The organism is Actinomadura rudentiformis, from assembly GCF_008923185.1.
Classification (GTDB): Bacteria; Actinomycetota; Actinomycetes; order Streptosporangiales; family Streptosporangiaceae; genus Spirillospora; species Spirillospora rudentiformis.
Genome location: NZ_WBMT01000010.1, coordinates 226554 through 341896 on the forward strand (window position 1 = coordinate 226554; position 115343 = coordinate 341896).

The 115343-nt window shown below is 69.4% G+C and carries 95 protein-coding genes and 2 pseudogenes (2 of these 97 cut by a window edge); 43 read left to right on the forward strand and 54 right to left on the reverse strand.

Annotated elements, in window-relative coordinates; genetic code table 11:
• The 7 genes from F8566_RS22380 to F8566_RS22410 form a co-directional block, all read right to left on the reverse strand.
• On the reverse strand, nucleotides 1-1385 hold the 5' portion of the coding sequence (locus F8566_RS22380) for an NADH-quinone oxidoreductase subunit 5 family protein (RefSeq protein WP_151562875.1). The gene continues 478 nt to the left of window position 1, outside the view; 1385 of the gene's 1863 nt are visible here — the first part of the coding sequence; it begins with the start codon at nucleotides 1383-1385; its stop codon lies off the left edge, out of view.
• Nucleotides 1382-1687, reverse strand: a complete 306-nt coding sequence (gene nuoK / locus F8566_RS22385; protein ID WP_151562878.1) for an NADH-quinone oxidoreductase subunit NuoK — start codon at nucleotides 1685-1687, stop codon at nucleotides 1382-1384. The genes F8566_RS22380 and nuoK overlap by 4 nt, the downstream gene beginning before the upstream one ends.
• A complete protein-coding gene (locus F8566_RS22390; protein WP_151562880.1) occupies nucleotides 1684-2241 on the reverse strand; it encodes an NADH-quinone oxidoreductase subunit J in 558 nt (185 codons plus the stop codon). Before F8566_RS22390 ends, nuoK begins: the two co-directional genes overlap by 4 nt.
• Before the next feature lies 1 nt (nucleotide 2242).
• On the reverse strand, nucleotides 2243-3175 hold the full coding sequence (locus F8566_RS22395; protein WP_151562883.1) for a complex I subunit 1 family protein: 933 nt from the start codon (nucleotides 3173-3175) through the stop codon (nucleotides 2243-2245).
• Nucleotides 3168-3974, reverse strand: a complete 807-nt coding sequence (locus F8566_RS22400) for a hypothetical protein (protein ID WP_151562885.1) — start codon at nucleotides 3972-3974, stop codon at nucleotides 3168-3170. The genes F8566_RS22395 and F8566_RS22400 overlap by 8 nt, the downstream gene beginning before the upstream one ends.
• A 452-nt stretch (nucleotides 3975-4426) precedes the next feature.
• The gene (locus F8566_RS22405; protein WP_151562887.1) at nucleotides 4427-4777 is read right to left on the reverse strand and encodes an NADH-quinone oxidoreductase subunit A; all 351 of its coding nucleotides are present in this window, start codon (nucleotides 4775-4777) and stop codon (nucleotides 4427-4429) included.
• A gap of 141 nt (nucleotides 4778-4918) precedes the next feature.
• On the reverse strand, nucleotides 4919-6490 hold the full coding sequence (locus F8566_RS22410) for an MFS transporter (RefSeq protein WP_151562889.1): 1572 nt from the start codon (nucleotides 6488-6490) through the stop codon (nucleotides 4919-4921).
• A gap of 102 nt (nucleotides 6491-6592) precedes the next feature.
• Between F8566_RS22410 and F8566_RS22415 the strand changes: the two genes are divergently transcribed.
• Nucleotides 6593-7222 (forward strand): TetR/AcrR family transcriptional regulator, encoded by a 630-nt coding sequence (locus F8566_RS22415; RefSeq protein WP_151562891.1) that lies wholly within the window; start codon nucleotides 6593-6595, stop codon nucleotides 7220-7222.
• On the opposite strand, the gene F8566_RS22420 is transcribed toward F8566_RS22415, so the two are convergent.
• From F8566_RS22420 to F8566_RS22465, 10 genes are read right to left on the reverse strand one after another with little or no spacing between them, the layout of a single operon-like run.
• Nucleotides 7178-8677 carry an amidase family protein gene (locus tag F8566_RS22420; RefSeq protein ID WP_151562893.1) on the reverse strand — a complete coding sequence of 500 codons (1500 nt, stop codon included), beginning with the start codon at nucleotides 8675-8677 and terminating at the stop codon, nucleotides 7178-7180. The two genes, F8566_RS22415 and F8566_RS22420, sit on opposite strands and share 45 nt — an antisense overlap.
• Complete coding sequence (locus tag F8566_RS22425) at nucleotides 8652-12440, reverse strand: type I polyketide synthase (RefSeq protein ID WP_225993413.1); 3789 nt, start codon at nucleotides 12438-12440, stop codon at nucleotides 8652-8654. Before F8566_RS22425 ends, F8566_RS22420 begins: the two co-directional genes overlap by 26 nt.
• A 26-nt stretch (nucleotides 12441-12466) precedes the next feature.
• Nucleotides 12467-16366 (reverse strand): type I polyketide synthase, encoded by a 3900-nt coding sequence (locus tag F8566_RS22430; protein ID WP_151562897.1) that lies wholly within the window; start codon nucleotides 16364-16366, stop codon nucleotides 12467-12469.
• Nucleotides 16367-16370: 4 nt separating this feature from the next.
• A complete protein-coding gene (locus tag F8566_RS22435; protein ID WP_151562899.1) occupies nucleotides 16371-17213 on the reverse strand; it encodes an LLM class F420-dependent oxidoreductase in 843 nt (280 codons plus the stop codon).
• Nucleotides 17214-17227: 14 nt separating this feature from the next.
• Nucleotides 17228-18793 (reverse strand): type I polyketide synthase, encoded by a 1566-nt coding sequence (locus F8566_RS22440; RefSeq protein WP_151562901.1) that lies wholly within the window; start codon nucleotides 18791-18793, stop codon nucleotides 17228-17230.
• 10 nt (nucleotides 18794-18803) lie between these two features.
• Entirely contained in the window at nucleotides 18804-20504 is a 1701-nt protein-coding gene (locus tag F8566_RS22445) for a fatty acyl-AMP ligase (RefSeq protein ID WP_192809806.1), read from the reverse strand.
• Nucleotides 20501-21160, reverse strand: a complete 660-nt coding sequence (locus tag F8566_RS22450) for a class I SAM-dependent methyltransferase (RefSeq protein WP_151562906.1) — start codon at nucleotides 21158-21160, stop codon at nucleotides 20501-20503. The genes F8566_RS22445 and F8566_RS22450 overlap by 4 nt, the downstream gene beginning before the upstream one ends.
• Complete coding sequence (purF, locus tag F8566_RS22455) at nucleotides 21157-22542, reverse strand: amidophosphoribosyltransferase (RefSeq protein WP_151562909.1); 1386 nt, start codon at nucleotides 22540-22542, stop codon at nucleotides 21157-21159. Before purF ends, F8566_RS22450 begins: the two co-directional genes overlap by 4 nt.
• Nucleotides 22539-23045 carry a hypothetical protein gene (locus F8566_RS22460; RefSeq protein WP_151562911.1) on the reverse strand — a complete coding sequence of 169 codons (507 nt, stop codon included), beginning with the start codon at nucleotides 23043-23045 and terminating at the stop codon, nucleotides 22539-22541. The genes purF and F8566_RS22460 overlap by 4 nt, the downstream gene beginning before the upstream one ends.
• Nucleotides 23042-23932 (reverse strand): hypothetical protein, encoded by an 891-nt coding sequence (locus F8566_RS22465; protein WP_151562913.1) that lies wholly within the window; start codon nucleotides 23930-23932, stop codon nucleotides 23042-23044. Before F8566_RS22465 ends, F8566_RS22460 begins: the two co-directional genes overlap by 4 nt.
• Nucleotides 23933-24163: 231 nt before the next feature.
• Between F8566_RS22465 and F8566_RS50050 the strand changes: the two genes are divergently transcribed.
• The gene (locus tag F8566_RS50050) at nucleotides 24164-24658 is read left to right on the forward strand and encodes a BlaI/MecI/CopY family transcriptional regulator (protein WP_225993429.1); all 495 of its coding nucleotides are present in this window, start codon (nucleotides 24164-24166) and stop codon (nucleotides 24656-24658) included.
• A 19-nt stretch (nucleotides 24659-24677) separates the two neighbouring features.
• Nucleotides 24678-26480, forward strand: coding sequence for a helix-turn-helix transcriptional regulator (locus F8566_RS22475; RefSeq protein WP_151562918.1), 1803 nt, complete (start codon nucleotides 24678-24680; stop codon nucleotides 26478-26480).
• Here F8566_RS22475 and F8566_RS22480 read toward each other — a convergent pair.
• Genes F8566_RS22480 through F8566_RS22495 form a run of 4 tightly spaced genes read right to left on the reverse strand, consistent with a single transcriptional unit; the run spans nucleotide 26474 to nucleotide 34261 of the window.
• Complete coding sequence (locus F8566_RS22480) at nucleotides 26474-31600, reverse strand: type I polyketide synthase (protein ID WP_151562920.1); 5127 nt, start codon at nucleotides 31598-31600, stop codon at nucleotides 26474-26476. The two genes, F8566_RS22475 and F8566_RS22480, sit on opposite strands and share 7 nt — an antisense overlap.
• The gene (locus tag F8566_RS22485) at nucleotides 31597-32268 is read right to left on the reverse strand and encodes an isochorismatase family protein (protein ID WP_151562922.1); all 672 of its coding nucleotides are present in this window, start codon (nucleotides 32266-32268) and stop codon (nucleotides 31597-31599) included. Before F8566_RS22485 ends, F8566_RS22480 begins: the two co-directional genes overlap by 4 nt.
• Before the next feature lie 26 nt (nucleotides 32269-32294).
• Nucleotides 32295-33083: a 2,3-dihydro-2,3-dihydroxybenzoate dehydrogenase gene (locus F8566_RS22490; protein ID WP_318836432.1), complete on the reverse strand. Its 789-nt coding sequence runs from the start codon at nucleotides 33081-33083 to the stop codon at nucleotides 32295-32297.
• Nucleotides 33080-34261 carry a 3-deoxy-7-phosphoheptulonate synthase gene (locus F8566_RS22495; RefSeq protein WP_264159383.1) on the reverse strand — a complete coding sequence of 394 codons (1182 nt, stop codon included), beginning with the start codon at nucleotides 34259-34261 and terminating at the stop codon, nucleotides 33080-33082. The genes F8566_RS22490 and F8566_RS22495 overlap by 4 nt, the downstream gene beginning before the upstream one ends.
• A gap of 279 nt (nucleotides 34262-34540) precedes the next feature.
• Between F8566_RS22495 and F8566_RS22500 the strand changes: the two genes are divergently transcribed.
• The 9 genes from F8566_RS22500 to F8566_RS22535 all read left to right on the forward strand — a co-directional run bounded on the left by F8566_RS22500 (nucleotide 34541) and on the right by F8566_RS22535 (nucleotide 43914).
• Complete coding sequence (locus F8566_RS22500; protein ID WP_192809808.1) at nucleotides 34541-36535, forward strand: anthranilate synthase family protein; 1995 nt, start codon at nucleotides 34541-34543, stop codon at nucleotides 36533-36535.
• On the forward strand, nucleotides 36525-37577 hold the full coding sequence (locus F8566_RS22505; protein ID WP_151562928.1) for a ketoacyl-ACP synthase III family protein: 1053 nt from the start codon (nucleotides 36525-36527) through the stop codon (nucleotides 37575-37577). The genes F8566_RS22500 and F8566_RS22505 overlap by 11 nt, the downstream gene beginning before the upstream one ends.
• The gene (locus F8566_RS22510; RefSeq protein WP_151562930.1) at nucleotides 37574-37822 is read left to right on the forward strand and encodes a phosphopantetheine-binding protein; all 249 of its coding nucleotides are present in this window, start codon (nucleotides 37574-37576) and stop codon (nucleotides 37820-37822) included. The genes F8566_RS22505 and F8566_RS22510 overlap by 4 nt, the downstream gene beginning before the upstream one ends.
• Nucleotides 37819-39306: an amidohydrolase family protein gene (locus tag F8566_RS22515; RefSeq protein ID WP_151562932.1), complete on the forward strand. Its 1488-nt coding sequence runs from the start codon at nucleotides 37819-37821 to the stop codon at nucleotides 39304-39306. Before F8566_RS22510 ends, F8566_RS22515 begins: the two co-directional genes overlap by 4 nt.
• Nucleotides 39306-40343: a ketoacyl-ACP synthase III family protein gene (locus F8566_RS22520; protein WP_151562934.1), complete on the forward strand. Its 1038-nt coding sequence runs from the start codon at nucleotides 39306-39308 to the stop codon at nucleotides 40341-40343. The genes F8566_RS22515 and F8566_RS22520 overlap by 1 nt, the downstream gene beginning before the upstream one ends.
• A 173-nt stretch (nucleotides 40344-40516) precedes the next feature.
• Nucleotides 40517-40651, forward strand: coding sequence for a hypothetical protein (locus F8566_RS52325; protein WP_264159384.1), 135 nt, complete (start codon nucleotides 40517-40519; stop codon nucleotides 40649-40651).
• On the forward strand, nucleotides 40629-41858 hold the full coding sequence (locus F8566_RS22525; RefSeq protein ID WP_151562936.1) for a GAF domain-containing protein: 1230 nt from the start codon (nucleotides 40629-40631) through the stop codon (nucleotides 41856-41858). The genes F8566_RS52325 and F8566_RS22525 overlap by 23 nt, the downstream gene beginning before the upstream one ends.
• A 143-nt stretch (nucleotides 41859-42001) precedes the next feature.
• Nucleotides 42002-43519 carry an aldehyde dehydrogenase gene (gene adh / locus F8566_RS22530; protein WP_151562939.1) on the forward strand — a complete coding sequence of 506 codons (1518 nt, stop codon included), beginning with the start codon at nucleotides 42002-42004 and terminating at the stop codon, nucleotides 43517-43519.
• On the forward strand, nucleotides 43519-43914 hold the full coding sequence (locus F8566_RS22535; RefSeq protein ID WP_151562942.1) for a DUF779 domain-containing protein: 396 nt from the start codon (nucleotides 43519-43521) through the stop codon (nucleotides 43912-43914). Before adh ends, F8566_RS22535 begins: the two co-directional genes overlap by 1 nt.
• A 976-nt stretch (nucleotides 43915-44890) precedes the next feature.
• Here the strand turns inward: F8566_RS22535 and F8566_RS22540 are convergent.
• The 3 genes and pseudogenes from F8566_RS22540 to F8566_RS53030 all read right to left on the reverse strand — a co-directional run.
• Complete coding sequence (locus F8566_RS22540; RefSeq protein ID WP_151562944.1) at nucleotides 44891-45664, reverse strand: PP2C family protein-serine/threonine phosphatase; 774 nt, start codon at nucleotides 45662-45664, stop codon at nucleotides 44891-44893.
• Nucleotides 45665-46034: 370 nt separating this feature from the next.
• Complete coding sequence (locus tag F8566_RS51470; RefSeq protein WP_225993414.1) at nucleotides 46035-47636, reverse strand: hypothetical protein; 1602 nt, start codon at nucleotides 47634-47636, stop codon at nucleotides 46035-46037.
• A 223-nt stretch (nucleotides 47637-47859) separates the two neighbouring features.
• Nucleotides 47860-48192: pseudogene (locus F8566_RS53030) on the reverse strand (site-specific integrase); the annotation flags it as partial.
• On the opposite strand from F8566_RS53030, the gene F8566_RS51480 reads away from it, so the two are divergent.
• On the forward strand, nucleotides 48176-49021 hold the full coding sequence (locus tag F8566_RS51480; protein ID WP_225993415.1) for a hypothetical protein: 846 nt from the start codon (nucleotides 48176-48178) through the stop codon (nucleotides 49019-49021). The pseudogene F8566_RS53030 and the gene F8566_RS51480 sit on opposite strands and share 17 nt — an antisense overlap.
• A 69-nt stretch (nucleotides 49022-49090) precedes the next feature.
• On the opposite strand, the gene F8566_RS22560 is transcribed toward F8566_RS51480, so the two are convergent.
• Nucleotides 49091-50023 carry an FAD binding domain-containing protein gene (locus F8566_RS22560; protein WP_151562946.1) on the reverse strand — a complete coding sequence of 311 codons (933 nt, stop codon included), beginning with the start codon at nucleotides 50021-50023 and terminating at the stop codon, nucleotides 49091-49093.
• Nucleotides 50020-52575 carry a molybdopterin-dependent oxidoreductase gene (locus F8566_RS22565; protein WP_404800328.1) on the reverse strand — a complete coding sequence of 852 codons (2556 nt, stop codon included), beginning with the start codon at nucleotides 52573-52575 and terminating at the stop codon, nucleotides 50020-50022. The genes F8566_RS22560 and F8566_RS22565 overlap by 4 nt, the downstream gene beginning before the upstream one ends.
• A gap of 193 nt (nucleotides 52576-52768) precedes the next feature.
• Here F8566_RS22565 and F8566_RS22570 point away from each other — a divergent pair, with 193 nt between their 5' ends.
• On the forward strand, nucleotides 52769-53605 hold the full coding sequence (locus F8566_RS22570) for an SAM-dependent methyltransferase (RefSeq protein WP_192809809.1): 837 nt from the start codon (nucleotides 52769-52771) through the stop codon (nucleotides 53603-53605).
• 505 nt (nucleotides 53606-54110) lie between these two features.
• On the opposite strand, the gene F8566_RS22575 is transcribed toward F8566_RS22570, so the two are convergent.
• The 7 genes and pseudogenes from F8566_RS22575 to F8566_RS22605 form a co-directional block, all read right to left on the reverse strand.
• Nucleotides 54111-54959 carry a PhzF family phenazine biosynthesis protein gene (locus F8566_RS22575; RefSeq protein WP_404800329.1) on the reverse strand — a complete coding sequence of 283 codons (849 nt, stop codon included), beginning with the start codon at nucleotides 54957-54959 and terminating at the stop codon, nucleotides 54111-54113.
• The gene (locus F8566_RS22580) at nucleotides 54959-55492 is read right to left on the reverse strand and encodes a helix-turn-helix transcriptional regulator (RefSeq protein ID WP_225993416.1); all 534 of its coding nucleotides are present in this window, start codon (nucleotides 55490-55492) and stop codon (nucleotides 54959-54961) included. The genes F8566_RS22575 and F8566_RS22580 overlap by 1 nt, the downstream gene beginning before the upstream one ends.
• Before the next feature lie 258 nt (nucleotides 55493-55750).
• On the reverse strand, nucleotides 55751-56524 hold the full coding sequence (locus F8566_RS22585; protein WP_151562950.1) for an aminoglycoside adenylyltransferase family protein: 774 nt from the start codon (nucleotides 56522-56524) through the stop codon (nucleotides 55751-55753).
• A 503-nt stretch (nucleotides 56525-57027) separates the two neighbouring features.
• Nucleotides 57028-57393: a hypothetical protein gene (locus F8566_RS22590; RefSeq protein WP_151562952.1), complete on the reverse strand. Its 366-nt coding sequence runs from the start codon at nucleotides 57391-57393 to the stop codon at nucleotides 57028-57030.
• 197 nt (nucleotides 57394-57590) lie between these two features.
• Nucleotides 57591-57837 (reverse strand): annotated as a pseudogene (locus F8566_RS53035) (hypothetical protein); the annotation flags it as partial.
• Between the two features lie 123 nt (nucleotides 57838-57960).
• Nucleotides 57961-58326, reverse strand: coding sequence for a GntR family transcriptional regulator (locus tag F8566_RS22600; protein ID WP_151562956.1), 366 nt, complete (start codon nucleotides 58324-58326; stop codon nucleotides 57961-57963).
• Nucleotides 58323-59102, reverse strand: coding sequence for a hypothetical protein (locus F8566_RS22605; RefSeq protein ID WP_151562959.1), 780 nt, complete (start codon nucleotides 59100-59102; stop codon nucleotides 58323-58325). Before F8566_RS22605 ends, F8566_RS22600 begins: the two co-directional genes overlap by 4 nt.
• Nucleotides 59103-59511: 409 nt before the next feature.
• Between F8566_RS22605 and F8566_RS22610 the strand changes: the two genes are divergently transcribed.
• A complete protein-coding gene (locus tag F8566_RS22610; protein ID WP_151562961.1) occupies nucleotides 59512-59733 on the forward strand; it encodes a hypothetical protein in 222 nt (73 codons plus the stop codon).
• Between the two features lie 217 nt (nucleotides 59734-59950).
• Here the strand turns inward: F8566_RS22610 and F8566_RS22615 are convergent, their stop codons facing one another.
• The 3 genes from F8566_RS22615 to F8566_RS53040 are packed head-to-tail and all read right to left on the reverse strand — an operon-like array spanning nucleotide 59951 to nucleotide 63925.
• Entirely contained in the window at nucleotides 59951-62173 is a 2223-nt protein-coding gene (locus tag F8566_RS22615; protein WP_151562963.1) for a xanthine dehydrogenase family protein molybdopterin-binding subunit, read from the reverse strand.
• On the reverse strand, nucleotides 62170-63150 hold the full coding sequence (locus tag F8566_RS22620) for an FAD binding domain-containing protein (protein WP_151562965.1): 981 nt from the start codon (nucleotides 63148-63150) through the stop codon (nucleotides 62170-62172). The genes F8566_RS22615 and F8566_RS22620 overlap by 4 nt, the downstream gene beginning before the upstream one ends.
• Before the next feature lies 1 nt (nucleotide 63151).
• On the reverse strand, nucleotides 63152-63925 hold the full coding sequence (locus tag F8566_RS53040) for a (2Fe-2S)-binding protein (RefSeq protein ID WP_404800330.1): 774 nt from the start codon (nucleotides 63923-63925) through the stop codon (nucleotides 63152-63154).
• 231 nt (nucleotides 63926-64156) lie between these two features.
• On the opposite strand from F8566_RS53040, the gene F8566_RS22630 reads away from it, so the two are divergent.
• A complete protein-coding gene (locus F8566_RS22630; RefSeq protein ID WP_151562969.1) occupies nucleotides 64157-65050 on the forward strand; it encodes a helix-turn-helix transcriptional regulator in 894 nt (297 codons plus the stop codon).
• A gap of 61 nt (nucleotides 65051-65111) precedes the next feature.
• On the opposite strand, the gene F8566_RS22635 is transcribed toward F8566_RS22630, so the two are convergent.
• A complete protein-coding gene (locus F8566_RS22635; protein ID WP_151562971.1) occupies nucleotides 65112-66359 on the reverse strand; it encodes a MalY/PatB family protein in 1248 nt (415 codons plus the stop codon).
• Nucleotides 66360-66542: 183 nt separating this feature from the next.
• On the opposite strand from F8566_RS22635, the gene F8566_RS22640 reads away from it, so the two are divergent.
• The 3 genes from F8566_RS22640 (at nucleotide 66543) to F8566_RS22650 (ending at nucleotide 69080) form a co-directional block, all read left to right on the forward strand.
• Entirely contained in the window at nucleotides 66543-67265 is a 723-nt protein-coding gene (locus tag F8566_RS22640) for an SDR family NAD(P)-dependent oxidoreductase (RefSeq protein WP_151562973.1), read from the forward strand.
• Nucleotides 67255-67773 (forward strand): MarR family winged helix-turn-helix transcriptional regulator, encoded by a 519-nt coding sequence (locus F8566_RS22645; RefSeq protein ID WP_151562975.1) that lies wholly within the window; start codon nucleotides 67255-67257, stop codon nucleotides 67771-67773. The genes F8566_RS22640 and F8566_RS22645 overlap by 11 nt, the downstream gene beginning before the upstream one ends.
• Nucleotides 67774-67973: 200 nt before the next feature.
• Nucleotides 67974-69080 carry a methyltransferase domain-containing protein gene (locus tag F8566_RS22650; RefSeq protein ID WP_225993417.1) on the forward strand — a complete coding sequence of 369 codons (1107 nt, stop codon included), beginning with the start codon at nucleotides 67974-67976 and terminating at the stop codon, nucleotides 69078-69080.
• A gap of 13 nt (nucleotides 69081-69093) precedes the next feature.
• On the opposite strand, the gene F8566_RS52330 is transcribed toward F8566_RS22650, so the two are convergent.
• Both F8566_RS52330 and F8566_RS22655 read right to left on the reverse strand, forming a co-directional pair.
• Nucleotides 69094-69222, reverse strand: coding sequence for a hypothetical protein (locus tag F8566_RS52330; RefSeq protein ID WP_264159386.1), 129 nt, complete (start codon nucleotides 69220-69222; stop codon nucleotides 69094-69096).
• A 305-nt stretch (nucleotides 69223-69527) separates the two neighbouring features.
• Nucleotides 69528-70325: a class I SAM-dependent methyltransferase gene (locus F8566_RS22655; RefSeq protein WP_192809810.1), complete on the reverse strand. Its 798-nt coding sequence runs from the start codon at nucleotides 70323-70325 to the stop codon at nucleotides 69528-69530.
• 105 nt (nucleotides 70326-70430) lie between these two features.
• On the opposite strand from F8566_RS22655, the gene F8566_RS22660 reads away from it, so the two are divergent.
• Entirely contained in the window at nucleotides 70431-71123 is a 693-nt protein-coding gene (locus F8566_RS22660) for a winged helix-turn-helix transcriptional regulator (RefSeq protein WP_151562977.1), read from the forward strand.
• A 16-nt stretch (nucleotides 71124-71139) separates the two neighbouring features.
• Here the strand turns inward: F8566_RS22660 and F8566_RS22665 are convergent, their stop codons facing one another.
• The 3 genes from F8566_RS22665 to F8566_RS22675 all read right to left on the reverse strand — a co-directional run bounded on the left by F8566_RS22665 (nucleotide 71140) and on the right by F8566_RS22675 (nucleotide 78739).
• Nucleotides 71140-72081, reverse strand: coding sequence for an endonuclease/exonuclease/phosphatase family protein (locus tag F8566_RS22665; protein WP_151562979.1), 942 nt, complete (start codon nucleotides 72079-72081; stop codon nucleotides 71140-71142).
• Between the two features lie 73 nt (nucleotides 72082-72154).
• Nucleotides 72155-74533 carry an ATP-binding cassette domain-containing protein gene (locus tag F8566_RS22670; protein ID WP_151562981.1) on the reverse strand — a complete coding sequence of 793 codons (2379 nt, stop codon included), beginning with the start codon at nucleotides 74531-74533 and terminating at the stop codon, nucleotides 72155-72157.
• 105 nt (nucleotides 74534-74638) lie between these two features.
• Complete coding sequence (locus tag F8566_RS22675) at nucleotides 74639-78739, reverse strand: HEAT repeat domain-containing protein (RefSeq protein ID WP_151562983.1); 4101 nt, start codon at nucleotides 78737-78739, stop codon at nucleotides 74639-74641.
• A 217-nt stretch (nucleotides 78740-78956) separates the two neighbouring features.
• Between F8566_RS22675 and F8566_RS22680 the strand changes: the two genes are divergently transcribed.
• Together F8566_RS22680 and F8566_RS22685 are read left to right on the forward strand one after the other, a co-directional pair.
• Nucleotides 78957-80528: a sialidase family protein gene (locus tag F8566_RS22680; RefSeq protein ID WP_151562985.1), complete on the forward strand. Its 1572-nt coding sequence runs from the start codon at nucleotides 78957-78959 to the stop codon at nucleotides 80526-80528.
• 151 nt (nucleotides 80529-80679) lie between these two features.
• Nucleotides 80680-81606, forward strand: a complete 927-nt coding sequence (locus tag F8566_RS22685; protein ID WP_151563146.1) for an NADP-dependent oxidoreductase — start codon at nucleotides 80680-80682, stop codon at nucleotides 81604-81606.
• 45 nt (nucleotides 81607-81651) lie between these two features.
• On the opposite strand, the gene F8566_RS22690 is transcribed toward F8566_RS22685, so the two are convergent.
• Nucleotides 81652-82650, reverse strand: a complete 999-nt coding sequence (locus F8566_RS22690) for a zinc-dependent alcohol dehydrogenase family protein (protein ID WP_225993418.1) — start codon at nucleotides 82648-82650, stop codon at nucleotides 81652-81654.
• Nucleotides 82651-82751: 101 nt separating this feature from the next.
• Here F8566_RS22690 and F8566_RS22695 point away from each other — a divergent pair, with 101 nt between their 5' ends.
• Entirely contained in the window at nucleotides 82752-83600 is an 849-nt protein-coding gene (locus F8566_RS22695) for a helix-turn-helix transcriptional regulator (protein WP_151562987.1), read from the forward strand.
• Between the two features lie 114 nt (nucleotides 83601-83714).
• Complete coding sequence (locus tag F8566_RS22700; RefSeq protein WP_151562988.1) at nucleotides 83715-84602, forward strand: TIGR03620 family F420-dependent LLM class oxidoreductase; 888 nt, start codon at nucleotides 83715-83717, stop codon at nucleotides 84600-84602.
• A gap of 19 nt (nucleotides 84603-84621) precedes the next feature.
• On the opposite strand, the gene F8566_RS22705 is transcribed toward F8566_RS22700, so the two are convergent.
• A complete protein-coding gene (locus F8566_RS22705; RefSeq protein WP_151562990.1) occupies nucleotides 84622-87615 on the reverse strand; it encodes a BRCT domain-containing protein in 2994 nt (997 codons plus the stop codon).
• A gap of 25 nt (nucleotides 87616-87640) precedes the next feature.
• A complete protein-coding gene (locus F8566_RS22710; protein WP_192809811.1) occupies nucleotides 87641-88309 on the reverse strand; it encodes an LLM class flavin-dependent oxidoreductase in 669 nt (222 codons plus the stop codon).
• Nucleotides 88310-88408: 99 nt separating this feature from the next.
• Here F8566_RS22710 and F8566_RS22715 point away from each other — a divergent pair, with 99 nt between their 5' ends.
• The 3 genes from F8566_RS22715 to F8566_RS22725 all read left to right on the forward strand — a co-directional run bounded on the left by F8566_RS22715 (nucleotide 88409) and on the right by F8566_RS22725 (nucleotide 90324).
• Nucleotides 88409-89194, forward strand: a complete 786-nt coding sequence (locus tag F8566_RS22715) for a DeoR/GlpR family DNA-binding transcription regulator (RefSeq protein ID WP_151562994.1) — start codon at nucleotides 88409-88411, stop codon at nucleotides 89192-89194.
• Nucleotides 89195-89266: 72 nt separating this feature from the next.
• Nucleotides 89267-89644 carry a hypothetical protein gene (locus F8566_RS22720; protein WP_225993419.1) on the forward strand — a complete coding sequence of 126 codons (378 nt, stop codon included), beginning with the start codon at nucleotides 89267-89269 and terminating at the stop codon, nucleotides 89642-89644.
• On the forward strand, nucleotides 89641-90324 hold the full coding sequence (locus F8566_RS22725; protein ID WP_151562996.1) for an NUDIX domain-containing protein: 684 nt from the start codon (nucleotides 89641-89643) through the stop codon (nucleotides 90322-90324). Before F8566_RS22720 ends, F8566_RS22725 begins: the two co-directional genes overlap by 4 nt.
• Here the strand turns inward: F8566_RS22725 and F8566_RS22730 are convergent.
• Nucleotides 90305-90934 carry a S1 family peptidase gene (locus F8566_RS22730; RefSeq protein WP_151562998.1) on the reverse strand — a complete coding sequence of 210 codons (630 nt, stop codon included), beginning with the start codon at nucleotides 90932-90934 and terminating at the stop codon, nucleotides 90305-90307. The genes F8566_RS22725 and F8566_RS22730 overlap by 20 nt on opposite strands.
• A 259-nt stretch (nucleotides 90935-91193) precedes the next feature.
• On the opposite strand from F8566_RS22730, the gene F8566_RS22735 reads away from it, so the two are divergent.
• Nucleotides 91194-92675, forward strand: coding sequence for a PhoX family protein (locus tag F8566_RS22735; RefSeq protein WP_151563001.1), 1482 nt, complete (start codon nucleotides 91194-91196; stop codon nucleotides 92673-92675).
• A 24-nt stretch (nucleotides 92676-92699) separates the two neighbouring features.
• On the opposite strand, the gene F8566_RS22740 is transcribed toward F8566_RS22735, so the two are convergent.
• The 3 genes from F8566_RS22740 to F8566_RS22750 all read right to left on the reverse strand — a co-directional run bounded on the left by F8566_RS22740 (nucleotide 92700) and on the right by F8566_RS22750 (nucleotide 94288).
• Nucleotides 92700-92999: an ArsR/SmtB family transcription factor gene (locus tag F8566_RS22740; protein WP_151563153.1), complete on the reverse strand. Its 300-nt coding sequence runs from the start codon at nucleotides 92997-92999 to the stop codon at nucleotides 92700-92702.
• Between the two features lie 150 nt (nucleotides 93000-93149).
• Complete coding sequence (locus F8566_RS22745; protein ID WP_151563003.1) at nucleotides 93150-93533, reverse strand: VOC family protein; 384 nt, start codon at nucleotides 93531-93533, stop codon at nucleotides 93150-93152.
• Nucleotides 93530-94288, reverse strand: a complete 759-nt coding sequence (locus F8566_RS22750; protein WP_151563005.1) for an arsenate reductase/protein-tyrosine-phosphatase family protein — start codon at nucleotides 94286-94288, stop codon at nucleotides 93530-93532. Before F8566_RS22750 ends, F8566_RS22745 begins: the two co-directional genes overlap by 4 nt.
• A gap of 212 nt (nucleotides 94289-94500) precedes the next feature.
• Here F8566_RS22750 and F8566_RS22755 point away from each other — a divergent pair, with 212 nt between their 5' ends.
• Complete coding sequence (locus F8566_RS22755) at nucleotides 94501-95385, forward strand: NAD(P)-dependent oxidoreductase (RefSeq protein WP_151563007.1); 885 nt, start codon at nucleotides 94501-94503, stop codon at nucleotides 95383-95385.
• Between the two features lie 6 nt (nucleotides 95386-95391).
• Here the strand turns inward: F8566_RS22755 and F8566_RS22760 are convergent, their stop codons facing one another.
• Nucleotides 95392-96744, reverse strand: coding sequence for a cytochrome P450 (locus F8566_RS22760; protein ID WP_151563009.1), 1353 nt, complete (start codon nucleotides 96742-96744; stop codon nucleotides 95392-95394).
• Nucleotides 96745-96868: 124 nt separating this feature from the next.
• On the opposite strand from F8566_RS22760, the gene F8566_RS22765 reads away from it, so the two are divergent.
• Complete coding sequence (locus F8566_RS22765; protein ID WP_225993420.1) at nucleotides 96869-97660, forward strand: SAM-dependent methyltransferase; 792 nt, start codon at nucleotides 96869-96871, stop codon at nucleotides 97658-97660.
• 110 nt (nucleotides 97661-97770) lie between these two features.
• Nucleotides 97771-97968, forward strand: a complete 198-nt coding sequence (locus tag F8566_RS22770; RefSeq protein ID WP_151563011.1) for a hypothetical protein — start codon at nucleotides 97771-97773, stop codon at nucleotides 97966-97968.
• Nucleotides 97969-97996: 28 nt separating this feature from the next.
• Here the strand turns inward: F8566_RS22770 and F8566_RS22775 are convergent, their stop codons facing one another.
• Entirely contained in the window at nucleotides 97997-99121 is a 1125-nt protein-coding gene (locus F8566_RS22775; RefSeq protein WP_192809812.1) for a serine/threonine-protein kinase, read from the reverse strand.
• A 212-nt stretch (nucleotides 99122-99333) separates the two neighbouring features.
• Here F8566_RS22775 and F8566_RS22780 point away from each other — a divergent pair, with 212 nt between their 5' ends.
• A complete protein-coding gene (locus F8566_RS22780) occupies nucleotides 99334-100791 on the forward strand; it encodes a sigma-70 family RNA polymerase sigma factor (protein ID WP_192809813.1) in 1458 nt (485 codons plus the stop codon).
• 22 nt (nucleotides 100792-100813) lie between these two features.
• Here the strand turns inward: F8566_RS22780 and F8566_RS22785 are convergent, their stop codons facing one another.
• Nucleotides 100814-102124: a PucR family transcriptional regulator gene (locus F8566_RS22785; protein WP_151563018.1), complete on the reverse strand. Its 1311-nt coding sequence runs from the start codon at nucleotides 102122-102124 to the stop codon at nucleotides 100814-100816.
• A gap of 111 nt (nucleotides 102125-102235) precedes the next feature.
• On the opposite strand from F8566_RS22785, the gene F8566_RS22790 reads away from it, so the two are divergent.
• The 8 genes from F8566_RS22790 to amaP all read left to right on the forward strand — a co-directional run bounded on the left by F8566_RS22790 (nucleotide 102236) and on the right by amaP (nucleotide 106258).
• Nucleotides 102236-103087, forward strand: coding sequence for a DUF72 domain-containing protein (locus tag F8566_RS22790; RefSeq protein ID WP_151563020.1), 852 nt, complete (start codon nucleotides 102236-102238; stop codon nucleotides 103085-103087).
• 254 nt (nucleotides 103088-103341) lie between these two features.
• Nucleotides 103342-103848 (forward strand): Asp23/Gls24 family envelope stress response protein, encoded by a 507-nt coding sequence (locus F8566_RS22795; protein ID WP_151563157.1) that lies wholly within the window; start codon nucleotides 103342-103344, stop codon nucleotides 103846-103848.
• Complete coding sequence (locus tag F8566_RS22800) at nucleotides 103845-104177, forward strand: hypothetical protein (RefSeq protein ID WP_151563022.1); 333 nt, start codon at nucleotides 103845-103847, stop codon at nucleotides 104175-104177. The genes F8566_RS22795 and F8566_RS22800 overlap by 4 nt, the downstream gene beginning before the upstream one ends.
• A gap of 77 nt (nucleotides 104178-104254) precedes the next feature.
• Entirely contained in the window at nucleotides 104255-104485 is a 231-nt protein-coding gene (locus F8566_RS22805; RefSeq protein WP_151563024.1) for a hypothetical protein, read from the forward strand.
• A 14-nt stretch (nucleotides 104486-104499) separates the two neighbouring features.
• A complete protein-coding gene (locus F8566_RS22810; RefSeq protein WP_404800331.1) occupies nucleotides 104500-104706 on the forward strand; it encodes a hypothetical protein in 207 nt (68 codons plus the stop codon).
• Nucleotides 104703-105050 (forward strand): Asp23/Gls24 family envelope stress response protein, encoded by a 348-nt coding sequence (locus F8566_RS22815; RefSeq protein WP_151563026.1) that lies wholly within the window; start codon nucleotides 104703-104705, stop codon nucleotides 105048-105050. The genes F8566_RS22810 and F8566_RS22815 overlap by 4 nt, the downstream gene beginning before the upstream one ends.
• Nucleotides 105047-105676 carry a DUF6286 domain-containing protein gene (locus F8566_RS22820; protein WP_151563028.1) on the forward strand — a complete coding sequence of 210 codons (630 nt, stop codon included), beginning with the start codon at nucleotides 105047-105049 and terminating at the stop codon, nucleotides 105674-105676. Before F8566_RS22815 ends, F8566_RS22820 begins: the two co-directional genes overlap by 4 nt.
• 3 nt (nucleotides 105677-105679) lie before the next feature.
• Nucleotides 105680-106258 (forward strand): alkaline shock response membrane anchor protein AmaP, encoded by a 579-nt coding sequence (gene amaP / locus F8566_RS22825; RefSeq protein ID WP_151563030.1) that lies wholly within the window; start codon nucleotides 105680-105682, stop codon nucleotides 106256-106258.
• A 15-nt stretch (nucleotides 106259-106273) separates the two neighbouring features.
• Here the strand turns inward: amaP and F8566_RS22830 are convergent, their stop codons facing one another.
• A complete protein-coding gene (locus tag F8566_RS22830) occupies nucleotides 106274-107590 on the reverse strand; it encodes an MFS transporter (RefSeq protein WP_151563032.1) in 1317 nt (438 codons plus the stop codon).
• Nucleotides 107591-107837: 247 nt separating this feature from the next.
• Between F8566_RS22830 and F8566_RS22835 the strand changes: the two genes are divergently transcribed.
• From F8566_RS22835 to F8566_RS22845, 3 genes are all read left to right on the forward strand, one after another.
• Nucleotides 107838-108806 carry a TIGR03557 family F420-dependent LLM class oxidoreductase gene (locus F8566_RS22835; RefSeq protein WP_151563034.1) on the forward strand — a complete coding sequence of 323 codons (969 nt, stop codon included), beginning with the start codon at nucleotides 107838-107840 and terminating at the stop codon, nucleotides 108804-108806.
• 264 nt (nucleotides 108807-109070) lie between these two features.
• Entirely contained in the window at nucleotides 109071-111191 is a 2121-nt protein-coding gene (locus F8566_RS22840) for a beta-glucosidase family protein (RefSeq protein WP_225993421.1), read from the forward strand.
• A 200-nt stretch (nucleotides 111192-111391) separates the two neighbouring features.
• Nucleotides 111392-112768 carry an MFS transporter gene (locus tag F8566_RS22845; protein WP_225993422.1) on the forward strand — a complete coding sequence of 459 codons (1377 nt, stop codon included), beginning with the start codon at nucleotides 111392-111394 and terminating at the stop codon, nucleotides 112766-112768.
• On the opposite strand, the gene F8566_RS22850 is transcribed toward F8566_RS22845, so the two are convergent.
• Nucleotides 112749-115343, reverse strand: partial view of an AfsR/SARP family transcriptional regulator gene (locus tag F8566_RS22850; RefSeq protein WP_151563038.1) — the 3' portion only. Its footprint extends 249 nt past the window's final position; 2595 of the gene's 2844 nt are visible here — the last part of the coding sequence; its start codon lies beyond the right edge, outside the window — the gene reads right to left on this strand; its stop codon occupies nucleotides 112749-112751. The genes F8566_RS22845 and F8566_RS22850 overlap by 20 nt on opposite strands.

Consider the following 115343-nt stretch of genomic DNA (forward strand, 5'->3'; position numbering starts at 1 on the left):
GCGACCGCCGGGACGGCATAGACGCCCAGGACGGCGGCGATCACGGCCAGCACCGGCAGCGGCGCAGCCCGCCATCCGCCCACCGCGCCCGAGGTCTCCGTGGCATCGCGAGAGGTCTCTTCGACGTCGCCCGAGCGCCGCCAAACGATCGTGATCGCCTTGGCCGAGTAGACCGCGCTGAGCAGCGCAGCCACGAGCGCCACCACGTACAAGGCGGAGTCCTCCGCCCAGACCGACGTCAGCACGGCATCCTTGGTCGCCCACAGGGAAAGCGGCGCCAACCCGGCGAGCGCCAGCCCTCCTGCGGTGAAGGCGGCGCCTACGCGGGGCAGGCGGTGGCCAGCGCCGCGCAGCCTTTCCAGATCCTTGGCCCCGAGCGTGGCGAGCCAGACGCCGGCGACCAGGAACAGCAGGCTCTTGGTCGCTGCGTGCCCGACGAGGTGGGCGACGCCTCCACCGACCCCGGCCGCTCCTGCGGCGAGGACCATGAACCCGATCTGGGCACAGGTCGAAGCCGCCAGTAGCTGCTTGAGATCGGGTTGCGCGATGGCGATCGCGCCCAGCACCAGGGCGGTCACGGCGCCAGCCCACGCGACGAGCGGGCCTGCCCAGCCGGTGGCGGCGAGCAATGGCTGAAGCCGGAGGAGGAGGTACGCGCCCGCCGCGACCATGGTCGCCGAGTGCAGCAAAGCCGACACCGGGCTGGGGCCCTCCATCGCCCTCGACAACCAGAAGGAGAACGGAAGCTGCGCCGACTTGCCGAGAGCGGCGACGACGACACCGGCGGCGATCACATGTCGCCAGCCGCTGCTCGCCTGTGGAAGCTGGTCGAGCACAAGCGTGCCGGTACCGGCGAGCGCGGCTCCGGCGGCGATGTAGAGCCCCAGGTCACCGGCGCGGGTGGTGAGGAACGCGGTGGTGGCGGCGTCCACCCGCCGTGGCTCTCGCCACCAGAAGCCGATGAGCGCGTACGAGGTGGCGCCCATGACCTCCCAGGCCATCAGCAGCAGCGGCAACGTCGTGGCCGTGACGGTCACGAGCATCGACCCGGCGAACAGCAACATCAGCCCGAAGAAACGCGCCCGCGCCTCCTCCGGGCCGAACTCCCCCACCGAGTACACCAGCACCGCGAACGTCACTGCCGTGACCGTCACGACCATGACCGCCGAGAGGCCGTCGACGGCCAGTCCGGCCGGAGCGCCCGCGATGAACGGTGCCATCGCGGACGGCCGTACGAACGCTGCGGCGATCGCAAGGCCCAGTGACAGCGCGGCCGCACTCACTCCGGCAACCGGAGCGGCCCGATCGCCGCGACGTCCGGCCGAGACCAGGGCGGCGCCCGTGACCAGCGGCACGGCCGGCAGCGACCAGACCAGGGCGCTCATCCCTTGAGGTCCTCGGCGTCGTCGGTGACGTCGACGTCACGGGCGCGGAAGATGGCGGTCGTGGCGGCGAAGCCCATCGCCATCTCCAGCGCCATGACGGTGACCGCGACGAGGACGACCAGCTGCCCGTCGGCCGTGGCCGGGGCGACGAAGTACCAGAACGCGCCGCCCGCCACGAGCACCCCGTTCACCATCAGCTCCAGACCCATCATGATCATGACGATGGACTGCTGGGTCAGCGCGCCGTACAGGCCGACCGCGAACAACGCGGCGGCCAGGATCAGGAAGGCGTCGAGTGTCACCGGCGGCCTCCCGGGATCGGGTCGTCGGGCCGCCGGCGCTCGAGGCGGTCGCCGTACCGGTCGTACCGGCCCCGGTCGGTCGCCAGCACCACGCTCGCGATCATCGTGGCCAGGATGGCGACCCCGATCACGATCATCAGCAGCATCTGCGGGCCCATGATCGCCTCACCGACCTGCATGGTCGAATCCATCGGCCGAGCGCCCTTCCGTTCCGGCCACGGGGTGAGCAGGATCCCGGCGACCAGCCCGGCGAACGTCACCACGGCGATGACGGTGGCAGGGCGCTGGTTGTGGACCATCGTCATCGGCATCAGGCCGGCCGGATTCATCATGTACATGACCATGAAGACCGCCATGACGACCATCTCCATGGTCATCATCAGCACGATCACCATGCCGAGATAGCCCAGCCCCAGCAGCAGGAGTTCTCCCGCGCCGCACAGGAAAGAGGCGAGCAGCAGGAACGTCGCCCGCGCCATCGAGTCCATCTGGAAGACGCCGATGCCGGTCACCACCGCACCGACGGCCAAGATCCAGAACGCGGCGTCACCCATGTCAACCTCGCGCCACGACGACGATGCCGACGACAAGGGCCTGGAGCAGGATCGCGGGGATCAGCACCACCCAGGCGGCCTCCATGAATCGGTCCATCCGCATGGTGGGCAACCGCCAGCGCGCCCACACCAGAACGCCGAGAACGGCCAACGTCTTGAGCAGCATCCACAGCCAGCCCGGCAACCACGGCCCCGCTCCCCCGCCAAGGAACAGCGGCACAGCGAACGCCGCCGTGACCGCGAGCAGCGCATACCGGCCCGCCAGGAAGACCAGCCGGTCGACAGCCGCCAGCTCGCTCACCGCACCGCCCGCCAGGTCTTCGTCCACCGGCTGTCCGAGTGGCCCCCAGAACGCCATGGCCAGGGCCGAAAGCAGATAGACGGCGAACGCCACCGGCATCCAGACCACGAACCACAACCCGGACTGCGCTGCGACGACATCACCTACGCGCAATGACCCCGCACCCAACGCGGCGGTGATGAGCGCGAACATGTGCGGCAGCTCGTACGCCAAGCCCTGCGCGATGATGCGGTAGCCGCCGACCAGACCGAAGGCCGCGTTGGAGCCCCAGCCGATGAGCCACAGCGCCGCCCAGACCAGGACCTCCATCGCGTTGAACCAGACCACGCCGATGTCGAGATCCGCGACAGGCCGCATACCGACCGGGACCACGAGGGCCGCGAGCGCGGCGGCCAGAACGATCCCGCCCGTGCCGATCAGCCGCAGCACGGAGTCCGAGGCCGGCACGACGCTGCGCTGCTGGACAAGGAGCCGGGCGGTCTCCCGAACGGGATCGAGCATCGCTGCCACTGGACGTGCGTGGCCCATCGCGGCGGCGCCCATGACCGAGTCCAGCATCGCTGCAGCGACCGCCAGTCCACCCACCGCCGCCAGGAGTCCCGCGACCGCCCAGAACCCGATGTCCTCACCCATGAGCGGCCGCCTGAAGGGTGGCACGCTCGGAGAGAACGTCGAGATCGGGGTCCAGGCTCGCCACGATCAGCCGTGCCCCCGCCAACTCCGCCCCGTTCACCAGCGAGGGCAACGCCGACAGCAAACCCTCGCTCGGCGCCCTTCCTTCATCCACCGGACCGCGTGGTCCTTCGACTGTCTCGGCGGGCGTGTCCGCCTCGCCCGGCTCCAGGTCAGCGAGCGCCTCAGTGGTCTCCGCCAGCCAGATCTGCCAACGTGCCGTGGCATCGCCCCCTGAAGCGGCCGCGCGCAACGCCGGACCGGTGACGCCGTGCGCTGTGGCGGTCCCAACGTCGATCACTCCCAGGCCGTCGGTCATCGCCCGCAGCAGCCGCGAACGGCCGATCCGGCGCGCGAACCGCGCCAACCTCGGCGTGATCACTGCGCGCTCGGCCCCGGCCATCAGATCGTCACGCAGACCACGAGCGGACCACGCGGCGCCCTCCCACCCGGCCACGCCCAGCAGCCGGCCGAGACTGTCGAGATGGGACGCCGCCCTGCGCCGGGCCAGTTCTCCGCGGGAAACCCGTTCGCCATTGAGAAGGCGATGCCACGGCTCATCCCAGAACGCGGTGGCATCGGCATGTGGCGCGTAGACGTCAGCCTGCACCTCTTGGAGGACATCGCCCTGCATGGCGACCCGGAGGACCAGGCCCGCCGGCCAGTCGTTGAGCACCGGCCCCAACGAGACATGCAGGCGATCGAGCTTGAGCCCGTCGCGGTCCGGAGCACGATCGGCCATCGCCAGCCCACCGGGCATCGCCATCTCCCCGTGATGGCCATGGTGATGGTCGTGCCCGCCGCCGCCCTCGGACTCAGAGGGCCTGGGCTCGGGGGCTTCAGGCTCGGGAGCTTCAGGCTTGGGTGTGAGGTGCGCATGTCGGCGGGCAGTGGCCTGAGCACGCTGGCCATCGCGATGAGCAAGCGAAGCCGCCGCTTCCTCCAATAGCCTCGCCATCTCGTCCCGATGACGTACTTCAAGGCGCGCTCTCGGCGCCGGCATCTGCTCCCACACGCGCTGGGTAGCCGCCTCAAGCTCCTGAGCCGGTTCTCCGCAGACAAGAAGGAGATTCGCCTGGGCCGGTGCGAGGGCAGGACGCCAGCCGCGCCGCCGGACCTCCCGCTCCGCGGCCAAACGCACAGCGGTGTATCCAGGCACCGGCACGATCAGCGGCCGCGGCCGCTGGGCCGCCAGCCGGAACAACGCCTCGCTCAGACCCACCGGAAAGCTCCCTCCCGCCAGGCGTAGACCACGCCCACGAGCAAGAGCCCAAGGAAGAGGAACATCTCCACTACGGCCGTGGCACCCATGTCCGCGACGACGACCGTCCACGGGTACATGAAGATCATTTCCATGTCGAAGGCCAGGAAGACCATGGTGATCGTGTACCAGCGCACGTGGAACCGGCTCACCGCGTGCTCGGTGGACGGCTCCCCGCTAAGGAACGGGCTGCCCTCCAGCGGGGACCTGGCCACCGCGGCGAGCGTGCCCAGCGCGTAGACCGCCGCGACCAGCGCCACGACGAGCAGCATCACGACGAGAGCGGCCTGATAGCCGTTCATGGCCTCGCACCACCCATATGGATCTCCGACACGCCGTAGGTACTACCCGGATTCAGGGAAGTGATCCACACCCGTTCGCGACGCGAGCTCGTCCAGATTCGGACGCTTTCACGTGTCGCAGTGGCAAGAGCTCGTGTTGGTTCAGGTTCGGGTGTCGGTCTTCTGGGGCTGTCGGGTCTCAGGAGACGCCTGGCTGGGAAGCGCCACGACTGCGATGACTCCGCCGACAATGACAACGGCGACTCCCACCAGCATGGCGTTGTTCATCCCGGTGCTGAACGCCGCCTTGGCGACGTCTGCCAGCGCGGTTCCCTCCCCGCCCCCGAGCCGCTGGGCGATCTGGAGGGCAGCGGTGAGCGAGTCGCGCGCCGCCTCGCCGATGTCGGGCGGCAGTTTCTCGGTGGCGTCACCGACGTCGCCACGGTAGGTGGCGTTGAAGACGCTGCCCAGGATCGCGATACCGAGGACTGCCCCGAGTTCGCGGGTGATGTCGTTCAAGGCCGAGGCGACACCCTGCTTGGCTGCGGGCAGGGCTGCGACGATCGCATCGGTGGCGGGTGTGGCGGCGTAGGCGACGCCGGCGCCGATCAGAAGGCCGCCTGCCAGCACGGGCCAGGAAGCCGATCCCTGGTCGAGCAGTGACAGCAGGGCCAGGCCGCCCGCCATCGCGGCCATGCCCAGCCCGATGACGATGCGGAAACCGAAACGCTGGGCCAGCATCGGCGCGGTGGGCGAGAAGACGATGGCGCCGATGGCCAGGGGCAGCAGGGCCAGCCCGGCCTCGAACGGCGAGTAGCCCTTGATCTCCTGGAGGAACTGCAACAGCAGGAACAGCACACCGAAGGCGCCCAGCGACTCGGTCATGATGGCCAACGAGCCCCCGGAGACGCCGCGGATCCGGAAGACACGCAGGTCCAGCATGGGCTTCTGGCTGCGGAGTTCCCAATAGGCGAAAGCGGTCAGGGTGACGACCGCCACCGCGAACCCGCCCACGATCAGCCCGTCGGACCAGCCACGCTCCGGGCCTTCGACGATGGAGAAGACAAGCGAGGCGATCCCGACGACGGAGAAGACGGTCCCGGGTATGTCGAGAGGGGTGGCGTAGGGGTCGCGCGACTTGGGGGTCACCGCCGCAGCGGCCAGCAGGGCGACCAAGCCCAGGATGGCGTTGAAGACGAACACCGAACGCCAGGAGAAGCCCTCCAGCAGCGCGCCGGCGACCATGACGCCCAGGAGCCCGCCGCCCGCGAAGACACCGGACCAGATGCCCACGGCCCGGCCACGTTCCTCGGGCGGGAAGACGCTGGTGATGACCGACAGCGTCATCGGCATGACCAGTGCCGCACCGGCTCCGGCCACCGCGCGAAGGGCGATGACCGTACCGACGTCGTCGGCCCACAGCACCGCGCCGGAAGCCCCGATGAAGATCACCAGGCCGGCCAGCAGCACGCCCTTGCGCCCGTAGCGATCCCCCAGCGCCCCACCGGGCAGCAGGAGACCGGCGAAGACGATGCCGTACGCGTTCATCACCCACTGCAGCTCCGCTTCGCTGGCGCGCAGGTCCTGGGCGATGCCGGGAAGTGCGATGACCAGCGAGACGAGCATGCCGACCACCGCGCCGAGCGCCATGCACATGACCGTGAGGATCAGCTGGCGCCGGCCGGGGCTCACCTCGACCTGGGCTGCCTGGGTGTCGTGTTCTGCGATCGTCATGAGAAACCAGCTCGATTCAGTCGATCGTTTTAAACGACTGTTTGAGCGTACCCATGCTCGGCGACAATATTCAAGCGCTCGTTTTAAACTAGGATTGGGCTCATGGGATCCTCACCGGGCACGAAAGAGCGGATCCTCGACGCGGCCGAGCGGCTGTTCGGCGAGCGAGGCTTCGCCGGGACGTCGCTTCGCGCGGTGACCGAGGCGGCAGCGGTCAATGTGGCGGCGGTGAACTACCACTTCCGCTCCAAGGAAGGGTTGCTGCGCGCGGTGGTGGGGCGCGCGATGGCGGCGGTCAACGAAGATCGCGAACGGCGCCTGGACGAGTTGCGCAGCCGGGGTGCAAAGCCCTCTGCGGAGGATCTCGTCCGGGCTTTCATCGAGCCCGCCGTGAGCCTGGAGGAGCGGCACGGCGAGCGCGCCGGCAGCGTCGCCCGTTTCGTGAGCCAGGTGATGTTCGAGCCGGAGCCCGAGATCCGGCAGCTGTTCGCCGCCGAGGTCGGCCCTGCTGAGGGGCGCTTCCTGGATGCCCTCATCGAAGCCCTCCCCCAGCTGCCCGCCGGCGAGGTCGCCTTCCGCTACCGGGCCATGGTCGGATTGCTGGCCCTCCACCAGATCGGAACGCTCTCGGATCTGCAGCCTTTCGACCGCCCGCCGAAGGACCGAGCAGCCGACGAGGCACAGCGGCTAATCAATCTGATCATCGGGGCCGTCACAGCCCCTGCGAGCTGACTCGTAGGCATGGGCGACGCGATAGAGAGTGGACTCCGCATGCCTGCGGGCGATGAACTGCATGCCCACAGGGAGCCCGTCGCGCACGCCGCATGGCACGCTGAGGGCCGGATGGCCTGAGGCGTTGCTCGGCACGACGTTGAGCACCATCTCGAAGGCGCGCCGGACATCCACCTCCGGTGAATCTTGCGGTGACGGCAGTTCCGTGGCCTTCATCGGCGTGGTCGGCATCACCAGCACGTCGTAGTTCGCCAGCGCATCGTCGTACGCGTCAGCCAGAGCATGAGCGAGCCGCTGCGCCTTCCTATAGGTCACGCCGCCGTGCCTTCTGCGGAAGACGTTCCCCATGACCATGGCCACCTTGACGGGACGAGGGAATTCCGCCGTATTGGCCCGCCAGCCTCGCAGGACGTGAGCCAGGTCGGTCGCGGGGTCCTCTTCCCCGAAAGCGGCCGCGAGCAACTGGCCGACGTGGCCCTCCAGGGCGATGGCATCCCAGACGGCGACGCCGAGCTGGTGCGCAGGAACGACGACGTCCTCAACCTGAGCGCCCAGAATCCGCATGACGTCACACGACCCGCGGACGGTGTCCGCGACATCGGCGTTCAGATCGGGCAGTTCGAAGCCCTCTTTGACGACGCCGACGCGCATGCCCGCGCACTCACCGGTCAATGCGGCCGAGTACGAGTGCTCAGGCCGGGTGTTCGCGCCCACCAGGACGTCCAAGAGCAGGGCGTTGTCCGCCACCGTCGCGGTGATCGGGCCGACATCGTCAAGGCTGGATTCCAGCGGCAGGATCCCGGCGTGGGGAATCAGCCCGTGCGTCGGTTTCAGGCCGACCACCCCGGACCAGGCGGCAGGCACCCGCACCGAGCCGCTGGCGTCCGTGCCCACCGCCAGGTCAGCGGCGCCGGACGCGACGAGAGCCGCCGCGCCTGAAGCAGCGCCGCCGGATGAGTGTGTCGGCCGTCGAGGATTGCGCACTGGTCCGGCGACACCGGTATGCGATCCGTTAGGGATGCCGAGGTACTCGCACTGCGCCTTGCCCGTGACCGTCGCGCCCGAGTCGAGCAACCGGTTGACGATGGTGGCGTCGCGATCGGGCCGGAAACCGCGCAGGAACGACGTCCCGATGGCCATCGGGACATCGGCTAGGCAGATGTTGTCGCTCAGCGCGACAGACCGGCCTGTGAGCGGGCCCTGGGCGTTGGTCCGGATCTCGGTGCGTGCTTGCCAGGCCCCGAACTCGTTCTCGTCGGGCTCAGGTTGCCACCAGCCACGGTCGGGAACGCGCAGAGCGGGCTTGGGCTCACCGGCGGTCTCGATGAAGTCATACGCCTCCAGGTCAGGGGCCATGAACGACCGGTAGAAGCCGCAATCGGCCACAGCCAGATCGAAGCCGAGTTCTGCGGCAGCGGCCAGGATCTCGTCATCGGTCGGTTGCCGCGCGGACATCGGCACTCCTTGAGTCGTCGGACGGGTCGAGCAGGCTCAGCGCCTGCACGGTGTGATCGCGCATCCGGGTCATGACCTCCTCAGGCACACGAGCACCGTCGAACCACCAGTCGATGTGGAGCCGCCGACGCTTGCGATAGCAGCGCACGTCGACGGCGTGACCGAAGGCCAACGGAGGCCCACCGACCGGAGCGCCGGCGGATCGCCTCACCGTCAAGGGGCCATCCGTCAGATCAGCTCCGCTGGAGACGGCTCCGCAGTCGCTGAAGACGACGTCGGGCGCTGGGAGTTCGCGCATCACTTCCGCTGTGGGGCCGTGCAGGTACCTGAGCACTCCGTAGCCGAGCCCATGGCCGGGTACAGCCCCCAGAATCTCCTCGGCCAGACCGAGAACGGTGGCCGGTTCCCCCTGTGCTGGGATGGCGACGGGAAAGACGGTCGTGAGGTTGCCGACGGTTCTGCTGAGATCCATGCCGCCCGGAGTTTCCTTGCGGATGTTCATTGCGACGTCGAGCAATGCGGTCGGCCGACCAGTGACTCTGGCTTGAGCCATCGCGAGCGCACTCAGAACGATGCCCCGTACGGTCTGCTGGCTCGATCGCGCGGCAGCGCGGACGGCAGCGGTGACCGCTTGATCGGACACGTGCGAGAGACAGCGGATGTCATCCCCGCGACGATGACCGTTGGGCCTGGCCGGCGAGCCCGGCTGGAGCGGACCGGCGTTCGCGTCGGCGAGAAGGGCTGTCCAGTGCTCACGCTCGCGCATCACCTCAGGGTCATGAGCAAGGGATACGACGTGTTCGGCCCAGGCGGGCCACGGCATGCCCACTGACGGCAGGTCCACGTCCTGCTCTGTGAGCAGTTGCCGGCAAGCCGTGGACAGATCTTCGGCGAGCAGCCGCCGCGCGGCGGGATCGAAGGCCGCCGGATGCGGTACGACGGCGAGCTGCCGTCCTTGGCCGTCGGGATGTTCCAGGACCGCTGCGAGCAGCGAGGGCCGCCGGTCTTCGCGGCGACGGGACAGTTCCGTGAGCTCGTCCGGGGTCATCACCGGCAGTTCGTGTTCGTCGGCAACGTGCTGTTCCCAAACACCGCCGCGCTTCTCGAAGTCCATCGTGAGTGCCTCGTGGTGCCGGCGCACATGCGCCACGGCCCGCCCCAGGAGCGCAGGGTCGATCTCGCTTCCGAGGTCGAAGATCATCATTTCTTCGTGTGCAGCGTCAGCTCCCATCACCTGAAGTTGGGTCGGCGTCAACGGCACCCATTCCTTCGGCTCTGCCGAGGTGACGGAGTCGTGCCGTCGCTTGACCGGGCCGCCGGAGGCCGACGTCCGCTCCACCACCCGAGCCAGCTTCGCCACTGTGGGGTTCCGCTGAAGGTCTTTGGGGGCCAGGTGGATTCCCTGTGACCGGGCTCGCGCCACGATCTGCGCCGCCATGACGGAGTCGCCGCCCAACTCGAAGAAGTTGTCGTCCACGCCGATCCGCTCCACGCGCAGGGCCCGTGACAACAACGCGATCAGAAGGTCTTCGGTCGACTCGGCGGAAGGTGTCGCCTCCCCTGGCCCAGGAGTGGGCGTATTGGTGGCATACGCGGAATCCACCCAGTGGCGGTTCCGTCTGAAGGGATAGCCAGGCAGCGGAGTCCGTCTGGCGGTCGTTTCTTCATCCGTGAAGCCCCACTGAATGGACGCTCCGGCGCTCCACAGTCTTCCAAGGGTGCTGAGAAAGCCGCTTGGCTCGGCGGTGCCGGGCGCGGCCGCCACCACAAGGCGTTCTCCCTCTGCACCATCCGGTTTGATGTCCTTCGCCGGAAGCAGGGGGACCCTTCCCGATACGGCCTCCATGTCGGCTGTTTCGAGACCCGCGTCGATCATCCTCACGGCGCCGGCTAGATCGATCGCCTCCGCGAAGCACGCCGCGGCGAGCAAGCCCGCGCCTGTGCCCGCCACCACCGATGCCTGCATGCCGTAGGACTCCAGCGCCCTTCCCATCGCGTATTCGATGGCGAAGGAAGCCGCGTCGGCGAAGTCGTCTTCGGTCTCGTTCCCGCCTGCCGGCATTGAACGCAGATCCACGGCCAGGTGCTCACGCACCGCCTCCGCACAGCGATCGAAAGGCTCGGCGAACGCCGGCTCGGCCCGATACAGGTCCGCGGCCGCTTGCATGCGGCTGCCCGCTGTGCCGGGGAACAGCAGCACGATCTTCATCGACGCCTCGAAGGGCTCATGATCAACGAGTGCCTCGGCGGCGCCCTCGGCGGTGGAGGCCACGACCGCCGTACGGGTGGAGAAGTGGCGCCTGCCCTCGGCAAGCGTGAACGCCACGTTCTCAAGATCGGTATCCGGCCGGCCACGGAGATGCCCGGCAAGGTCCTCGCAGACCTCGGACAGTTCCGCGGGGGTCCGTCCGCTGACCAGAAGCACCTTGTCCCGGGACGGCGCGCTCCCGCCCCGTTTCGGCTCGGCCTCCTCCAGAACGACGTGCACGTTCGTCCCGCCGACCCCGAGCGAGCTCAGACCGGCACGGCGTGGGGCTTCGCTCTCCCAACTCGCGAGCCGATCCTGAACGTGGAACGGCGTGTCCGCCAGATGCAGCTCGGGATTCGGCTCGGTGAAGTGCACGGTTGGTACGAGCGTGCGGTGTTCCAGCGAAAGCACTGCCTTGACGAGCCCGGCGATGCCAGCCGCAACTTCGCAGTGTCCGATGTTGCCCTTCACCGATCCGATGGCACAGCGGGCAGCCGCTGCTCGCTCGCCGAAACCGCTGTTCAGAGCCGCGACCTCCACCGGGTCCCCCAGCGCCGTACCGGTCCCATGAGCCTCCACGTATCCCACGGTGGCCGGATCGACGTCCGCCACTGCGAGTGCCTCGGCGATGACGGCGGCCTGCATCTCCACGCTGGGAGCGGCGTAGCCCATCTTCAGCGAGCCGTCATTGTTGACCGCCGAGCCCCGGATGACCGCACGAATGTGGTCGCGGTCTGCGATGGCGTCGGCCAGCCGCTTGAGGACGACGACACCGCCTCCACTGGTGAAGACCGTTCCGTTCCCTTGCACATCGAACGGTCGGCAATAGCCATCTGGCGAGATGGTCGTGTCCGCGTCGGCCATGTAGCCGGCCCGGGCCGGTATCCGGACGGTCATGGCACCGGCCAGCGCCATGTCCGCCTCCCCGCACAACAGACTCTGGCAGGCCAGATGGACGGCGACGAGACCGCTTGAGCAGGCCGTCTGCACGGTGATCGCTGGACCGTGCAGATCCAGCGCGTGAGCCACCCGCGTAGTGAAGAAATTGGGATCGCTGAAGGTCAGCCCCTGCATGAGCTCAGCCGAGGTACCTGCTCCGATCAGCTCGTGCAGATCATGATGTGACAGCACGTTGTAGGGGTAGTAGGTCCCGAACGAGCCGGTGCCGAACACACCGATGGAGCCTTCGCAGCGCTGCGGGTCGTACGCTGCGTCCTCCAGCGCATGCCAGCAGCTCTGCAGGAACAACCGTTGCTGCGGATCCATCAGTTCGGCGACACGATCGGAGAAGCCAAAGAAGTCCGCGTCGAACTCGTCGTAGCCCTGCAATGGACCGGCCCGCCGCACGTAGGCGGGATTGTGCAGCACCGATTCCGGTACGCCTTCGTCGCGCAGGACCGCCTCGTCGAGCGTTTCCAGGCAATCTCGTCCGTCGCAGAGATTGCGCCAGTACTCGTCGATGCCCCGGGCACCCGGAAACCGTCCAGAGAGCCCGATGACCGCGACGCCTTCCACAGTGTCGACGTCCACAGTGTCGACGTTCACTGCCCTTTCCTCCTTCGGGTTCGCTGCGTGGCAAGGCGCCTCGCTCGCACCTCCGCTCGTTGAGCCGCCTGACCCTTGGTCGCCCGGCCTCCGGTCGCCTGGTCCTCCCGGACACCAGGCGCGGGCCCCACGTGGGCGAGGAGGTCATTGGTCAGGTCCTCCACGCTCGCCCCTTGGAGAAGCCGCGACACAGGGATGTCGGCGCCGAAGCCGGCGTGCAGCGCTCCCTTGATCCTTGTGGCCGCCATGGAATCCAGGCCCACCTCGACGAGCGGCCGGTCACCGGCGAGTTCCGCCTCTTCGAACCCCATGACCTGGCAGACGCTGCGATGGACCTGATCACCGATGACCCGATGACGGTCTTGGGCGCCGAGTCCTTCCAGATCGGCCCGATCGATGGCCGCCGGCGGTGCGGTGGCCGCAACGCGGGCCAGGTAGGTCGACTGCCTCGCGTGCGGAAAGGCGTCGGCGAAGCCCGCGCCCAGTCTGGCGACCGCCGCCACCGGCACATCCCTGGTGATCAGTTCCGAGAGAGCCGCGAGCCCTTCGCGCGGGTGCAATCCGCCGACCCCGTTCAACGTGACGTCGCGTACTCGGCCCACTTCAGACCACGGCCCCCACGCCACCGCCTGTGCGGGAAGGCCGCAGGAACGACGCCACATCACAAGGGAGTCGAGAAAGCTGTTGGCGGCGGCATAGTTGGCCTGGCCGGGAGATCCGATGAGGCCGGCGAGCGAGGAATAGCAGACCCACCAGTCCAACTCGCGCTCAGCGGTGGCGAGGTGAAGCTGCCATGCGCCTGCCGCCTTCGGCGACCACACACGGTGGAGACGGACAGCGTCGAGTTCGGTCATCGCCACGTCGTCCAGGACCATCGCGGCGTGCACCGCGCCCCGAAGCGTGACGCCGTCATCCTCGGCGACGCGCACCATCTCGTCGGCGATGCCGGGCTGAGTGACATCTCCCCGGACGACTGCCACCTGGGTACCTTGTGCCTCGATCTCCGCGATCACCTTGCACGCCCGCTCGTCAGGCGTCGAGCGGCCGTTGAGCACCAGCCTCGCGGCGCCATCTTCTGCCAGCCAGCGGGCTGTGGCGAGGCCGAGCCCGCCGAGCCCTCCCGTGATCAGGTATGACGCCCCCGGATGCACCACGGGCCGGACCGGCGGCGGCAGCCGGTCGGGCTCGATGCACGTCAACCGGGCCAATCGCCGGAAACCGTCGTGCCAGGACAGCTCGTCACATGGCGCCCGCGACCTGAATTCCTCGGCCAGCAGCGAGGCATGCTCGTCCGGGTCGACCTTGATGAACGTCGTCTGGAGCTCCGGATGTTCGGCCCGCATCGTGCGTAGGAGGCCGCCCATGCCTGCCTGGCTGAGCTCGTTTCCGCGCGAGACCACGATCACGCGCGGGAGATCATCGGCGTCGCCACGGCGGAGAAGCGTGGCGACCATCCTCACCGTCGCGAGGACACGTTCCTCGGCAGCGGGTTCGGGCTTGTCTCCGTCCCCGAGCACGACGATCCCGTCATAGTGGCGGTCGAGATTCTCCGGGAGGCCGGGGCCGGGCTTCAGATCCGCTGACAGCTCGGACGCCAGCTCCGTTGCGAATTGATCGCTCCCAGGAGCGCCGCAGACGAGCCATTCCTGGGACGCCGGCCCACGCCCGCCATCCGCGGACGGCACCGGCTCCTCTTCAACGACATAGAGGAGGCCCTGCAGGGGCGCAGGGAGTTCCTCCTCGTCGATGCACCGGATCTCCACGCCGTTCAGCGCTACGATCTGCCGGCCCGCCTTGTCGAAGACGTTCACGTCCGCCTTGCCGTCTTCCATGTGCGCGCCGCAAACGACCTCGCCCATCGGCTCGCCGAACAGTCGCAACCGGCCGATGCCAGTGGGCAGGTGGACGCCTTGGACATCCTCGGGAAGCAGCGCCATGACGCCGTGGAGGCAGGCATCGAGCAGGGCTGGATGGAAGGAGAACCGCCGATCGGCCTGCAGCGCCTCAGGGCGCCTTACCCGGTACAACGCGCTACCGTCGGCCGCGCTCACGGACTCAAGGCCCCTGAATGCGGGACCGTAGGAGATCCCCATCTCGTGGAGCCTGGTGTACGTCGCCGAAGCATCACTCTGCTGAGGCTGACGGCGAGCGACCTCATCGAGCGATACGACGGCGGGCTCGTTCTCCCGCTGGACGCACAGCCGGGCCGTCGCGTGAACGACAGGCGTTCCGCCCTGGTCGGTCACGATCTCGATCTCGGCCCGGCCCTCGTGCTCAACGGTCAGGTTCGTCGTGACGGTGACCGGCCGGCCGACCGGCAACACCCGCCGGTAGACGAGCTCGGTGACCGTGATGTCCGACGTACCGGCCTTGAATACCTCGGCGGCAGCGGCAAGCGCCATCTCCGCGTAAGCCGTACCGGGCATCACGGCCGTCCCGCCCACATTGTGATCGCTGAGCCAGCCGAGAGCCTCCGGGTCGATACGCGCCTGCCACACGTGACGTACGGACTGCCCGGGCAGCCTCACGTACGAGCCGAGAAGCGGATGTTCATCCTGTGAACCTGTCCGAACGGTCTTCGTTTCGTACGGAGGGAAATGCTGATGCTGCCAAGCGTTGACCGGCAGGTCCTGCAATCGGCCGTCGGGATACTGGCGGCTCCAATCCACCGGCACACCCTGCGCGCTCAACTCGGCGAAGGCACTTGGCAGCGACCGCGTCGATGACTCGCCTCGGCGCATGGTGCCGACGACGACGGCGTTCTCAACGCCGCTGTCCCAGAGCGTCTCGCCGATCGCCTGGGTGAGGAGCGGATGTGGAGACAGTTCGACGAAGACTCTCAGTCCGTCTTCGGCAGCCGCCTTAAGACTTTGCGTCATGCGCACCGGTTCGCGCAGGTTGGCCGCCCAGTAGCGAGCGTCGAACGGAGGCCGCGAGTGTGGATCCGCCGATGCCGTCGGATACCAGGTGACGACCGGCTCCTGGGGCTTCACATCCGCGAGTTCGTCGACGACGAGAGGGAGCACCGGGTCCACGAACCGGCTATGAGCAGCCAGCCGGACACCTTCGACGGGATACGCGCCGAGGCCCTGGTGCTCGCACTCCGCGACGAGGGCGTCGACCTCGTCGCGACCGCCTGCGACGACGGTCGCACGGGTCGAGGTGTAGACGGCGATCTCCAGACCGCGGCTCGCGGCTCCCTGGCGCTCCACCTCCTCGGCCGGCAACTCCACCAACGCGGTGGTGCCCTGGCCGACGAGCTCTTCCTCCATGAGTTCGGAGCGGCGACAGATGACGTGGGCGGCGTCGGTGAGTGACAAGCCGCCGCAGACGGCCGCGGCCGCGGCTTCTCCCATCGACTGCCCGATCACGGCGGCGGGTCGGATGCCATACGCCTGCCACACGGCGGCAAGCCCGACCTGCACGGCGAAGATCGCGGGTTGGAGGAGCGCGGGACCCGCGTCGTCGAAGTCGTGCGAGGTCAGCAGCTCGCGTAGCGACCGGCCGCGCTCAGCGCTGAACACCGGTTCGAGTTCGTCGACGACGGCCGCAAAGGCCGGCTCGTCGTCCAGGAGCTCGGCTCCCATACCGGTCCAGTGCGAACCCTGCCCGGAGAACACGAAGACCACGCCATGGCCTGCGGCGTCGACGACCTCGCCGCAGAAGGCACCGTCCGGAGTGCGGCCGGAGGCGATCTCCGTGAGCCGGTCGGCCAGCTCCGGGCGTTCGCGCGCGTGGACAACGCATTGCGTACGCATGTGTGATCTACGCCTGGCCAGCGTATAGCCGACGTCATGCAGGTCGGCGGTGCTGCCGGGACCGCGCAGCCACTCGGCCAGCCGCCCGGCGTTGGCCCGCAGGCCGTCCGGCGATGCGCCCGACACTGGGAAGAACAACGATTCAGGGAACACTCTTGATCACGTCCACATACCAGTCGAGCAGGTCGAGGGTCTCCACCCGGTCGAGCGAGGGCAGCACGAACAGGCAACGGCTGACCCCGATCTCGGTGTAGTAGGCGATCTCTTCCTCGTCGGCCCCGGCGCCGACCAGCGTGACGGGGACCGGACCGCGCCCCGCTTCCGCGGCGCGCTCGTTCAGCTCCTCGATGCGGTCGGCCAGGCCGTCCCCCTCCCGGGCCAGCCACGGCATCCACTCGGCTTCCAGGTCGAGCACACGGTCGATCGCGCTGGGCCCGTCGACACCCAGCAGGATCGGAGGATGCGGTTTCCGCACGGGCTTGGGAAGGGAGACGATCGGGTCGAACTTGACGTACTCGCCGGAGTACGACGCCTCGTGCTCGGTCCAGATCTGCTTCATGGCGCCCAGGTAGTCGCTCAGCCGCCCCATCCGGGTGCGGGGATCGACCCCATGGTTGAGCATCTCCTCCCGCATCCAGCCTGCCCCTGCACCGAACAGGAATCGCCCGCCCGACACCACGTCCAGGCTGGCCACGGTCTTGGCCAGAATGATCGGGTCGCGTAGCGGCACCTCGCAGATTCCGGTTCCCAGCAGGAGCCGCGACGTGCCGGCGGCCATGGCCGCCAGCATCACGAACTGGTCGAGCCCCTGCATCGCCTCAGGCACCACCTTCATCCCGGTGGGGAAGGGCGTCTGGATGTCGACCGGCACGTGGGTGTGCTCCGGCACGAAGATCGAGTCGAAGGCTCGTTCCTCGAGCGCCCGGCCGAGCTCTGCCACCTCGGCCGGTGCGCCGCCGCCAAGCGTCAGTACGCCGAATTTCATGTCATGCCTCGCCTTCAGCAGAAGTTCTCAAGGACGGCGTGGGCGTTGGTGCCGCCGAATCCGAAGGAACTGACCCCGGCCAGGCGTGAACGCCCGTTGACGGGCCATCCGGTCACTTCGGTGGGCACCTGGAGGCCGAGATCCGGCAGGCTGATCCGGGGATTGGGCTCGGCGTGGTGGATGGTCGCCGGGATCCGGCCGTGGTGCAGTGCCAGCACCACCTTGATCAGCCCGGCGATGCCCGCCGCCGCCTCAAGATGCCCGAGGTTGGACTTGATCGACCCGATCAGCAGCGGATCCTCCGCCGGACGGCACCCGCCGAGCACCGTTCCCAGGGCCGACGCCTCGATCGGATCGCCGAGCGGGGTGCCGGTTCCGTGGGCTTCGACATAGCCGACCTCCATCGGATCGACTTCCGCAGCGGCGTAGGCGCGTCGCAGCAGATCCTGCTGTGCACCGGGGCTGGGAGCCATCAGACCGTTCGATCTGCCGTCCTGGTTGACCGCTGATCCGCGGATCACGGCGAGCACCCGGTCACCGTCACGGGCAGCATCGGCGAGCCGCTTGGCCACGATCACCCCGCAGCCCTCGCTGCGCACATAACCGTCTGCGTCGGCGTCGAAGGGTTTGCAGCGGCCGTCGGCTGCCATCGCGCCGGACTGGTCAAAGCCTGCCGTCGGACCTGGCGACAACAACAGATTGACGCCGCCGACGATCGCCAGGTCGCAGTCCCCCGACAACAGGTTCTGCCTGGCTGCGTGCAGCGCCACCAGCGATGAAGAACACGCGGTGTCGATGGTCAGGCTCGGTCCGCGCAGATCGAGCAGGTAGGACAGGCGGTTGGCGATGACGCCCGGTGCCGATCCAGTGAGCGTCCAACCATTGACGTCCGGCAACTCCTCCAAGCGCTGCCGCCCGAAGTCGTCGCCGCACGCGCCCACGAAGACACCGCTCCGGTCGCCGGCGAGAAGCTCGGGCGGGATGCCCGCGTGCTCCAGCGCCTCCCAGGCCACTTCGAGGAAGATGCGCTGCTGCGGATCCATTTCCGCGGCCTCGGCCGGAGCGATCCCGAAGAAGCGTGCGTCGAAGCCGGTGACGTCGTCGAGGTAGCCGCCGAAGGGCGTGGTCCTGTCCACGACCGCCGCTGCCGCTGCCGATCGGCTCCGGTAGCCTGCCCAGCGCTCCGCCGGCACCTCGCTGATCGCATCTCCGCCCGCGCACAGGAAGCTCCACAGGTCGGCCGGAGAGCCGATCCCGCCCGGCAACCGGCAGCCGATGCCGATGACTGCGATGGCTCCCTGGTCACCCTGATCTCCTGCTGGCCCCGGGCGCGCCGGCAAGCCGGGTGAGGCCGCTTCCTCGCCCTCAAGATGGGCGGAGAGCAGCCGTATCGTGGGGTGCTCCCAGAGCATCGTGTCGGGAATGTCGCGGCCGAGATGATCCGCCAGCTCGCCCGAGATCGCGACAGCGTCACGGGAGCGCAGGCCGTACTCATCGAATGGCCGGTCCACATCTACCTCGGCAGGACTGGCCGCGGCATACGAGGCCACTCGTTCCACCAGCCAGGTGCGCAGATCCATCGTGTCCTCCTCACACCCGACGCGCTGCCAGCCGGCCCGTCCGGTACATCTCGCGGCAGGTGCCGCGCCGGAGCTTGCCGCTGGAGGTCTTGGGAAGGGTTCCGCGCCTGACGAAGACGACGTCGTGAACATCGACGTCATGCCGGGACACCACCGCCCGGCGGAGCCGGGCGTGCTGCGCGTCCAGCTCCCCCGTGGTGTCCGGCCGCACCTCCGCGACGATGACCACCTGCTCTTCGGCGCCGGTGTCGATCCCGAACGCCACCACATGGCCGCTGCGGACCGCCTGGCTGTGGTCCTCGACGGTCGACTCGATATCGACCGGATGGTGGTTGCGGCCGTCGACGATGATGAGATCCTTGAGCCGCCCGGTGATGAACAGCGACTCTCCGTAGAAGAACCCGAGGTCCCCGGTACGCAGCCAGCCGGATTCACCGTCGAGGCGTGCGCCGAACACCTCGCCGGTTCGTTCACGATCGTTCCAATAACCGTCGCAGACGTTGCCTCCCCGAACCCAGATCTCACCAACGCGGTCCGGTGCCAGGGTCTGGCCGGTCGCGGGGTCCACGATCCACACGTCCTGCCAGGCGGCCGCACCGCAGCCCACCATGGTGTGCCCGTCAGGATCGTCCGCCGCGGTGCGGCGCACCCTGCCGGCACCCAGCTCTGCGCGGTCGAACGCCGCGACCAGCGGTTCGCGGTCGGGCCCGTTGCCGGCGACCATCAAGGTGGCCTCGGCAAGGCCGTACGCGGGCGTGTGCGCTGCGGCCCGGAAGCCGTACGGCGCGTACGCCTCGGTGAAGCGCTCCAGCGAGCGGGCCCGGACGGGTTCTGAGCCGTTGGTCAGGCACCGCAGCCGGGAAAGGTCGAGCCCGGCCCGCCGGTCCGCGGGTATCCGGTCGACGCACAGGTCGAGCCCGAAGTTGGGACTGACCGTGTGCGTCGCGCCATGCCGGCTGATCAGATCCAGCCAGCGCCTCGGCTGCTGGACAAAGGCGAACGGAGTCATGTGCACAGCCGGCATGCCGATCGCCAGCGGCAACGTGATGGCGTACACGAGTCCCATGTCGTGGAAGAACGGCAGCCAGCTGACGAGCGATGAGGCCGGGGTGATGCCGAACCGGCTCGCCAGCTGGTCGACCGCCACCTCCATGTTGCGATGGGTCACCCGTACGCCGGCCGGATGGCGGGTCGAACCCGAGGTGTACTGCAGGTAGGCCGTCGTGTCGCGGGGTGCCAGCGGTTTCCACGGAGCGGCCGCATCGAGCTCGAACTCGTCCGCGTGGATCAGTCGGAGGGAGTCGTCGAGACCCAGCTCCTCAGGCGTACGGCCCGCCGGCTTGACCGTGATGGCCGCCTCGCATTGGGCGTCGGCGATGGCAAGCGCAAGACGGTCACCGTGCCGGAAGGCCTCGGGCATGAAGAGGGGCACCGCGATCACACCGGAGTACAGGCAGGCCAGGAAGCTCGTGACGTACTCCGGGCCGGTCGGGCACAGGATCGCCACACGGCTGCCCGGCGCCACGGTTCCACGCAGCGCGTTCCCGAGTGTGCGGACCCTGGTGTCCAGGTCGCCGTAGGTCAGCGGCTCCAGACGGCCATCACCACCACCGGAATGGTCGACGAAGGACATGGCGATCTGGTTCGGCCTGGCCAGTGCCCTGTCGTGCACTGTTCCGGCGAGGCCGCCGTCCCAGTCAATCCTGTTCATGACTTGGCCTCCTTCGCTCCTCGCAGAGTCGCCACACCGCCGAAATAGGGGGAACTGGCTGGTGGCCGAGGCCATGGACGAACCTGGTAGTGCGAGACGCAGAGCTCGAAGCCGAGGCTCCGCATCCGCTCCAACGTCCGCCGGTTGGGACGGCAGCCGAACAGCAACCGCCGCATGAGCGGGGTGAGCAGGTCCTGGATCGAGCCGCGCAGTCCCTCGCCGCGCACATGCTCGAAGAACACCAGCCGGCCACCGGGCTTGAGCACCCGCCTGATTTCGGTGAGGGTGCCGTCAAGGTCAGGGACCATGCACAGCACGAGCGTGCACACGACCGCGTCGAAGGACCCGTCAGGGAAGGGCAGCCGCTCACCGACCGCGTCGACGACCTCTATCGGCGAGGAGGAGTCGTCGAGCTTGTCGTGCAGCCGGCCTCGCATCGTGGGTGACGGCTCGACCGCCACGACCTCAGCCGCCGACCGGTAGTGCGCGAGGTTCTCGCCGGTTCCTGCGCCCACCTCCAGAACACGCCCCGTGACAGGACCCAGCAGGTCAGCCCTGATAGGGGTGATGGCGCGTTCGGCCGTTGCGGCGATGCGATCGTAGTTGCGCGCCATCCAGCGGGAGGCGCGTGTCTCCTGATAATCGACCTGGGTCATGAGGTCTCCCTTGCCGCCACCGGAACGTCGGTCGGGTAGCGGCCTGTGAAACAGGCGTTGCAGTACTCGGCCGGGTCTCCGCCGACGGCGTTCAGGAGCCGGTCGAGGGTGAGGAAGGCGAGGCTGTCGCAGCCCAGCCGGGCATCCAGCTCGTCGAGTGACACATTGGCCGCCAGCAGCTCGGCCCGCCGTCCGGTGTCCATCCCGTAGAAGCACGGCCAGCGGTAAGGCGGTGAGGCGATACGCACGTGGACTTCACGGGCTCCGGCCTCACGCAGCATCTCCACGAGCGAGGACATGGTGGTCCCGCGTACGATCGAATCGTCCACGAGCACGACGTTGCGTCCGGCGACGGCCGCGTGGACGGCGGCGAGTTTCCGCCGGATCGCGTGCTCGCGCGCCGCCTGGCCCCTGGTGATGAACGATCGGCCGGCACCGGGGTGGCGGACCAGTCCTTGCACGATGGGCAGTCCGGTCTCGAACGCGTACCCGTCGGCTGCGACCCGGGCCGTTTCCGGAGCCGCGACGACGACGGCGTCTCCGGGCGGTGGTGCGTCCTGGCCCAGCGCACGACCAGCCCGATGGCGGGCCTCGTACACGTCCAGGCCACCGAACTCGGAGTCGGTCCGGGCGAAGTAGACATACTCGAAGAGGCATCGCGCGGTTCGCGTCCCTGCCCCGGGGAGCCTGTCGCTCTGCACGCCGTGTGCGCTGACTTCCAGCAGTTCACCGGGTCCCAGGTCGCGCACGGGTGCGCCGCCCACAGCCCGGACCGCGGCCGGTTCGGATGCCAGCAACCACGTCTCGCCGAGCTTGCCCAGGCACAGAGGATGGAAGCCTTGCGGGTCTCGCACGCCGATCAGGCGTTCTCCGTCGGAGAGCACCATCGAGTACGCGCCGACGAGTTCCGGCAGGGCCTCGCGGGCCGCGGTGGGCAGCGATCGCAGTCCGTCGGCCATCGCGGCGTGCAGGAGCCGTGCCATCACCTCCGTGTCGGTGAGCTCGTCGGGTACGGCGACCCCGAGCTCTCGCGCGGACGCGTGCGGTTCCACGAGCGTGCCGTTGTGCGCCACGGCCACCGGACGGCCCGGACCGTCCGAGTCGCCGACGATGATGGGCTGGCCGCCCTCGCGTCCGTTCCCCGAGGTCGCATAGCGAACATGGCCGAGGGACCCTGCTCCCCTCGGCAGCCGTTCGTCAGGGAAGGCTTCGGGAACGGTCCCGGGTCCCACCCGCTTGATGAGACGACCCTGGTCCATCACCGCGATCCCCGCTGCCTCCTGGCCCCGATGCTGCAAGGCGATGAGCATGGATCGCACGAGGACAGCCGGGTCGTCGCCGCCCCAGGCTCCGGCCACGCCACATGCTTCGCGGAGCGTCATCGGCGATCACCCCCATGGGCGAGCCAGTCCCCGAAAGCCTCCAGATCGGGCAGGATCAGGGACGTGCACGCGAGCACGGCCAGGTTCTGGCGCATCTCCGTGATCGCGACGACCGTCCGCCCCGCCAGGCAGGCGCTGTGCATCTCGACCGCCGTTCCCATGCTCGGCTCGTGCTCGGGCAGCCAGGCCACGCATACGTCGCTGGCGGCAGCGGTCCGGGCGAGGCGATGGAAGGTGTCGATGAGAGCGGCAAGGCCCGGCCCTGCCTTGTCCCGTTGGACGATCGGCCGATCAGCGAGCTCGGCGTGTTCCCGGCGGATCATGTCCTCCTGGGCGCCGATCCAGTCGCGCATCAGGTCGAACGGATCATGGACCACGGCGTCGGGCCGGTATCGGGCGATCTCGGTGCGCAGGGCCGCTCGATAACCCTGGTCGGCATAGGCGGCTCCGCTCCGGGCCCCTTGCATGACTCCGGCGAGGAAGAACGACTGCGCGGCGCTCATTCGCTCACCGCCGAATACTCCGGCCAGACGCGATCGAGCGGCGCGGCCTTGTCGTACAGGGCCGCCGAGTCCATGACGAATTCGATGAGGTCCGCCGGAGCGCAGCCGATCGTGTCGGCCATCGGTTCCAGGTCCCGGTCGAAGCCCGCGCTGCCGTACGGGCTGACCGCTCCCTGGTTGTCCTTGGTGATCAGGTGCGAGCGATCGACGAGCTGGTCCCGCGGGCGGCCGGGGAAGGGCAACACGACTTCGCGCATCTTGCGGTCGTCGCGATGGACGGTCCTGATGGAGAGGTTGTTCTGCATCGGCGAGACCAGGATCCGGCGCATCAGCCCGTCAGGAGGCGGCACCGGCAGCATGGACCCCGGGCGGAAGGTGTAGGCCCGATAGGGCGCGTAGTCCTCGCGGCAAGGTCCGTACCGCAGGTACTCCAGGCGCAGCGATCCATCCAGCGTCCACCAGGTGCCACGCAGCCGCGACGGAGCGGGCTCGCCGTTCCGGCCCTCCCTGATCGGATAGGCGTCCACCTCCGCCCGCACCACCGAATCGACGGCATCGGCTCGTTCCAAGCGCAACGGAGCGACATGGGGCATGTACGGATCGAGCACCGTGATGGCGGCGGAGTCGACGTAGAGAGCGGGCACGTGGCCGCCCGAGACCATGAACGTCGCGGTGGCACCACCTCGCTCTTCGACCCGCCTGGCGACCTCGAACGCCTGCCAGCCGCACCCACGCCCCCACCGCCACTCGAGCGGCTCACTCCCGTAGAACTGCTGGAGCGAACCGGCGCTGCTGTAGGGCACCTCGCGGATCACCTCGTCCAGCACCTCGGCAAAGATCGCAGAGTCGTCCCGCAATGGCTTGCGCGCATACTGGTTAATGCGCATATTGCCACCCTCCATGACCGGGCAAGCGTGATATCAATTTGGCCGATAACCGCCAAGCTAACACCGGCAAACCAGTGACTCAACTTCTACAAATATGTCGCACTAACAGACTGTGCCAAGGCACCTACAGTGCGTAGGAGAAGGCTAGAATTGTTCGATCTTGGTCACCGAGATCGTTCCAGAGTGGGTCGGTTTAGCTCGCTTCTGAGCGGGTACCGGCGCCACGCACTCATGGCATACATATGCCCCGTGGGGGTCCGGGAAGACTTGTGCAGCAAGGCTTCTAACCCTGTCCCCTCCCCCCGTAAGGTAGATGGCGCCGCACAGACAGAACCATTACCACTGGAGGTGAAGAGAGTGCGGGGATCTCTTGAGAAAGCAATTCTCCACGTTCTCTGGTCGACCGACCAAGAACTGCGGGGGCAAGAAGTCCTCGATCAATTCAACCGGACCCGCCACGAGCCAATCGCCTATCCGACGGTCATGACCGTACTCAAGCGCCTCATCGAAAAGGGAGCCGTCGTCCGGCGGAAGAGCGGCCGCGCCTATATGTACCGGCCCACCTGCGGCGACCCGGTAGGCCTGGACGTGCGGCGCGTCCTCAAGGCCCACGGCGAGGAGGCCGTCGCGCGCTTCGTGGAGCAGGCAGCAGCCGATCCCGGTCTGCGCACCCAACTCCTCACCCGGGTGAATGAGCACCGGGCCGACTGCATGCACCGCTCGTAGGAAACACGGGGACCTGGCGATGCCGATCCACAGCGAAAATCCGCGTTCCGGGCAGCGGCGTGAAAGACAGGAGGATCTGTCGGAACGCGGGCGCCAGCTGCTGCGCGTGGCAGCGATGCTGGGGCTCGCGTTTCGCATCAGTGACGTCGCCCATCTGCTCCAGGAGACGGCCGCCACGCTCTCCCCCGTGGTGGACGAGGCACTGCGCAACGGCGTGCTCCGCGACCAGGGGGAATGCCTTGTGTTCAGCGATCCGGCAACGCGCCGGCGCGTGTTGGAGCAGACCCCCTCGGCCGTTGTCCATGCGCTGCGCTCCGATATCGACCGCATGCTCGGCGGCGGCGCCGGCCCACCCGTGGTCGTCACTCCGACCCTCGGCGAGATCCTGCGTGACTACGCACCGGAGAAGGCCCCGGCCGTCGTTCGCGGGCTCGCGCTCCGTAAAGGCCCCGCGGCAGCCGAAGCGGTTGTCGCTGAATTGCTGGGCAGCGGTGGCTCTCAGCCAGTGGACGCAGAGATCGGATGCGTTGCGGCGCACGTGCTGCTGTGGTCGGGCCGGCCAGGGGAAGCGCGTGATCTGGCCGGGCGTGTACTCAAAGCCGGCGCGGCTCGACCGGCCGTGCTCGACCAGGCTCGTGCTGCCCAGTTGCTTGCGCAGCACGTCCAGAGTGGGCCCCAGGCTGCCAAGCATCCGCCGAGCGCTCTGGACGACCGCTGCAGGTCCGCCAAGGCGGCAGAGACCGCGGCGAAGATCGTGCGAGCCGATCTCTGCTGGAATGATGGAAAGCTCAGTGATGGGCTGCGGCTGGCTTGCGAGGCGGCTGAAGAGGCGAGCGGGACACCGTCGGCCTGGCTGCTGCTCCCCTGGCTCAGCGACATCGACAAGCTCGTGGCGGTCGGACACTCAGACGCTGCCGGGTCAGCATTGCGTCGAGCCATGCGGACCATCGAAGCCGACATGTTCCACGCACACGCCGGGCTGTTCGAGACCAAACATGCGCACATGCTCCTGCGCGACGGCCAGTTGGCCGCCGCCGCTGAGCGGGCGAGCACAGCCATCACGCTCTGCCGCGAGGCAGGAGCGTCGCTCGTGGCGGCGCGGGCTCTGGCCGCGTTGGCGGGCATTGCCTTGCGCCAAGGGGATCTGCAGTCCGCGTCCGGCTACATAGCCGAATACCGCGCCGCACAGGAGGCGTCGGCAGCCTTGCCGTCTCCCCAGTACGACTGGATCGAGCTGCGGCTGATCGCAGAAAGGGACGGACCGCGTGAGGCGCTCAGGCAGCTTCGCGGACGGCTCAGAGGGGTGACCGACTCGGCCGCCGTCTTCGCCGAGGAGCCCGGGGCCGCCGCCTTCCTGGTCAGGCTGAGCCTTGCCGGGGGTGACAGGGGCCTCGCGGAGCAGGCGGGCGCTCGGGCGGACCAGCTCGCCGCCGCTCACCCGCAATTCCCGGTGCTGACCACCACGGCCGCCCATGCCAGGGGGCTGCTCGACGGCAGCCGGACGCAGCTGGCTCGTGCCGCGATCGACCATCAGGACACCTGGGCGGCGGCCTGCGCCGCCATGGATCTGGAATCGCTGCCTCCCGTCGACGGGCCCGGCCCGCCCATCGCGGCGGAGCCGTCGAGGGCGGGCCGGGCTCCCTGGTCGAAGCTGACCGAGCGGGAGACGGCTGTCGCACAGCTGGCAGCCGAGGGTCTGACGAACCAGCAGATCGCCACCCGGATCCGGGTTTCGCCGCACACGGTCAACTACCACTTGCGCGGCGTGTTCCGTAAGTTGAACGTCCGCTCGCGGGTGGAGCTGGCTCGGCAGGTTCATTGAGGCTGAAGCTCCTTCTCCGCCTCGGCCAACTGCTCGGCGAGATAGGCGGCGACCTCCGTCACGGTCGGATGGGTCCACAGCAAGGTCGTCGGGATGTCGATCCGCAGCCGCTTCTCCAGCCTCCGCCGGATGCCGACCGTCATCACCGAATCAAGCCCCAGTTCCGGCAGCGGGCGCCGGATGTCCAGGTCGGCAGCCGGCAGCTTGATCTCGGCGCTGACCTGGGCGGCGACCTCGTCGACCAGGCGCTCCCTGGCCTGCTCGGCATCCAGGCCGGCCAGCAGGTCGGCCGCGTTCACCTCTCCGCCGTCGGCACGTTCGAACTCGAGAAGGCGCAGGATCGGCCGCACCCGCGCCCCCGCCTCGATCGGCGTGGTCGGCATCACCGCGAGGTAGGGCTCGTCCAGCCTCGCGGCGGCCTCCCAGGCCTGAAAGGCCTCGGCGGGGGTGATGTCACCGACGCCATGGTCACGCAGTTCCTGGTCGACCGCGTCGTTGGCGGCCATGCCCATGCCCCGCCACGAAGTCCAGCCGAGGCTGACCGTGTCGGCACGCCGGTGGCGGGCCAGCGCGTCCAGGAAGGCATTGCCCGAGGCGTAACCGGCCTGACCGGTGAGGCCGAGCAGCAGGCCGTTGGAGGAGAAGAACACGAGGAAGTCGAGCGTGCCCGGCGGGAACGTCTCGTGCAGGGCCATCGCTCCCTCTGCCTTCGGGCGCATCACCGTACGGAGGGACTGTTCGTCCAGGTCGTGAAGCAGCCTGTTGTCGAGCACGCCGGCTGCGTGCACCACGCCTCGGACCGGTGGCAGATTCAGAGCCTCGTTGTCGCGCAGCTGCCGGGCCTGCTCTGGATCAGCGATGTCCAGAGCGAGCACGCGAACGCTGACGCCGAGGGCCTCGAGCGCACGCACACCGTCGGTACGGCGGCGCACCGCGGGATCGGTCGCGTCGTCCCAGGAATCCCGCGGCGGCAGGCCGGTGCGCCCGACCAGCACCAGGTGCCGCGCCCCGCGCCCGGCCAGCCAGCCGGCGATCTCCAGGCCGAGGACGCCGAGCCCTCCCGTGATCACGTACGTGCCGTCCGGATGGCAGGTCAGCGGAGGGCGGCTGGGCTCGTCTGTGACGGGCATCAGCCGGCACGCCTGAACCTGCCCCGACCGGACGCTGACCACGTCCTCTGCCGGCCGGGTGGACACCACACTCGCGAGGATGTCGAGATCGCTGTCGCTGGGTCCGCGATCAAGATCGACCATGCCGCCCCAGACTTCGGGGTGCTCCCCGGCGATGATGCGCCCCAGCCCCCACAACGGCCCCTGGGCGAGGGCAGACTCGTCGGCGACTTCGCGAACGTCCGTGGTCACGGTCCAGAGGCGCGATCCCGCGTTGGCCTCGACAAGCAGTTGGGCTGTGCGGGCCAACCTCCACGTCTGCTGGAGTGCGTTCTCGGCGATGTTCGCATCGCCGATGTTCTCGGGCAGGATGATCACGTCGGCGGCGCCGGTCGTGGTCACCTCAGCGGGGTCGAGCGTCCTCGTGACATCGATGCCCGAATCCTGGAAGTGGCGCAGCAGCCGGTCGGCCAGGTCGGCAGTACCGCCGACCAGAGTCACTGGCCGTTGCGCCTGCGACGCCTTTTCCACCTCGATCCGCTCCCATTCGAGGCGATGCAGCAGGCGTGCGGGGTCGTTCGGGCTGCCCGGGTCTCCGCCGAGCAACGCGAAGCGCAGCCCAGCCATGCGGGCGACCGTCCGTCCGGCGCGGTCGGCCACGGTCACGTCGACCACGTCGTCGCCACGCAACCGCACCTCCACCAGGGCTCGCGCCGGCGGCTCACCGCTGACGGCGAGTTGCCGAAGGTAGGACGGCATCCGCAGCTGCGGTTCGCCAGGGAACACCAGCGGCACCACCGTCAGGATCGCGTCGAACAGTGAAGCCCACGTGGAGTTGTCCGTGGTCACGGTGGCGAGCACGCCGCCCTGTCCGGCGACCAGGCGCTCGACCTTCCAGTGGAATCCAGTGTCGGCGACACCGATCTCATGGAGCCGTGCCAGGACAGAGCCGGGATCACGTCGATCTCGATGGCGCGACAGAGCGCCCTCCAGATCGAACCGTCCACCGGCCGATGCGCCCCCGGTCCCGACGGCAGCCGTGGTGTGCGTGACCCACGAGGCGCCGGCGCCCTCCCGGCCCTCGCCTGCGAGGGTGCGGGAAGCCAGCCGGACCACGCCGTCCTGATGGACCACCTGGATCTGCTGCGGCTGTGTCACGAAGACCGGTGTTCGCAGGCTGATGTCGGTCAGCGCATCCGCGCCCGTGGCCTCCAGGAAGGTCGTGAACAGCACCGCCGCCGGCATGATCTCGACGCCGTGAACGGGGTGCGAGCCGGGGTAGGGGCGCGTGTCCTGGTCGAGATACGTTTCCCAGACCCGCAGGGACGGTGCTCCTGCCACGGCGATGGGCCTGCCGAGCAGCGTGTGGGTGTCCACGTCGTGGCCCTGCACCGATGCCGAGGTCATGGCCGACGGCACGTACCAGAAGGGCCGATGCTGCCAGGCGATCAGTGGCAACGGGGCCAGTTCACCGGCTGCACGGGCTTCCCACCGGACCTGGCCGCCCTGGCAGTGCAGATCGGCGAGGCTTCCGAGGAAGGTCTCTCTTTCGGGCTTGTCACGGCGCAACGTCGTGGCGACTGTCCCGTCCCGTACGGCCGCGTCGTCGAAGGTCTCGCCGATCGAGTGTGCGACGACCGGGTGAGCCGAGATCTCGAGGAAGACCCGGTGGCCGTCTTCGACGGCGGCTGAGACGGCGTCGGCGAGCCGCACCGGGTTGCGCAGGTTGGCGGCCCAGTAGCCGCCGTCGTGCCGTGGCCGTGCCCTCGGATCGTCCAGCGCGGTGCTGTAGAAGGGCAGGACGGGCTCGGCCGGGGGCAGGTCTTCGGCTGCGGCGGCGAGCGCGTCGAGGAGTTCGTCCATCTGAGGACTGTGGAAAGCGACATCGGACGCGACAGGCTTGACGACGGCGCCTTCGGCCTTCCATCGGTCGCTCAACTCCTGGACCCCGGCGACTTCACCGGAGATGACCGTCGAGTTCGGAGACGGCCAGATCGCGGGCACCACGTCGGCGCGGCCGTTGAGCTGCTCGCTGACCTCTGCGAACGGCAACGAGACCATCGCCATGGCACCCTTGCCCGCCACCCGGCGCAGCAGTTTGGACCTGCGGCAGATGAGCCGGGCACCGTCGTGCCGGTCGAGGACCCCGGCGGTGACGGCCGCCGCGATCTCACCGACCGAGTGCCCGATCACCGCGGCGGGACGGACGCCGTACGACCGCCAGAGCCCCGCCAGGCCGAGCTGCATCGCGAAGATCATCGGCTGAACACGGTCGACCCCGCCGAGGTGCCCGGATTGCAGAACGTCCCGCGGGGTGAAGCCGATCTCTTCGGCGAACACTTCCCCGATGTCGTCGATGACCTCCGCGAACACCGGCTCGGCGGCCAGCAGTTCGCGCCCCATGCCGCTCCACTGGGAACCGTGTCCGGAGAAGACCCATACCGGATCCTGCGGCGGGATGGTCTTGGCACGGACCACGTCCTCTTCGGTCAGTTCGCCGAGTCTCGTCTCCAGTTCCGACCGGTCCTCTGTCACCACCGCCGCCCGGTACGGCAGGTGTGTCCGCCGGGTCAGCAGCGTATGGGCCACATCCGCAAGATCGTGGCGTCGTCCGTCACCGGCAAGCCAGTGAGCCAGCCGCTCCGCGTTCGCGCGGACGGCCTTCGGCGAAGCCCCGGACAGCGCGTAGATCGGCACTGGAGGGGCGGTTTCCCGGTCCTCTGTCCGGGCTTGCTCCGTGGCCTGCTCCAGGACGAGGTGGGCGACGGTTCCGCCGTAGCCGAAGGACGAGACTGCGGCGCGGCGTGACATCCGGTCGGTCGGCCATGGGTGCGCCTCCTTCACGACCTCCAGGCCGCACCGTTCCCACTCGATGGCCGGGTTCGGCGTCGTGAAGTTGACGGTGGGCGGCAGTTCGCCGTGACGGAGCGACATGACCGCCTTGATGACCCCGGCCACTCCCGCTCCCGCTTCGAGGTGACCGATGTTCGACTTCACCGAACCGATCAGGCAGGGACGCGCCGTCCCCGGCCTGCCGTAGACGGCGCCCAGCGCCCCGGCTTCCAGCGGGTCACCCATGCGAGTGCCGGTTCCATGTGCCTCGACGTAGTCGACCGTGTCAGGCCGGACACCGGCGCGGTCCAGCGCACGGCGCACAACATGCTCTTGGGCTTCGCCGCTGGGCGCCATGATGCCGTTGGTCCGCCCGTCCTGATTGACTGCGCTCCCCCGGATGACGGCGAGGACCCGGTCGCCATCACGTTCCGCGTCGGCCAGCCGCTTGAGGATCAAGAGGCCGCAGCCCTCTCCACGCCCGTATCCGTCGGCGGTGGCGTCGAAGGACTTGGAGCGTCCGTCTGGCGAGATCGCGCCGGCCGCGTCGAGCACCATGGTGAGGCCGGGTCCGGCTATCAGGTGCACGCCTCCTGCGATCGCCAGCGTGCTCTCTCCTGCGGCGAGGCTGTTGCAGGCCAGGTGGATGGCGACCAGGGACGACGAGCAGGCGGTGTCGACGGCCAGGCTCGGTCCGCGCAGGTCCAGCATGTACGAGACCCTGTTGGCGACGGCGCACATGCCCGCGCCGATGCCGGTCCACGCTTCGATGTTCGGCAGGTCCTCGAGCATCTGGCGTCCGTAGTCATCAGAGCCGACGCCGGCGAAGACTCCCACATCGGTGCCGGCCAAGCCCGAGGGCGGGATACCGGCGTCCTCCAGGGCCTGCCATGTGACTTCGAGCATGATGCGCTGCTGCGGGTCCATCATTTCCGCCTCGCGCGGCGTCACTCCGAAGAAGTCGGCGTCGAAACCGGCGGCGTCGCTGATGAAAGACCCTTGCCGGGTCGCCTGCCGCAGCACGGGCCCGTACCGCGCCTCGTACGGCTCCCACCGTCCGGCCGGAACGGGGCCGGTGGCCTCGCCGCTCGCCATGAGGAACTCCCAGAGTTCATCGGGCGAGTCGATCCCGGCAGGCAACCGGCAGCCCATCCCGACGATCGCGATCGGTTCCGTCATGAGATGGCTCCTTCCACACCCGCAGGGTGCCGATCGTTGATCGAGGCGAGGACGCCGGAGGTCAGAGGGGTCCCGGCACAGCGTTCGGCTGCGTACCACAACGCGAGACGGTGATACTCCTCGGTGAAGTCGGCGATCGCGTCCGCCACGAGGAAGGTCTCGATGTCGTGGCTGAAGGCGTCGCATGCTGTGATGAGGCAGCCCACATGTGCGTAGATTCCGCAGACGACGAGCTGGTCACGTCCGGCCCGGACCAGGTAGTCGAGCAGATCGCTGTTGTGGAAGGCGCTGTAGCGCCACTTGGTGAAGATTCGTTCGCCAGGGGCCGGGGCCAGTTCGTCGATGATGGCCCGATGGTCCGGATCGGCCGACATCCCGGCACCCCAGATGTCCTTCAACAAACCCCGTTGTTCGTCGGACATCGATCCGGGCTGAGCGGTGTAGGCGACTGGCACGTTCATCTCCCGGCATGCCTGAAGCAGCTGCCGTACGTTGCGGACCAGGTCGGTCACTGGGGGAACACCCTGGGGGAAGAACCGGACGAAATAGCGCTGCATGTCATGGATCAGCAGCACCGCTCGCTCCGGTCGAACCGCCCATGGTGCCGTGTTCTCTGGTACGTCGTGGGCACGGGGCATCGGGTAGCTCGGGATTTCGGGAATGGGCATTATTGGCACCTCCGGTCGAGGTGGCTTCAGCCGCCTAGCGCGGCTCCGCCGTCGACGAACAGGTTCTGCAGAGTGATCTGTCCCGCCCGGTCGGACAGCAGGAACACGACCGCAGCCGCCACGTCCGCCGGGCTGGCGACCTTGCGGAGCGGAATGCCGATCCGGTGGTTTCCCGGATCACCCGCTATCGCCGCGCTGATCGCGTCGCCGTTCGCATGGAGGCTGTGGAGCATCGGAGTATCAGTGGAACCCGGGGCGACGATGTTGCAGCGGACCTTGTAGGGGGCGAGCTCGAGGCCAAGGCACCGTGTGAACGCGATGGCGGCGGCCTTGGAGGCCGCGTAGGCGGCCATGTGGGTGCGCGGAACCGTCCCCGCGTTGGACGCGACGGTGACGATCGCCCCGCCCTCCCGGCCGACCATCTTCTTGGCGACGGCACGGCAGACGTGGAAGACACCGTCGTTGTTCACCGCGAACGTCGCCCGCCAGGCGTCGTCGGTCTGCGACAGGACCGGTGCCGGATGCAGCACACCGGCCGCATTGACCAGGTAGTCGATCTGGCCCAGTTCTTCTTCGACCCGATCGACGACGTCGTCCACCTGGCGGCTGTCGGAAACATCCACCTGATAGGGAATGATGTTGACCCCGTTCTTGCGCAGGGGTTTGACAATGGGCCGCAGACGCTCGCCATCACAGTCCAACGCGGCGATGGACGCACCGGCATCGGCCAGGGCGTCGATCAGCGCGACCCCGATGCCACCGGCCGCGCCGGTCACCATTGCCAGCTTGTTCTCGAACTCCGACTCGGTCGTCACTCCGGCCTCCCGGGGGTCTGTGCTGACACTCGTGCCGTCGCCGCGTTCCACGCGGCAGCCACCTGGACCGCTTGTTCGGGGTTGAGTCTGGGATCGCAGGCGGTCGTGTAGCAGACGTCCACCCGGCCCACGAACTGATCGTTCGGAACGCATTCGGTCACCGGCGCGGGGGTGGCTTCGAGGTGGAGCCCGCCGACGATGCCGCCGACGGCGCCGACGATCGCGGTGAACTGCCGGACCTCGCTCACGATCCGCTCGAGGTATCTCGTCTTGCGCCCGGCCGGGGTCGTCACCGTGTTGGCGTGCATCGGGTCGCACAGCCAGATGGCAGGATGACCCGCCGCTCGCACAGCGTTCACCAGATCTGGAAGACGGCTGGAGACGTCCTCGGCTCCCAGCCGTGCGATGAGGGACAGCCTGCCCGGCTCGCGGAGCGGATCCAGGATCGCGCACAGTGCGACGAGCTCGTCCACCTCGGTGGTCGGACCTACCTTGCACGCGACCGGATTGGCCACGCTCGCCAGCAGCCTGACATGCGCTCCGTCGGGCTGCCGGGTACGGTCCCCAACCCAGGGCCAGTGGGTCGATGACAACAGCAACGCGCCATCGAGCCGACGCCTCAACAGGGGCAGCTCATAGTCCAGGAGCAGGGCCTCGTGACTGGTCCAGACGCTGGGTTCGCCGCCGTCGCGAGGTTGATTCCTCAAGAAGGTCATGGCTGAGGCAGCCGCGTGGTAGCAGGTGAGCAGGCGTACCGGGTCGGGCCGCCGCATGCCTGGCTCGGGCTGCGGACTGTTGATCGCGTGCCCGCGAAAGACCGGGATCTCTGTATCGCCCAAGCGCTCTACCGATGTCGACCGGGGCTTACCGAACTGTCCGGCGAACCGTCCGACGTGCACGACCGGAAGGCCGGTCCCCCACCGCATCACCGTGGCGAGCTGGTGCAGGAGCGAGATTTTGGGCATCAGCTCGTCCGGTGCGCACTCGCTCGGGTCCTCCGCACAGTCACCGGCCTGAATGATCTGCCGTCGCCCGTACGCCACGTCGGCGAGCAGCATCCGCAGGCGGTTCACCTCGTCAAAGCCGACCAGCCCCGGCATCTCGGCAAGCTCTGCACGCGCCCTGGCGACCTGCACCGGGTCATCCCACTTGGGCTGCTGCGCAGCCGGCAGTGGCAACCATCGGGCTATCTCGAGACCGGACAGGGATTCATAAGCCGCGTTCTGACCATTTCCCGTCGCTGGCCGCGCTGGCAATGGGCCTCCCAGGCAGTACGAATAAATGAGCTTGGTCAGCAAATCTAGTTCGCCTGGCAGAACGGAGGTACTACTCGTTCGAGTAGTACACGGTGATCAGTAAGTTCCTCACCCACACAGACGTGCAGTAGCGACGTGCCGTCCCTTTTGCCAATGTCGAGAACAGCGTTCTCCTGACCACGAGAAGGGATTGGTGTGCGCGTGGCGAGGGACCTTCGAAGCCTCATCGATCGCCTGGGCTCCGGCGTCGCGGGCCCGTTCGCTCTGCTCCGCCGGGCGAGCGATCCCGGGAGGGTGGACGTCCTGACCGGCACTATATGCACGGTCAGGAAACTGGCCGACCTCCCGTCTGCTGGCCCGTCTGCTGGCCCGTCTGCAGGCCCGTCCGCAGGCCCGTCGCGCGGCGTGTCCCGGCACGAGATGCTCGTGCTGATTCCGTACCGGCAGATCACCGAACGCGGCTTCGCCTGCCGCGATGACGGCGAGCCGATCCGGGTCCTTACCGTGGCCGAGCAGGACTGCGTGTACACGGCCGACATGGTCGAGTCGTTGCCACAAATACCGGTCCGCCTCCGAGATGGCCATTTCGACATCGACGACGACGGCTATGCCGAGCTCGTCGGCGACGTCCAGGCCAAGGAGATCGGCAGCGGCCAGGGCTCGAACTTCGTCATCCACAGGTCGTTCGTGGCGACCCTCGACGACTACACCCCGGCGCAGGCGCTCGCGGTCTTCCGGAGGCTGTTGGCCGAAGAGACGGGGGCGTACTGGACCTTCGTCGTCCACACCGGCGACCGGACCTTCGTCGGAGCCAGCCCGGAACAGCACGTCGGTCTGCAAGGCCGCACCGTCACCATGAATCCCATCAGCGGCACCCACCGGTACGGGCCGTCCGGCCCTTCGGTCGACCAAACCCTCGATTTCCTCACTGATCGCAAAGAGGCCGACGAGCTCTACATGGTGGTTGACGAAGAACTGAAGATGATGGCGGGAATATGTGATCCAGGAGTGCGGCTGCATGGGCCGCGACTACGCGAAATGGCGCGGTTGGCGCATACGGAATACCTGCTCAGCGGTCATAGCAAGGCTTCTGTTCAGGACATTCTCCGAACCACGATGTTCGCGCCCACCGTCACCGGCAGCCCGTTGGAGAACGCCTGCCGGACCATCAGCCGCCATGAGCCGTTCGGCCGTGGCTACTACAGCGGAGTCGCGGCACTGATCGGCATCGATGACGCCGGTGACCCCACGGTGGACTCCACGATCCTCATCCGCTGCGCCGACATTCACGACGATGGCCGGCTGCGCGTCGGCGTCGGCGCGACGCTGGTGCGCCACTCCGACCCGCGATCCGAAGTGGCCGAGACAGAAGCCAAGGCGGCCACGATCCTCAACGCGTTCCGCGGGGAGGACGACCTCTCCGGTAGCACGCCAAGCCCTCAGACTCCTTGCGTCGGCGCCGATCCCGCCGTCCAGAAAGCACTACGCCGGCGCAACGACACACTTGCACGCTTCTGGCTGGGCCAGGAGGTGCCCGCCAGAGCATCGCTGGTATCCCGGCTGGCCGGGAAGCGGGCGCTCATCGTGGACGCGGAGGACACCTTCACATCCATGATCGGGCATCAGCTCCGCGCGCTGCAGCTCGAGGTCACGATCCGCACCTACGACGAGCCGTACACGCCCGAAGACTTCAACCTCGTCGTCGTTGGACCGGGTCCCGGTGACCCCTGCGACGACCGATCCAGGAAGACGAGACGGATACGACACCTCATCGGGGATCTGCTGCGGCGACGACGGCCCTTCCTCGCCGTCTGCCTCGGGCACCAGGTGCTGTGCCGGGAACTCGGGCTGACGGTGTCCTGCCTGGATGTGCCCAACCAGGGCCTCCAGCGTGAGATCGAGCTGTTCGGACGGCGGACCCAGGTCGGGTTCTACAACACCTTCATGGCCGGAGCCGAACACGACCGCTTCATCAGTCCCGCGGCCGGCGGCACCGTGGAGGTCAGCCGCGACGGCGACACCGGGCAGGTGCACGCCCTGCGCGGGCCCGGCTTCCGGTCCATGCAGTTCCACGCCGAGTCGGTCCTGAGCACGGACGGCATCACGATCTTGGGCGAGTCGCTCGCCGAGCTTGTCTCCGCACAGCCCGAACCACCTTCCGACACCAACACCCGGGAGTACCGACATGCGCATTGATGACATGTATCTGGCCGGTATCGGGGTCTACGTTCCCGAACAGGTCAGCACTGACCAGGCCGTGGAGCGCGGCTGGTACGACCCCGCCGACCAGGAGGCCAGTGGAATGCTGGCGGTGACCGTCGCAGATGAGACGCCCGCCCCCGACATGGCGATCAACGCCGCACGGCAAGCGATCGAGATGTCCGGCCTGGAGGTCGATGACTTCGCCGGGCTCTTTCACAGCAATGTGCACTACCAGGGTCCGGACGGGTGGTCGGCGCATCACTACGTCCTCCGCAAGACTCTGGACACGCCGGTTCCGGCGATGGAGCTACGCCAGGGATGCAACGGCATGCTCGCGGGCATTCAGCTCGGCACCTGTTATCTGCGTGCCGTCCCCGATCGCACGGCTCTGCTGCTCACCTCGGGAGACAACTTTTCCACGCCGGCGGTGGACCGCTGGCGTTCCTCCAAGCGGTTCATCCTTGGCGACGGTGGTGCCGCTGTGGTCGTGGCCAAACACGGCGGGTTCGCCCGGATCGTCGCCGCCGCTTCGCAGTCGAACCCCGAGATGGAGGAACTCCATCGCGGTGGCGAGACGCTCTTCCCGCCCGGCATCACGCTCGGGCAGAAGATGGACCTCGAAACGCGGATGGAGTACTGGCGCAAGCAGTGGGCCAGCGGGGTCACTCCCCCGATGGGACACATGGGTGACCTGGTCCGGGGCGCCGTCGACACCGCTCTCAACGACGCCGGGATGTCCCTGTCCGACATCACCCGGGTCGCGCACGTGCATTTCGCCGCCGAAGCCCTCCGCGAGATGTACATGGACCCGCTCGGCATCGACGAGGGCAAACACGGCACCTGGGAATTCGCCCGCCGCATGGGACACGCCGGAGCAGTCGACGCGGTCGCAGGACTGCATCACCTCTGGACCAGCGGCCAGGTCGGCGAGGGCGACCATGTCCTTCTCCTCGGTGCCACTCCCGGGATGGAGGCCGGCTGCGCCATCGTCGAGATCCTCCAGTCGGCGGACCAGCGGACGGAGGCCCTGAAATGATCACCCGCGACTCGGTCCAGGAGGCCGTGGCGGAACGGCTCGACTCGCCTCCGGCGCAGATTCCCGGAGACACCAACCTCGTCCAGCTCGGTCTGACCTCGCTCGACCTGATGGCCCTCGTGAACGGCTGGCGCCGCCAGGGACTGCCGGTCGTCTTCCGCGAACTGGTCCGCGAACCCACCGTGGACGGCTGGTGGCGATATCTGGAAGGCCTCCAAGATGAGCATGCGGAGGTTTCACCGTGACCTCGTCAGGCTTGCTCGTCGAAGGCGGATTCGTCTACACCGCCGACGAGCACCACACCATCCTCCCTTCAGGGTCCGTCCTCATCGTGGACGATCGGATCGTCGCCGTAGGCGACCGTGTGGAGGTGGCCGGCGCGCTCGCACGGTTGCCGGCGGAGGCCGGCGACCGGATTCAGCGCCTGGACGCCGAGGGCATGGTCGTCCTGCCCGGATTGGTCAACGCCCACTGGCACGAGATGTTCGCGCTGCGCTTGCCCTTCAAGGGAGCGCTGCGCGATCCCTCCGATCGCGACGACGCAGCCGGGTTCATGGCGCATGGCGGGGACATCCCCCGGCTGTCGCTCGCCTTCGACTCGTTCTCCCATGTCAGCGAAGGCATGACCGAGGAGGAGGCCGACGCGATCGCCCGCTACTCGCTCTGGACGCAGCTTCGATCGGGCACCACCACCGTCGGCGACGCCGGGTCGCTGAACCGGCCAGACCGGATCGCCGCGGCCGCACAGGCTCTCGGCATGCGCGCCTCGATCACCACATGGGCCAGCGACGCCGTCTGTCCGCCCGGTGAGAACGAATACCGCCGCACCCGCGATGCCGACGCGGTGCTGAGTCGCACCGAAGAGCTCCTTCAGCGGTATCCCGCCGAGCCTGGCGGCCTCGTGCGCTCTGCCGCATCGGCCTTGTACGTCACCAACCTCTCCGACGAGCTCGGCCATGGGTTGCGAGACCTGGCGCAGCACTACGACACACCGTTCCTCACCCATGTCGGCGCGCTGCGCAACGAACCCGAGGCCGTCCGGACCTACTACGGCGCCACCTCGGTGCGCAGGCTGGACGACCTCGGCCTGTTGTCCGAGCGGCTGATGGCCATCCACTGCGCGTTCGCCGATCACGAGGAGCGCAAGCGCCTGGTGGCGTCGAACGCTCACATCAGCCACTCACCGGCGAAGTACGGCAGCACCGGCGAATCGACCATGAGCGAGACGAAGACCATCCCCGAGCTGATGAGGTCCGGGCTCGACGTGTCACTGTCGACCGACGGGGCGTCTCTTCCGATCGGCGGTATGCCTGAGGCGATGACTGCCGCATGGCAGCTGCACAACGAGATGGCCGCCGACCCGTGCCACCTGCCGCCGACCCAGGCGCTGGCGATGGCGACCCGGCTCGCCGCGCGCGGGCTGCGTTGGGCGGACGAGATCGGCAGCCTGGAGAAAGGCAAGCAGGCCGACCTCATCCTGATCCCGGCCGACGACTGGCGCTACCTGCTCAATCCGCGTCCCTTGGAGGCGTTCTTGACGCTGGGCGGCTCGAACGACGTGGACACGGTGATCGTGGCCGGGAAGGTTCGCCTGTCCGGCGGGCACCATCCCGAGTTCGACGAGGCAGCGATCACCGAGCACTACCTACACGCCCTGCGGTCGTTCTCCGCACGGCAGCTCGATCTGGATGAGGCTGTCCTGGCGCGAGTCTTCGACGGGAGGTCGTGATGCGACCCGATGTCTACATCGCAGGAGTGGGCGGCTACTTCCCGAAAGCCGTACCGGTCGACGAAGCAATCGCCAATGGCGACTACAGCACGCAGGCACAAGAACAAACGGGTCAGCGATGCGTCGCGATGGCCGGCGAGGACGACACGCTTCCGACGATGGCGGTTCAAGCCGGCAGAATCGCGCTTGACCGATCGAGGCACGCACCCGACGACGTCGGCCTCCTCCTGCATGCGGCGACCAGCTACAACGGCCTGGACGGCTGGAACATCGGTTCGTACCTCCAGAAAGAGATCCTGGATGGCGCCGGCCTGTCCTTCGAAGTCCGGCAGTTGTCCAACGGCTCCGTTGGTTCGATGGAACTGGCAGCCCGGTACCTGGCAGCCACCCCCGAGACCCAGGCCGCGATGATCACTGCCGCTGACCAGTTCACAGCTCCGTACTGGAACCGCTGGACCAGCAACATGGGCATGGTCTTCGGCGACGGCGCCAGCGCGGCCGTGCTCTCGCGGCGCGGCGGCTTCGCGCGCGTGCTATCGGTGGTCACCGAGACGGCGCCGGAGCTCGAACCGCTGCACCGCGGAAGCCAGCCCTTCCAGCCAGGCCCGGCCGCCGACCAGTTCCCGGTCAGCCTGTGGATGCGCAGCCTGGAGTGCTACGACGAGATGGACCCCGACGACGTGGCCGAACGCATGGTCCGTGGGCTGTGCGCCTCGGCGAGCAGCGCGGCCGAAGAGGCCGGGATGGCGGTCGGCGACGCCGCCCGCTATGTCGTCCCCAGCTTCGGCCGGGAGCTCGTCGAAAAGGAGTGCCTCGGGCCCCTGGGCCTCGACGTCGACCGCACAACGTGGGACTGGGGAATGGACGTCGGACACTGCGGGACCGCCGATCACTTCGGAGGTCTGAGCCATCTCGCCGAGACCGGCCGCCTCAACCAGGGCGACAGGGTGATGCTGATCAGCGTGGGAGGCGGTTTCAACTGGACGAGCGTCGTTCTGGAGATCTTGGAGAGCCCGGATCACTGGGCCGAAAAGTGACGCAGGCAGGACGCACGAGAACGGTAAGCCCGATCACATGCCGGGTCTGAACAGGCGGCAAGGGTCGCAGCGGATTGCATGGAGATGGAACGGTCCGAGCTGATGTGTGGCCACTGTCACCTGCACGACCTATGCTGCGGGCATCACCCGTTCACGCTGCGGGAGGTGAGGCCGTGCGCGTGCAGGGAGCCATCCGCCCCGAGATCAGCCTGCCCGAATACGCACGCGAGCTCGTCCACGATGCCGTGTCCGGCCTCCGCACGATCGCCGGGCGGGAGGAAGCCGATGGCGCCACACGGCCTGCGTGACCGGCGGACGCGGCTGGTCCGCGAGTGGGGTCGGCTGGTGGACGGAGACGGCTCGCCGGTGCGGCCGCGTGACCCGGACCTGCGGGCCGAGATCGCCGCGTCGTGGGACCGGTCGCGGATCGTGGTCGACCCGCACCGCGACTGTGCGCCCGCCGACCTCGACGCGGCGGAGCGTTGGCACACGTCGGCGCTGGCCGGGCCCGTCGGCGAGATGGCAGGCGAGCTGCGCTCCATCGCCGACGACGCGGGGTTCGTCGCGGCCGTGACCGACGCCGAGGGCACGATCCTGTGGACGTACGGCGGACGGGTCATGCGGCACCGCGCCGAACGGGTCAACTTCGCGCCGGGCGGCCGGTGGGACGAGACCGCCATGGGCACCAACGCCCCCGCGCTCGCGCTGCGCGACCGCCGCCCGGCCACGGTGTTCTCGGCGGAGCATCTGGTCGAGGCTCTGCACGGCTGGGTCTGCTATGCCGCGCCGCTGCGCGCTCCTGACGGACGGGTGCTGGGTGTGCTCGACCTGTCCAGCACCTGGGATCGTGCGCACCCGATGGTGATGCCGACCGTGCGGACGCTCGTGGCGGGCATCGAGGACCGGTTGGCCCGGTTGCCGCCCACCGTGCTGTCGCCCGCCCTGTCCGCACCGCGCGTCGTGCTGGAGTGCCTGGGCGGCGGACGGGTCGTACGGGACGGCGCCGCCCTGCCGCTGCGCCCTCGGCAGCTGGAGATCCTCGCCCTGCTGGCGCTGGAGCCGGACGGCTTCACACCCGACCGGCTGCGCGAGGCTCTGCACGGCGACCGGCACGTCTCCGTCTCCTCACTGAAGGCGCAGGTCTCTCACCTGCGCAGCGCGCTCGGCGGAGCCCTGGCCCAGCGGCACTACGTGCTGACCGAGCCGGTCAGCTGTGACGCCTCCACCGTGCTGGACGCTCTGGCCCGCGGCGACACCGCGACGGCCGTACAGCGTTACACCGGCCCATTGCTGCCCGAGTCCGAGGCCCCCGGCATCGTGCGGTGGCGCGACTACCTGGAGGTCGCGGTCCGCAAGGCGGTCCTGGCCTCGCCCGCACCCGAGCACGCGCTGGAGTACGGCGACCGGCACCGGCACGACCTGGAGATCCACCAGCACGCGCACCGGCTGCTGGCTCCGTCCGACGGCCGCCGCGGGATCACAGCGGCCCGCATTGACGCCGCCCTACGCGCTTGAGCCGCCCGCCGCGCTTGAGCCGCCCTCGCGCTTGAGGCGCCCGCCGCGCGGCTGACGGGCCGGTTCGCCGCGGCAACCTTCCGACAACCTCCCCGGCGCATCGTGGCCTTCATCGCATCGGCTCACCCCACCGAGGAGGACCCATGGTCTTTGCCAAGCCGGGCACCGAGGGCAGCGTCGTCTCGTTCGCCGACCACTACGACAACTTCATCGGCGGTGAATTCGTACCGCCGGCCGGAGGCGAGTACTTCGAGGACCCCAGCCCGGTCGACGGGCAGGCGTTCACCCGCGTGGCGCGTTCCGGCGCCGCCGACATCGACCTGGCGCTCGACGCCGCGCACGCCGCCGCCGACAAGTGGGGCGCGACCTCTGCAGCGGAACGGTCCTTGATTCTCCATCGCATCGCCGACCGCATCGAGGAGAACCTCGAGCGCCTCGCGGTCGCCGAGACGTGGGAGAACGGCAAGCCCGTGCGCGAGACGCTGGCCGCCGACCTGCCGCTGGCCGTCGATCACTTCCGCTACTTCGCCGGAGTGATCCGCGCCCAGGAGGGCGGGATCAGCCAGCTCGACGAGGACACCGTCGCCTACCACTTCCACGAGCCGCTCGGCGTGGTCGGGCAGATCATCCCCTGGAACTTCCCGCTGCTGATGGCCACCTGGAAACTGGCCCCCGCGCTCGCGGCCGGGAACTGCGTCGTCATCAAGCCGGCCGAGCAGACCCCGGCCAGCATCATGCTGATGATCGAGCTGATCGCCGATCTGCTGCCGCCCGGCGTGGTGAACGTGGTCAACGGCTTCGGCGTCGAGGCGGGCAAGCCGCTGGCCGCCAGCCCCCGCATCGCGAAGGTCGCCTTCACCGGCGAGACCACGACGGGCCGCCTGATCATGCAGTACGCGTCGCAGAACATCATCCCGGTGACGCTGGAACTGGGCGGCAAGAGCCCCAACATCTTCCTCGCCGACGTGATGGCGGCCGACGACGACTTCCTCGACAAGGCCGTCGAGGGCTTCGTGATGTTCGCGCTGAACCAGGGTGAGGTGTGCACCTGCCCGTCCCGGGCGCTGATCGACGCCTCGATCTACGACGAGTTCATGGCCCGCTGCCTGGCCCGCACGGAGGCGATCGTCACCGGTGACCCGCTCGACCCCGCCACGATGATCGGCGCGCAGGCGTCCAACGACCAGTACGAGAAGATCCTCTCCTACATCGACATCGGCCGTAAGGAGGGCGCGGAGGTCCTGACCGGCGGCGGCCCCCGCACCGTGCCCGGTCTGGAGGGCGGCTACTACATCGAGCCGACGATCTTCAAGGGGAGCAACGACATGCGGATCTTCCAGGAGGAGATCTTCGGCCCGGTGGTCTCGGTGACCACGTTCGACTCACCCGACGAGGCCCTCAAGATCGCCAACGAGACGCTCTACGGCCTGGGCGCCGGGGTCTGGTCCCGCGACGGCAACACCGCGTATCGGATGGGCCGCGCCATCAAGGCCGGCCGCGTGTGGACCAACTGCTACCACGCCTACCCCGCGCACGCCGCGTTCGGAGGCTACAAGCAGTCGGGAATCGGCCGCGAGAACCACCGGGCGATGCTCGACCACTACCAGCAGACCAAGAACCTCCTGGTCAGCTACTCCCCCAAGCGCCTCGGATTCTTCTGATGGTGGAACGCGTCGCACTCACCCAGGCGGCCGCCGACCTCCTCGCCGACCTGGTCAAGCGGCACGGACCGGTGATGTTCCACCAGTCGGGCGGCTGCTGCGACGGCAGCTCCCCGATGTGCTACCCCCGTGGCGAGTTCATGGTGGGCGCGGCCGACGTCCTGCTCGGCGAGCTGCCCGACGGCACCCCGTTCTGGATGAGCGCGTCGCAGTTCGAGTACTGGAAGCACACCCATCTGACGGTCGACGTGGTCCCGGGCCGGGGCAGCGGCTTCTCCTTGGAGGCGCCGGAGGGCGTCCGCTTCCTGATTCGCTCTCGCCTCTTCACCGAGGAAGAGGCCGAACACGTCGAATCCGAGCCACCCCTCCATACCGGCGACACCTTCCAGGCATAGGCCGGCCGGTGTTCCAGGTTGGCCCTGATACGGCGTCTTCCTCTCCCCACAGGTACAACGCCTCTTGGACATGGCACACAGCCAGCTCGGAGGGAAGAGGCGGGACGTGCCGATAACCTCCATACGACAGGCACCGCGCCGGCTCCAACGGCGCGGTGTTTGCGTTCAAGGGCCCCCTCTGTGCACGTACCACGGGACGCGGCCTGCCCGGCCGCAGAACATGAGGTCGACGTCGTGATGCATGGTGACGATCTCAGGCAGGCACTCGTCGCTGATGAGCACCTCCACGAAGGCTGTTCAAAACCACTCGTTGGCCTACCAAATGGATGGAACACTGGGAATACGAGGTCGTCGCCAAGCTGCCGCTACCTCCCGATCTCCGCAACCCAGATTGCATGATCGGACCGGGGCGGTGGTGCGGCGCCGGATACGTCGACGGTTTCCCTATCTGCTCCTCGGGGTGTCACGCTCCGGTTTGAGCAACTCGCCCGCCTGGCCCGGTAGCTAGCGAGATTGAGGGTTACGCCACGCAGGCAGAAGCCCCGCTGCTTCCTGGCCGAGACACTCATTCCCCTTGATCACAGTCATGGCTTCGAATCCCCGAACTCAATGGATGATCTCCGCGGCTTCTCGCCTGCCCGGCAAGATCATTTCCGCCCCTGGGGAGATACCCGCGCAGAGCCATGCCAGAGGCTGGGCCAGATAGTGGTCACCTCCAGGGCAGGAACGGCTGGTGGCTGTCGGGCGCGGACCTCTAGCAGACGCGCAGGCAGCGGAATCAGTCGATCGCGCGTTCCAGCACGCGGCGGCGGACGCCCAGATCGGTGTTGCTGGATTCCTCAGGTTCGTGACAACGTTCCCGGGTCGCGCGTTGTGATGATCGGTCGTTCGGCGGCTGATCGACTTCTGCCCTCCCATTGATGCGGGACGGGCGACTTTAGCGGCCAGTGCGGATGGCCGACGGGCGAAGTGGTGCTTACTCGGTCACCGGGCTGCCGGATGGTGCGGAGGTCGCCTGGGTTTCGGACCTCGATTGCCCAAACTTGATCGGGTTGTGTCGCGGTGCGGGCTCGACGATGTCGGCGATGAGGGCCGTGAGCGGGGGTTGGTTGTGGCATCTGATCGCCGCGTCGATGAGATGCCGCGCAGCTATCGCGGGATCGGCGTGCCCCGACAGGATCCGGTATTTGCTCTGGTCGTCGAGAGAGGCGTCGAGGGCGGTGGAGCACAGCAGGTAGCGGTCTCTGGACTCGGCTTCCCGGATCGTCAGGGTCAGCGAGTCCAGCCGGTCACCGGCGGCATTGAGTAGGCCGCCGGCACGGGTCGGTGGTGGCAACTGGTGGGGACTTCTGCTCTCCGCGTTGGGTTCCGGACTGATTTGGTACAGGTCGCCGCGGAGCATGTATGCGCGGCCGGCGCCGAGGTGGATGAAGCCGATCCGGTCGTCGGCGCTGACCAGCGCGGTGAACATCGTGGACATCTCCGCGTGATGTGGGCTGCGTTCGGCCACGGCCGCGATGCGTCGTCGGGCGTCGTCCAGGGCGCCGTGCATCGCGGCTGTGAGGTCGTCGGGTGGCGTTGGGGTGTCGAGGCCGGCGAGCGCGTCGACGACGATCTCTGCCGCGAGTTCGCCGCCGACAGTGACGCCGGCTCCTTCGGCAACGGCGGCGAGCCAGGTTCCGGCGTGAACAGCGTCGGAGGCTATCGGGTTAATACCGGGGTCGGTGTGGACGGCGAAGGCGAAGGCCATGCTCAGTATGACGCTCCGGATGGGATGAGCGATCAGGTCTGGGGCGTGGGATTCGTCCTGGGCGCGGGTTGGCCTCGGGGTCTCGGTCTACCTCGCGAGGTCGGGCTCACCGCCTGAACCCGGCGCGTGGCGCGGAAACCGCGAGCGCGAGGGCGGCCAGAGTCGTTCCTGACGGCGGCTGGCTCGTGGCAGTGATCAGTGGATATGCCGTCAATCTCTCCGTCGACGCGTCATCGTGGTCGCCCGGCCAGCGGCTCGGTGTTGGCCGCATCACAAGAGCCCTGATCACCTGCCGGTGATCAGGGCTCTGGATCATTTGCCGGTCATCTGCCATCGGGATCTGACGTGATCAGGTGGACATCCCTGTAGCTCAGTGTCCCTGGCGACACTCCGCAGCGTCCGGATTGAACGTCGCCCTGAGTCCGGCGATCACGTCCCGATCAGCCTGGAGGGTCGGCTGCCCGCCCGGCGTCCCTGCTCGCGCCGAGCAGCTTGAGCAGGTCTGCGGTGGGTACCCGGTAGCAGGTCCCAATGCGGAGGACGCGGCAGGGGAACTGGTCGCGGCGGGCGAGGTCGTAGGCGTAGGTCCGTGAGAGCCGAGAGCGCGGGCGGCGGTCATGATGTCGACGACGGTCGGGAGCTCGGGAAGGTCCTTGTACTTGAGGGTTTCCACGGTGAACCTCCGGTGGATGCAGTGGGCAGGGTGGCGGTGCCGAGCGCGATGGTCAGGTGAAGCACCAACCGCCGTCCGGGAGGCGTCGGAGTCGTCGATGGGGAGCGGATCTTCGAGCGGGACGACGTCCGAGAGTGGTGCGTTGTAGCGGGTCAGCCAGACGGGGTCGCGTTGCAGCATGCGGCGGCGGGCGTTGAGGGTGTCTTCCAGGTGGCAAGCCTTGGCGAACAGGTCGGGCTGGTCGCGGCGCATGTCTTTCCAGGCGCTCAGCCGGTGGAACGGGCAGAACCAGCAAGCACTCTTGGGAGGTACCGGCAGGCCGGCTGACCGGATGATGCGTGGGCAGTCGGTCCGGCGGATGCCCAGGTCGAGGAGCGGGTAGACGATGCGTTCGCAGGCTTCGCTGCGGCGGTTGTTGGCGCGGTGTATCTCGTCCAGGCTGATGCCGATGCCTATCGTGGCCGGGTTGGTGGCGCTGGCGCCGTGGGCCTTGAGGTAGCGCCCGATGACCCTGATCTTGAAGTCAGCGGTGCTTATCTGCACCAGGCGATCATGGGCAAGCTTTGTTGCTTCTTCGTTTTGGCCTAGTTGCGGCTGCTGTGGCCTGGGGGTCGAGGCCGTGGCAGGATGGCAGAGTGATCTCGATCCGAAAGGGCGATGCCGCGTAGGCCGCCTAGCGCTGTGCGCGCTTCGCTTCGTTCGCGAGCCCGGTCCCGCAAGCCCAGCTGGGGCTCCTCGGGGCGAGTGGTCGGGTGCGGCGATCCTCGGCAGTTGTGGTCGCCGGATATCACGGGCGTTCTTGATGACTACGAGCGGTTCCTGAAACAACCCGATCGGTGGCTGTATGTTCCGCGGCCGGACCCGTACTGCGGTCCGATCCGGGCGCGTGACAGGTTGCAGCGGGAGCTGGACCATTTGCCTGGGCGCGCTCGGAGCGATCTGCACCGCATCGTGAGAAGGCTTGATGCCGAGTTCCGTCGCCGAACACTGCCCGACCCCGACCCTGATCTGGATGAATGGCAGCCAGGTGCGTGGTGGCAACGCAGGCTGCTGGATGGGGATCAGGAGCGGTAGCCAATGGCTCATGTCGGCTCCTCCCGCTGAGTGGATGGCCGGGGGGGCGGGCAGACCCAGATCAACGGCTGGACGTGTTGAGCGGCGCTGGGTGTCGTCACGTTTGGCGCGCAGGAAGGTGAGGGTGAGGTCGATGCCCTCGATCTCGCCAAGCCAGGCTTCTGCCTCGGCGCGTGCGCGTCGGGCGAGGAGGTCGGCTTCGATCTCGTTGAGGCGGTCCAGCATCTTGGGATTGACGTGCAGGACCGGGCAGCGGATGCAGGCGTGTTCGTGCTGGCAGGGGGTGCCGTAGGGCGTCCGCAGGAGCCGAGTTCGACCTTGCGCTTGTCGAAATGTTCCTCGAACTCCGCCCATTCCTCCTTGGTGGCTTGGCGGTATTCGTCGGTCGGGCGGATGGCTCGGCGAGGAACGAGGTGTAGTGCCGGATGACGTCCTCGTCGAAGACCGCGACGTAACCGCGGGTGGTCTGGATGTCTAGGTGGCCAAGGAGCGCGGCGCCGATGTGGGTGGGGAGGCCACTGTTGACCAGCTCGGTGGCGAAGATCCGGCGGAAGTCGTGCGGGGTGAACTTGACCGTTTTGAACTCGGGAGCTGTGCGGCGAGCGCGTGTCCGCAGCGTTCGAGCATCTGCAGAACGGTCCCGGTGGCGAACACGCTGGAGGTCGATCCGGTTCTGCGTTGGAACAGGAACGGCAGCGGAGGGCCCCAGAGCTTGTCGTGCGCGTCGAATCTGCTGATGCGGGGATGGTCCGGCCGCTGCGGGTATGGCGTCGGACGGCAGCGGCGATGACGTGGAACAGCTCGGTGCTCATCGGGATGACGCGCTCGCGGTCGGTCTTGGAGGGGGCGATGACCAGCAGCGCGATGACCTCTCCGTTGGGACGCTGGTATTGCCGGATGCTGAGGTGGGTCAGCTCGCAGAGCTCTTCGATGCGGATCCCCGAATGCCTCAGAGTTTCAACGCAGGCCCAGTCCCAGAACGCGATCTCTTCCTCGGTCTCGGTGTTGAGAATCTCGCCGGTGGCCGGGTGGCGGACGCGGACGGGAGGTGGCTCGTAGCGGCCGCGTTTGCGGTCGTTGTCGGTGATGATCCGCTGGTAGGTGACCCGATCCAGGACGAAGGTCTCGCCCTCTTGGGTGTCACGGGCCCGTTCCAGCAGGGCCCGGGTGTGGTCGTAGCGGGTCTCGACGTGCTCGATCAGGATGGGCAGCAGCGGTTGCCGCTGCCGAGTCCGTTGGGCGGAGCGTTCGTTGATGCGCCGCCGGCGTTTGGCAAGACCGCGCAGTTCGCTGGGCGGGACGGGGCAGGGAGCGATCCAAGGCCCCCAAAGTTCGGGTTCGTCGGCGGCCCAGATGTGCAGGTCGTAGTAGAAGCTGCGGACCTGGATCACGATGGTGTCCTGTTGCCCGCAGACCGCGCCGTCGTCCCACCCGCACCGCAGCGGCCCGATCCGCCCCCAACGGGATCTCACGATCAGCGGCACCGGCGGGCCGGTCGTACTGGGACTGACCGCCCGGAGCTATCGGGTGCCGCGTCAAGCGATGACGAAAGCGGTTCCTGGCACGCGGCGCCTTCCGACGCCCAGACGATCCCGCCACTACCGCAGTAAGCGGCGGTGACGAGCGCGTGAAGAACGGCCTGTGAAGGGGTGCGTTACTGTCCTGCTCGCACCCAACCCTCAGGACGTATCACCAAGGGCTTTGCGGAGGGTGTCGAGGACGGTGTGGTGGAGCAGGTGGGTCTTGTGGCGGGTCTGTGGGAGGGGTGTGCAGTCGGCGGTTGCGTGGGCGGCGGCGGTGTTGGCTGTTTCGGTGGTGGCGGGCTGGCCGGTCAGGGCGGTTTCGACGGCGGTGAGGCGTTGCGGTGTGCGTGCGATGCCGCCGATTGCCACGGTGGCGGATGCGATGTTGCCGCTGGTGATGAGCAGGCGGGCGGTGGCTTCTACGAGTGGCCAGTCTGTGCTGCCGTGGGGGGTGGTGCGCTGGTGGACGGCGCGTTCGCCTTCGGGTGGGGCCGGGATGTGAACGGCGATCAGGAGCTGTTCGCTGGTGAGCTGGTGGTCGCGGGTGGGGTCGGTGCCGTCTCCGTACAGGTCGATGAGCGGGATGGTGCCGCCCGGGTGGAGTTCGGCGCGGGCGTCGTGGGCGAGCAGCGGGACCGCCAGCGATGAGGGGTGCGGCGCGATGCAGGCGCTGTGGTCGATGGCCACCGCCCACGAGTGCCAGCCGGTGCGGGCCGGGCAGCCGTCGCCGCCGGTTTGATGGCAGGTGAAGGCGGGGTTGCGCAGGTAGGGGCAGCGATTGCGTTGCAGCAGGTTGCCGCCGACAGTGGCCGTCGCGCGGATCTGCGGGGTGGCGAGGGTACGGGCGGCCAGGACGAGGGCCGGATGTGTGGACAGCAGCCGGTCGTCGGCGGCGAGGTGGGCGATCGTGGTCGTGGCGCCGATGCGGGCCGAGCCGTCGGGGAGGTGGTGGATGCCCGCCAGTTCGGCCACGTCGCGCAGGTCGGCGATCACTTGTGGGGTGTGCGGACGGGCGAGGAGGTCGGTGCCGCCCGCACGCGGCAGGGCGCCCGCGCGGAGGGCCTCCAGGGTCTGATCCAGGCCGGTCATTCGGCGAGTCCTTGCAGGAGGCGGTCGGGGCTGATCGGCAGATCGAGCGGGCGCCAGCCGGTGGCGTTGCGGACGGCGTTGCCGATGGAGGCGGCGACGCCCATGGTGGACACCTCGCCCAGGCCGGTGCCGCGGCCGCTGACGTGGTCCCAGCCGTCCTGGTGGAAGTACACGATGATCTCCGGAGTGTCGGCGATGCCGGGGATGCGGTAATCGGCCAGGCTGTCGGTCATCACCACGCCGGTGGCCGGGTCGGTGTGGCGCTGCTCGAGCAGCGCGTATCCGACGCCCTGGATGACGCCGCCGTGACACTGGCTGCGGGCCAGCCGGGGCGAATAGACGCGACCGGCGGCGATGCCGCACGACACCCGTGTGACGCGGACGTTCCCGAGGTGAGTGTCGACCTCCACCTCGGTCACGTAGACGGCGCCGGTGAAGCCGCGTCCGATCGCGAAGTCGCCGATCGGGAAAGGCGTGACGTAACCCCAGCGGTCCCAGGGCCGGCGGCCCACCACCCGCAGCCCCTCCGCGTCGTCCAAGGAGCGGCCGTCGAGTGCGCTGTGCAACCGGCGGGCGGCGTCGTGGGCCGCGGGGCCGATCGACGGCGTCGAGCAGCTGCTGGCCGCCGCCGGGCCGTGCACCGTTCCGGTGCGGCCGATCTCCACCCGTACCCGATCCGCCGTGACTCCCAGCGTCTCTCGGACGACCTGGCTGATCACCGAGCGGCTGCCGGTGCCCACGTCCTGGGTGGCGGTACGGGCCACGACGACGCCCTGCTCAACGGTCAGCTCGACCTTGGTACCGGGATCGAGGAAGTACAGGTAGTTGGCCACGGCGACGCCGACACCACGGCGGTGTCTCCCTTGCTGACCGCCGTTGGGGGGCCGATCACGCCAGGCGTTGAGTTCCGCCGCCCAGTCGTAGAGGGCTTGGCGCTTGGGGTTGCCGTCCCACCGGCGACGCAGCTCGATGGGGTCGGTGCCCAGCCGGTGGGCCATCTCGTCAACGGCCTGCTCCAGCGCCCACAACATCGGCGGATGACCCGGACCACGGAACGGGGCGGCGGGCGGACGGTTGGTGACGACATCGAAGTCCCGCAGCCGGCGGGGTGCGTTGCCGTAGATGTAGCGGGCCAGGGAGGCGGCGTTGTTCGCCACCGCGATACCGCCGTCGCCGTGGACGTCCATGGTCAAGGCAGCCAGCCGGCCCTCGGCATCGGCGAGCATGGCCAGCTCGGTACGGGTACCCGGGCGGCAGCCGCCGTCGATGAGTTCTTCGGCCCGGTCGAGCACCACCCGTACCGGCGCGCCGGTCAGCCGGGCCAGCTCGACCGCGGCGACCACCTCACCGGTCAGGTTCACCTTGGCCCCGAAGCCGCCGCCCACATGCTCGGCCACCAGATGAACCTGCTCAGACCGCAGCCTCCACCGCTTGGCCACCTGGCCGGCGAGCCTGTCGACCGCCTGCGTGGACACATGAAGGTGCAGGTCACCGCCTGTATCCCAGCGGGCCAGGCAGGCGTGTGGCTCCAAGGCGGTGTGCGCCTGCACGGCGGTACTGAAGGTCGCCGAGAAGAACCGCTCGTCGTTTCCTTCCCGAGCCTGCTCGATTCGCCGTACCGCGGTGCGGGGCCGCTTGCTGAGCCCAGAGGGCCCCCGTAGATTGCCGCGCCAGCGGGCCGGGCTGGGCGGGCCCTCGCTGGACCGCGGCGCACCTCGCCTGCCGTCCTTGGAGGGGTAGACGGCCGCAGCGTCGGGCGCCTCCTCCGGGTCGAACGACAGTGCGGCTGGCAGCGGCCTGTATTCCACCTGGACTCGCGCGGCGGCGGCGAGCGCCTCGGCCCGGGTCGGCGCGGCGACCGCCGCGATGGGTTGCCCGACATAACGCGCGATCCGATCCGCGCCGAGCAACTCCACCAGCTGCGCCCCCTGGCCACTGATCGAGGTCACTTCCGCATGCGCGTGCTCGGAACGTACGATCACGCCTTCCCACTGCCCGGCCAGCCGTACATCGGTGGTGTAGCAGGCCGCACCGGTGATCTTCTCCAGTGCCTCCACCCGCGCGGGCGGTACATCGGGACGCTCATCGTCGTGCTCACCGGCGCAGGCGGCCTCGACCGCCGCGTAGATGCCGGGGTAGGCGCCGCACCGGCACAGATGCCCGGCCAGCGCCTCGGCGATCAGCTCCCGGCTCGGCGTGGTGTCACCGTGCTCGGCACGCCATCCATCGACGAAGGCTGCCGCCGCCACGACGAAGCCGGGGGTGCAGTAGCCGCACTGCAGCGCGTCATGCGCCGCGAAGGCACGCTGAACGGGATGCGTACCGCCCAGCCCCTCCACCGTGGTGACCTCACGCCCCTCAAGGTCGGAGCACAGCGTCAGGCAACCGGCCACCGCGGTCCCGTCCACCAAGATGGTGCACGCGCCGCACGCCCCGGTGCCACAGGCGGGCTTCGCCCCCGTCAACCCCGCGGTCTCGCGTATGAAACCGACCGCGGTCTCAGCGGTGGCGCCGTCCACCGTCACAGGGCGCCCGTTCATCGTGAACTTCACCGGCCAGCTCCTCCACCGCCGATACTGCATACGATCCCGCCGTTTACGGACATCATGGCACCTGCGGCGATTACGCTGAGGAGATCCATCCGGATGAGGACGACTTGAGCAGTGTTTCCCGTGTTCACGCTGTGATCGGCTGCTCATGCTGTGATCGGCGCAGATCACCACGGCGACACCAGGAGGTGACGAAGTGACAGGCCCGGCCAACGACCAGTCCACAGCCGGCGCCCAGGAGCAGGCGCCGCTTGACTTCGACACCTCCAAGCCCAACATCGCCCGCGTCTACGACTTCCTGCTCGGCGGCAAGGACAATTTCGCCGCTGACCGGGTGGTCGGCGACCAGATCAAGCTCGTGCTGCCCCAAGTCCACCTCGGGGTGCAGGCACAGCGCGCGGTGTTGCGCCGCGCGATCCGCTACCTGGTCATCGAGGCGGGCATCCGCCAGCTGATCGACATCGGCTCCGGGCTGCCCACCGCAGGCAATGTCCACGAGGTCGCCCACGCGATCGACCCGCAGGTCCGCGTCGTCTACACGGACAACGACCCGGTCGTGCTCGCCCACGCTCGGGCCCTGCTGGCCAACAACCCCACGACCACGGTGGCCGACGGCGACCTGCTCCAGCCGGAACAACTGCTCAAGCAACCGGTGCTGCGCCACCTGATCGACCTCGACCGGCCCGTCGGGTTGCTGCTGTGCGGCATCATGCATTACCTGAACGACCAGGAAGACCCCGGCGGCATCATCGCCCGCCTGATGGCCCTGCTTCCCTCCGGCAGCCACGTGTTCCTCCACCATCTGGTGAAGGCCGGCACCCCGGGCGAGGAGGCCGCCGAAGCCGCCCTCCGCAAGGGCATCGGCCGCGGCACCTTCCGAACCCCCGACCAGGTCGCCGCCTTCCTCACCGGCCTCGACCTCGTCCCACCGGGCGTGGTCCGCGTCCCCGACTGGCGCCCCGACCCAGACGACCACCCGTCCGACGATCCCGTGCTCAACCTCGCCGTGGCCGCCCTCGCCCGCAAACCCTGAGCGCGCGTCGACCTCTGCGACACCGATCAGGCTGTCAGGGGGCCTCTTTCAGTAGCCGCCGCACCTGGGCCAACTGGGCCACGGCGGCGACCGCGTCTCCGCCGCACCCATCATCGTTTCCCAGGACGGCCTGTGCGGCCTCGGCGGCGTCAAGGCGCTCACCGCCCACGCCGCCGTCGTCACCTTCATCGACGCCTGACGCACCGTCAACCCCCGGCCCGGCACAGCAACGCGCGCGGGCCGGGGCCCCACTACGGTCCGCCGCAACCTCCCAGACCGCAGCACAACAATCACAGCTTCAATGCTCGCCAGCCCCCATGCCGGCAGGCCAGACAGAATTCGGTTCAGCAGTGTTGTGGCGCCCCACCATCAGCCCGGCAACGCGGCCGGGTCGGCAGGATGCACCTGCTTGACCTGCTCGCTCGCGAACCGACACCGACAGGCGGGCCAACCCCAATGTGATCATTGTCAGCGAGAACGGCTGCTCGGCAGTCTCATTGCGCGGTCACAGGGTGATGGTGCCGCGGATGTGGCTGGTGGCGGCGCCGCCGACCCAGACGGTGCCGTTCGCCTCAGCGGTGATCTCGATGGTCCCGGCCCGGCCCACGCGCGCGCCTTGGGAGACTCGATAGGTGGAGGCCGCGGCGCCGGTGGCGGTGAGCCACTGGCCGACGGAGGCGTTCATGCTGCCGCACACGGGGTCCTCGGCCACGCCGACGCCGGGGGCGAAGGTGCGCATCTCGAAGGCGTGCTCGGACCCGTCGGGATAGGCCCCGATCGCGCCGACCATCGCGGTCGGGATGAGCGAGAGGTCGGGTTCGAGGGCGAGGACCTCCTCGGCCGTGGGCAACTGGATGACCGACCAGCCGGGTCCGTTGTCGACCCACTGGTGGGCGAGGACACGGTCACGCTTGATGCCGAACGCGGTCACGATCTGGTCGACGAACTCCTCCTCGAGCTCACCGCCGCGGACGAGCGGCGGGGCGGCGAAGGACAGAACGCCCTCACCGCAGCGCACGCTGACCAGGCCGGCAGCGCACTCCTGCACGATACGGCCGGTTTCTTGTGGTGTGCCGCCGTTGTCCAACCAGGCGCGCGCGGACCCCAGGGTGGGATGCCCGGCGAACGGCAGTTCGCCTCCAGGGGTGAAGATCCGCAACCGATAGTCAGCCTCCGGAGCGGTGGGAGGCAGAACGAATGTGGTCTCCGACAAATTCGTCCACCGCGCCAGGCGCTGCATCTCCTCGTCGGTCAGATCCGTCCCATCAAGGACGACGGCGACCGGGTTGCCCATATAGGGGATCGTGGAAAACACGTCGACCTGTGCAAACGGGCGGGAACGCGGCATGGTCATCAGGGGCCTTTCGATAGCGGCTGAAGCGGTTGCGGGCACCGCATCCGCCTGCAACATGTCCATCCCAACCGATGCCTCGATAGGTCCGACAGAGCCACTCGCGACAAATTGGACTGATCTGCGAAGGCAGAGCTGTACGCGTGATCATCTGGGTGGTGCGGGCGCGTGGGGCTGGTGGTGAGCGGATTCGCCACCGGATTGATCACGGGTCGGTGGTGGTGCTGTTGCCGCGGCCACGCCGGGTCGCGCGGGTGGCGTGCCGTGAGCCCGGCGCGCAGGCGGGTGATGTCCTGGACCGGCGGCAGTCCGTAGAAGGCCCGGTATTCGCGGCTGAACTGGGTCACGCTGGTGTATCCCACGGTGTGGGCGACCTGGGCGGCGGTGGTGTCGCCGGCCAGCAGCCGGCGCCTGGCCGATAGCAGCCGCAGATGTTTCTGATAGCGCAGCGGGCTCATACCGGTCGCAGCCTTGAAATGGCGGTGCAGCGTCGCCGGGCTCATACCGGCCTCGGCGGCGATCTGGTCGATGCTCACCGGTTCGGCAAAGCGGTCGCCGAGCCAGGCGATGACGGCGCGGATCCGGGTGCCGGCGGCTGCCGCGATCTGGAGCAGCGCCCGACCGAGCGGGCCGGTCAGCAGCCGGTAGGTGATTTCGCTTTCGACGTACGGTGCCAGGGCCGGGATGTCGTCGGGGCATCCAGCAGCCGCACCAGGCGGGTCACGGCGTCGATCAATTCAGCGGACATACCGGCCGTGACCCGCCAGGCGGGCTCGGCAGCGATGGCAAGAGGGCTACATGCCTGACCTGCGAACCAGCCGATCGATCTCGGTGAGTACCGCGTCTGCGTGGGGACGTACTTGCGCCTTCAGCTCCCGGCTCCAGTTCTCTTCACAGTAACGGCAGGTGAGATACAGCTTTCTGGCGTATTCCAGGACGGGCCGCTGTTCCGGGGGAAGCCGGGCGAGGGCCCAGTCGGCGGCGGCGTCCTTCGGCCTGATCTCACCGGTGGCGAGCGTCGTCCAGACGCGCGCCAGGGTCAGCACGACATTGCGGGTGTCGCTCTCCAGGTCGTCGAGTAGGCCCGGGATGCCCGACACACTGGCCCGGACCAGGTCCGCATGTGGGACGTGGTCCAGGACCTCCGCCGGCGGCGGGCCGCTGACGGCGTGGTTACCGGAGAGCACCATCGTTAGCAGCAGAGCCAGATCTGGCATCGGCTCTGGCTGAGGGGGCCCTTCTGCCTCGAACTCATCGCGCAGCCACTCGCCATAGAGGAAGTCACCGTTCGGCGGAAACCGCCAGGGGCGGACTTCGGACTGGACGACAACCGTGAGCTCGACCGGGCGGGGCCTGCCAGGCGAACCGGAACCGGAGATCTCCAGCAGCCCGTCGAGGAGCACCCGCCGTTCCCGACCGTTCATGCGCCGCCGTGAGACGACAAGGACGTCCACGTCGCTGGCCGGCTTAAGGCCGCCGAGCACGCTAGACCCATGGAGATACATTCCGATGGCTTCGGGCCCCAGCACAGAGCCCACCAGATCCACGATCTCCCGCATCTGGTCCATCGGACCAGCATGACCCCCGGCTCATGCAGCCGCACCCGCATTTCCAAGGCGGCGCGACGCGGCACCCGGCCACTGAACCTCCGCTATGCAGAAGGAAAGGCCGGGGTGACCGTATGCGTACACCCTCGGTGGTGTATGCCTAGCCGGAATTCCCGTTCTGTCGTCGGGCGCGGCAGTTATCAAGGGTTCCCCTCGCTCTCGCTGCATTGTCCGTCGCAGGCATCTGCGCGATCGCATGGGTCCTCTAGGAGCCAGCCGCACGAAGACCACGCCGTCTCGTCGTAAGGCGGCCCTCGAAACCTTCCAAATCTTGACCGGCCAGGCTCATCACCGGCCACGGAGCCGCCTCCCGACTCTCTCTCCCCCGCCACCACCGTGTTGCTTAGGCCCCTCCAGAACAGGGGCGTTACCTCATGTGCTGTCACTCAAATCCGGAGGGTACTGATTTCGCCCCAGCGGGACACTGGCCGCGATGCAGGTCGGACCATCGCCGAGACTTCGTTCTAGTTGCTGCCAACATGGAGCCGAATGATGGGGAGCATCGCAATCAATGCGACAAGTATGACGAAGGGGGCGATAGTAAGCGAGAACATCCAGCCGTTAAACCACCCGAAGGACAATGCGGTGATCGCAGCGAGTTCCCCGACAAGAAAAAGTGCCGATATGACCGCTCCCGCCTTCATCCATTGCCGAGCGAGGAGGATGATGTTGGTCGCGAACTCCTGGAGGTCGTCTCGCCGTTCCCGAGAGGTCTCTCCCTGCGCTGATTCGGCATTTTCGGCCCTCTCTAGAATTTTGCCGAGACTAGAAATGATCAGAGCGATCTCCAGAATGAGTGCAATCAACAGCGCCGGCAGTACCTGTGCCACTGTCGTGTAATACGCATCTGAGTGCATCGCTCGATTCTTCCCTGTCAGCCCGCCCTGAAGGACGCCCGCGAGCCGCTGGCCTCCTGCGGCCATCGGAGCCCGGTGGGTGGATGAGTCACTGGCACGCCGTGCTTGTGGAGCGCAAGGAGGGAGCCGACGAGGGGTTGATCAGCCGCCTCGGCCTTCTCCATTCTTTACTTGTTGGTGCAGCGTTCGACGGTGTTGTGGCCGGTGTACGGCTCGGTGTCATGGGCGGCCAGCGGAGCGTCCCTTCTTCGTGCGGTTGGCTGCCTGGTCGGCCTTCTCCGGGATCATCGCCTTGCTGGGGTGTCGGCGCAGGTGGGCGCGGTTGCCGCGGGAGGAGTAGGCCGTGTCCGCGGCGGCCGCCCGAGGCGGGGTGCGGGTCGCCCAGCCGGGCCGCAGGCTCATTTTCGACAGCGGCGGCGGCCCGACCAACGAGCAGGTAGCCGGCCTGAGGCTGCCGACGGCGAGCTGGGAGCAGGCTGAAGCCGCTGCACGGCTCCGGCCGGATGAGCGGTTCCGAGCAAGGCAGCAGTAACCGGTGGTTCATGGCGTCGGGGCATGGCCCAGGGCCGCCTCGACGATCCGGATCGCCTCGGTGGGGTCGATGCCGACGCTGGCGATGACCGCGGCGTAGTCGCGGGCGGCGCGGCGGGCCTGTTCGAGGGCCTGCTCGCCGGCAGCCGCGACGAACGAGCCGGCCCGCCCACGGGTTTCGATCATGCCGGCCTCCTCCAGCTCCCGGTACGCCCGGCCGACGGTGTTCACGGCGAGGCCGAGGTCGGCCGCGAGGCGGCGGATCGTCGGCAGCCTCGTGCCGACGGCGAGCGAGCGGTCCTGGATCTGCCTGGCGAGCTGGGCCCGGAGCTGCTCGTACGGCGGCGTCGGCGAGGCCGCGTCGATGACGATCATCGGGTGGCCATGGCTCGCCGTGCCGCCGTCGCGACACTGGTGGTCCGGATCTGGATCAGACAGAACGCGATGGCGCCCACCACCACGAGCGCCAGCGAGACCACGTTCCACCAGCCGAACGATTCCCCGTACAGGAAGATGGCCGGCAGCGACCACACCAGGCTGGGTGTGACCAGGGCGCGGGCGTCCTCGATCCGCATGATGACATCGGCCGTGAGCGACGCCTCGTCGTCCGCCACGGCCGGGCTCGCCAGCACCTGGCGCAGCTGCATGACGAGGCCGGTGCCGGCGCCGGCGAGGCCGATCAGCACGACGATCGCCCCGTACCGCAAGCCGGTGTCCGAAACCGGCAGCACGCTCACCGCGAGCAGCAATGCGCCGGTGAAGGTGGCGACGGTGAAGATGGCATGCGGCCGGCCCAGCACCGCCGTCCAGCCGAGCTGGACCGGGTGGGCCACCCGCCGGGACAGGTGCGCGCCGGCCCGCTGGTCGGCGCGCCGCACCCACCAGCCGAGCAGCCACTGCGCCACCAGCAACCCGGCCACCAACGCCGTCAGCATCAGCAGCGGCAGCCAGGAGGACGTGAGGTCGGTGGGCCGCCCCAGCGCGTGCGTGAGTCCCGCGCCGATCAGGAACGCGGCCAGCAGGAGGCCGTCGGCAATCTTGGCACGCTGCCGCACCGCCAGCCGCGCCACGAGCAGTGGGGTCGCCTCGGCGTCGGCCAAACCGTGCCGGGCCAGCCACAGGCCGGCCCCCGCGTGATCCGCCTGGTGCATGCCGCCACCTCCGAATGTCGCAACCTTTGTCTCAACAAGATGAGTCATAGCATGCGACAATGTCAACCTCGGGTCGGGCGCCCTCACAGTGGCCAGATCACATCCGGTCGGCGTGCGGCTCGCCACGCCTGGCCGGGGTCCAGCCGCGCGACCACGGTGTCCGGGGGATTGCCGCGATGGGCTGCGGTGGAAGTCCTCATCGACCTTCTGGGTCCGCCATCAGTTCGTCGACCGGCGTCGGTTGGTCGTTCAGGTCACCGACGTCGCCCGAGTCGCCGTCGGCGGCATGCGCGGAAGCGGTGGTCTCGGTGGGATTGATATCCCCAACGCCGGCTCCGCCCGGCAGCGCGACGTAGTTACCGCGTCACAATGAATTACGCCGCGAGAGTGGTGGCCATAGACCGCGGCCATGTGCGCGGGGCGGCGGGACTCGTTGAACCCCGACGCCAACGCTCCGGACACGCCGGACACACGGACCGGGTACGAAACCTTCCATGGGGCGGTCACCGTCGACAAAGCCGCAAGGACGGTGGTCGTGACCGTCGAGTCGTCATTGGTGCGCGACCAGCTGACCACCATTCCGTTCGATCACGAGACCGACCGGCTCGCCAAGCGATCATCGCCGCGATGAACCGACTGTTCGGCGGAACTCCGCAGCGGTCCAGCGGCCCGCCTCACCATCTCCCAGAACGCCGCACTCTCCAGCCGAGAGAGGGAGGCCGCCAAGGTCCGGGCATGCCTCGAAGACCCCGGCACGTGCCATGACGGCAGTTACCGGGGTCTGTACGGTTTGCTCCCTTGACGGTCTCCCACTTGAAGATCGCTACGTGGTCTCCGGCGTATCTCGGTCAGCCGCCCAGCAGGGATTCGATGGTGATGGGCAGGTCGCGGACGCGGCGTCCGGTGGCGTGGAAGACGGCGTTGGCGATGGCGGGCGCCACTCCGACGATCACCACCTCGCCCAGGCCCTTGACGCCGATGGGGTCGGCGGTGCGGTCGTCACCGCCCAGGTAGATGGCGCTGACGTTGGGGATGTCGGCGTTGGTGGGGACGAGGTAGTCGGCCATGTTCGCGTTGACGATACGGCCGTCGCGGGGGTCGGTGATCGTGTGTTCGAGCAGGGCCATGCCGATCCCGCCGACCATGCCGCCGATGGCCTGGCTGTCGGCGAGTTTGGGGTTGATGATGCGGCCTGCGTCGTAGACGCCGTGCACCTGCCGGACCCGTACCAGGCCGAGGTGTTCGTCGACGGCGACCTGGGCGAAGACCGCGCCGTAGGCGTGGGTGGAGAAGCGTTCCACCTCGTCGCCGGGTGTGTAGCCGCCGCGTGCTTCCAGGTAGGTGCGATTGTTGCGGGCCAGTAGTTGCTGGTAGGTCTCGCCGCGTGCGGGGTTGTCGCGTAGGTGGAGGCGGCCGTTTGCGACGGTGACGTCGTCGGGCGTGGTGCCGTGCAGGGGTGAGCGTGGGTCTTGGACGGCGAGGGCGATGGCTTGGCGGCGGAGTTTGTCGCAGGTGTCCTGGACGGCGGAGCCGACGCTGGCCATGGTCATGGACCCGCCGTGCGGCGGGGACGGCGGCATCGACGAGTCGCCGAGTTGGAACCGCACCCTGGGCACCTGGAGACCGATGGCGTCGGCGGCGACCTGGGTCATGGAGGTGTAGGTGCCGGGGCCCATGTCGGAGGTCCCGCATTGGACGGTCGCGGTGCCGTCGGCGTGGAGCCTGGCCAGGGCTTGGGCCGCGGCACGCGCTGTGTGGTAGGTCGCCACGGCGACGCCGGTGCCGATCAGCCAGTTCCCGTCGCGGTTCGTGCGCGGCCGGGGATTGCGCCTGTCCCAGCCGACGGTGCGGGAGCCGACACGGAAACACTCGCGCAGCCGCCGAGTGGAGAACGGCACCCCGGTGCTGGGATCGCGATCGGGTTCGTTGCGCATGCGCAGCTCGATCGGGTCCATGCCCAGTTCGTAGGCGAGCTCGTCCATCGCGGACTCGATGGCGTACGCGGCGGTGGCCGGCCCGGGCCCGCGCATCCAGGTGGGGGTGTTGATGTCCAGCGGTACCGTCCGGTAGGTCAGGCGGACGTTGGGCGTGGCGTGCGTCATCCTCCCCACGTCGCCCAGTCCCTCCCTGTAGTCCTCGTAGGTTGACGTCTCGGCGCGGATGTCGTGCACGGTCGCGGTGAGCCGTCCACGCTGATCGGCGCCGAGGGTGATCTTGTATTCGGTGACGGGGCGAAAGCCGGTCCCGGTGTACATCTGCTTGCGGGTCAGCGCCACCTTGACCGGGCGGCGCACCTCGCGGGCGGCCAGCGCGGCGATGGTGACGTGCGGCCAGCACCGGAGGGCGCTGCCGAACGCGCCGCCGACGAACGGCGAGATGACCCGTACCGACGCTTCCGGTATGCCGAAGTCGGCGGCGAGGCCGGCCCGGGTGTTGAGGACGATCTGGGTCTTGTCCCACACGGTGAGCCGGTCGCCGTCCCAGCGGGCGATGGTGGCGTGCGTCTCCATCGGATTGTGGTGCTCGCGTTGCAGCCGGTAGGTCCGATCCAGACGTACGTGCGCCTGCCTCAGTGCCTGGTCGACGTTCCCCCTCGTGTAGTTCTCGGACTCGTTTGGCTCACCGGCGGGCGAGGCCAGGTCGGTCGCCGGCCGCCCGGCGTCGTAGCTGACCCGCACCAGGCTCGCCGCGTGCCAGGCGATCTCCAGGGTCTCGGCGACCACGACGGCGACCGGCTGGCCGAAGAAGCGGACCCGGTCGTCCTGGAACACCCGCAGGCGCTCCCCCCGAGCAGGGTCGGGCACGCCCCGCCAGGGGCGGTAGGGCAGTTCCGGCGCGTTCACATGGCTGATCACCTTCAGCACACCGCGCTGACCGGCGGCGGCCCGGGTGTCGATTCCGGTGATCCGCCCCCGGCCGACGGTACTGGTGACGATGACACCGTGCGCGACCCCGCGTACGGCACCGTGGGCGTCGTGTTCGGCGGCGTAGGCGGCCTGGCCGGTCACCTTCAGCCGCCCGTCCACCCGGGACAGCGGCGTCCCTGCCGCAGGCCGTGTCTGCCGGGTCATGGCGTGCCTCCCACGGTGCGCAGCTGACGTTCGACGGTGCGTTCGAGCAGTTCGGTCTTGAAGCCGTTGTGGCGGAGCGGGCGGGCACCGTGCGACGCCTCCGCGGCGGCCTGCGCCCACAGCCGGTCGGAGGGGCGGGCGCCGACCAGCCGCCGCTCCACCGCCGTCAGCCGCCACGGCACCGTGCCCACCCCACCTGCGGCGACCCGGGCGTCGCGGATGACGCCGCCGGTGATGTGCAGGACGACCGCTGCGGAGGTGAGCGCGAACTCATACGACTGCCGGTCGCGGACCTTGAGATACCCCGATCGCAGCGGCTGCGGATGCGGCGGGATCTCCAGCGCGGTGATCAGCTCACCTGGCCGCAGGTCGTGCTCGCGGTCGGGCGTGCTTCCGGGCCGCAGCAGGAACTCGGTCAGAGTGAGGCTGCGTTCCCCGTCCGGCCCCAGCAGGTGCACGACCGTGTCCAACGCGGCCAGCGCCACGGCCAGGTCGGACGGATGGGTGGCCACGCACGCGTCCGATGTGCCCAGGATCGCGTGCGAGCGGTTGTAGCCCTCCAGGGCGGCACATCCCGAACCGCGTTGCCGCTTGTTGCACGCGGCGGAGACGTCGCGGAAATAGGTGCAGCGGGTGCGCTGCATGATGTTGCCGCCGATGGTGGCCATGTTCCGCAGCTGCGCCGAGGCGCTGAGCTCCAGCGCCTGCGAGACCACCGGGTAGGCGCTGCGGACGCGGGGGTGCGCGGCGACGTCGGACATGCGGGCCAGCGCGCCGATCCGCAGCTCGCGACGCTCCCCGGTCCGTACGTCCCGGAGCGGCAGGCCGCTGATGTCGACCAGCGTGCCGGGGCGCTCCACCGTCTCGCGCATCAGGTCGACCAGTGTCGTGCCACCGGCGATGTAGCGGCCGCCGCGCGCCCCGGCCACCAGCGCGGAGCGGGTGTCGGCGGGCTTGGTGTAGGCGAAGGGGTGCATCTCAGTCCCTCCCACCGCGTGCGGCCTGCTCGACCGCGTTGACGATCTTGACGTAGCAGCCGCAGCGGCAGATGTTGCCGCTCATCCACTCCCGGATCTCCTCCCGGGAGCCGGTGTGACCTTCGCGGATGCAGGCGACGCCGGACATGATCTGTCCCGGTGTGCAGTAGCCGCACTGGAAGGCGTCCTGTTCGATGAACGCCCGCTGCAGCGCATGCAGCTCGCCGTCCCGTTCACCATCCTGCGCGGCCAGTCCCTCGATCGTGGTGACCTCGGCACCTTCGCATCGCACCGCCAGCGTCAGGCACGCGTTGACGCGGCGATCGTCCACCAGCACCGTGCACGCACCGCATGCGCCCTGGTCGCAGCCCTTCTTGGTGCCCGTCAAGGCGAGCCGCTCACGCAGCAGGTCCAGCAGCGACGTCCGGTTGTCCACCGTCACCTGGTGCCGCCGCCCGTTCACCGTCACCGACAGCGCGCTGCTCTGTCCACCGGACGGCGCGGCCCGCCCGGCGGACGCATCGGCCCGGCCTGCAGCGAGCGAGGAAGGAAGAACACCGGCCGCCACACCACCAGCGGCGGTCGTGGACAGGAAACCCCGCCGGGATACCTCCGGTACCTCGACATCAGGGTCGTCGTTGGAAATCTCGGCAGACATCAGGTCCTCTCTTCTCCTTGATCGGTGGGAAACGGAAGGGGGAATTGAACCTGCGGCCCCTTTCGCGGGCGGTATCGGCATGCGGACCTGAACGCCACGCACCGGTCCATGGATCATGAGGTGGGATCTCGGTTGTCAGCGGGACTATGCGGGTTATCCGGGTTCGCCGCTGCCGGTGCTGGAACTGCCGTCGCGGTAAGAAATGGCCAGGTCGCCTCACAGGGCGCGTAATGAGCCCTCGGTCATGACGTCCAGCAGACCCGTGCCACCCCGCGCAAGGAAGTCACTGATGATGGGTGTACTGCCAGTACATCCCACCTGCCGGGAGGCTCGTCGTACCGTCGTGTCATGGACAACCGGCTCCACGTACGCGAGTTCCTCACCTCCCGGCGCGCCAAGATCACCCCTGAGCAGGCCGGCCTGCCCGTCGCCGGTAAACGCCGCGTCCCCGGACTACGGCGCAGTGAGGTCGCCGCCCTGGCCGGGATGAGCGTGGAGTACTACGCCAAACTCGAACGCGGCTCCCTCGCCGGAGTCTCGGCCGGCGTGCTCGACGCGATCGCCCGCGCCCTGCAACTCGACGACGCCGAACGCGCCCATCTGCTCCACCTCGCGCACGAGGCCGACGGCAGCAACGCGATCCTGCGTCCACGCAGCCCGAATCGCCGCCCCAAGCGATGGACGGCACGGCCCAGCCTGCAATGGACCCTCGACACCGTCACCACCGGCCCGGCGATCATCGTCAACAACCGGATGGACCTGCTCGCCGCCAACCATCTGGGCCGAGCCATGTACCACGATGTCTACAGCAGCCCGGCCGGCCCGGCCGGCCCGCCGAACTTCGCCCACTTCACCTTCCTCGACGGCGCAGCCCGCCGTTTCTACCCCGACTGGGACCTGGCCTCCGACATGTGCGTGGCGAACCTGCGCACCGCAGCCGGCAAGGACCCCCATGACAAGAGCCTGCACGACCTGGTCGGGGAACTGTCCACCCGCAGCGACGACTTCCGCCGCCGGTGGGGAGCCCACAACGTCCGCACCCACGGCACCGGCATCAAGCAGTTCCACCACCACGTCGTCGGCGACCTCACCCTCGCCTACGAGAGCATGGACCTGCGCGCCGAACCCGACCTGACCATGACGTTGTACGCCGCCGAACCCGGCTCCCCGACCGAAGAGGCGCTACGCCTGCTCGCCTCCTGGGCCGCCTCCCAGGACGCCGGCACCCGGTCGGCGTCGTAGATCGCCGCCGGGTACGGTCCGCGCCGCCACGGTGACCTGGTCCTCGCAATGAAATCGCGGTTCACAGAGTTTCGAGGGCCGTGATCAGCCGTCGTGCGGCTTCGTTGACCGTGGAGCGGGGGCAGCCCAGGTTCACCCGCATGTAGCCGTGGCCCTCGATGCCGAACTTCTGGCCCTTGTCCAGCCACAGGCGCGCCTTGGTCAGCATGAACTTGTCCAGGGTCTCGGCACTCATCCCCAGGTCACGGCAGTCCATCCAGGCCAGGTAGAGGGAGTCGGCCGACAGTACGCGCACCTTGGAGGTGGCGCTGTTGACCGCCTGCGCGAAGTGGGTGTGGTTGCCGCGCAGGTAGGTGAGCAGTTCCTCCAGCCACGGCTCACCGTGCGCGTAGGCGGCTTCGGCGGCGACCATGCCCAGCACGTTGACCAGGGGGAACAGGTTTCGGTCGTACTGGCGGGCCAGTTCGTCGCGCAGCCTGCGGTTAGGGACGAAGATGTTGGCGCTTTGCAGGCCGGGGAGGTTGAAGGTCTTGCTGGGGGCCGTGCAGGTGATGCTGTTCTGCGCGAACTCCCGGCCAAGCGAGGCGAACGGGATGTGCTTCTTGTCCGGGTTGATGATGAGGTCCTGGTGGATCTCGTCGGAGATGACCAGGACGTCGTGCCGGGCACATATCTCGCCCATGACCCTCAGTTCGTCCTCGGTCCAGACGTTCCCGGTGGGGTTGTGGGGGTGGCTGAGGATGAACAGCCTGGTGTCGGGCCGGATGGCGGCCTCGAACGTCCAGGCGTCGAACCGGTAGCCGTCGTCGGTCCGCTCCAGCGGGGCGAACGCGAGGTGGCGGCCGTTGAGCAGGACGTCGTCGTGGAAGTGCGCGTACACCGGCGGCTGGATCAAGACCGAGTCGCCCGGCGCGGAGAACGCCTGCACGGCGGTCTTGAGTGTGGTGATGACGCCCGCGGTCTGCAGCACCCATTCCCTTGGCACCTCCCAGCCGAACCGCCGGGCCTGCCAGCCGGTGACGGCGTCGAGGTAGCTGTCGGTCGCGCCGCCGGGATACCCGAAAACACCGTGGTCCACGGCCTGGTGGAGCGCGTCGATCACGACTTGGGGGGCCTTGAAGTCGGTGTCGGCGACCCACATCGGCAGCGGATCGGCTGCGGCCTCGTCGGCCGCCAGCAGGTGATGGGCGTACGCCCACTTCAGGGAGTTGGAGTTCCTGCGGTCCACGACGGTGTCGAAGACCGATGCCGAGGCCTTCCCGGCTGCGCCCTGTCGTGCCTGGTCATCGGGGATGGAGTCGGCTGCCATGGCTGGATGCTAGCCGGGCCGCATCACGCTCACAGATCTGGCCGAGAAGGTGCGGCTGAGCGTCTCCAGTGCCGGCGACGCGTTCGTGGACTGGAGACTGCAGGGATCATCCGCGGCTACCGTGCCGCCGCATCGATATCCTTTGCTAGGCTGACTTTAGACCTAAACTCAAGGGAGGTTGGCATGACGCGCACGATCGTGGTCAGCGGCGGTGGCACCGGCATCGGGAAGGCGGTGGCGGCGCGTTTCGCGGCCGACGGGGACCGGGTGGTGATCATCGGCCGCCGTGCCGACGTGCTGGAGGGGACGGCCAAGGAGATCGGCGCCACGGCGCTGCCGGCGGACCTCAGCGAGCCGGCCGAGGTGGAGCGCGTGCGCGCCGAGTTGGCCGAACGCTTCGGCACGATCGACGCGCTGGTCAACAACGCCGGCGGCAACCTCGAGCTGCACGGCGGGTCCGACGGCGTGGCCCAGCGGTGGACGGGCAACTTCCGGGCCAACGTGCTGACGGCGGTGTTGCCGACCGAGGCGTTCGGGGATCTGCTGAACCCCTCTGGGCGGATCGTGTTCATCACCTCGATCGCGGCCATCCGGGGCTCGGGCGGCACGTCCTACGGCCCGATGAAGGCCGCCCTGCACCCCTACGCCTTCGATCTCGCCGCCGCCCTCGGCCCTCGCGGCATCACCGTCAACGTGGTCGCCCCGGGGTTCATCCAGGACACCGAGTTCTTCGGCGGCGCCCTGGACGACGAACGCCACGCGATGCTCGTCGCGCAGACCCACACCGGCAGGGCAGGAACCCCGCGCGACATCGCCGACACCGTGCACTGGCTCACCTCACCCGCCGCCGGGCACATCACCGCACAGATCATCCAGGTCAACGGCGGAGCCGAACATGGCCGCTGACCGCGCCGACGCCATCCAGGACGCCTGGCGGCGCGAGCTGCCAGGCGTCCCGGTGGAGTCGATCGGGATCATCACCCGGATCTGGTGGGCCGCCAAGATCTTCGGCGACCGGCGCCGCCGCCTCCTCGCCGATCTCGGCGTGGACGTCGCCACCCTGGATCTGCTGTCCACACTGCGGCGTTCCGGCCCGCCCTACCGGATGAGCCCCGGCGAACTGGCCGACGCGTGCATGGTGACCCGCGGCGCGATCACCCAACGCGTGGAACGGGCGGTCAAGGCCGGGCTGGTCGAACGGACCGCCACCGGATCGGGTTACCACGCGCGCGCGGTCACCCTCACCGACGCGGGCAACGCCCTGCTCGACCGCGTCGTCGCCGACCTGCTCACCACCGAAGACCAATTCCTCGACCACCTGCCACCTGACCGCCGCACGCAGCTCGCCGACCTGCTACGCGAACTGCTCACCGGACTCGACGGAGCAGAGCAGACCGGACAAGTCGGAGACTGATCCACGCTGATACGCTTTTCGGCCATGACGTACTTCTTCCACCTGCGCTGACCACTCCGTCGGCACGACGAGGATCAACCCGGCGCCGGCGATGCGGGACGGTCGTTCACCGTCCCGGGTTGCGACGTGGGAGAAGACGGCATCATGCGCACACGGCGCGTGTTCGTTCGGCATCTGCGTCCCGGCACGCCGACCGTCTCGTGACGGCGGCGCGCCTGGTGGCGCGGTGCGTACGCGGGCTGGAGCCCGCACTCGGCACGGAGATTCTGCAGACGGGTTCCGCGACCATCGACTGGATCGGTCACCGTGAGGTGGGCTTCCGGACCGGCGACGACGTACGGCTGCGGACCGCGGACGACGTCTTCCTGCTGGTCCGCCGCCGGGACGACGTCGGTCCGCACAAGCGTGACCTCGCCGCCCTGGCCGAGATGGCCCGCACGGTCGACCTGGAAGGTCTCGCACGGGAACGCCGGATACGCGGCGGCCCAGCCGGGTTCGGCGGGATCGAGATTTCGGCGTCCTTCCTGGGGCGCAGGACGTACAACCGCTACGACATCGAGGACGCTGTCGGCGGCGTCCTGGCGGAGCGCGCAGGTGTGCCGTACCACTCACGCCGGCACGGCGAACCTCCGCCGCCCGGCCACAGCGGATGGCGGCTGACGCTGGACGGCACTCACGCCACCCTGCTCCTCCGCTTGGGGCGGCGCCCGGCACACCGGCGCGCCTATAAGAACGCGACCATTCCGGGAACGCTGCACCCGCCGGTCGCCGCCGCCATGGCTCAGGCGGCCGCACTGCATCCGGGCCAGCGGGTGCTTGATCCTTGTTGTGGAGCGGGAACGCTGCTCATCGAGGCCCACCACACGGTGCCGGGCACCGCGCTGCTCGGATTCGACCTCGATCCGGCCGCGCGCCGGGCGGCACGGCAGAACGCCGGGCCATTTCCGATCGCCGTCGAGCACGGCGACGCCGGCGCCCTCCCCGTCGCCGACCGCAGCATCGACCGCGTGCTGTGCAACCCTCCCTGGGGAGAGCAGGTCGGCGCGGGTGGGCGTCTCGCCGGGCACCCGGAGCGATGGTGGCGCGAACTCGCCCGAGTCCTCACCGACGAGGGACGGGCGGTCGTGCTTCTGCCCGAGGCGCGCGGACTGGGCCACGCCCTGGCGCTCGGCTTGGCACCTGTCCACGTGCAGCAACTGAGCCTGTTCGGCAGCCGTCCGCTCATGGTCCAGCTCGAACGCCAACACGACCGGAAACGCTCCCGGGCCAACCGGAGAACGACCTCCACAGGCTCATCACCCAGGTAGAACACCCGTTGGCTCAGCGTCCGCCGTCCGGTTCGGGGATGTCCATGGGAAGACGGCGTGCGGCTAGGCCCGCCCAGCCGAGGGCGAGCGCGGTGGCGTACAGCACGCCCCGGCGCCGAGGCTTGCGCGGCGCGTTCGCCAACGTTCAACCTCGTCGGCATGGGGATCCTGCCGCTGGAGTTCCCGCCCGGCCAGAACGCCGACGACCTCGGCCTGACCGGGGAGGAGACCATCACCATCACCGGACTGGCCCCCCTCAACGAGGGCGTCGTGCCCGCATGCGCAACCGTCCGCGCCGGAAACATCGCCTTCCAGGCCCGGATACGACTCGACGCTCCGCGGGAGGCCAGCCACTACCGCCACGGCGGCGTGATGCCGTACGTCCTACGTGCGATGGCCCCAAGGACCGGCGATGAAGCGGGTTTCTCTCGGTGGCCGTCGGCCATGTCAGATCTTGCGAGCGGTGACCAGGAGGTACTCCCAGTCCATGCCCTCCTCGCCCAGGTGGCTGCGGGCCAGCGCGGCCAGGGCCTCGTCCAGCTCGGCGACGCGTTCGGGGGCGTCGGCGATGTTCCTGTACACGGCGATGGTCGGGCCGTAGAACGCCTTGAAGTAGTCCCGGAACTCCTCCGGCGTCTTGAAGCGGTCGATGCGCACGGTCCGGTGGGTGGCGGTGAAGTCTTCCACCCGGTCGCCGAACAGCGCCTTGACGTGGTCGGGGTCACCCCATCGCGGAGGCGGCTGAGCTCCTGGCGGGGGCGGCGGCGCGTACGGCTTCATCGTGGCGAACATCTGCCCGATGAACCCTTCGGGCGTCCAGTTCAGCAGCGCGATGGTGCCGCCGGAACGGGTGACGCGGACCAGCTCGTCGGCGGCGGCCTGGTGATTCGGTGCGAACATGACGCCGACACATGACATGACGACGTCGAACTCCGCGTCCTTGAACGGCATCGCCTCGGCGTCGGCGACCTCCCAGTTCAGATGCGCGCCGCGTTGAGCCGCGACCGCCTGCCCGGCTTTCAGAAGTTCCGGCGTCAGGTCGCTGGCGACGACGTCCGCGCCGGTCAGGGCGGCGGGGATGGCGGCGTTGCCCGTACCCGCCGCGACGTCCAGCACCCGCTGTCCCGGCCGTAGATCGCATGCCTCGACCAGACTCGCGCCAAGCTCTGGGATGACCTCCCTTGCGAGTGCGGCGTAGTCCCCCTGCGCCCACATCGCCCGGTGCTTGGCCTTCAGTTCACTCATGTGCGCCCCCTCGGTTCCGGCTACGGTCCGAGGCTAAGAATGCGCGGTACGTCTTCTCCAGTACAGGATCTGTACTAGCCGCCAGGCCGGATCTAGCCTGCATCAATGGGGTCCTCGTACCACCAGTTCTGTCCCGTGGCCAAGGCCATGGAACTGCTTGACGAGCGCTGGACTCTGCTCGTCATCCGTGAGCTGCTGTCAGGCAGCCGGCATTTCAACGAGCTGCGCCGCGGCGTGCCACGCATGTCGCCCACCTTGCTGTCCAAGCGGCTGAACCGGCTCGTTCTGGCGGGCGTCGTGAAGCGCCAGGACGAGGGTGACCAGGTGCGTTACCTGCTGACCGAGGCCGGGCTGGAGCTGCGGCCGATCGTGGAGGCGCTCGGCGCCTGGGGCATCCGGTGGATCGGCGAACTCGGCGACGAGGACCTCGATCCGACGTTGCTGCTGTGGGACATGCGCCGCAACGTCAACCATGCCGCCACGCCGCCCGGCCGGACGGTGGTCCTGTTCCGGTTTCCGGATGTGCCCGCGAAGTCCCGGCACTGGTGGCTGGTCATCGCGCAGGGCGAGGCGGACGTGTGCGATTTCGACCCGGGTCACGAGGTCGCGGTGACGGTGGAGACCAGCCTGCGCAACATGGTCGGGGTCTGGCGCGGTGATCTGCGCTGGGCCGACGCGCTACGCAGAGGTGAGCTGACCGTCCAAGGCCCGCAAGAACTGCGGCGTATGGTCCCCAGCTGGTTCACCCTGTCGGGGTTCGCCGAGATCCCACGAGCCAAGCTCGGTGGCACGATCTGAACGGCCGCCACTTCTGTCATGGCAGGCGGAGGGCGGCGAACACCGCGCGATGATCGGTGCCGGGCAGGGAGTGCACGCTGAAGTCCTCCACTGCCATCCGGCGATCTGCGAGAACATGGTCGAGTGTCACCCCCGGGACGTTCCACCAGCGCTGGGGCCAGGTCGGTATCAGCGCCTTCCCCCTGGCGTCTGCGGCGTCCCGGTATCCGCTCCCGAGCAGATCACGCAGGGGACGGTGATCGAGGGTGGAGTTGAAATCACCCGCGAGCACCTTGAGCACGCCGCCCGCTCTCGGCAGGGCCTTGAGGCCGTCGGCCCAGCACGGCGTATCGTGCACGTCGCTGGGAGAGCAAGGATGTACGGAAACCACCTCGACGCGCTGGCCGCTCGGGTGCTGAAGCGTCGCCCGTGCCTGCCGGAATCCGCCGATTTCGATCATCGGTAGTTCGGTGAGCGGGTAACGGGCATGGATGCCGGAGCCCGGCAGGTCGAGGGACGATCGGTCGACGACGTGCGGCAGCAGTGTGCGCAGCCCTGCCCTGTCCAGGTTTCCGGCCGCCTGCGGCGTGATTTCCTGCACCGTCAGCACATCGGGCCGGACGGCGCGTACCAGCTTCATCACGGCAGTCACATCGGCCTGCCCCACCGCCAGATTGACACTGAGCACCCGCAGCCGCGCTCCGTGGGCGGAAGGGTTGCCGTCGGGGAGGAGCCTTGGCATGACGACCGAGGCGAACGCGATGGTCGTGACAAATGCCGTCAACGCCACCGCCCGGCGGCGCAGCACGAGCGTGAGGATCAGGGGCAGGACAGAGGCCGCAGCCACGTAGGGAGTGAAGGCGACGAGCGACACCCAGTGCCAGGTGGGCGTCCAGCCCGAGATCCTCAGGACCGCCCACACGGTGAACGGAAGCACCAGCAGCCAGAGCAGCGCGTCAATCCACCGTGATCGGATCATGGTCCACACGGTAGTCAAACGATCATTGAAGGCTCCTTGAACAACGACGCCGACGAGTGTCTGTGGGGATTGGTCAGGGGGCCACGTAGGCGGCGAGGTGTTGGCCGGTGAGGGTGGATCGGGCGGTGATGAGGTCGGCGGGCGTGCCTTGGAAGATGATCTGGCCGCCGTCGTGGCCGGCGCCGGGGCCGAGGTCGATGATCCAGTCGGCGTGGGCCATGACGGCCTGGTGGTGTTCGATGACGATGACGGATTTGCCGGAGTCGACCAGGCGGTCGAGCAGGGCGAGCAGTTGCTCGACATCGGCCAGGTGCAGGCCGGTGGTCGGCTCGTCCAGAACGTAGACCCCGCCTTTCTCGCCCAGGTGCGTGGCCAGCTTGAGCCGCTGACGTTCACCACCGGAGAGTGTGGTGAGCGGCTGGCCGAGACTGACGTAACCAAGCCCGACGTCGGCGAGCCTGTCCAGGATGGTGCGCGCGGCTGGGGTGCGCGCTTCGCCGGAGCCGAAGAACTCCTGGGCCTCGGTCACCGACATCGCGAGCACCTCACTGATGTCACGGCCGCCGAAGGTGTACTCCAGCACCGATGCCAGGAACCGCTTGCCCTCGCACTCCTCGCACGTCGTCGAGGCACCGGCCATCATCGCCAGGTCGGTGTAGATGATCCCGTTACCGTTGCAATTGGGGCAGGCACCTTCGGAGTTGGCGCTGAACAGCGCCGGCTTCACCCCGTTGGCCTTGGCGAACGCCTTACGGATCGGGTCGAGCAGCCCGGTGTAGGTCGCCGGGTTGCTGCGCCGCGAGCCCTTGATCGCGCTCTGGTCGATCGACACCACTCCCGCGTCAGCGGGCATCGACCCGTGCACCAGCGAACTCTTACCCGAACCGGCCACACCGGTGATCACGGTCAGCACCCCGAGCGGGATGTCGACGTCCACATCCTGCAGGTTGTGCTTGTTCGCACCACGGATCTCCAGCGTGCCGGTGGGCTTGCGCACGGCGTCCTTGACGGCGGCCCGGTCGTCCAGATGGCGCCCGGTCAGAGTGTCACTGGCCCGCAGCCCCTCGACGGTGCCCTCGAAACAGACCGTGCCGCCTGCTGCGCCGGCGCCGGGGCCGAGGTCCACGACGTGGTCGGCGATCGCGATCATTTCTGGTTTGTGCTCCACGACCAGCACCGTGTTGCCCTTGTTGCGCAGCCGCAGCAGCAGGTCGTTCATCCGCTGGATGTCATGGGGATGCAGCCCGATCGTGGGCTCATCGAAGACGTACGTGACGTCCGTGAGCGCTGAGCCCAAGTGGCGGATCATCTTCACGCGCTGCGCCTCGCCGCCCGACAGGCTGCCGGCGGGCCGGTCGAGGCTGAGATAGCCGAGCCCGATCTCCACGAACGAGTCGAGGCTGTGCCGCAACGAGCCCAGGAGCGGCGCCACCGACGGCTCGTCGAGACCGCGAACCCATTCGGCCAGGTCATTGATCTGCATGGCGCACGCGTCGGCGATGTTGATTCCCGCGATCCGTGAGGAACGGGCGGTCTCGTTGAGACGCGTGCCTTCGCAGTCGGGACAGGTGATGAACGTGACCGCGCGGTCCACGAAGGCCCGGATGTGCGGCTGCATCGCCTCCCGGTCCTTGGCCAGGAACGACTTCTGGATCCGCGGGATCAGCCCCTCGTAGGTGAGGTTGGTGCGGTCGATCTTCACCTTGGTCGGCTCGCGGTACAGGAAGTCGTCCAGTTCCTGCTTGGTGTACTTCCGGATCGGCTTGTCCGGGTCCAGGAAGCCCGCCTCCGCGAAGATGCGCACGTACCACCCGTCGGCGTTGTAGCCGGGGATGGTGAACGGACCCTCATTGAGCGACTTGCTGTCGTCGTACAGCTGGGTCAGGTCGAAGTCGGTCACGCGACCGGTGCCCTCGCAGCGCGGGCACATGCCGCCGAGGACGGTGAACGTCTTCTTCTCAGCCTTGCCCTTGCCTGCGCGTTCGACGGTGATCGCCCCACTCCCCTTCACCGAGGCGACGTTGAACGAGAACGCCTTGGGAGGGCCGATGTGCGGCTGCCCGAGCCTGCTGAAGAGAATGCGCAGCATCGCGTTGGCGTCGGTGGCGGTGCCGACGGTGGAGCGGGGATTGGCACCCATCCGCTCCTGGTCGACGATGATCGCGGTCGTCAGCCCGTCCAGGACGTCGACCTCGGGCCGTGCCAGCGTCGGCATGAAGCCCTGCACGAACGCGCTGTAGGTCTCGTTGATCATCCGCTGGGACTCGGCGGCGATCGTGCTGAACACCAGCGAGCTCTTGCCCGACCCGGACACGCCCGTGAACACCGTCAGCCGGCGTTTCGGGATCTCGACGCTGACGTCCTTGAGGTTGTTCTCGCGCGCACCGTGCACACAGATCAGGTCGTGGCTGTCGGCGATGTGCGGCGTGTCCGTCCTCGGGGCCATGCTCATCGGGTCTCCCTCCGTTTCCGTCCGGGTCTCCATCTGTCTCCGTCAGCGCCGCCTCGCTCGATCTAACCAGCATCGGGCGGTACGTCTCGTTCTCCTTCGAGAGATCTAGCGTCCCGCCGCGATCGCGTCCAGGACGTCGGTGTAGCGGGCGCGGCGGTCGGGACGGGCGCGGCCGGCGGCGTGCTTGAGCGCGGGGACGGCGGGTTCGCCGATGGCCACGAGACCTTCGGCGGCGGCGCTTCGGACGGGCGGACGTTTGTGGGAGAGCAGGGCGATCAGGCCGGGGATCGCCGGTTCCCAGGCGGCGTGGCTCAGCGTCTTGATGGCCGAGCGGACGACGTTGGGCTGCGGGTCGCTCAGGAGCCGCGCCGTCTGCTCCAGGTAGGCGGGCCGGTCGAGAACGGCGCGGGAGACGCGGTGCGCATGCAGCCTGACCCGCGTCTCCGGGTGGGCGATCAGCTTCGCGAGCAGCTCCTGGAGGTCGGGGTCGGTGGTGTGGCGTTCGGCCAGCCGGGTGAGCGCCCGCCTGACCTCGGCGGGGTTGCCCTCGCGAGCCTGTTGGAACAGGTCTGCCCTGGAGGGTTCAGGCGCCGGAGGCCGGCGTTCCCGCAGGGAGGAGAGCGCGGCCTCGTCCTCGCGGGCCGCACCGGGGACGCGCAGCGGACCGTCGACCAGGACGAGGTGGCCGGCGAGATCGTCTCGCCCCTCGCCGCGCAGGCGCTGGACGGTGCGGGTCAGGATGGGGCTACGGGTCAGTGTCCGGCCGGAGATGAGATCCAGGAAGCCCCAGGCGCCCGCGTCCAGGCGGTCGGAGAGTGCGGCGGCCACGATGTCCGCGGGGACGCGGCGCAGGGCGGAGGCGACCGCGTCGCGGACGGCGGAGTCGCCGTGCTCCCAGGAGGAGATCAGCTGCGGTAGGAGCCGTTCGACATCGGCCGGGGACCGGGCCACCAGGCGGGCGGTGCGCTCGGGGTTCGCCGCCAGGTCCGCGGCGGTCGCCGTGGAGAGCACTGAGGCTGACACTGAGACGGGAACGACATCGATCCGGGAGTCCAGGAAGGCGCGCAGGACCGCCCGGCGGACCTCGGGTTCGGGCCAGTCGACGAGGACGCGGGCGGCGGTCTCCCGGCGAGCACTGTCGGGATCGTCCAGCATGGCCAGGAGGCGTTCGCGTTGCGCCTGCGAGCGAGGCTGGTCCAGATCGGCAGGGCGTGGGACGCGGGTCGCCGTTGCGGGGCGGCGGGCCTCCTCGGCGACGGTCCAGGGCGGCGCCCCGAGCGGCTGCAACCCGATCATCTGGTCGAGGAGGGCGGGCTGGACATCCGGTGAAGCCCTCGGGAAGTCGCTGATCAGCGCGTCGAGGCGGGTGCGGGAGGAGTTCCCGTCGTCGGGCACGCCGGGCGGTACGCCGAACGCCTCCCGCAGGACCGTCTCCTGCGTCAGCCAGGGGTTGGGGCCGCTGTGCTCCAGCGCGCGTTCCAGGTCGGACCTGGTCAGAACGGCGTCGCAGCGACGTAGCAGGACGATCGCGGCTCTGCCGAGCGGCATCCGCCGCAGGCGATCGGCCGTCTCCAGCCTCCGGACGGGATCGAACCGGGCGATCACCTGGTCGAGCAGGTCCACGAGCACGTCGTCGTCGTGACCGGGCAGCGCGTCGATCAGCGTCCGGGACGCACGGGCGAAGGTCTCGATCTCCGCGTCCGACCAGGGCGGAGAGCAGAGCCGGAGCGTGAACCGCAGGACTACCAGGTCACCGTCGGCGAGATCCAGCCAGTTCGCCAGGAAGGGCCGCAGCCGCGGGGAGAGTGTGTTCGCGGCCACGACACGGCGCGCGATCCCGGCGTCCCAGGGGCCGGAGGTCAGGGCGTCAACGTCCGAGAGCGGCCGAGTGGGCGCGCCCTCCAGGGGGCGGAGCAGAAGGGTTCGCGTGCGTTCATCCGTGGCGCGGTCCGCGGCGGCGAGGAGGGTGGCGGCGAAGGCGTCGCCGAGGATCGCACGCAGGGCCTCCGTGAGCGCCTCGCGCAGGCCGGGGTTGTCGTGACGGCCGAGCCAGTCCAGCAGCTTGGGCACCGCCTCGGGTGCGCCGGCACGGGCGAGGGCTGCGGCCGCCGTCTTCTTGACGTTCATGGTGGGGTGGTCGAGGCAGGCGGCGATCGCGGGCACGGCCCACGACGCGCCGGCCTCCCCCAGCGCGACGAGCGCCTGCCGCACGGTCTGCGGGTCGTCGGCGGCGGTGAGCGGGATCAGCCTCGCCGACAGCGCCCGCGCGTCCCCGGCGTCGCGCGCGATCAGCGCGATCGTGTGCTTGCGGACGTGCCGGTCCCGATGCCGCAGGAACGGATGGACCCGCGCCCTGACCCGGCAGGAGGGGATGCGGAGGAGGAGGCTGAGCAGGATCGATTGTTCCTGCGGCGTGAGCCTGGGACGTTCCAGCAGGTCCAGGGCGATGCCTGCGGCGAGCGCGTTCCCGGCCTCGGTCTCGTCGGCGGCGTCCAGCAGGCTGCGTGGCCGGATGGCGCCCCGCCGGAAGAGCCGGCCGCCGAGGTCGCGGATCGCGGTCACGGCGTCGTCCGGCACGTGGGGTTCGACGCTCGGCGTGGCGGAACCAGCGCCCGAACGCCAGGCCTCCGCGAGGTCGGACACGATCCGCAGCAGCAGGTCAGCGATCACCGGGACGGTGCTCGCGTCGCCGTTGCGGGCGATCCTGCAGAGCGCCTCGACCGGCTCGCCGGGGTCCAGGGCGGAACGGAGCAGGGCCAGCTCGCGCGGATCCGGGCCGCCCAGGTCGGCGGCGACACGGGGCGGCAGGTCCCGCGGGTTGAGGCGATCCAGGATCGATCGCCGGTCGGCCGGGTCTTCGCTGAGATGCCAGAGGAGTTCCAGGGCGCGGTGGAGGATCGGGTTCAGGTGCGGGGCGACGTCGCCGCCGTCCAGCCCGAGTCCCGCGCGCAGCGCCGCGACGGTCCGCGCACCTCCGATGGCCTCCAGCGCGTCGAGCCCCGCCCGCGGTGCGCGGGGCAGCAGCTCGATGACTGTCTCCTCGGCGGCCTCGTGCCGCAATGCCCGGATCGCCCGCAGAAACGGCGCCGGGTCCTGGGCAGCGCGCGCCAGGGCGGTGACGGCGCCCCCCGCCATCGGCTCGCCGGTGCCCTGCGCGTCGAGCGCGACGAGCAGTTCGAGGCGGCGTGGGTCGTCGGCGGTCAGCTCGCGGACGGCCTCGTGCCGGACCGGGTAGAGGAGGGTGGCGATCTCGTCGGCGGGAGCCGAGTGATCGGCGAGTGCCAGGCCCACGATCGCCGGAACGTCCCGTCCGGACGGGAAGTGGCCGCGCCGGTGCAGCCCGCGCAGGCACGTGATGGCGGGTCCGGCGAGCAGCAGCGGGTCCCGGGCGGCGACGCCGAGCAGATCCGTCACGTCGTCCCGGGTCGCCAGTCCGCCGAGCGCCTCCAGCGCCCGGCGCCGCGGCTCCGGCGGCCACCCGTCGTCGGCGGCGACGTCGCGGAGCAGGGCCTGGTGCCCGTGCCGGGCCGCGACCTCGATCGCCGCGTCGGCCGGTCCCGTTTCGAGGAGGCGGCGCACCTGCTCGTGCGGAAGCGGATCCAGGGCCGCCCAGGGCTCGGCGAGTTCGCGCAAGGCGTCAGGGACGTCGACGGCAAGCCCGATGACGAGCGTCCGCGCCCGGCGCGGGGACAGCAGGGCCGCATGCAGTGCCTCGCGCGTGACCCGGAAAGCCTCCGCCCGCAGTACGGCGTCAGGACGTCCCGCCAGCTCACGGATGAGAAGCTCGGGGTCGTCCAGGTGGACCGCGCCGATCCCGCGCACGGCCTGATAGAGCAGATCCCCGGCCGGTTCTTCCCGTACGGTCTCGGGCCGGTCGGCGATCTCGGCGCTCAGCCACGCGATCTGGACGGGGACCGGCAGATCGGCGGCGCGCCAGTCGGGCCAGGACCGGACGTACCGGCGCAGGCGCAGGTAGATGCGCGCCAGCGCGAGCGCCGCCTCAGCCGACTCGTCCAGGAACGTCGGCAGCGACGAGGCATATGCCGCCGGCTCCGTATCATGACGCGCCCGCTCCGCATGATGGCCGGCCTCAAGGTGTGCGGCAAGGCGCACAAGCCCGGACCGCCGCACCCGCGCGTCCTCATGCCCGATGAGCACAGCCAGTTCCGCGGCGACGGCGGTGGGACGGGGGTCCGTCGATGTCATGGCAACCGATCCTAGGATCGGCACGATCCGGACACCCCTTGATATATGCCGCGTTGATATACGCCGCGCACCGGCAGGGTGTGGCACCTCCACGCCGCGGTCGGTCACCTCGATGTCCGTTACCGGACGTTGACAGGTCTCTTCGGCGGGCGGACGTTGGGCTCGCTCCCGGCTTCAAGGTCGAACTCGACTGCATCCAGTGTCCGAGGAGGCATGAATGCGCAGATCCGCGATGGCACTGACGGGAGCGCTGGCCCTGGTGGTCTCTCCGGCGATCAGTGCGGCAGCCGACCCCGTCACCGCCCGGTCCCCCGTCCAGGTCAGTCCGGAGGGCAGCCCGTTCCCCGGTGCCGGGCCCAAGGGCGCGCCCTGCAACGGCGTGCCGGCCGGCGCCCAGACGGGCACCAACTATCCCGGTACCGAGGTCGAACCGTGGGTGTCGGTGAACCCGAGGCTGAAGTCCAACCTGATCGGGGGCTGGCAGCAGGACCGCTGGTCCAACGGCGGTGCCAACGCCAACCTCGCCGCCTTCTCCCTCGACGGCGGGCGGTCCTGGCGGCTGTCGGCGGTCCAGCCCCGGCACGCGCGCTGCACGGGCGGCACCGCGGCCAACAAGGGCGACTACGAGCGGGCGACCGATCCGTGGACTTCGATCTCCCCCAACGGCAACGCCTACTTCATGAGCCTCGCGCTCGACATCGCGCAGGACGCGAACCATGCCATGCTGGTCAGCAGGTCCACCGACGGCGGCCGGACGTGGGGCCCCACGACGGAGCTGCGCCGCGACACCTCTCCCAACATCCTCAATGACAAGAACAGCCTGACGGCCGATCGCTTCGACTCCCGTTTCGCCTACGCAATCTGGGATCGGCTGGAGATCCCCGACGCGCAGGCCGCCGCCGCGGCCAAGACGACCGGCGGGCGCGGCGTTCTCAGCCGGCGCCTGAACTCCCTCCGCTCGGCCGGTCCGGGTGCCCCCACCGAGTTCCGCGGTCCGACCTGGTTCGCACGGACCGTCGACGGCGGCCGGACGTGGCAGCGCGCACGGCCGATCTTCGATCCGGGCGCGGGCAACCAGACGATCGGCAACCAGATCGTGCAGACCGGCGACCGCGCGCTGGTCAACGGTTTCGACCTGATCTTCGACGCGGACCAGCAGGTGAGCGACTTCAACATCGCCGCACAGCGCTCCACCGACCGCGGCGCGTCCTGGGGCCGCCCGGTGATCGTGGACAGGCATCGGTTCGCCGGCGTGACCGACCCGACGACCGGGGCACCGGTCCGTACGGGCGACATCCTTCCCTCGATCGCCGCCGACCCGCGCCCGGGGAGCAAGACCGTTTACATGGTCTGGCAGGACGCCCGCTCGACGGGCGGCGCCCGTGACCAGATCGCGCTGGCCAAGTCGACCGACGGTGGCCGGACCTGGCGGAACGTGTCGTACGCCATCAACAAGGTGACCTCGACGCAGGCCTTCACCGCAGCGATCGCCGTGCTGCCCGACGGCACGGTCGGCGTGCTTCACTACGACTTCCGCAACGACGATTCCGGAGCGCCGCTGACGACCAGCACCCTGCTGCTGCACTCGCACGACGGCGGCCGGACCTTCAGCGAGACGAAGATCGGCTCCGACTTCGACATGTCCGGCGCCGCCGTGGCCGGGGGCTTCTTCGTCGGCGACTACATCGGACTGGGCACCGGCCCCGGCCGGTTCCACCCGTTCTACGGCGTGGCCACCGGCACTCCCGCCGCACCCGCCGGAAGCATCTTCGCCACCACCGCCCGGTGACCGCCGCCCTACGGATCCGCCCAGTGGCTCGGCAGCCACTGGGCGGATCCACGGGCCCCGGGTTGGCCAGATCCTTACAGATATTGGCAATCAGGCCACTTCCGGCGCCGCCGCCCGAACGGACAGGCTGATCGTCATGACGACAACGCTTATGCGGGCCATCAGCCAGGACGTTCTGGGCGGCCCGGAGGTGCTGAAGGAGATCGAACTCCCCCGGCCCGAGCCCGGGCTGACCGAGGTCCTGGTCCGCGTGCACGCGGCCGGGCTCAACCCCACCGACTGGAAGAACCGGCAGGCCGGTTACACGGTGGGCGAACCGCCGTTCGTCCTGGGCTGGGACGTGTCGGGCGTGGTGGAGAAGGTCGGCGTGGGAGTGGCCCTGCTCAAGCCGGGCGACGAGGTCTTCGGCATGCTCAAGTACCCGCAGGGCCACGGCTCCCATGCCGAGTACGTCGCGGCGCCTTCGAGGTACTTCGCCCGCAAGCCCGCCAACATCGACCATGTGCAGGCCGCCGCCATCCCGTTGGCCGCCCTCACCGCCTGGGAGTCCCTCGTCGACGTCGCCGGCGTCCAGGCGGGCCAGCGCGTGCTGATCCACGCGGCCGCCGGGGGCGTGGGCCATCTGGCCGTGCAGATCGCCAAGGCCCGCGGCGCGTACGTGATCGGCACGGCCAGCGCGCCCAAGCACGACTTCCTCCGGTCGCTGGGGGTGGACGAGCCGATCGACTACCGGACGACCGACTTCGCCGAAGCGGTGAGCGACGTGGACGTCGTCCTGGAGACCATCGGAGGCGACTACGGGGCGCGGTCCGCCAAGGTCCTCAAGCCCGGCGGCGTCATCGTGTCGCTCGCCCTTGGCCTGCTGGAGGAGTTCGACACCACCGGCATCCGCGCCGAGACGCTCCTGGTCGAGCCCGACCACCACGCCATGCAGGAGATCGCCGCGCTGGTCGAGTCCGGCCGCCTGCGCGTCGAGATCGACACCGTGGTGCCGCTCGCGGACGCCGCCAAGGCGCACGCCCACGGCGAGACCAACAGCGCCACCGGCAAGATCGTCCTCTCCGTCGTGGACGCCTAGCGGTGGGGCCGCTCTGAGCTCGATGGAACCTGCACGGCCCGGCGGCTAGTGCCGCACTTCGACGACCACCTTGCCCACGTGGGCGTTGGAATCCAGGTGGCGGTGGGCTTCGACGATCTCGGTGAGATCGAAGGTGCGATCGATCACGGGTGCGAAGGCGCCGGTGTCCAGGCCGGCGGTGATGAAGCGGCGGGCCCGTTCCATCCGCGCCGGGTCGGCTCCGTAGAACATCGGGTTGGCGTACTTGCGCAGATCGAGGGGCCAGGTCCAGGGCAGGGGCGTGGGGCTCGGGTCGAGGTTGGACGTGACGATCAGGGTGCCGTCCGGAGCCACCACCTGGGCGAGGGTCTCCAGACCGGGACCGGCGATCGCGTCGAGGACGAGGGCGGCGCCGCGCCCGCCGGTCAGGGTCTGGACCTCCTTGAGGACATGGTCGGCCGGAACGACGTGGGCGGCTCCGAGTTCGGCCAGCTGCGCGTGCTTGGTCTCGTCGCGTGTGGTGGCGATGGGGATCGCGCCGAGGTGCTTCGCGATGCGGATGGCGGCGATCCCGACCGCTCCGGCGGCGGCGGTGATGAGCACCGTGGCGCCCGGGCGCAGCCGGCCGACTTCGACGAGGGCGCCGTAGGCGGTGGTGTACGCCAGCCAGGTGGCGGCGCCGGTCACCGCGTCGATGCCGGCCGGCCGCTCGATGACCTCGGATGCGGGGACGATGACGCGATCGCCATAGACGCCGTGCGCGGACATGTCGCCGATCGTGACGGTGCTGATCGGGTCGCCGGGCTTGAGGTGGTGAACGTCCTCACCGGCGGCCTCGACCACCCCGGCGGCCTCGTGGCCCAGGCGGGACGAGGGGAGGTCGGGCGAGAGCCAGTACGCGCCGGAGCGGAACAGCGCCTCGGCACGGTTGAGCCCGATCGCATCGATGCGGATACGCACCTCTCCTCGCCCGGGGTCGCCGATCTGGACGTTCTCCAGCCGGAGGACCTCGGGTCCACCGGTCTCGTGGAACAACACTGCGCGGGCCATCTCGTTCGTTGTCATACCGATCAGGCTGGAGGACTCGCGGGGCCGGTGGCAGAGTCGGCTTAGCCAGGGACTGGCGATCCCTGTCTGCGGCTCGGACCGCCTGGCAGGCTGGTGTGGTGGACAAGGATGAGTTCGCCGCGTTCCTCCGTACACGACGGGAACGGCTGCGGCCGGCAGATGTCGGATTGCCCGCAGGACGGCGACGCCGCACGCCGGGGCTTCGCCGCGAGGAGGTCGCGGTCCTGGCCGCCATTTCGGTGGACTACTACACACGGCTGGAGCAGAGCCGCGGCCCTCATCCGTCCAGGCAGGTGCTGGCGGGACTGGCCCAGGCCTTGTGCCTGTCCGGCGACGAACGCACGCATCTCTACCGCCTGGCAGGCGAGTTGCCGGACGGGCCGGCGGGGCCGCGCGGCGATGTCAGCCCGGGCATGCTGCAGATGCTCCACAGGCTCGACGCCATCCCGGCTCTGATCATCGATGCGAAGTTCGAGGTGCTCGCCTGGAACGACCTGGGCGCCGCGCTCATCACCGACTTTTCCACGCTCGCGCCGAAGGAGCGCAATCTGGCACGGCACATCTTCCTGGACAGCACGGCGAAACCGGGCTTCGGCGTGCCCCGGACCGAGCGCTATGCCAGGGACATCGTCTCGGACCTGCGAGCGGCCTCGGCACGCTATCCCGGCTCCCTGGAGATCTCCGAGCTGGTCGCGGAGTTGCTCGACGGCAGCACCGAGTTCGCGGAGTTGTGGGCCGATCACGAGGTCGGCGCGCAACGCACCATGTGCACCACCATCGACCATCCACAGGTCGGTCCGCTGGTCCTGTGCTGCGAGATGCTGAGCATCCCCGACCGTGACCAGCGCCTGGTCCTCTACACGGCCGAACCCGGCTCGTCCTCGTACGAGGCCCTGCGGCTCCTCAAGGTCATCGGTACCCAGGACCTCACCACGAATCGCCGCTGACCTGCTGCTCGATCGAGACATGCCCTGACCGGCACCGCATGCACGTGGCGTTCACATCGTAAATCTGCGATACTTCGATGTGTTCTGATCGGCGACATGTACGAGGGATGTTCGATGGGCAGCATTGACGGCCTCGACCTTGGAACGTTCGGGGTCTACACCTTTGACTTCGAGTTCCAGCCGGCCGCGCAGATGCGCGACTCGGTCCAGGAGCTCGAGGAGCGGGGATGGAAGGCACTCTGGTTCCCCGAGCTGCTCGGGCGCGAGGCGCTCACGCAGGCGGGCTTCCTGCTCGCCTCCACTGAACGGATGCACATCGTCAACGGCATCGCGAAGATCTGGTCGCGCGGGGCGATGTGGACGCATGGCGCCGCCCTCCTGCTTGCCGACGCCTATCCCGACCGGCACGTGCTCGGCCTCGGCTTCGGTGGCAACGACCGCCCCGGCACGACGCCGATGACGGCAATGACCGAATACCTGGACGAGCTCGACGAGCTGGACGCGCGCAAGACGCCCAACCCCGCGCCGAAGGCCCCGATGCGCCGGATCCTGGCGGCGTACGGGCCCAAGATGCTCCAGCTGGCCCGCGACCGCTCGGCCGGCGCCCACTGCTACAAGGTGAACGTGGCGCACACCGCGCACGCGCGGGAGATCTTGGGACCGGACGCGTTCCTGGGCGTCGAGCACGCGGTGCTGTTCGAGACCGACCCCGGCAAGGCCCGCGCGATGGCGCGCGAGCACATGCACGCCTACCTCAACGGCAAGTTCAACATCGCCAAGTTCCGCCGCCTGGGCTACTCGGAGGAGGACATCAGCAACGGTGGCAGCGACCGCCTCATCGACGACTTCGTGTTCTGGGGCGACCTCGACACCATCGTCAAGAAGCTCCATGGCCATGTCGACGCGGGCGCCGACCACGTCACCGTGCAGGTGATCGGCGTCGAACCAGGCCAGTCCGCCATGCCGCACTGGCGACGGCTCGGCGAAGCGCTCCTGTCCTAGGGTGCTCCTGCTCGCCTGCTCACCACGGTGCCTGATTGAAACCGGTGTGAGCCAGCCACAGTGCACTGAAGGCCGACGACGTACGACCGTTGAACTCGTCGTCGTGCGGCAGCAGCTCCAGCAGATCGAGAACGGCGGAGAAGTGGCCGCAGGCGGCGGCGCGTTGGATCAGGAGCTCAATGGGGTGCTGGCGCTGGGAGTGCGGCATGCGCTGGATCTCGGCGTAGCCCTCCGAGAGCTCGGCGAGGTCCTGGGCGGTCGGCGTCAGCGGCCTGATCGGCGGGGTGCCCGCGGCTGCGGCACGGTGGGCCTGGTCGACGCGCTCGTCGTCGACCGCCCAGTTATGGTCGCCCCACGTCTTCAGCAGGTCAGGGCGTCCGGCCTCAGCGAGGACGTGCAGGACCTCGTAGGGCACCTCCCAGCCGGGCAGGCGCTGGAACTCGTACGCCAGGTCCATCCGGCCACTGCGCAGCAGGTAGACCAGCCACTCCGGCTCGGATGCGTAGTCGACCGCGGGGTGGCCGTTGCGATCCGCCAGGATCTCCCGGGCCAGGTCGTCGCGTCCGCACTCCAGCATCGAGTGGAGGACGGCCAGGTGGTCCTCCCACGGGTTGGGCTCGACCGTGATGGCCGCGCGGGCGTACCGGAACCAGTCCCCGGCCGCCCTCGCGTTCCCCATCGCCTGGCAGGCGGCCGCGAACGAGGACGCCGTGTCGGCGTTCATCGGCTTGCCCGCCGCCTGGACGACCCGGGACTCGGCACGGGCGTAGGCGGCGCGCGCGGGGTCCGCCCAGCCGGCCCGAGCGAAGATCACGGCGATGTCGGACGCCGCGGCGATGACGTCCATGGGGTCGGGGATCCCGTCGACCAGGGCCAATGCGCCTTCCGGAGTCCCGTGGCGGGCGCGCAGCCGGGCGGCGGCGCGCAGGTTCCGCCCGATGGCGAAGCCCCAGCGGTCCGGGTCATGGCTGACGGCGCAACGACGAGCGACCTCGTACAGCTCGCCCAAGCCGGCGGTGTTCGCCGGTGGCCATTCCGCCGGATCGGCCACGGGCTCCTGCAGTTCCTCCTCGAACGTACGCAGGAGTTCGCCGTCCTCGGAGTCGAGGACGGCCGCGGCCGCGCGGGCGTCGGGCAGCACCCGCAGGCCGCCCCACCGCACCGGCCAGGCATGGCGGTGCCCTACCGCCCAGGCCAGCACGGAGTCGAGTTCGTCCTCGGAATCGGCAGGAGCGATGACGACATCGGGCTTCAGCGTCATCGCCCAGGTGTCATCGTCGAGCGCGAAGATCTGACGGCTCAGGAGATCGGCGAGGACGTCACCCTCCACGGGGCGCGGCCTCGGCGGAACGCGCAGGAAGGTGAAGTCGCCCACCTCCTCCCCCGTGCCGGCCCGCACGAAGCGGACGCGCCTGGCGTCGACCAGCACCAGCGTGTCGTTCGCGCCCCAGTGGACGGAGTCGGCGTCACCTGCGGAAAGGACGTTCACCTGCTGCGGATCGCGGGGGTCGGCGAAGGACCAGACCTCGACCCCGTCGAGGGTCAGGCAGGCGGCGCGCTCCCCGCCCGGTGCCCAGGCCCAGGGGTTGCGGTCGCCGGTCCAGCGCTCATCGGACTGCCACTCGGGGTGCAGGAGCGGCAGGCTGCCGACGTGGCGCTCACCGTCGAAGATGTGGACGGACGGCGGAGCTTCGATCGTCACGGGAGTCAGCACGGCCAGCCGGTCGGTGCCGGGCGCCCAGTGCAGCGAGCCGGGCTTGCCGAGGGCGAACGGCCCGCAGAGGATCCGGCCGTCGGAGGCGTCGCGGAAGAACAGGCCGCGGTGGGTGACCACGGCGACGCGCCGCCCGTCCGGGCTGAGCTCCGCGATCTTGGCGGGCGCGTACCAGACGACCTGGCGGGTCTCGGCGTCCACGCTGATGGCGTTGGAGCCGAACAGCCGCGTGCCGTCCGGTGACCAGACCGGTCTCTCGATCCACTGCCCGACCTTGAAGCCGTCGTCCTCCCGTGAGTCGGCTTCGTCGAACGCCCTGCGCACACGGTCGGGAAGGTCGCGCGCCATCAGGTAGGGATGGTCGCCGTCCGCGTGGCTGGGCAGCCAGTACAGGACCCCGCGGTCCATGGGGAGCAGGCAGCCCTGCAGCCCGCCGTCGCCGTTGGTGCCGCAGTGGTAGTAGGCGCTCCGGCCATCGGGCGAGAGCGCGTACTCCGACGGGCGCGAGTTGCCGTCCGACACGTCGATCGTGGCGAGCGGCTCGCTGTCCTCGCGGTTCCAGACGCCGACCATGTTGGTGCAGTGGGCAACGGCGACACGGGACGAGTCGGCGGACCACTGGATCGACCGCGCGTAGTCGGGCCATCCGACGCCGCCCATGATCCCGTCCACGGTGTGCACGCACCGCCCGCTGGCGACCTCCCAGATCTGCAGGACCCCGCCCGCGTCGTAGTCGTCGCCGACCCAGCTCCCCGTGGCGAGGTGGCGACCGTCGGGGCTCAGCGCGTGAGCGACGATCTCCACATCGTGCCCGTACGAATGCAGCAACCGCGCCCCGGTCTCGACCAGCCGCCGCGTGGCCAGCCGGTGGACGTCGGTCACTCCCGCCTCGCGTTCCAGGCTCTCCAGACGAGCCCGCAACGGCGGAAGGTCGCGCTCCGGAACGAACGCGGACCAGTCGGCCCCGTCGAGCAGAGCCCGCAGCGCGTCGGCGTCGCCCGCAGCCTCCAGGGTGCCCGGAGTCAGAAACGGCCGCAGCGCGGGAGCCGGCGGAACGATGCCTTCCTCGCGTTCGAGCATGCCCGCCAACGCGGCCTCGTCGAAGTACGGCTTCTGAAGCATCGTGTCGGTTCGCGGGATGGGCCCCCGCTCGCCGGACGCGATGAAGATGAGGTCGGTCTCCTCGGTCACGTCATCGGCCACCCGGGCCCCGGCCGCCTGCAGCCGGCGTACGGCCTCGTCCCTCCCCAGCGTCGAGAAGTTCCCGTACAACACGACGTTCCGTCCACGCAATTTCATGATCACGAAACCCTACAACGTGTCACTACGCCAATCCGCCCCGAATGCGACAATTGGCGCCCACCTCACCGGCGGCCTGTTCCAGCACCGCGAGCTGGGCTCGGGCCTGATCCCCGCGGGGCCACAGGACGGCCAGGGTCGTGATGCCGATCTGCTCATATCGGCCCAGGCAGTCACGGAACGCCTCGATCGAGGCCAGCGGGCGCTCGCCCCCGTACCCCAGCACCGCCAGGCGGGGCAGCGTGCCGGGGTCGCGGCCCTGCTCCGCGCAGACCTCGTCCAGCAGAACGATCTGGCGCCGCACCTCGGCGTGAGGCGTGCCGGCATAGGCGCCAGGATCCTGGCCGGCATCCTGGGTGATCCACAGATCGGCGAAGCGGGCCGCCAGCTCCATGCCACGCTTGGCGGTCCCAGCAACGGCCAGCGGGGGCCTGCGGGGTCTGCCACCGCCGATGGCGACCTCGCGAGCGGCGAAGTAGCGGCCGCTGAAGTCGGTGTCGGCTTGGGTCAGCAGCAGATCGGTGAGTTCGACCCATTCGGCGAACCGCGCCGTGCGCTCGGCGCGGTTGAGCGGACCGCCACCGAAGGCGTCGGAGTCTCCGCCGGGCCCGCCGGCGCCGATGCCCATGACGAAGCGGCCACCGGACAGGGCCTCAAGGCTCAGGGCCGTCTTGGCAGAGGTGACGGGAGCCACCACTCGGTGCTGGGCACCACGCCACGCGTACCGGCGCACCTTTCGCGGTTCGCACACAGAGATGTTCGAACGAACATCATAATGTGCTAGAACGGACGGGTGGGCATCGCCAATCGTCTGGACCTGACTCTGCGCCTGGTGCAGGGTTCTGGCCGAGTCTCCGTGTCCGAGCTGTCCCAGCGTCTCGGTGTGTCGGAGATGACCGTGCGCCGGGACCTGGACGCGCTTGAGCGCCAAGGCCTGATCCGCAGGGTGCACGGCGGCGCGGTCCCCGCCCGATCGCGTGAGGAGGACGCGGGATTCTCCGCACGCGAGCCTTGGCAGGCCGCCACCAAGGACCGCCTGGGCGCGGCCGTGGCCGGACTCGTGACACCCGGATCGCGTGTACTGCTGGACGCGGGGACCACGACGGTACATGTCGCAGAACACCTGGCCGCTCGGGCACCGCTGACGGTCGCGGTGCTCAGCCTGCAGACGGCGATGCGCCTGGCCGACCGGCCCGGCGTCGAGCTCCTGATCGTGGGAGGTCGTTCCCGGCCGGGCGAACGGTCCCTGGTCGGGCCGCTGGCCCTGCGCACGCTGGAATCACTGGTCTTCGACTGCTTCATCATGTCCATCGGCGGCGTCCACGCCGAACACGGCTGGTCGGAGTTCTCCCTGGACGACGCGGCCGTCAAGCAGATCGGACTCGCCCAGGCCACCCGCACCATCACGGTGGCGGACGCGACCAAGCTGGGCGTCCGCGCGTTCAGCCAGGTCGCCCCCCTCAGCGCGGTGCACGGTTTCGTCACCGACACCGCCGCCGAGGACGCCGGCACGCACCCCGGCGGCCCGCAGACCTTGGACGCCCTGCGGGACGCGGGCGTGGACGTCCACCTGGCCTGACCCACCGAACCTGGCCTGACCCACCGAACCCTGCCTGACCCACCAACGACGCACACCAAGGAGTGACCTGCCATGAACACCGTTCCGCGCGAACTGATGATCCTCGTCGCCGGCCCCTACCGGTCGGGCACCGGCGACGATCCCCGCAAGCTGGAGGCGAACGTACAGGCGATGAACAAGGTCGCCCTCGAGTTGTTCCGCGCCGGGCATCTGCCCGTCACCGGGGAGGCCCTGGCCCTTCCGCTGCTGGAGACGGCGGGGAGCGCCCGTCCAGGAGACGCCGCGTTCCAGGAGATCTTCCATCCCGTCGCCGAACGGTTGTTGTCCCGCTGCGACGCGGTGCTGCGCATCGGCGGCCCTTCAGAAGGAGCGGACCGGATGGTGGCCCAGGCTCGGGCGCAGGGCACGACCGTCTACACCGATCTCACCGACGTCCCCGCCGCCCGATGACCGCAGGCCTCGACACCCCCGACCGCCGCGGACGCACCGGCCTGGACCAGCACGGCCGCGATCTGGCCCGCAACCCGCGGGTGCGGATCCGTGACGTGGAGGTGCTCGCCTGCGACTGGTACGTCCTGCGCAAGACCACCTTCGACTACCAGCACAGTGACGGCCACTGGAGCCGCGAGCAGCGCGAGACCTACGATCGCGGTGACGGCGCGACCATCCTGCTCTACAACACCGACCAGGAGACCGTGCTGCTGACGCGCCAATTCCGTCTCCCTGCGTACGTCAACGGGCACCCCGACGGCATGCTCGTCGAAACCCCGGCGGGGCTGCTGGACGGAGACGGCCCGCAGGAGGCCATCCGCAGGGAGGCAGCCGAGGAGACCGGGCACACCGTGGGTGTCACCGAGCATGTGTTCGACGTCTACATGAGCCCGGGGTCGGTGACCGAACGCCTGCACTTCTTCGCCGCCCCATATGGCCCGGCAACCGCCACCGGCGACGCGGGAGGCATCGCGATGGAAGGCGAGGACATCGCGATTGTGGAGCTGCCGTTCTGCGAGGCGCTCACCATGGTGCGCAGCGGGCAGATCGCCGACGCCAAGTCCATCATGCTGCTCCAATGGGCCGCCCTGGACGGCCCGTTCCGGAGTACGGCCCTGCCTACTCGGTCACCAGGGTGAGGCCGTAGGCCGCGAGCACGTTGTTGACGGGCTGGAAGTACGAGGGGCAGCCGCCGCCTCCGGTGCCCACCAAGATGCCCTGTGCCTGCCCGTTGGCGATGAGCGGCGCGCCCAGGTCACCGGGTGCGGCGCAGATGCTGGTGCGGATCAGTCCGGTGAGCACGCCCTCGGGGAAGTTGACGGTGATGTTCCGCGCCTGGATCACCCCGCACCGCCAGCCGCTGGCCGCGCCCGCCATGCACACGGCCGATCCCACCGGCGCGGCCTGCCCTCCGCGCACGGTCACGAACGTGCCGTCGTGCCGGTTGACCAGGCCGCGCGGCCGCCAGCTGGTGTTGGTCCTGACCCATCCGCCGCCGCCACCGGGGAAGGTGGATCCCTGCACCGTTCCTTGTGCGACCCCGTTGTGGCCGACTGCGGTCGCACCTGGCGTGCCGCACCTCCCCGTGGTGATGTAGCCGCCCCGGACCGAGAATCCGACCGTGCACCGGCCGGACACCGGTGACGTCGTGAAGGAATCACCGCCCCGGACGTCGTAGACCGCGGCGGCCGTCGCGTGCGGCACCGGCGCCAGGGACAAGGCGGCGAGAACGAGGAGAGTCCGGATCATCGGTTCTCCCGGAGATCGGGGGGAGCTTCCCCGCCATTGAAATCACAGAATCGGAGCCCGATCCATCACCGGATCCGGCCACGGCCCTCAGGCGAGCGCCTCGGCGCCTTTATCGGGATGCGATGCCGCCTTGCCTACAAGTCGATCTCGTGCCGTAATGCACGCAATGGCGTTCACCTGGAAGTGGCATTCCGTTAACCCGGCCGACACTTGCATACGAGCGTCCGACGAACGGCACTCACTTGGGAGGCGTGTAGCCATGGCGCAACTCGACCGCAGGGAATTCCTGACCACCGCAGGCGGAACCGTCGCCGCAGGCCTCGCGATGCAGACCCTGGGCTCCCACGCCGCCTGGGCCGCAGCCGGACGTCCCGGCCATGAACGGGCTGGTTACGGGCCTCTGCGCCGTACCCGCGCCAAGAACACCGGCGAGGAACTGCTCGCCCTTCCCGCCGGGTTCTCCTACACGGTCTTCGGCTTCACGGGGACGCCCATGAGCGATGGCGTGGCCACGCCCATCGCTCATGACGGAATGGCCGCCTTCGCCGGCCCCCGGCCCGGAGCGGTCCGGTTGATCCGCAACCACGAGGTCCGTACGCCGCCCGGCAGCCCGATCGGCCGCGTCCACGTTCCCGGGTCAGCGCGCTATGACGACCTCGGCGTCGCCGGAACGACCACGCTCGACGTCGAGCCGCACACCGGACGCGTACTGCAGAGCTTCGTCAGTCTCAACGGCACCATCGTCAACTGCGCCGGCGGCATCATGTACCGCCACCGCGGATGGCTCACCTGCGAGGAGACCACCGCCGGACCCGCACAAGGCTGGCAGCAGAAGCACGGCTACATCTTCGAGGTCCCGCTGCGCGGCCCCCGGCCCGGCCGCCCCGCGGCCTCCCAGCCGATCAAAGCGATGGGACGTTTCTCCCATGAGGCCGTCGCCGTCGACCCCCGGACCGGCTACGTCTACGAGACCGAGGACGACTCCGGCAAGCCCGACGGCTTCTACCGGTTCCGGCCGCGCAACCCGCATGATCTCTCCGCCGGCGGCGTACTGGAGATGCTCAAGATCAAGGACCGGCCCGGGTACGACACCCGCGAAGGCCAGCGCATGGGCGCACGCCTGCCGGTCGAATGGGTCCGGATCGAGGACCCCGATCCCGACCTGGAGAACGGCGCGGCCACCTGCACCCAGCAGGGCCTCGCGGCAGGCGGCGCCAAGTTCAACCGGCTCGAAGGCTGCTGGTACGGCGCCGGCAGCATCTACTTCAACTCCACCAGCGGCGGCGACGTCAAGAACGGCGACGCCCCTAACCCCGACGGCTACCGAGAAGGCTACGGCCAGGTCTGGCGCTACATCCCCAGCCGCCGGCATCGAGACGGCGGCACCCTCGTCCTCGTCTACGAGTCCCCCGGCCGCAAGGTGCTCGACTCTCCCGACAACCTCACGTTCACGCCGCGCGGCGGCATCATCCTGTGCGAGGACGACGCCTCGTCCGCCGACGCCGACACCCACCCTCTCGCCCCCGACCTCACCAACGTGAACCGGCTCATCGGCCTCGACCCTGGCGGCGCGCCGTTCGAGTTCGCCGTCAACCTCACCGACGACAGCGAGTTCGCGGGAGCCTGCTTCAGCCCGGACGGCTCCACCCTCTTCGCCAACAACCTCGGCAACACCGCAGACCTCACACCCCCAGGCCGCACGTACGCGATCCGCGGCCCCTGGCACCGCGGCCCGCTGTAACCGGCGCGGTCAAAACCGGCGCGGTCAACAGACCGTGGCGGGCGCCTGCGGGGTGAACAGCCCCGACAGCCGGGACAGCGCCTCGGGGACGGCGCGGTAGTACACCCACGTGCCGCGCCGTTCACCGTCGATCAAACCGGACTGGCGCAGGACCTTCAGGTGGTGGGAGATGGTCGGCGCCGTCAGCTCGAACGAGTCGGTCAGGTCGCACACGCAGGCCTCGCCACCCGGATGGGCCGCGATCAGGTTCAGCAGCCGCAGCCGCACGGGGTCGGCCAGCGCCTTGAACACCTTGGCCAGCTCGACCGCCTCGGACTCCGGCATCACGGCGCTCGCGAGCGGCGGGCAGCAGCGTCCTCTATCGGTGATCTCAAGATCCTTCAACTTCGACACGCATCTAATTTGACATCCATCTATGCAATGGTGCAAGCCGAGGCCGAAGGTGAGCGCTGGGCTGGAACCGTCGGCTTCGACTCAGCGTGAAGCGGGTTCGAACAGCTCGATGAGGTTGCCCGCCGGGTCGGTGAGGAGGATCTGGCGTCCACCGGGGCCGGCGACCACATCGCCGCGGAACGGCAGCCCGGCCGTGCGCAACCGGTCGATCTCGGCGTCGAGGTCGTCGACGACGAGATGGATGCGGTTGCGGCCCGGCGTGGCGGAGTCGTCGGGCGTGGCCCGGGCGCCTGAACTCGCCGGCCCGGACAGCAGCACCCGCAGCGGCCCGCGGACCACGTCGGCGAAGGCGGGCGCGGGGTTGCTGTGCAAGGTGAAGCCGAGGTGGTCGGTGTAGAAGCGGACAGCGGCGTCCACATCGTCGACAATGTAGCGGACACCGGCGAGCTCGTCGGTCGTCGTCATGGTTGGGCCTCCTGGTTCTTGGCGAGTACGGGCAGCAGGTAGCGGATACGGGTGTCGATCTCCGCCGCCATCTGGCTGAACACCGGGTAGCCCCCACCGGCCGGGTCGGGGATGCTCCAGTGGATCAGCCTCGAATGATCGCTGAACTCGTGGCGGACCTCGCGGACCTTGTCGCACAGGCTGATCAGGCGGTCGAAACGGTGAACGGTCACCGTGTCCAGGTGACGCGGTCGCTGGTCGCCGATGTCGATGCCGTACTGCTCGCGCAAGACCAGCACGGCGTTGGGATGCATGTCCGGTTTAGGGTGGCTGCCGCCACTGGTCACCTCCACATGGCCACCGGTGCGATGGCGCAGCAGGGCCTCGGCGACCGGCGACCGGGCGCTGTTGCCGGTGCACGCGAACAGCACGCGAGCCCGGACCGGACGGACGTCCGCGGCGGATGGCGGGGCGGGATCCAGGCGCAGCGCCGGGTGCAGGGCGACACCGGCGGCGGCCAGTGCGTCCGCGCAGCGCTCCAGGTCGAGGTGGTAGTAGCTGTCGCGGGCGTCGAAGCTGCTCCGGTGGGAGGTGACGAGCCCGCTGCCGCGAAGCAGCCGCAGATGGTAGGAGACCAGGTTCTGCGGGTGGCCGAGCAGCTCGACGAGCTCACGCACCCGGTAGTCGCCGGTGCTCAGCTCGGTCAGCAGCCGCCACCGCAGTGGATGGGCGGCCATGCGCACGAACGCCGGAGCCGGCGGACCCGAGGGCACCATGTCCCCAGAATACATCAAAACAGTTTGATGTATGTGTCGTATGACACAGGCACCCGGACGGGCGTTGCCGTCGTCGCTCGTGATCCCACCGAGGGTCACGATCCGGATGTCCCCGCGCGGAGTGGGGACCCCGGTCCGCCGCCTTGACCTTCATATCGGTGTGAACGTTGATGATTCAGCCATCAATGCCAAACCCACCTGAGGGAGACTTGATGGAGCAGCACAATGCCGGCCGTACGCCTGTGACGGTCATCGGCCTTGGACTGATGGGCCAGGCGCTTGCCGGAGCGTTCCTGCGCAACGGACACCCCACGACCGTGTGGAACCGCACGGCCGCGAAGGCCGAGCAGCTGGTCAAGCAAGGCGCCACACTCGCCGGCTCAGTGAGCGACGCTGTCGCGGCCAGCCCACTGGTGGTCATCTGCGTCTCGGACTACGACGCCGTACACGGGCTGCTCGACCCGCTGGGTGAAGTCCTGGACGGCCGGGTGCTGGTGAACCTGACCTCCGGGACCTCGGCTCAGGCACGTGAGACCGCCGAGTGGGCGGCGGGGCGCGGCATCGACTACCTCGACGGTGCCATCTTGGCCCTCCCCGCGGGCATCGACGCCGGGGACGAGGCCGTCATCTACAGCGGGCCCCGGCCGACCTTCGAGCGGCACGAGCCGACGCTGCGGAGCCTCGCCTCGGGGACGATGCACCTCGGTGACGACCCGGGCCTGGCGTCGCTGCACGACGTGGCCGTGCTGACCATGATGTGGAGCATTCTGAACGGCTTCCTGCACGGCGCCGCGCTGGTCGGGACGGCGGGTGTGCCGGCCACGGCGTTCACCCCGCTGGTGAAGATGTTGATCGGGACCGTGACCGGCTGGCTGGACGGCTACGCGCAGCAGATCGAAGAGGGCACCTACCCGGGGTTCGACTCCACGCTCGACACTCACGTGGACGCGATGGAGCACGTCATCCACGAGAGCGAGTCGCTGGGCGTCAACGCCGAGCTTCCCAGGTTCGTCAAGGCCCTGGCCGACCGGGCCGTCGCCGCCGGGCAGGGCGGCGACGGCTACACCGTCCTGATCGAGCAGTTCCGCAAGCCTTAGCCTGCTCTAGCCCTGGCTGCGCGGGGTCAGGTTCATGCGGATGTCTTCGGCCGCCCATAGGACGAAGCGTTCGATGGGTTGAATCGTCTGCTCGGACGCGAGCTGGAAGTCGAATCGTTTGAGGAGGGTCGAGAGGACGAGTTCGGCCTCGACCATCGCCAGGCCGGCACCTTCGCAACTGCGGGGTCCCAGCCCGAACGGGATGTAGGCGAACCGGGGGCGCCCCGCGGACGCCTCCGGTGTGAATCGGTCGGGGTCGAACACCTCCGGGTCGGGCCAGTAGTCCGGGTTCATGTGCACGGCCCAGAACGGATAGAAGATGGTCGTGCCCGCGGGAACGGTGTATTCGCCGAGCACCAGGTCCTCGGTCGCCTCGCGCGCGCCGTACGGCCCCGGCGGGTACAGCCGCATCGCCTCCCTGAGCACCATGTCCAGGTAGGTCAGCCTCTTGAGGTCGCCGTACTCGGGCACGGCCCGGTCGCCCAGGACCACGTCCACCTCGTCGGCGGCGCGCTTGGCGACATCCGGGTGCCGGGCCAGCAGGTAGAGCGTCCAGGAGATGGCGACGCCGGTGGTGTGGTGGGCGGCCAGCAGGGTCATCAGCACCGTGTCACGAATCCGCGCCGGGGACTCGCCTGAGGCCGCCAGGGCCGCGACCAGGTCGCTGCGGTCGGCCTCCGCGTCTCCCTCGCGTTCCGCGTGGGCGGCGATCACCTGGTCGACGGTCGCGCGCAGATAGGTCAGGGCCTCCTCGGCACGCGCGGCGCGTTCCTCCTCGGTGCCCGGCGTCTCCAGCTGGTACAGCCGCCCCAGGTATTCGGTGAGGAGGTCCTCGAACGCCGACACGACCCGCCCGGCGGACTCCTCGGACTCCAGGCCGCTGCCCAGGGCGTACTCGCAGATCATGCGCAGTGAGAGCTCGCTCAGGTCCTTCTGCAGCTCGACCGGCGACGCCAGTCCCGCCCAGCGATCGGCCATCTCGGTCGTCAGCTCGGTGAAGCGCGCGAAGTGCGCCTCGTGCGAGGGACGGCCGGCCAGCACCGACAGCATCACCTTGCGCCATGGCACGTGCTCGTCGGCCGGGATCGTCTGCAGGTTGCCCGACTCCTGCAGCGGGGTCAGGAACTCGAAGAGCTTCTCCGGCCGCTTGTTGATCTTGGCCGTGGCCTCCAGGAGAAGGGGATCGGCGACCGAGACCGCCAGGTCGGCTCCGGGCAGCGGGAAGCGCACCACCGGACCGTACTCGGCGTGCAACCGCAGCTGGTAGTTGTGCAGACCCCCCGCCTCCACGATGGCTTCGACGCCGCCCTCCGCGGGCGGACCGGGAATCTGGGCTGGGGTAATACCGTCGCGTGGCATGACACTCTCTCGCGTCGTATTTGATTCGGTTGTACCGGGGTAGGTGCTGTGCTTGCATGCTCTCAGGTATTTACCGATATGACTGGCATTTGGATGCCGCCCATCGGGCGGCCGGGAGTGGACATTGGACAAGGTCGATCTGCGGACACCGAACGTCGCGCGGATGTACGACTACCTCTTGGGCGGTAAGGACAACTACGCCACCGACCGCGCGGCTGTCGAAGAGGTCGTCCGTCTCGCCCCCGACACACCGTTCATGGCACGCGAAAACCGCGCCTTCCTGGGACGGGCGGTGCGGTTCCTGGCCGAGTCAGGGGTCCGGCAGTTCGTCGACATCGGCTCCGGCCTGCCCACCCAGGGCAACGTGCACGAGATCGCCCACCGCGTCGCCCCGGACTCGCGCGTCCTGTACGTCGACATCGACCCGATAGTGCTGGCCCACGGGCGCGCGATCCTCGCCAGCACGCCGGGGGTCGCCGTCATCCAGGGCGACGCCCGGCGCGTCGAGGACATCCTCGACGACCCCGAGGCGCGCGCGCTCATCAATTTCAACGAGCCGATCGCCGTGCTGATGCTGGCCGTACTGCACTTCATCGGCGATGAGGACGATCCCTCCGGGATCGCGGCGCGGCTGCACAAGGCCATGGCGCCCGGGAGCTACCTGACGGTCTCGCACGTGACCGCCGACTTCGACGCCGACCGCCGGGTCCGGAACGCGGGCGCGGTGTACGAGAAGGCCACGTCCCAGATCACCCTGCGCAGCCACGCGGAGGTCACGCGGCTGTTCGACGGTTTCGAGCTGGTGGAGCCGGGCTTGACCACGCTGTCGCTGTGGCGCCCCCGGCCGGGTGCGACCCTTCCGCCCGGCGCCGACCGCCAGTGGTGCTACGCGGGGGTCGGCCGCAAGCTCGACTGACGCGGGCAGGGCCGGGTGGACGGGTTTGTCCTTTAACTCATCGGGCACAGTCGTTTCGTTCGACGATGTAACGCCATTCATGCCCCAGTGGCCGGCCGTCGGAGGTAGCGATGCGTATCGGAACGGCTCTGCTCATCATCTGGCTGGTGATCGGCGCGCTCGCCGCCGGGCAGCGCCACTACTTCGACGACTCCGACGCCGACTGCTCGAACGTGGCGACGGTCGCGGTGACCATCGTGGCCGGTCCGTTGAATTATGTCGGTGTGAATCCGAAGATCTCCTGCAAGACACCGCAGCCGAGCAAGTAACCACCCCAAAGAAACTACCTGCAAGTAACTAACCGCGGCCCTTCTTGTCCTTTTTCTTCTTGCCTTTCGAATGGCCCGGGGGCTGGTCGTCCGGTGCGGGCGGGACCAGCTGGGCCGGTCCCGGTGGCGGGCTCGGTGCCCGGGAGTTCGGCGCGTGGGAGCTCGGTGCCTGGGAGCTCGGCGCCTTTGAGGGGATGGTCACCGCCGGCGCGGGGGTGGCGGGCGCGCTCGTCTCGACGACCGTCACGATGGTGAGCACGGCGGCGATGAGGACCACGGCCGCGACCGCGGCCGCTTGCAGTGGTCTGTCGCTCAGGCGCGCCCGCGACCGCGGCCGCGAGGACGGCAGCACCTGGGTGGTCTGGTGCAGGGTCAGTGTCTCCAGCACGTGAGCCACGTGGCCGGCGCTCGGCGGCCTCTGGGCCGGGTTCTTGGCCAGGAGGGACATGATCACCTGGTCGAGGTCTCCATCGGTCCGCAGCGGGATGGGGTCGTCCTCCACGTGCTGGCGCAGGAGTTCTTCGGTGTCGGGGGCGACGAAGGGCGGACGTCCCGCCGAGAGCTCGTACAGCACGCAACCCAGCGCGTACAGGTCGCTGGACGGTCCTGCCTCCTGCCCTCTGATCTGTTCGGGCGAGATGTACAAGGATGTGCCGATCAAGGGGCCTGATCGGGTCCTCGGCCGGTCGGCCGTGCCGGCGATGCCGAAGTCCGCAAGCTTGACGGTGCCGTTGTCGGCCAGCAGCAGATTGCCCGGCTTGACGTCGCGGTGCACGATCCCCTGCGCGTGGGTGGCCTCCAAGGCCCGTGCCGCCTGCGCGCCGATCTCGGCCACGCGCCGCGGCGAGAACACCTCTCCGTGGCGCAGCGCCACGGCCAGGTCGGATCCGGCCACCCATTCCATGACCATGAACAACCGGCCGTTCTCATCCCCGACGTCGAGGACCTCCACGACGTTGGGGTGGACGAGCCGCGCGCCGTGCCTGGCCTCGTGCCAGACCTGTGCGGGCATCTCGACGATCTTGACCGCGACGGGGCGTCCGAGCCGCAGGTCCGTCGCACGCCAGACCTCGGCCGTACCACCGCGGGCCACCAGTTCGACCAACCGGTAGCGGCCTGCCAGCACCCGCTCCGGACCTGCCAGTCTGTGCACGATCTCTCCACGTCCGAGGACCAACGCGGGCGTCATGCCCACGTTTGGTCAGCGCACACGATCGGACAGGTGTCACGTTGAGGCCTCCCGGGGCACGGCGGAGTACCCGCCAAAGCCCTGGGAGGCCTACCACTGAGCCAGTGTTGGCCAAATGCGCCAATAGTGATGGGCGAGGGTTGTGGTGACTTGCGAGGCTTGGGTTGGATGGCCCGGTGGCTACGCGCGTGGGAACGGAGTCGGACGCCGACCTGGTGGCGGCGGCCGGGACCGGCGATGAGCATGCGTCGGGAGAGTTGTTCCGGCGGCATCACACCGCTGTGCTGGGATACGCCCGGGGCCTGGTGCGCGACCAGCACGCGGCCGAGGACCTGACGAGCGAGGCGTTCGCACGGACGCTGGCGGCGCTGCGCCAGGGCATGGGGCCGCGCGAGGCCTACCGGCCCTACCTCTACACCGTGGTGCGCAACACCGCCGCCGACTGGGCCCGGTCCGGTCGGCGCACGGTGGTGACGGACGAGGTCGCCGAGTGGGCCGACCGGCCCGCCGACGAGCCGCCGGACCTGGAGGAGCTCGACGCGCTGGTCCGCGCGTTCCGCTCCCTGCCCGAACGATGGCAGACCGTCCTGTGGCACACGATCATCGAGGACGAGCCCGTCCAGCAGGTCGCCGAGCTGCTCGGCATGGAGCCCGGCGCGGTCGCCCAGCTGTCGTTCCGGGCCCGCGAGGGGCTCCGGCAGGCCTTCCTCACGGCCAGCTGCGAGGGCGATCCGGAGTGTGCGGAGTTCACCGCCCAGCTCGCCGCGAGCGTGCGGCGGCCAGGGCGCCGCCGCGGCCGCGCCCTGCGCTCGCACCTCGCGTCCTGCGCGGGTTGCCGGCGCACCGCCGAGGAGATGTCCGACCTCAACGCGCGGCTGCGGCGCGCCCTGCCGGTCGGCGTCGTCGCGCTGGGGGCGCCCTCGGCGCCGCTGGGTGTCCTCGCGCCGGCGGGCGGCGGGGCGGCCCTTCCGGGCTGGGCGCTTCCCGCGGGGGTCGCCGGGGCGGGCGGTGCCGCCCTCCTGGCCGTCCTGTTCGCAACCGTGGGTCTCGGTCCGGCAGAGCGGAAGCCGCCGAAGGCCGCGGCGCCGAACAGCCCGCCCGCCATGTCGGCGAGCCCGGCCCCGACCCGGCGCCTGCAGCCGGCCCAGAACGGCGGTACGCCGACCGTGGCGCCCAAACGGATCAAATCCGCCAAGCAGAAGCCCCCGGGGGCCGGTCCCGCTCCGAACGGGGTTTTCCGGATTCGCAGTGCGACCCTGCAATCATGCTTGGCCCCGGCCGGCTCGTCGGTCGTGCAACGCCCGTGCGGTGACTCGGCAACGGCCTGGCGGCGTAAGAACACCGGTGGCGGATTCACACTGACCAGCGGCGCCAACGGCAAATGCATGAGCCGCGGAACGGAATCCGACTCCGTCCCCTGGGAAGGCGCCACGAAGTACGCCGTGACGACGGCGCCCTGCGGCGGGCCGCACCAGATCTGGAAGTTCGTGCGGTCCGGCGGTGTGGGCGGCGCGCGGTTGGCCAACGGGGACGGCTGGTATCTGCAGGCCAGCTATTCGGGCCTGCAGCCGGTGACCCTGAAGTCCTCGTCGTTCTCCGGCATGGCCGCCCAGGGCTGGGTCGTCCAAGAGTAGATCCGCCGAACGGTGGGAACGCTCACCCGCAGCTGAGCTGGTCGCTCGGCAGGGGCTCGGCGTTGAGGGTGAGCCACGCCCGCAGCGCCATGTGCAGTTCGAGCCGCCCGGTGACGGCGTGGATGTCGTCCCCGAAGAGATCGTCGAGCTGGCGGATGCGGTAGCGGACGGTCTGGGCGTGCACATGCAGGCGTCCGGCGACCTCAGTGGCGTTGAAGCCGCACTCCAGGCAGGTGACCAGGGTCTCGGCGAGCCGGTAGCGCTGTGCGGGCCGCACGGTCAGCAGCGGCGCGAGCCGCCGCTTGATCATCCGTTCGACCAGCTCGCGTTCCCGCATCATCAGGATGATCGGCATGTGCGACTCGGCGACGATCAGCCCGGCGGTGTCGTTATGGCAAGCAGGGTCGGTCCGGCGAGCAGGGTCGATCTGGCCGGCAGGGTGGATCAGCCCCTGCACCGCCAGTTCCAGCGCGCTGGCGGCCCAGCGCATCGACGTGGCCAGCTCTGTGATCTCGACCGTCGGGCCGATCGCGGCGGTCCAGCCGCGCAGTTGCTGCCGCAGGAACCGGTGGCGGCCGGGGCCGTCCGGATCGGGGACGATCAGACACGGCTCGGAGAGGTGCAGGCCGAGCAGCACATCGGGCGGAACCGGCGGGCGGCGGGAGTCGGCGCCGTGTTCGCGCAGGGCCACTGCGGCCACGGTCTGCGGCAGCGGCCAGCCCGCCTCGCGGGACGGCTCCCTGAGGTCCTTCAGATCCGGGGCGGGCTCCGCGAGGAGCAGGTCGAGCAGCCGACGGCGGCGGTCCTGGTGCGCGCCCGCCGCACGCGCCGCGGCGTCTGCGTGTCCCGCCGCGACGGCATCGGCGAGCTGGTTCAGGTACCCGAAGACCGCGTTGGCGATGCCCGCCACGATGGCCGCGGTCGTCCGGTGACCGAGGCTCTCGGCGCGCTCGGTCAGCCGTTCGACCGCCACACCCGCCCCGATCCGGGTCGACGCCTGCCAGGCGTCCAGCGTCCGCCCCTCAAGGGCCTCTCCGACGCCGATCCGCCGCCAGTACTCCAGCACCTCCCCCGACTCCGTGCCGGGATCGGCCAGCAGGTCCAGGAAATGCCCGATGGCGTATTCGACGGCCAGCCCGAGTGCCTCGGCGTACCGGTGATCGTGCGGCCGCCGGAACTCCGGAACCCGCTCCTGGATCCGGCGGACCGCCTCCGCGGCGATCCCGGGCACGTGCGGACGAAGATCGCGTGCGATCCGGGCGTCGTCCTTGAACGACAGTCCCAGTTCGATGCGGCGCACGGGAAGGCCGACCACCCTGCTGCGGTCAGACAATGAGTTCTCCTTCACTGGTACCGACATGATGGAGAGACGGCGAGACCGCGTTCTCATTACGGACTTCCGCAGAATTTCTGCCGTCGGTGGAGCTTCGATAGCGTCGGATCCATGCGGCTTCATGTGGGATGCGCGATGTGGGCTCATGCGCCTTGGCAGGGCCGTCTGCTGCCCCATCCCCTGTCCCCCAAGGAGCGCCTGCGTGCCTATGCCAGCTGGTGCAACGCGGTTGAGGGCAACACCACGTTCTACGCCACGCCCAGCCGCGACGCCGTGGAGTCGTGGGCGGAGCAGACGGACCCGGATTTCCGCTTCGTGGTGAAGCTGCCCAAGACCATCACGCACGAACGGCGCCTCACCGGTGCGGACGAGGATCTCCGGGCGTTCCTGACGGCGGTCGAACCCCTCGGGCCGCGCAACCACGCGCTCTGGATCCAGCTGCCGGGGTCGTTCGCGCCGTCAGATCTGGGGACCTTGGCGGCCTTCCTCCGCCGGCAACCGCGTACGCACCGGTGGGCGGTCGAGGTACGGCACCGGGCGTTCTTCGAGGACGCGCGGTCGGCGGGATGGCTTGAGAGGCTGCTCACCGAGGTCGGCGCGGAGTGGATCCCGTTCGACACCGTGACCATGTTCCAGAGCCCGCCGACCAGTGACGCAGAACGGGACGCCTGGACGAAGAAGCCGCGGGTGCCGCGCCGGTCGGCGGCGCTGACCGACCAGCCGATCGTCCGCTATCTCGGCCGTGACGACACGGCGCGGACGGTGGAGGGCTGGCGGCCATGGGTCGGGCAGGTCGCCGAATGGCTTCGCGAGGGCCGGTCTCCGACGGTCTTCATCCACACGCCCGACAACGCCGACGCACTGACACTCGCCCGCCGGTTCCACGAGGAAGTGCGGGAACAGGTGCCGGAAGCCGAGCCGCTTCCCGAGCCCATTCCCGCCGAGCCGCCGACCCTCTTCTGAGTTAATGAGAAAGCTCTCAAAACTCGACTGCTGAGGCTGCTCAGCAGCACAAACGTCACAGCAAGCACAAAACAACGGCGTGCTTGTGCAAATTCGGCCATTCTTTACCCGTGGCGTCATATTACGGCTAACGCGGGTATGAACCCAGTCATCCATGCTCATGCTCACAGATCGATCGGGGGAAGATCGTGACTCAGGGCAACGGGAAGACCACGACCAGGGACCGTTCCAGTGCCGACGTCCCGCGCGGGCCGGTGACCGAGTCGGCGTCGAGAACGTCCAAGGAGGACGGGCAGAGCGCGTCCTCGCCGGGCACGCGCTCGAAGAGCGGCGGGACGCTGGTCACCCAGCAGGGACGCACCACGATCGCCGACGGCGTCGTCGCCAAGATCGTGGGAATGGCGGCCCGGGAGGTCGGCGGTGTGCACGCCCTGGGTGCGGGCATGGGTCGCACGCTCGGCTCGATGCGCGAGCACATCCCGGGCATGACCAAGAGCGTCTCGCAGGGCGTGGCCGTCGAGGTCGGCGAGCGGGAGGCGGCCGTCGACATCGACGTGGTCGTCGAGTACGGGGTGGCGATCCCGGCGCTCGCCGGTGCCGTCCGCGAGAACATCATCCGTTCGGTCGAGCAGATGTGCGGGCTGGACGTCGTCGAGGTCAACATCACCGTCGACGACATCCACCTGCCCGTGGAGGACAAGAACGACGACTCGGGTTCGTCCCGCGGCTCCGACAAGCCGAGGGAATCACGGGTCCAATGACGTCGGTCGAGGCTCCGGCCTCCGGCTCCGCCGGCTCACCGGCCGACGGGGAACTCGCCGAACGCGTCGCGGCGGCGGCCGTCCGGTGCCCCGGGGTGGCCGGCCTGTGCGCGAACGAGCCGGAGAACGTCGTCACCTACCGGCGCGGGGCGCCGTTGCGCGGGGTGGCCGTGCACGACGACGAGGTCGTGGTCTGCGTGGTCACGACGCTGGAGCGGCCCGTCTTCCGGACCGCCGAGACGGTCGCCGCGACCGTCGCGCCGCTGGTGGGCGGGAGGTCCGTGCACGTGATCGTGGGAGATGTCATCGCGGACGACGGACGGCGCTGAGACGGACTGACCCAAGTGCGGACCCAAGTGCGGACACAGGTGCAGATACAGGTGCTGAGCAGGGATGACGAGCCGGAATGACGAGCGGGAATGACAGGGCCGCCTTCCGCGCCTGGATCCGCGCCAACCATCCGGACGCGGGAGGCGATCCCGAGGTGTTCGCCACGGGGCTGCGCCGCCGACGTCCCGCGCCCGCCGCGCGGGCGCACGGCCGGGTGACCGTCGTACGGCGGCGGCGGGGACCCGGCGGGGCCCTCCAGCGATGGCTGGAACGCCGCCGCCGGCGACGTGCTCGCAAGCTGAACTAAAAGGGGGATTGACGATGGGTGACGCGAAGATCTGGCCGCTGGCCGGTCTCGCCTTCGGCGCCGTCCTGGGACTGGCGGCCGGCTTCGGCGGGTTCGGCCCGTTCCTGGCGGTCCTCGTTCTCGGGATCATAGGCTTTCTCACCGGCCGGGTGATCGAGGGCGAGCTCGATGTGAGCGATCTCTTCGGACCGGCGCACGAGCGGCGGGGCAGGTCATCATGACCGCCCGGCTCACCTCGGACCACGGAACGACCGAGATCGACGACAGGGTGATCGTGGCCATCGCCTGCCGGGCCGCGGCGGAGACGCCGGGCATCGGCGGCGTGCACGGCCGGTTCCCCGGCCACAGGCGCGGCGAGGGGCGCCCACGCGGCTGGACGGCCGCCGAAGGTGATCTGGTCTCGCCACGCGTGCGGATCTCGGTGGACTATCCCGCCTCCGTACGCGAGGTGACCCGGCGGGCGCGCACGCGGATCCGGGATCAGGTGCGGGCGCTCACCGGCCTCCGCGTCGGTCCCGTGGACATCGAGGTCGCCGCGCTCGCCCAGGGGAGGCGGTCGTCATGACCACTGCCGCCGGACGGCTGCCGAAGGCGTCGGATCGTACGGAGGCGCCGCCGAAGAGCGCGGACCGCGCGGCGCGGCGGGCGGCCCGCCGCGTCTTCCGGCCACGCCGGGTATGGCCCGCCCTGGTGGCGGCGACCACGCTGACGGTCGCCGGCACGATCGTGGCCATCGAGACCATCTCCGCACTCGCCGGCAGTCCTGCGGGCGTCATCCCGTACGAACGGCTGGCGGACCGGCTGGCCCGCACCGGCTGGCGGAGCACCGCAGTGATCGCCGCGGGCGCCGTGGCCTTGCTCCTCGGCCTTGCCGCGCTGCTGGCGGGCCTGCTCCCCGGGCACACGAAGCTGATCCGGCTGCGCACGGACGACCCCGATCTCGTCATGGGGGTCACCGGGCGTGGCCTGCGGACCGCGGCCGCGACGGCGGCCCGCGACGTCGACCTGGTCAGCGACGTCCACCGCGTCAAGGCGCGGCGCAACCGGGTCATCGTGACGGTGGTCACGCCGGTGCGGGACACGGGCGAGCTGAAGGAGAAGGTGCGCGACGCCGTGCGCGCCCGCTTCGACGAGCTGGGGGTCGACCCGCCCCGGACTGTCGGCGTGCGGGTCCGGCGCAAGGGGGCGTGACGCATGGATCGCAAAGCCGCATTCATCAACCGCACGGGGCTGACCGTTCTGGGGCTGCTGCTCACGGCCGGTGGGGGCGCCATCCTGACGCGGGCCGTCGGCTGGTGGGGGCCATCGGCGGAATCGGCGCCCGTCCTCACGGATGCGATGCGCCGCTTCCCCGGGGAGCACTCCTGGTTCTGGCCGTCGGTCGCAGCCGGTGCCTGCGCGCTGGCACTGATCGGCGTGGCGTGGTTGCTCGCGCAGGCCCGGAGCGAGAAGCTCCCCGGCCTGTCCCTGGAGGCGGACGACTCAGGCGGGCAGACACGGGTCTCCTCGGACGCCGTGACCTCCGCCCTGGAAGAGGAGATCGAGGCCCTGCCGGGCGTCCGAGCCGCGCGGGCACGGCTCCTCGGCGACAAGGACCATCCGAGGCTGATGCTCAACGTGGCGTACGGGGCCCGCGCGAACCTGGAGACCCTGCGCAAGGGCATCGAGGACAAGGCCGTGACGCATGTGCGTGCGGCGCTGGACCTCAACGCGCTGCCGACGGTCGTCCGCCTGAGCCTCGTTCCGGGTCAGCACCGCCGAAACGTGGCGTGATGGCCGCGCAACCGCTCAGCCGACCCGCGAGTCGGCGACGGCGGGCGCACCGCTCATCGCCGGGAACGCGGCGCTCGCGGCAGGGGCTGCGGCGGCCTGGACCGGGACGGGGTTCACGTCCATGGTCGTGGCCACGGAGACTCGGGCCCGCTTGATGCGGATCAGGGCATAGGCGGCGATCAGCGCGGTGGCCGTGGTGACCACGCCCGCCAGCACGAGCGCGGCACGGGGGCCGAGGGCGTCGGACAGCGCGCCGAGGGCGGGAGGACCGACGGCGCCGGCGGCGGCCCCCACCATGCCCTGGGCGGCGATCACACGGCCGCGCAGGTGGGAGGGGCTGTCGAGCTGGGCCCGGGTGCTGACGGTGGTGTCGATGATCACAGCGGCGGCGGCGACCGGGACCATCACGATGGCGAAGAAGACCAGACTCGGCGAGACGCCGGAGAGCAGTTGACCGACCGACGCCGCCACCGACACGGCCAGCAGCAAGCGGAGGGGCAGCCGCGCCCGCGCCGCCGCGTAGAGGCCGCCGAGTACCGTGCCGATCGCGAAGGCCACCGACAACACGCCGTAGCCTCCGGCACCCGCGTTCAGCGGCCCATCGCTCATGGCCGCCATGGTCACCTGGTAGTTGCGCCCGAGGCTGCCCATCACGAACGCCAGGGCGAAGGTCACCAGCAGCCATGGGGTGCGCAGCACGTACCGCAGCCCGTCCGCGATACCGCGCTCGGTCGCCGCGGCGGGCGAGATCACGTGGAGCTCCCCGCGCCGCATCAGCAGGACCGCCGCGATGACGGCGAGGAAGCTGGCCGCGTTGGCCATGAACACGCCCGAGACGCCCACGAGCGGGATCAGCGCGCCGGCGAGGCTCATGCCCAGGATCCGCCCGGCAGAGTTGATCACCGAGCCGAGCGCGAGCGCGTTGGACAGATCCTCGGGACCGACCACCTCCGCGCCGAACCGTCCCAGGGCGGGGCCGCTGAACGCCCCGACGACACCGGACGCCAGCGAGATCGCGTACAGGCCGCCGGTGGTCTGCACGTCGCCGACCGCGATGAACGCCAGCAACACGGCCAGCCCGCCCTGCGCCACCTGGGCGGCGAGCACGATCGGCCGCACCGGCAGGCGGTCGGCGAGGGCGCCGGCCAACGGGCTGAGCACCAGGGCGGGGGCCGCGTTCAGCACGAGGCCGAGCCCGACGCTGGTCGCCGAGTGCGTGATCGACAAGATCAACCAGTTGAGGGCAAGCGCCTGCATCCAGGTGCCGGTGACGGAGACCATGTCCGAAATCGCCCACAACCGGTAGTTATGATGTCGCAGCGAGCGAAACATCGCTGGTAGAGCCAACTGCCTTTACCTCTCCTTGGGTATCCAGAGAGGTTTCAACAAGGCGACTCTGTCCGAACCTTCCAGTCGGACCGAAATGTGAAGAGGATCACTCACCGTCGATGTTTGAACGCCCGGAGGCCGGGGTCACGGTCACCGCGCCCGATCCCGCCCCAGGGTGGTCTCGCGTTCGTCGACAGGGCGTTGCCAAATCTGGATGGTTCGTCAAGGTCCAGTGGGTATGCGAGCGGTCATGAAGTTCGGATACACACTGCTCTGCGAGCAGACGCCACCCAAGCAGCTGATCGAGGATCTCGTCGGAGCCGAGGAGATCGGCTTCGACTACTCGGTCATCTCCGACCACTACTTCCCCTGGCTGGAGGAGCAGGGGCATTCGGCCTACGTCTGGTCCGTGCTGGGCGCGCTGGCGCAGGCCACCGAGCGGATCCCGCTGATGACGTTCGTGACATGCCCGATCATGCGTTACCACCCCGCCGTGGTCGCGCAGAAGGCGGCGACCGTCGGGGTCCTGTCCGACGGCCGGTTCACGCTGGGGCTCGGCGCCGGCGAGAACCTCAACGAGCACGTCGTCGGCCGCGGCTGGCCCTCGGTGGACGTGCGGCACGAGATGTTCGCCGAGGCAGTGGAGATCATCAAGGAGCTGTTCGGCGGCGACTACGTCAACTACCGGGGACGGCACTTCACGGTCGACTCGGCCAAGATCTTCGATCTGCCGGAGCGGCCCGTGCCCATCGGCATGGCCGCCTCGGGGCCACGGGCCGGCGGGCTGGCCGCCAAGTACGCCGACGCCCTCATCTCCGACCAGCCCGTCGGCGACGTCGTCAAGCTCTTCAAGGAGAAGGGCGGCCAGGGCAAGCCGGTCTACGGTCAGATCCCGGTCTCGTACGGCGACAACGCGGACGAGGCCAAGGAGATCGCGCACCGGTACTGGAAGTTCTCGGCGCCCGGCTGGAAGGTGATGGCCGAGCTCGCCACGCCGAAGAACTTCGAGGCCGCCGCCGAGACCGTGCGTCCGGAGGACGTCGCGGAGTCGGCACCCTACGGAGACGACGTCGAACGCTACGTCCAGGCCGTGCAGCAGTGGGCGGACGCGGGATTCACGCACATCTCGTTCTGCCAGAGCGGGCACGACCGGCAGAAGGACTTCCGCCGGTGGGCGGAGGTCGAGTTGCTGCCCGAACTGCGCGAACGCTTCGGGTGAGCCGGCCACGCCAAGGGGGTCCAAAATCCTGGCCTGTGTCCAATAAGTAGCGTTAGCCCGTTTCTGTACCGCGCATATCTCCTGCCGCGGGCCCGTATCGGCGGGCCCACCGAGCGACAGGAACGGATCATCGTTACGCCCACGCGCAGAACCTCGCCGGACGAGGTCGCGGAACCGGGCCGGGCGGACGGGCAGACTCCCGAGTCCCGGGCCAGAGCCCTGGTCCGGCAGCTGACGCTGGAGGAGAAGGTCGGGCTCCTCCACGTGCCGACGTGCTACGACTCCGCCTGCCCGGAGGGCGCGAAGCAGACGGCCGCCTTCCACCCAGGCGTTCCCCGACTCGGGATCCCGCCGATCCAGGAGACCGACGCCGGGCTGGGGATCGCCAACCCCTGCGGGCTGCGGAAGGGCGACACGTCCACCGCCCTGCCCGCGGGCCTGGCCATGGGGGCCTCGTTCGACGCCGGGCTCGCCCGCCGCGTCGGCGCCGTCGTGGGCGCCGAGGCGCGCGCCAAGGGCTCGGTGATCCAGCTCGCGGGTGCCGCCAACCTCATCCGCGAACCGCGCGGCGGCCGCAGCTTCGAGTACGTCGGGGAGGATCCGCTGCTCACCGGCCGCCTGGCCGGCGCCGCGATCGCCGGGGTGCAGAGCCGCGGGGTCGCCTGCACCCTCAAGCACTTCGCCCTCAACGCTCAGGAGACCGGCCGCACGGTCGTCTGCGCGCATCTCGGGGAGAGCGCGATGCGCGAATCCGACCTGCTCGCGTTCCAGATCGCCATCGAGCACGGCCGGCCCGGCGCCGTCATGACCGCGTACAACCGGGTCAACGGCGCCTACGCCAGCGAGAACCCCTTCCTCATCGACCATGTGCTGAAGCATGAGTGGGCGTTCCCCGGCATGGTCATGTCCGACTGGGGCGGCACGCACTCCACGGTCGAGGCGATCACCGCGGGCCTCGACCGCGAGTCCGGCGAGGACCTGGACGACGAGGTCTACTTCGGCGCGCCGCTCCTCGACGCCGTCCGGGACGGCCGTGTGCCCGCCGCCCGCGTCGATGACGCGGTCACGCGCATCCTGACCGTCCTCATCAAAGCCGGCCTCCTGGAACGCGCCGTCCGGACCGCGCCCGAGCCGCCTGCGCCCGGTCCGACCCCGCCCGGTTCGACCGCGGACAGGCCGACCGCGCCAGGGCCGCCTGCGCCCGAGCCGGCCGCGCCTGCGTTGACCGCCGAGCAGCGCGCCGCGCACGCACGGGAAGCCCGGGACCTGGCCGAGAGCGGCATCGTGCTCCTGCGCAACCGGGGTGCGCTCCCCCTGGCCCCCGGCACCGGGCAGATCGCGCTCATCGGCGGGCACGCCGATTTCGGCGTGCTCTCGGGAGGGGGCTCCAGCCAGGTGGCGCCCGAGGATTCGATGGCCTGCCGCCGGGACGGCCTGCCGCGCGTCTACCACGCCTCCTCGCCGCTGGCCGAGCTCCGCTCCGCGCTGCCCGACGCGCTGGTGGTCTACCAACCCGGTGGCGACCTGGAGTCGGCCGCGCACGTCGCGGGGAACGCGGACGTCGCGATCGTCTTCGCCGAGTCCTGGTCCACCGAGGGCCGGGACCATCCAGACCTGGCGCTGCCCGGCGACCAGGACGCGCTCATCAGCGCGGTCGCCAGGACCGCCGTCTGCACGGTCGTGGTCCTGGAGACAGGCGGCCCGGTGGAGATGCCCTGGCTCGAGGACGTCGACGCCGTTCTCGCCGCCTGGTACCCGGGTTGCCAGGGCGGCCAGGCCCTCGCACGCATCCTCACCGGAGCCGTGTCACCTTGCGGGCGGCTTCCCGTCACCTTCCCCCGCGACATCGACCAGTTGCCGAGGCCGGTCATGCCGGATCCCGCCAGCACCACCTCCGATCCGGGCCGGCCCCGGCACGGCTTTTTCCAGGTGGACTACGACATCGAAGGCTCCGATGTCGGCTACCGCTGGTACGAGCGGCAGGGTATCGATCCGCTCTTCCCGTTCGGCTTCGGGCTGACCTACACGCGCTTCGGCTACGCCGATCTCAAGGTCACGGACGAGGACGGCCTGAGCGCGGAGGTCACCGTCACCAACACCGGCACCGTCGCCGCGACCGACACCCCGCAGGTGTACGTGACGCTCCCGCCCGCCACCGGCGTCCGGTCCTCGCGCCTCGCCGGCTGGGCCCGTGTCCCTCTCGAACCCGGGAAGTCCGAACGCGTCACCATCGAGCTCGAACCGCGCATCCTGGCCGTCTACGACACCGCCCTCCCCGGCTGGCGCACGCACGCCGGGCGCTATGGCGTCGATCTCCGAACCGACGCCCGCACCACCAGGCTGAGCACGGCCATCGAACTCGACGCCCGAACGGCGGCCCCGTGACCGGGACGCCCCCGGACGACCACAATCGGCGCCATCGAGGAATGACTTCTCGCCTATTCCACGGACCTGTAAACGCCATCCCATGACGTTTGTCTCAGCGCAAAAGGGCGCTTGAGAGGGCGCTTTCCGGGAAGGGGCCACTGGCGACTGCGTTCATGCAGCGTGCCGGTTTCAGTAGCGCAGCGAGGAGGTGCGTGCCGATGAGCAGCGCCGCGAAAGCCCATTTCCCAGCAGGCCCTGGTGAGCCGAAAGCCGAACGCGACGCGGTGCGCCGCGCGGTAATGGCGTCCACCATGGGAAATGCCGTGGAGTGGTTCGACTACGGCGTCTTCACCTCCGGAGCCATCACCGGCATCATCGGCACGGTCTTCTTTCCCGGCGACTCCAACGCGGTGCTCAAATCGCTGGCGCTGGTGGCGATCGGATTCATCGTGCGGCCCTTCGGCGGGGCCTTCTTCGGCCCGCTGGGCGACAAGATCGGCCGGCGGCCGGTGCTCGCGCTGACCATCCTGCTGATGTCGTCCTGCACGTTCCTCGTCGGCGTGCTGCCCACCTATGCCGCCATCGGCGTGGCCGCGCCCATCCTGTTGCTGCTCCTCCGGCTGGTTCAGGGTTTCTCCACCGGCGGGGAGTACGGCGGCGCCGCCACGTTCATCGCCGAGTACGCGCCGACGAGGAAACGGGGCTTCTACGGCAGCTTCCTCGAAGTGGGAACGCTGACCGGCTACGTGATGGGCAACGGCGTGGTGCTGGCCGTGAGTCTGCTGGCCGGAACGGAGGCGATGCACGACTGGGCCTGGCGCATCCCGTTCATCCTCGCGCTGCCGCTGGGCGTCGTCGGGCTCTACCTGCGCTCCAAGCTCGACGACCCGCCGGCGTTCCGCAGGCTGGAGGAGACAGGCCAGAAGCCGGAGAAGGCGCCCATCAAGGAGACGCTGGCCGGTCACTGGCCGATGATCCTCAACCTCATCGGCATCGTCATCCTGCTGAACGTCGCGGACTACATGCTGCTGACCACGATGCCGTCGTACTTCACCACGCATCTGGACATCGGCGCCAACACCTCCACGATGATCATCATCGGGGTGGAGCTCGCACAGCTGTGCGTGCTCGTGCCGCTCGGCATGTTGTCGGACCGCGTCGGGCGAAGACCGCTGCTGATGACCGCCGCCATCGGCTTCCTGCTGCTCAGCTACCCCGCCATCCGGCTGATGCAGAGCGGGAGCCTGGTCGCCCTCATCATCGGCTTCGGCGCGGTCGCGTTCCTGCTGGCCCTCATCCTCGCGGTCATCGGCTCGACGTTCCCGGCGATGTTCCCGACGCGGGTGCGCTATGGCTCGTTCGCCATCGGCTACAACGTGTCGACCGCGCTGTTCGGCGGCACCGCCGGCGTGGTGGTGGAAGCGATGATCAACAAGACCGGGGACAAGAACTGGCCCGCCTACTACCTGATGGGCGCCGCGGCGATCGCGATCATCCCGATCCTGCGCACGCCGGAGACGGCCAAGGTGCCCATCGAGGTGATCGACGCCGAGACCGACCGGCACGCGGGCGCGCTCACCGGAGTCCGGGACTGAGCTCGCCGAGCGACGCGCGGGCACGCCTCTCGTCGTCGGCACGGCCGAGGTCGGCGAAGAGCTCGGCGGCGGTCTCCAGGTGGGCGACGGCCTGCTCGTGCCGTCCCAGCTCCTGGTGCGCCCGGCCCCACAGCTCGTGGAAGTAGGCCTCGCCCAGCTTGTGCCCGATGCTCTCGCTGAGCCGCAGGCCTTCCTCGCAGAATGACGGCAGCCTGCTGAAGTCGCCGGCGGCGAGGTGCACGCGGATCAGGCTGTGCAGGGCACTGCTCTGGTAGGTGGCGTGGCCGAGGCCACGGGCGATGGCGAGCGACTCCTCGCATGCCGCGATGGCGCGTTCGGGGTCACCTGTCTGGCTGCAGACGAGCCCGAGCACCCGCAGCGCGGCGAACTCGGTGTGCGGATCACCGACCTTGCGCGCCAGCTGGAGCGCGTGCTCGGCGTCGTCGCGGGCGTCGTACGGGCGGCCGAGGCACTGGACGCTGAACGCGCGCAGCTCCAGGGCGCGAGCCAGATCCTGCCGGCTGTCGGTCTCGGCGAAGACGGCGGCGCAGTCGTCGATCAGCGGCAGGGCCTCGGCGGGCCTGCCCCGGTCGGCGGCGATCACCTTGGCCGCCCGGAACCGCGCCCGCGCGGCGGCCGGGGCGTCACTCTCGCGCTCGGCCGCCGCCGCGACGATCCGCCAGAGATGTTCGGCTTCCTCGTGCAGGTGGTGCAGGTGCAGGTGGGACGCCATGCGCAGGACGAGCCCGGTGGCCAGCCGGAAGCGGCCGGCGGCGCAGGCGGCCGTCACCGCCGTGCGCAGGTTGGCCAGCTCGCTGGTGAACCACGCGGCCGGGTCGGGCTCGATGAGGCGCTTGACGAGTTCGTCGCTGACGGCCATGCGCGGGGTGAAACGCGACGGCGGCGGGAAGTACGGGTCGCGCGGCACGAGGGAGTCGGCGTGGTCGACGAGCTCCAGCCAGCCGATGGTCAGCCGCTCCAGTGCGGGCTCGGCCTCAGCGTCGCCGGCGAGCTGCTCGGCGGCGTAGTCGCGCAGCAGGTCGTGGAGGCGGTACCGCGGCTGGTGCACCTGGTCAACGCCGGTGGCCGACAGCAGGCTCTTGTCCACGAGGGTGTCGACGACCTCCTCTGCGGACGGGTCGTCGAGCAGGACCCCCACGACCCAGGGCGCGAAATCGTGCGGCCCGGCGAGGGCGAGCATGCGGAACGCCCGCCGGGCCCGTTCGTCCAGGGACTGGTAGCTGGCCTCGATCAGCGCCCGTACGGCCGTGTTGCCCGCCACCAGATGGTCCAGCCTGCGCTCGGGCTCGGTGAGCAGGCCGGCCATGTGCGCGAGAGGCCAGGTGGGACGGCCCGCCAGCCGGGCGCCCACGATGCGCACCGCCAGCGGGAACCCGTCGCACGCCTCGACGACGCGGGCGGCCGCGGCCTCCTCGGCGGCCACCCGGTGCGGCCCGATGATCCGGCCGAGCATGCGCAGGCCCTCCGGGCGGCTCAGCCGTTCGAGCGCGAGCAGGTGCGCGCCGTCGAGGCCCAGCGACCGGTTGCGGCTGGTGATGAGGATCGCGCAGCCGGGCGTGCCGGGGAGCAGCGGCTGGATCTGCCCGGGCGCCGCGGCGTCGTCGGCGACCACCAGGACCCGCTTCCCGGCCAGGCGCGAACGGTAGAGCGCGGCCCGTTCAGGGAGGGTCCCAGGAATGTCGGCGGGGGCGACCCCGATCGCGCGCAGCACCTCGTTGAGGACCGCCGCCGGGTCACGCGGGGTCTGCGACGCTCCGGCGAGCTGGACGTACAGCTGGCCGTCCGGGAACGACGGGGTGACCAGGTGGGCGACGTGCAGGGCCAGCGAGGTCTTGCCCACGCCCGGCGGCCCGCTGATCTGCACGACGGGCGGCGCGGTGGCCATCGCGGCGGACGCCAGCAGCTGGCGCAGCCTGCCGCGCTGTGTCTCGCGGCCGGTGAAGTCCCGGACGTCGGGCGGGAGCTGGCGGGCCAGCGGCTGCCGGGGCGGGCGCGCCGCCTGGGCGGAGTGCCCGTCCTGCCCCGGCGCGGGATGCGGCGGCGGGTGCGGGTTCAGATCCGGGTCGTCGACCTTGATCCGGTGCCACATGCGCTGGAGCTCGGGGCCGGGTTCGCTGCCCGCGGCCTGCTCCAGCATCTCGTGCGCCTCGTCGTACGCCTGGAGCGCCTCGGTCTTGCGGCCTGACCGGTACAGCGCGAGCAGCAGCTGCGCCCACAGGTACTCGTTGAGCGGGTCGTCGAGGACCCAGGCCCGCAGCTCCGGGACGAGCGCCCGGTGCCGGCCGAGCGCGAGCCGGATCTCCACCAGCTCCTCCCGGGCGACGCGGCGTTCGTCCAGCAGCCCGGCGGCGATGCCGGCCACGGCCGAGGTCTCCGGCAGGTCGTCCAGCGGCGGGTCGCGCCAGAGGGCGAGGGCCCGCTCGTAGAGCTCGGCGGCCAGCGGGGCGTCACCGCGGCCGCGGGCCTCCCGTGCCTGGACGAGGAGATCCCGGAACGTTACAAGATCCACCGTGTCGCGGTCGCCCAGCCGCAGCCGGTAGCCGCCGTGGCCTGG

Coding starts and splice junctions, on each gene's coding strand:
- F8566_RS22390 (WP_151562880.1), bottom strand. CDS start 2,241: ATGGGTGACGCCGCGTTCTGGATCTTGGCCGTCGGTGCGGTGGTGACC.
- F8566_RS22395 (WP_151562883.1), bottom strand. CDS start 3,175: ATGGGTGAGGACATCGGGTTCTGGGCGGTCGCGGGACTCCTGGCGGCG.
- F8566_RS22400 (WP_151562885.1), bottom strand. CDS start 3,974: ATGCCCGGTGGGCTGGCGATGGCCGATCGTGCTCCGGACCGCGACGGG.
- F8566_RS22405 (WP_151562887.1), bottom strand. CDS start 4,777: ATGAACGGCTATCAGGCCGCTCTCGTCGTGATGCTGCTCGTCGTGGCG.
- F8566_RS22410 (WP_151562889.1), bottom strand. CDS start 6,490: ATGACGATCGCAGAACACGACACCCAGGCAGCCCAGGTCGAGGTGAGC.
- F8566_RS22415 (WP_151562891.1), top strand. CDS start 6,593: ATGGGATCCTCACCGGGCACGAAAGAGCGGATCCTCGACGCGGCCGAG.
- F8566_RS22420 (WP_151562893.1), bottom strand. CDS start 8,677: ATGTCCGCGCGGCAACCGACCGATGACGAGATCCTGGCCGCTGCCGCA.
- F8566_RS22435 (WP_151562899.1), bottom strand. CDS start 17,213: ATGAAATTCGGCGTACTGACGCTTGGCGGCGGCGCACCGGCCGAGGTG.
- F8566_RS22440 (WP_151562901.1), bottom strand. CDS start 18,793: ATGGATCTGCGCACCTGGCTGGTGGAACGAGTGGCCTCGTATGCCGCG.
- F8566_RS22445 (WP_192809806.1), bottom strand. CDS start 20,504: ATGAACAGGATTGACTGGGACGGCGGCCTCGCCGGAACAGTGCACGAC.
- F8566_RS22450 (WP_151562906.1), bottom strand. CDS start 21,160: ATGACCCAGGTCGATTATCAGGAGACACGCGCCTCCCGCTGGATGGCG.
- purF (WP_151562909.1), bottom strand. CDS start 22,542: ATGACGCTCCGCGAAGCATGTGGCGTGGCCGGAGCCTGGGGCGGCGAC.
- F8566_RS22460 (WP_151562911.1), bottom strand. CDS start 23,045: ATGAGCGCCGCGCAGTCGTTCTTCCTCGCCGGAGTCATGCAAGGGGCC.
- F8566_RS22465 (WP_151562913.1), bottom strand. CDS start 23,932: ATGCGCATTAACCAGTATGCGCGCAAGCCATTGCGGGACGACTCTGCG.
- F8566_RS50050 (WP_225993429.1), top strand. CDS start 24,164: ATGGCATACATATGCCCCGTGGGGGTCCGGGAAGACTTGTGCAGCAAG.
- F8566_RS22475 (WP_151562918.1), top strand. CDS start 24,678: ATGCCGATCCACAGCGAAAATCCGCGTTCCGGGCAGCGGCGTGAAAGA.
- F8566_RS22480 (WP_151562920.1), bottom strand. CDS start 31,600: ATGACGGAACCGATCGCGATCGTCGGGATGGGCTGCCGGTTGCCTGCC.
- F8566_RS22485 (WP_151562922.1), bottom strand. CDS start 32,268: ATGCCCATTCCCGAAATCCCGAGCTACCCGATGCCCCGTGCCCACGAC.
- F8566_RS22505 (WP_151562928.1), top strand. CDS start 36,525: ATGCGCATTGATGACATGTATCTGGCCGGTATCGGGGTCTACGTTCCC.
- F8566_RS22510 (WP_151562930.1), top strand. CDS start 37,574: ATGATCACCCGCGACTCGGTCCAGGAGGCCGTGGCGGAACGGCTCGAC.
- F8566_RS22520 (WP_151562934.1), top strand. CDS start 39,306: ATGCGACCCGATGTCTACATCGCAGGAGTGGGCGGCTACTTCCCGAAA.
- F8566_RS22525 (WP_151562936.1), top strand. CDS start 40,629: ATGGCGCCACACGGCCTGCGTGACCGGCGGACGCGGCTGGTCCGCGAG.
- adh (WP_151562939.1), top strand. CDS start 42,002: ATGGTCTTTGCCAAGCCGGGCACCGAGGGCAGCGTCGTCTCGTTCGCC.
- F8566_RS22535 (WP_151562942.1), top strand. CDS start 43,519: ATGGTGGAACGCGTCGCACTCACCCAGGCGGCCGCCGACCTCCTCGCC.
- F8566_RS22540 (WP_151562944.1), bottom strand. CDS start 45,664: ATGGCCTTCGCCTTCGCCGTCCACACCGACCCCGGTATTAACCCGATA.
- F8566_RS51470 (WP_225993414.1), bottom strand. CDS start 47,636: ATGCTGGACCGCCTCAACGAGATCGAAGCCGACCTCCTCGCCCGACGC.
- F8566_RS51480 (WP_225993415.1), top strand. CDS start 48,176: ATGGCGTCGGACGGCAGCGGCGATGACGTGGAACAGCTCGGTGCTCAT.
- F8566_RS22560 (WP_151562946.1), bottom strand. CDS start 50,023: ATGACCGGCCTGGATCAGACCCTGGAGGCCCTCCGCGCGGGCGCCCTG.
- F8566_RS22575 (WP_404800329.1), bottom strand. CDS start 54,959: ATGACCATGCCGCGTTCCCGCCCGTTTGCACAGGTCGACGTGTTTTCC.
- F8566_RS22585 (WP_151562950.1), bottom strand. CDS start 56,524: ATGGACCAGATGCGGGAGATCGTGGATCTGGTGGGCTCTGTGCTGGGG.
- F8566_RS22600 (WP_151562956.1), bottom strand. CDS start 58,326: ATGATCGTCATCGACGCGGCCTCGCCGACGCCGCCGTACGAGCAGCTC.
- F8566_RS22605 (WP_151562959.1), bottom strand. CDS start 59,102: ATGCACCAGGCGGATCACGCGGGGGCCGGCCTGTGGCTGGCCCGGCAC.
- F8566_RS22610 (WP_151562961.1), top strand. CDS start 59,512: ATGTGCGCGGGGCGGCGGGACTCGTTGAACCCCGACGCCAACGCTCCG.
- F8566_RS22615 (WP_151562963.1), bottom strand. CDS start 62,173: ATGACCCGGCAGACACGGCCTGCGGCAGGGACGCCGCTGTCCCGGGTG.
- F8566_RS22620 (WP_151562965.1), bottom strand. CDS start 63,150: ATGCACCCCTTCGCCTACACCAAGCCCGCCGACACCCGCTCCGCGCTG.
- F8566_RS53040 (WP_404800330.1), bottom strand. CDS start 63,925: ATGATCCATGGACCGGTGCGTGGCGTTCAGGTCCGCATGCCGATACCG.
- F8566_RS22630 (WP_151562969.1), top strand. CDS start 64,157: ATGGACAACCGGCTCCACGTACGCGAGTTCCTCACCTCCCGGCGCGCC.
- F8566_RS22635 (WP_151562971.1), bottom strand. CDS start 66,359: ATGGCAGCCGACTCCATCCCCGATGACCAGGCACGACAGGGCGCAGCC.
- F8566_RS22640 (WP_151562973.1), top strand. CDS start 66,543: ATGACGCGCACGATCGTGGTCAGCGGCGGTGGCACCGGCATCGGGAAG.
- F8566_RS22645 (WP_151562975.1), top strand. CDS start 67,255: ATGGCCGCTGACCGCGCCGACGCCATCCAGGACGCCTGGCGGCGCGAG.
- F8566_RS22655 (WP_192809810.1), bottom strand. CDS start 70,325: ATGAGTGAACTGAAGGCCAAGCACCGGGCGATGTGGGCGCAGGGGGAC.
- F8566_RS22660 (WP_151562977.1), top strand. CDS start 70,431: ATGGGGTCCTCGTACCACCAGTTCTGTCCCGTGGCCAAGGCCATGGAA.
- F8566_RS22665 (WP_151562979.1), bottom strand. CDS start 72,081: ATGATCCGATCACGGTGGATTGACGCGCTGCTCTGGCTGCTGGTGCTT.
- F8566_RS22670 (WP_151562981.1), bottom strand. CDS start 74,533: ATGAGCATGGCCCCGAGGACGGACACGCCGCACATCGCCGACAGCCAC.
- F8566_RS22675 (WP_151562983.1), bottom strand. CDS start 78,739: ATGACATCGACGGACCCCCGTCCCACCGCCGTCGCCGCGGAACTGGCT.
- F8566_RS22680 (WP_151562985.1), top strand. CDS start 78,957: ATGCGCAGATCCGCGATGGCACTGACGGGAGCGCTGGCCCTGGTGGTC.
- F8566_RS22685 (WP_151563146.1), top strand. CDS start 80,680: ATGCGGGCCATCAGCCAGGACGTTCTGGGCGGCCCGGAGGTGCTGAAG.
- F8566_RS22690 (WP_225993418.1), bottom strand. CDS start 82,650: ATGACAACGAACGAGATGGCCCGCGCAGTGTTGTTCCACGAGACCGGT.
- F8566_RS22700 (WP_151562988.1), top strand. CDS start 83,715: ATGGGCAGCATTGACGGCCTCGACCTTGGAACGTTCGGGGTCTACACC.
- F8566_RS22705 (WP_151562990.1), bottom strand. CDS start 87,615: ATGAAATTGCGTGGACGGAACGTCGTGTTGTACGGGAACTTCTCGACG.
- F8566_RS22720 (WP_225993419.1), top strand. CDS start 89,267: ATGAACACCGTTCCGCGCGAACTGATGATCCTCGTCGCCGGCCCCTAC.
- F8566_RS22725 (WP_151562996.1), top strand. CDS start 89,641: ATGACCGCAGGCCTCGACACCCCCGACCGCCGCGGACGCACCGGCCTG.
- F8566_RS22730 (WP_151562998.1), bottom strand. CDS start 90,934: ATGATCCGGACTCTCCTCGTTCTCGCCGCCTTGTCCCTGGCGCCGGTG.
- F8566_RS22735 (WP_151563001.1), top strand. CDS start 91,194: ATGGCGCAACTCGACCGCAGGGAATTCCTGACCACCGCAGGCGGAACC.
- F8566_RS22740 (WP_151563153.1), bottom strand. CDS start 92,999: ATGCCGGAGTCCGAGGCGGTCGAGCTGGCCAAGGTGTTCAAGGCGCTG.
- F8566_RS22745 (WP_151563003.1), bottom strand. CDS start 93,533: ATGACGACGACCGACGAGCTCGCCGGTGTCCGCTACATTGTCGACGAT.
- F8566_RS22750 (WP_151563005.1), bottom strand. CDS start 94,288: ATGGTGCCCTCGGGTCCGCCGGCTCCGGCGTTCGTGCGCATGGCCGCC.
- F8566_RS22755 (WP_151563007.1), top strand. CDS start 94,501: ATGGAGCAGCACAATGCCGGCCGTACGCCTGTGACGGTCATCGGCCTT.
- F8566_RS22760 (WP_151563009.1), bottom strand. CDS start 96,744: ATGCCACGCGACGGTATTACCCCAGCCCAGATTCCCGGTCCGCCCGCG.
- F8566_RS22770 (WP_151563011.1), top strand. CDS start 97,771: ATGCGTATCGGAACGGCTCTGCTCATCATCTGGCTGGTGATCGGCGCG.
- F8566_RS22790 (WP_151563020.1), top strand. CDS start 102,236: ATGCGGCTTCATGTGGGATGCGCGATGTGGGCTCATGCGCCTTGGCAG.
- F8566_RS22800 (WP_151563022.1), top strand. CDS start 103,845: ATGACGTCGGTCGAGGCTCCGGCCTCCGGCTCCGCCGGCTCACCGGCC.
- F8566_RS22805 (WP_151563024.1), top strand. CDS start 104,255: ATGACGAGCGGGAATGACAGGGCCGCCTTCCGCGCCTGGATCCGCGCC.
- F8566_RS22810 (WP_404800331.1), top strand. CDS start 104,500: ATGGGTGACGCGAAGATCTGGCCGCTGGCCGGTCTCGCCTTCGGCGCC.
- F8566_RS22815 (WP_151563026.1), top strand. CDS start 104,703: ATGACCGCCCGGCTCACCTCGGACCACGGAACGACCGAGATCGACGAC.
- F8566_RS22820 (WP_151563028.1), top strand. CDS start 105,047: ATGACCACTGCCGCCGGACGGCTGCCGAAGGCGTCGGATCGTACGGAG.
- amaP (WP_151563030.1), top strand. CDS start 105,680: ATGGATCGCAAAGCCGCATTCATCAACCGCACGGGGCTGACCGTTCTG.
- F8566_RS22830 (WP_151563032.1), bottom strand. CDS start 107,590: ATGTTTCGCTCGCTGCGACATCATAACTACCGGTTGTGGGCGATTTCG.
- F8566_RS22835 (WP_151563034.1), top strand. CDS start 107,838: ATGAAGTTCGGATACACACTGCTCTGCGAGCAGACGCCACCCAAGCAG.
- F8566_RS22845 (WP_225993422.1), top strand. CDS start 111,392: ATGAGCAGCGCCGCGAAAGCCCATTTCCCAGCAGGCCCTGGTGAGCCG.